The sequence below is a fragment of the Paenibacillus sp. FSL M8-0212 genome (genome assembly GCF_038004645.1).
GTDB lineage: Bacteria > Bacillota > Bacilli > Paenibacillales > Paenibacillaceae > Paenibacillus.
In genome coordinates this window covers 3978946-4094288 of sequence record NZ_JBBORP010000001.1, presented here as the reverse complement: position 1 = coordinate 4094288, position 115343 = coordinate 3978946, and the positions used below count along the sequence as shown (strand labels likewise).

92 protein-coding genes, 11 tRNA genes, 3 rRNA genes and 2 other annotated features (2 of these 108 only partly in view) are annotated in these 115343 nt (G+C 46.9%); of the genes, 7 read left to right on the top strand and 99 right to left on the bottom strand.

The features are described 5' to 3' along the window. From MKX68_RS18085 to MKX68_RS18030, 12 genes are all read right to left on the bottom strand, one after another. Positions 1 to 1758, bottom strand: partial view of a HelD family protein gene (locus MKX68_RS18085; protein WP_340913409.1) — the 5' portion only. It extends 423 nt beyond the left edge of the window; 1758 of the gene's 2181 nt are visible here — the first part of the coding sequence; its start codon is at positions 1756 to 1758; the stop codon falls past the left edge of the window. Between the two features lie 226 nt (positions 1759 to 1984). Further along, a complete protein-coding gene (locus MKX68_RS18080; RefSeq protein ID WP_340913407.1) occupies positions 1985 to 3763 on the bottom strand; it encodes an ABC transporter ATP-binding protein in 1779 nt (592 codons plus the stop codon). A gap of 73 nt (positions 3764 to 3836) precedes the next feature. After that, positions 3837 to 5135, bottom strand: a complete 1299-nt coding sequence (locus MKX68_RS18075; RefSeq protein ID WP_340913404.1) for an NCS2 family permease — start codon at positions 5133 to 5135, stop codon at positions 3837 to 3839. Between the two features lie 471 nt (positions 5136 to 5606). Continuing rightward, the gene (locus tag MKX68_RS18070; protein ID WP_340913401.1) at positions 5607 to 6365 is read right to left on the bottom strand and encodes a tRNA threonylcarbamoyladenosine dehydratase; all 759 of its coding nucleotides are present in this window, start codon (positions 6363 to 6365) and stop codon (positions 5607 to 5609) included. 18 nt (positions 6366 to 6383) lie between these two features. Then, entirely contained in the window at positions 6384 to 8162 is a 1779-nt protein-coding gene (aspS, locus tag MKX68_RS18065) for an aspartate--tRNA ligase (RefSeq protein ID WP_091027644.1), read from the bottom strand. A 214-nt stretch (positions 8163 to 8376) separates the two neighbouring features. Next, entirely contained in the window at positions 8377 to 9630 is a 1254-nt protein-coding gene (gene hisS, locus MKX68_RS18060; protein WP_340913398.1) for a histidine--tRNA ligase, read from the bottom strand. Positions 9631 to 10439: 809 nt separating this feature from the next. Further along, positions 10440 to 11708, bottom strand: a complete 1269-nt coding sequence (locus tag MKX68_RS18055) for an SEC-C metal-binding domain-containing protein (protein WP_340913396.1) — start codon at positions 11706 to 11708, stop codon at positions 10440 to 10442. A gap of 632 nt (positions 11709 to 12340) precedes the next feature. Next, entirely contained in the window at positions 12341 to 12787 is a 447-nt protein-coding gene (locus MKX68_RS18050) for a hypothetical protein (protein ID WP_338588344.1), read from the bottom strand. A gap of 104 nt (positions 12788 to 12891) precedes the next feature. Further along, positions 12892 to 13398, bottom strand: a complete 507-nt coding sequence (locus MKX68_RS18045; RefSeq protein ID WP_105601829.1) for a type 1 glutamine amidotransferase domain-containing protein — start codon at positions 13396 to 13398, stop codon at positions 12892 to 12894. A gap of 266 nt (positions 13399 to 13664) precedes the next feature. Further along, positions 13665 to 13832, bottom strand: a complete 168-nt coding sequence (locus tag MKX68_RS18040; protein ID WP_340913392.1) for a hypothetical protein — start codon at positions 13830 to 13832, stop codon at positions 13665 to 13667. Between the two features lie 76 nt (positions 13833 to 13908). Beyond that, entirely contained in the window at positions 13909 to 14370 is a 462-nt protein-coding gene (dtd, locus tag MKX68_RS18035; protein ID WP_339789385.1) for a D-aminoacyl-tRNA deacylase, read from the bottom strand. 12 nt (positions 14371 to 14382) lie between these two features. Further along, a complete protein-coding gene (locus MKX68_RS18030) occupies positions 14383 to 16560 on the bottom strand; it encodes a RelA/SpoT family protein (RefSeq protein ID WP_062835889.1) in 2178 nt (725 codons plus the stop codon). A gap of 373 nt (positions 16561 to 16933) precedes the next feature. Here MKX68_RS18030 and uraA point away from each other — a divergent pair, with 373 nt between their 5' ends. Beyond that, entirely contained in the window at positions 16934 to 18250 is a 1317-nt protein-coding gene (gene uraA / locus MKX68_RS18025) for a uracil permease (protein WP_338588346.1), read from the top strand. Positions 18251 to 18403: 153 nt separating this feature from the next. Here the strand turns inward: uraA and MKX68_RS18020 are convergent, their stop codons facing one another. From MKX68_RS18020 to MKX68_RS17995, 6 genes are all read right to left on the bottom strand, one after another. After that, positions 18404 to 18916, bottom strand: coding sequence for an adenine phosphoribosyltransferase (locus tag MKX68_RS18020; RefSeq protein ID WP_017686780.1), 513 nt, complete (start codon positions 18914 to 18916; stop codon positions 18404 to 18406). A gap of 37 nt (positions 18917 to 18953) precedes the next feature. Next, complete coding sequence (recJ, locus tag MKX68_RS18015; protein WP_338588347.1) at positions 18954 to 21362, bottom strand: single-stranded-DNA-specific exonuclease RecJ; 2409 nt, start codon at positions 21360 to 21362, stop codon at positions 18954 to 18956. A gap of 40 nt (positions 21363 to 21402) precedes the next feature. Beyond that, the gene (locus MKX68_RS18010; protein ID WP_340913389.1) at positions 21403 to 22362 is read right to left on the bottom strand and encodes a cation diffusion facilitator family transporter; all 960 of its coding nucleotides are present in this window, start codon (positions 22360 to 22362) and stop codon (positions 21403 to 21405) included. A gap of 72 nt (positions 22363 to 22434) precedes the next feature. Continuing rightward, a complete protein-coding gene (secF, locus tag MKX68_RS18005) occupies positions 22435 to 23343 on the bottom strand; it encodes a protein translocase subunit SecF (protein ID WP_091027615.1) in 909 nt (302 codons plus the stop codon). Then, positions 23333 to 24583, bottom strand: coding sequence for a protein translocase subunit SecD (gene secD / locus MKX68_RS18000; protein WP_051447453.1), 1251 nt, complete (start codon positions 24581 to 24583; stop codon positions 23333 to 23335). The genes secF and secD overlap by 11 nt, the downstream gene beginning before the upstream one ends. Before the next feature lie 91 nt (positions 24584 to 24674). After that, on the bottom strand, positions 24675 to 24914 hold the full coding sequence (locus MKX68_RS17995; protein ID WP_036617497.1) for a post-transcriptional regulator: 240 nt from the start codon (positions 24912 to 24914) through the stop codon (positions 24675 to 24677). Between the two features lie 227 nt (positions 24915 to 25141). Here MKX68_RS17995 and spoVB point away from each other — a divergent pair, with 227 nt between their 5' ends. After that, entirely contained in the window at positions 25142 to 26776 is a 1635-nt protein-coding gene (spoVB, locus tag MKX68_RS17990; RefSeq protein WP_340913386.1) for a stage V sporulation protein B, read from the top strand. Between the two features lie 3 nt (positions 26777 to 26779). Here the strand turns inward: spoVB and MKX68_RS17985 are convergent, their stop codons facing one another. Then, positions 26780 to 27493 (bottom strand): YetF domain-containing protein, encoded by a 714-nt coding sequence (locus MKX68_RS17985; RefSeq protein ID WP_445671122.1) that lies wholly within the window; start codon positions 27491 to 27493, stop codon positions 26780 to 26782. A 228-nt stretch (positions 27494 to 27721) separates the two neighbouring features. On the opposite strand from MKX68_RS17985, the gene MKX68_RS17980 reads away from it, so the two are divergent. Further along, on the top strand, positions 27722 to 28114 hold the full coding sequence (locus tag MKX68_RS17980) for a TIGR04086 family membrane protein (protein WP_036616878.1): 393 nt from the start codon (positions 27722 to 27724) through the stop codon (positions 28112 to 28114). Between the two features lie 125 nt (positions 28115 to 28239). Here the strand turns inward: MKX68_RS17980 and yajC are convergent, their stop codons facing one another. The 66 genes from yajC to MKX68_RS17650 all read right to left on the bottom strand — a co-directional run bounded on the left by yajC (position 28240) and on the right by MKX68_RS17650 (position 94679). Continuing rightward, on the bottom strand, positions 28240 to 28554 hold the full coding sequence (yajC, locus tag MKX68_RS17975) for a preprotein translocase subunit YajC (protein ID WP_145324035.1): 315 nt from the start codon (positions 28552 to 28554) through the stop codon (positions 28240 to 28242). A 67-nt stretch (positions 28555 to 28621) separates the two neighbouring features. Beyond that, positions 28622 to 29758, bottom strand: a complete 1137-nt coding sequence (tgt, locus tag MKX68_RS17970) for a tRNA guanosine(34) transglycosylase Tgt (protein WP_036616872.1) — start codon at positions 29756 to 29758, stop codon at positions 28622 to 28624. A 35-nt stretch (positions 29759 to 29793) separates the two neighbouring features. Continuing rightward, the gene (queA, locus tag MKX68_RS17965) at positions 29794 to 30822 is read right to left on the bottom strand and encodes a tRNA preQ1(34) S-adenosylmethionine ribosyltransferase-isomerase QueA (protein ID WP_340913381.1); all 1029 of its coding nucleotides are present in this window, start codon (positions 30820 to 30822) and stop codon (positions 29794 to 29796) included. Between the two features lie 7 nt (positions 30823 to 30829). Continuing rightward, positions 30830 to 32917: a SpoIID/LytB domain-containing protein gene (locus MKX68_RS17960; RefSeq protein WP_340913378.1), complete on the bottom strand. Its 2088-nt coding sequence runs from the start codon at positions 32915 to 32917 to the stop codon at positions 30830 to 30832. Between the two features lie 106 nt (positions 32918 to 33023). Beyond that, complete coding sequence (ruvB, locus tag MKX68_RS17955; RefSeq protein WP_091020485.1) at positions 33024 to 34034, bottom strand: Holliday junction branch migration DNA helicase RuvB; 1011 nt, start codon at positions 34032 to 34034, stop codon at positions 33024 to 33026. A 55-nt stretch (positions 34035 to 34089) separates the two neighbouring features. Beyond that, positions 34090 to 34704 (bottom strand): Holliday junction branch migration protein RuvA, encoded by a 615-nt coding sequence (gene ruvA, locus MKX68_RS17950; RefSeq protein ID WP_062835901.1) that lies wholly within the window; start codon positions 34702 to 34704, stop codon positions 34090 to 34092. Continuing rightward, entirely contained in the window at positions 34701 to 35204 is a 504-nt protein-coding gene (ruvC, locus tag MKX68_RS17945) for a crossover junction endodeoxyribonuclease RuvC (protein WP_017686765.1), read from the bottom strand. The genes ruvA and ruvC overlap by 4 nt, the downstream gene beginning before the upstream one ends. 308 nt (positions 35205 to 35512) lie before the next feature. Then, complete coding sequence (locus tag MKX68_RS17940) at positions 35513 to 36205, bottom strand: BofC C-terminal domain-containing protein (protein WP_340913373.1); 693 nt, start codon at positions 36203 to 36205, stop codon at positions 35513 to 35515. Between the two features lie 204 nt (positions 36206 to 36409). Continuing rightward, positions 36410 to 36483 (bottom strand) — tRNA-Pro (locus MKX68_RS17935). 7 nt (positions 36484 to 36490) lie between these two features. Then, positions 36491 to 36569 (bottom strand) — tRNA-Leu (locus MKX68_RS17930). 16 nt (positions 36570 to 36585) lie between these two features. Further along, a tRNA-Arg gene (locus tag MKX68_RS17925) sits at positions 36586 to 36662 on the bottom strand. A gap of 6 nt (positions 36663 to 36668) precedes the next feature. Further along, a tRNA-Gly gene (locus MKX68_RS17920) sits at positions 36669 to 36743 on the bottom strand. Between the two features lie 24 nt (positions 36744 to 36767). Beyond that, positions 36768 to 36845, bottom strand: a tRNA-Asp gene (locus MKX68_RS17915). 27 nt (positions 36846 to 36872) lie between these two features. Beyond that, positions 36873 to 36946, bottom strand: a tRNA-Met gene (locus tag MKX68_RS17910). Positions 36947 to 36963: 17 nt separating this feature from the next. After that, a tRNA-Val gene (locus MKX68_RS17905) sits at positions 36964 to 37039 on the bottom strand. Positions 37040 to 37162: 123 nt separating this feature from the next. After that, a tRNA-Glu gene (locus MKX68_RS17900) sits at positions 37163 to 37234 on the bottom strand. A gap of 4 nt (positions 37235 to 37238) precedes the next feature. Continuing rightward, a tRNA-Asn gene (locus tag MKX68_RS17895) sits at positions 37239 to 37314 on the bottom strand. A gap of 84 nt (positions 37315 to 37398) precedes the next feature. Beyond that, positions 37399 to 37515, bottom strand: a 5S ribosomal RNA gene (gene rrf / locus MKX68_RS17890). A 75-nt stretch (positions 37516 to 37590) separates the two neighbouring features. Beyond that, a 23S ribosomal RNA gene (locus MKX68_RS17885) occupies positions 37591 to 40516 on the bottom strand. 317 nt (positions 40517 to 40833) lie between these two features. Continuing rightward, positions 40834 to 42386: ribosomal RNA gene (locus tag MKX68_RS17880) — 16S ribosomal RNA — on the bottom strand. The 16S, 23S and 5S rRNA genes sit together here with 9 tRNA genes alongside, the layout of an rRNA operon. 546 nt (positions 42387 to 42932) lie before the next feature. Further along, on the bottom strand, positions 42933 to 44561 hold the full coding sequence (locus MKX68_RS17875) for a LysM peptidoglycan-binding domain-containing protein (RefSeq protein ID WP_340913370.1): 1629 nt from the start codon (positions 44559 to 44561) through the stop codon (positions 42933 to 42935). Between the two features lie 195 nt (positions 44562 to 44756). Continuing rightward, positions 44757 to 45641 (bottom strand): branched-chain-amino-acid transaminase, encoded by an 885-nt coding sequence (gene ilvE, locus MKX68_RS17870; protein WP_017692630.1) that lies wholly within the window; start codon positions 45639 to 45641, stop codon positions 44757 to 44759. A 151-nt stretch (positions 45642 to 45792) separates the two neighbouring features. Beyond that, a complete protein-coding gene (gene pheA / locus MKX68_RS17865) occupies positions 45793 to 46665 on the bottom strand; it encodes a prephenate dehydratase (protein WP_340913368.1) in 873 nt (290 codons plus the stop codon). After that, positions 46662 to 47630, bottom strand: coding sequence for a homoserine kinase (thrB, locus tag MKX68_RS17860; protein WP_340913364.1), 969 nt, complete (start codon positions 47628 to 47630; stop codon positions 46662 to 46664). Before thrB ends, pheA begins: the two co-directional genes overlap by 4 nt. After that, entirely contained in the window at positions 47627 to 48697 is a 1071-nt protein-coding gene (gene thrC, locus MKX68_RS17855) for a threonine synthase (protein ID WP_036605915.1), read from the bottom strand. Before thrC ends, thrB begins: the two co-directional genes overlap by 4 nt. A 115-nt stretch (positions 48698 to 48812) precedes the next feature. Then, complete coding sequence (locus MKX68_RS17850) at positions 48813 to 50099, bottom strand: homoserine dehydrogenase (protein WP_133387123.1); 1287 nt, start codon at positions 50097 to 50099, stop codon at positions 48813 to 48815. A gap of 58 nt (positions 50100 to 50157) precedes the next feature. Further along, complete coding sequence (locus MKX68_RS17845) at positions 50158 to 50595, bottom strand: ACT domain-containing protein (RefSeq protein ID WP_017692625.1); 438 nt, start codon at positions 50593 to 50595, stop codon at positions 50158 to 50160. A 228-nt stretch (positions 50596 to 50823) separates the two neighbouring features. After that, the gene (gene obgE / locus MKX68_RS17840) at positions 50824 to 52134 is read right to left on the bottom strand and encodes a GTPase ObgE (protein ID WP_076216952.1); all 1311 of its coding nucleotides are present in this window, start codon (positions 52132 to 52134) and stop codon (positions 50824 to 50826) included. Between the two features lie 17 nt (positions 52135 to 52151). After that, a complete protein-coding gene (locus MKX68_RS17835; RefSeq protein WP_235193928.1) occupies positions 52152 to 52949 on the bottom strand; it encodes a Spo0B domain-containing protein in 798 nt (265 codons plus the stop codon). Positions 52950 to 53039: 90 nt separating this feature from the next. Further along, positions 53040 to 53351: a 50S ribosomal protein L27 gene (gene rpmA / locus MKX68_RS17830; protein WP_017692622.1), complete on the bottom strand. Its 312-nt coding sequence runs from the start codon at positions 53349 to 53351 to the stop codon at positions 53040 to 53042. A 23-nt stretch (positions 53352 to 53374) separates the two neighbouring features. After that, positions 53375 to 53704 (bottom strand): ribosomal-processing cysteine protease Prp, encoded by a 330-nt coding sequence (locus MKX68_RS17825; RefSeq protein ID WP_036605912.1) that lies wholly within the window; start codon positions 53702 to 53704, stop codon positions 53375 to 53377. Positions 53705 to 53718: 14 nt separating this feature from the next. Continuing rightward, complete coding sequence (rplU, locus tag MKX68_RS17820; RefSeq protein ID WP_017692620.1) at positions 53719 to 54030, bottom strand: 50S ribosomal protein L21; 312 nt, start codon at positions 54028 to 54030, stop codon at positions 53719 to 53721. Positions 54031 to 54044: 14 nt separating this feature from the next. After that, positions 54045 to 54129: a sequence feature (ribosomal protein L21 leader region), on the bottom strand. A 56-nt stretch (positions 54130 to 54185) separates the two neighbouring features. After that, positions 54186 to 55436 (bottom strand): Rne/Rng family ribonuclease, encoded by a 1251-nt coding sequence (locus MKX68_RS17815; RefSeq protein ID WP_091037546.1) that lies wholly within the window; start codon positions 55434 to 55436, stop codon positions 54186 to 54188. 106 nt (positions 55437 to 55542) lie between these two features. Continuing rightward, positions 55543 to 56403: a site-2 protease family protein gene (locus MKX68_RS17810; RefSeq protein ID WP_340913355.1), complete on the bottom strand. Its 861-nt coding sequence runs from the start codon at positions 56401 to 56403 to the stop codon at positions 55543 to 55545. Beyond that, positions 56396 to 57244: a M23 family metallopeptidase gene (locus tag MKX68_RS17805; protein ID WP_340913353.1), complete on the bottom strand. Its 849-nt coding sequence runs from the start codon at positions 57242 to 57244 to the stop codon at positions 56396 to 56398. The genes MKX68_RS17810 and MKX68_RS17805 overlap by 8 nt, the downstream gene beginning before the upstream one ends. Positions 57245 to 57393: 149 nt before the next feature. Then, positions 57394 to 58188, bottom strand: a complete 795-nt coding sequence (gene minD / locus MKX68_RS17800) for a septum site-determining protein MinD (protein ID WP_053783092.1) — start codon at positions 58186 to 58188, stop codon at positions 57394 to 57396. A 3-nt stretch (positions 58189 to 58191) separates the two neighbouring features. Further along, positions 58192 to 58854 (bottom strand): septum site-determining protein MinC, encoded by a 663-nt coding sequence (gene minC, locus MKX68_RS17795; protein ID WP_017692615.1) that lies wholly within the window; start codon positions 58852 to 58854, stop codon positions 58192 to 58194. A 74-nt stretch (positions 58855 to 58928) separates the two neighbouring features. After that, positions 58929 to 59462, bottom strand: coding sequence for a rod shape-determining protein MreD (mreD, locus tag MKX68_RS17790; protein WP_036605906.1), 534 nt, complete (start codon positions 59460 to 59462; stop codon positions 58929 to 58931). Beyond that, positions 59462 to 60334: a rod shape-determining protein MreC gene (gene mreC, locus MKX68_RS17785; protein WP_047841182.1), complete on the bottom strand. Its 873-nt coding sequence runs from the start codon at positions 60332 to 60334 to the stop codon at positions 59462 to 59464. Before mreC ends, mreD begins: the two co-directional genes overlap by 1 nt. Before the next feature lie 185 nt (positions 60335 to 60519). Continuing rightward, positions 60520 to 61554, bottom strand: coding sequence for a rod shape-determining protein (locus tag MKX68_RS17780; protein WP_340913348.1), 1035 nt, complete (start codon positions 61552 to 61554; stop codon positions 60520 to 60522). Between the two features lie 183 nt (positions 61555 to 61737). Further along, positions 61738 to 62427: a RadC family protein gene (gene radC, locus MKX68_RS17775; RefSeq protein WP_340913346.1), complete on the bottom strand. Its 690-nt coding sequence runs from the start codon at positions 62425 to 62427 to the stop codon at positions 61738 to 61740. Positions 62428 to 62464: 37 nt separating this feature from the next. Further along, on the bottom strand, positions 62465 to 63076 hold the full coding sequence (locus tag MKX68_RS17770; RefSeq protein WP_338588361.1) for a Maf family protein: 612 nt from the start codon (positions 63074 to 63076) through the stop codon (positions 62465 to 62467). A 95-nt stretch (positions 63077 to 63171) separates the two neighbouring features. Further along, positions 63172 to 63414, bottom strand: coding sequence for a DUF4321 domain-containing protein (locus tag MKX68_RS17765; protein WP_047841183.1), 243 nt, complete (start codon positions 63412 to 63414; stop codon positions 63172 to 63174). A gap of 145 nt (positions 63415 to 63559) precedes the next feature. After that, entirely contained in the window at positions 63560 to 64789 is a 1230-nt protein-coding gene (locus MKX68_RS17760; protein ID WP_340913344.1) for an SPOR domain-containing protein, read from the bottom strand. Between the two features lie 116 nt (positions 64790 to 64905). Then, entirely contained in the window at positions 64906 to 66225 is a 1320-nt protein-coding gene (murC, locus tag MKX68_RS17755) for a UDP-N-acetylmuramate--L-alanine ligase (RefSeq protein WP_253442774.1), read from the bottom strand. 56 nt (positions 66226 to 66281) lie between these two features. Further along, positions 66282 to 67658 carry a bifunctional folylpolyglutamate synthase/dihydrofolate synthase gene (locus tag MKX68_RS17750; RefSeq protein ID WP_124117791.1) on the bottom strand — a complete coding sequence of 459 codons (1377 nt, stop codon included), beginning with the start codon at positions 67656 to 67658 and terminating at the stop codon, positions 66282 to 66284. Between the two features lie 78 nt (positions 67659 to 67736). Then, the gene (locus MKX68_RS17745) at positions 67737 to 70403 is read right to left on the bottom strand and encodes a valine--tRNA ligase (RefSeq protein WP_340913339.1); all 2667 of its coding nucleotides are present in this window, start codon (positions 70401 to 70403) and stop codon (positions 67737 to 67739) included. A 61-nt stretch (positions 70404 to 70464) separates the two neighbouring features. Continuing rightward, positions 70465 to 70746, bottom strand: a binding site (T-box leader). Positions 70747 to 70901: 155 nt separating this feature from the next. After that, entirely contained in the window at positions 70902 to 72485 is a 1584-nt protein-coding gene (locus tag MKX68_RS17740; protein WP_340913338.1) for a LysM peptidoglycan-binding domain-containing protein, read from the bottom strand. A 375-nt stretch (positions 72486 to 72860) separates the two neighbouring features. Next, entirely contained in the window at positions 72861 to 73760 is a 900-nt protein-coding gene (locus tag MKX68_RS17735) for an RluA family pseudouridine synthase (protein ID WP_340913336.1), read from the bottom strand. Beyond that, positions 73757 to 75061: a glutamate-1-semialdehyde 2,1-aminomutase gene (gene hemL, locus MKX68_RS17730; protein WP_047841187.1), complete on the bottom strand. Its 1305-nt coding sequence runs from the start codon at positions 75059 to 75061 to the stop codon at positions 73757 to 73759. The genes MKX68_RS17735 and hemL overlap by 4 nt, the downstream gene beginning before the upstream one ends. A 26-nt stretch (positions 75062 to 75087) precedes the next feature. Continuing rightward, positions 75088 to 76089, bottom strand: a complete 1002-nt coding sequence (gene hemB / locus MKX68_RS17725) for a porphobilinogen synthase (protein ID WP_340913332.1) — start codon at positions 76087 to 76089, stop codon at positions 75088 to 75090. Positions 76090 to 76312: 223 nt separating this feature from the next. Continuing rightward, positions 76313 to 77875, bottom strand: coding sequence for a uroporphyrinogen-III C-methyltransferase (gene cobA, locus MKX68_RS17720; RefSeq protein WP_338588368.1), 1563 nt, complete (start codon positions 77873 to 77875; stop codon positions 76313 to 76315). Positions 77876 to 77879: 4 nt separating this feature from the next. Beyond that, on the bottom strand, positions 77880 to 78836 hold the full coding sequence (gene hemC, locus MKX68_RS17715) for a hydroxymethylbilane synthase (protein WP_091037577.1): 957 nt from the start codon (positions 78834 to 78836) through the stop codon (positions 77880 to 77882). A gap of 2 nt (positions 78837 to 78838) precedes the next feature. Then, entirely contained in the window at positions 78839 to 79489 is a 651-nt protein-coding gene (locus MKX68_RS17710) for a precorrin-2 dehydrogenase/sirohydrochlorin ferrochelatase family protein (protein WP_339789337.1), read from the bottom strand. 5 nt (positions 79490 to 79494) lie between these two features. Then, positions 79495 to 80322, bottom strand: a complete 828-nt coding sequence (gene ccsA, locus MKX68_RS17705) for a cytochrome c biogenesis protein CcsA (RefSeq protein WP_445259491.1) — start codon at positions 80320 to 80322, stop codon at positions 79495 to 79497. Positions 80323 to 80336: 14 nt separating this feature from the next. After that, positions 80337 to 81722: a glutamyl-tRNA reductase gene (hemA, locus tag MKX68_RS17700; RefSeq protein WP_133387117.1), complete on the bottom strand. Its 1386-nt coding sequence runs from the start codon at positions 81720 to 81722 to the stop codon at positions 80337 to 80339. Between the two features lie 341 nt (positions 81723 to 82063). Further along, positions 82064 to 82465 carry an adenosylmethionine decarboxylase gene (gene speD / locus MKX68_RS17695; RefSeq protein WP_338588370.1) on the bottom strand — a complete coding sequence of 134 codons (402 nt, stop codon included), beginning with the start codon at positions 82463 to 82465 and terminating at the stop codon, positions 82064 to 82066. Positions 82466 to 82799: 334 nt separating this feature from the next. Then, positions 82800 to 83387, bottom strand: a complete 588-nt coding sequence (locus MKX68_RS17690; protein ID WP_340913326.1) for a non-ribosomal peptide synthetase module — start codon at positions 83385 to 83387, stop codon at positions 82800 to 82802. 267 nt (positions 83388 to 83654) lie between these two features. Beyond that, a complete protein-coding gene (gene yihA / locus MKX68_RS17685) occupies positions 83655 to 84311 on the bottom strand; it encodes a ribosome biogenesis GTP-binding protein YihA/YsxC (protein WP_340913322.1) in 657 nt (218 codons plus the stop codon). Between the two features lie 156 nt (positions 84312 to 84467). Then, a complete protein-coding gene (lon, locus tag MKX68_RS17680) occupies positions 84468 to 86807 on the bottom strand; it encodes an endopeptidase La (RefSeq protein WP_338588371.1) in 2340 nt (779 codons plus the stop codon). An 86-nt stretch (positions 86808 to 86893) separates the two neighbouring features. Next, positions 86894 to 88648: an ATP-dependent protease LonB gene (lonB, locus tag MKX68_RS17675; RefSeq protein ID WP_340913320.1), complete on the bottom strand. Its 1755-nt coding sequence runs from the start codon at positions 88646 to 88648 to the stop codon at positions 86894 to 86896. Positions 88649 to 88815: 167 nt separating this feature from the next. Beyond that, complete coding sequence (gene ispG, locus MKX68_RS17670; RefSeq protein WP_076216934.1) at positions 88816 to 89913, bottom strand: flavodoxin-dependent (E)-4-hydroxy-3-methylbut-2-enyl-diphosphate synthase; 1098 nt, start codon at positions 89911 to 89913, stop codon at positions 88816 to 88818. Positions 89914 to 90034: 121 nt separating this feature from the next. Continuing rightward, positions 90035 to 91288 carry an ATP-dependent protease ATP-binding subunit ClpX gene (clpX, locus tag MKX68_RS17665; protein ID WP_036605887.1) on the bottom strand — a complete coding sequence of 418 codons (1254 nt, stop codon included), beginning with the start codon at positions 91286 to 91288 and terminating at the stop codon, positions 90035 to 90037. Between the two features lie 12 nt (positions 91289 to 91300). Next, a complete protein-coding gene (gene clpP, locus MKX68_RS17660) occupies positions 91301 to 91891 on the bottom strand; it encodes an ATP-dependent Clp endopeptidase proteolytic subunit ClpP (protein ID WP_036605886.1) in 591 nt (196 codons plus the stop codon). Positions 91892 to 92270: 379 nt separating this feature from the next. Beyond that, entirely contained in the window at positions 92271 to 93611 is a 1341-nt protein-coding gene (tig, locus tag MKX68_RS17655) for a trigger factor (protein ID WP_091037594.1), read from the bottom strand. Positions 93612 to 93749: 138 nt separating this feature from the next. Then, on the bottom strand, positions 93750 to 94679 hold the full coding sequence (locus MKX68_RS17650) for a hypothetical protein (RefSeq protein WP_445259889.1): 930 nt from the start codon (positions 94677 to 94679) through the stop codon (positions 93750 to 93752). Positions 94680 to 94912: 233 nt separating this feature from the next. On the opposite strand from MKX68_RS17650, the gene MKX68_RS17645 reads away from it, so the two are divergent. Together MKX68_RS17645 and MKX68_RS17640 are read left to right on the top strand one after the other, a co-directional pair. Further along, positions 94913 to 94986, top strand: a tRNA-Arg gene (locus MKX68_RS17645). A gap of 499 nt (positions 94987 to 95485) precedes the next feature. Then, positions 95486 to 96715 (top strand): CynX/NimT family MFS transporter, encoded by a 1230-nt coding sequence (locus tag MKX68_RS17640; RefSeq protein WP_340913317.1) that lies wholly within the window; start codon positions 95486 to 95488, stop codon positions 96713 to 96715. A gap of 123 nt (positions 96716 to 96838) precedes the next feature. Here the strand turns inward: MKX68_RS17640 and MKX68_RS17635 are convergent, their stop codons facing one another. The 3 genes from MKX68_RS17635 to MKX68_RS17625 all read right to left on the bottom strand — a co-directional run bounded on the left by MKX68_RS17635 (position 96839) and on the right by MKX68_RS17625 (position 102191). Next, complete coding sequence (locus MKX68_RS17635; RefSeq protein ID WP_340913315.1) at positions 96839 to 100798, bottom strand: S8 family serine peptidase; 3960 nt, start codon at positions 100796 to 100798, stop codon at positions 96839 to 96841. Between the two features lie 392 nt (positions 100799 to 101190). Further along, complete coding sequence (locus tag MKX68_RS17630; RefSeq protein ID WP_340915423.1) at positions 101191 to 101961, bottom strand: class I SAM-dependent methyltransferase; 771 nt, start codon at positions 101959 to 101961, stop codon at positions 101191 to 101193. A gap of 156 nt (positions 101962 to 102117) precedes the next feature. Beyond that, positions 102118 to 102191, bottom strand: a tRNA-Arg gene (locus tag MKX68_RS17625). Between the two features lie 292 nt (positions 102192 to 102483). Between MKX68_RS17625 and MKX68_RS17620 the strand changes: the two genes are divergently transcribed. Next, a complete protein-coding gene (locus tag MKX68_RS17620; RefSeq protein WP_017692583.1) occupies positions 102484 to 102777 on the top strand; it encodes a DUF4870 domain-containing protein in 294 nt (97 codons plus the stop codon). 190 nt (positions 102778 to 102967) lie between these two features. Here the strand turns inward: MKX68_RS17620 and MKX68_RS17615 are convergent, their stop codons facing one another. Continuing rightward, positions 102968 to 103324, bottom strand: coding sequence for a hypothetical protein (locus MKX68_RS17615; protein ID WP_340913313.1), 357 nt, complete (start codon positions 103322 to 103324; stop codon positions 102968 to 102970). A gap of 31 nt (positions 103325 to 103355) precedes the next feature. Then, complete coding sequence (locus tag MKX68_RS17610; RefSeq protein ID WP_145325243.1) at positions 103356 to 103655, bottom strand: hypothetical protein; 300 nt, start codon at positions 103653 to 103655, stop codon at positions 103356 to 103358. Positions 103656 to 103848: 193 nt separating this feature from the next. On the opposite strand from MKX68_RS17610, the gene asnB reads away from it, so the two are divergent. Continuing rightward, the gene (gene asnB, locus MKX68_RS17605) at positions 103849 to 105693 is read left to right on the top strand and encodes an asparagine synthase (glutamine-hydrolyzing) (RefSeq protein ID WP_340915421.1); all 1845 of its coding nucleotides are present in this window, start codon (positions 103849 to 103851) and stop codon (positions 105691 to 105693) included. A gap of 142 nt (positions 105694 to 105835) precedes the next feature. Here the strand turns inward: asnB and MKX68_RS17600 are convergent, their stop codons facing one another. From MKX68_RS17600 to MKX68_RS17560, 9 genes are all read right to left on the bottom strand, one after another. Next, entirely contained in the window at positions 105836 to 107530 is a 1695-nt protein-coding gene (locus tag MKX68_RS17600) for a methyl-accepting chemotaxis protein (protein ID WP_340913310.1), read from the bottom strand. 332 nt (positions 107531 to 107862) lie between these two features. Continuing rightward, the gene (locus tag MKX68_RS17595; protein ID WP_338588379.1) at positions 107863 to 108726 is read right to left on the bottom strand and encodes an STM4011 family radical SAM protein; all 864 of its coding nucleotides are present in this window, start codon (positions 108724 to 108726) and stop codon (positions 107863 to 107865) included. Next, positions 108723 to 110111 (bottom strand): STM4012 family radical SAM protein, encoded by a 1389-nt coding sequence (locus MKX68_RS17590; protein WP_340913308.1) that lies wholly within the window; start codon positions 110109 to 110111, stop codon positions 108723 to 108725. Before MKX68_RS17590 ends, MKX68_RS17595 begins: the two co-directional genes overlap by 4 nt. Positions 110112 to 110158: 47 nt before the next feature. Then, on the bottom strand, positions 110159 to 110944 hold the full coding sequence (locus MKX68_RS17585) for an STM4013/SEN3800 family hydrolase (RefSeq protein ID WP_338588381.1): 786 nt from the start codon (positions 110942 to 110944) through the stop codon (positions 110159 to 110161). After that, positions 110937 to 112184: an STM4014 family protein gene (locus MKX68_RS17580; protein WP_340913303.1), complete on the bottom strand. Its 1248-nt coding sequence runs from the start codon at positions 112182 to 112184 to the stop codon at positions 110937 to 110939. Before MKX68_RS17580 ends, MKX68_RS17585 begins: the two co-directional genes overlap by 8 nt. 21 nt (positions 112185 to 112205) lie before the next feature. Beyond that, positions 112206 to 113048 carry an STM4015 family protein gene (locus MKX68_RS17575; protein ID WP_340913301.1) on the bottom strand — a complete coding sequence of 281 codons (843 nt, stop codon included), beginning with the start codon at positions 113046 to 113048 and terminating at the stop codon, positions 112206 to 112208. A gap of 349 nt (positions 113049 to 113397) precedes the next feature. Next, complete coding sequence (locus MKX68_RS17570; RefSeq protein ID WP_017692573.1) at positions 113398 to 114021, bottom strand: XTP/dITP diphosphatase; 624 nt, start codon at positions 114019 to 114021, stop codon at positions 113398 to 113400. A gap of 1 nt (position 114022) precedes the next feature. Beyond that, on the bottom strand, positions 114023 to 114778 hold the full coding sequence (rph, locus tag MKX68_RS17565) for a ribonuclease PH (protein ID WP_017692572.1): 756 nt from the start codon (positions 114776 to 114778) through the stop codon (positions 114023 to 114025). A gap of 118 nt (positions 114779 to 114896) precedes the next feature. Beyond that, positions 114897 to 115343, bottom strand: partial view of a GerMN domain-containing protein gene (locus tag MKX68_RS17560; RefSeq protein WP_340913299.1) — the end only. Its footprint extends 609 nt past the window's final position; only the last 447 of its 1056 coding nucleotides appear in the window; its start codon lies beyond the right edge, outside the window; the stop codon is at positions 114897 to 114899.

Here is a 115343-nt window from a genome sequence, read left to right as displayed (position 1 = left end):
TCCATAAGCCAGCGTCCGAACCGGATCTCCACTACGGAAAACAGGAATCGCCGTAATTCCGCTCTTGACGCCACGTTCCAGAATCGTATTGGCATAATCGATAATTTCCATCGTCGAACGATAACTTCGGGTCAATGCAAAGTATGCATTCTGTTCCTCAGGAAACAGAGAACTCATCTCTTCCCACGCATGAACACCACGGTACTCATGAATGCCTTGAGACAAGTCACCCAGTATGGTGAAGGAATGCCCTTTGACGAACTGATCCAATAACGCCACATGAAAAGGGGAAAAGTCCTGCGCTTCATCAATCACGACATGATCAAACCGCTCCGAACCCTCAATATCATGGACCAGTGTATGAATGTATACCAATGCAGGCAGATCCTCTTCACGGACGATATCCTGCTTCAGATCTGCTGCTGTTTGTTTCATGACTAATTTTGGAATAAGCCCGCTGAGCGAGGCTGGCACAGAGCCGCCCTTTGCAGCTTTGAACAGCTGTTTATATAACGTAAGCGGCTCGTATTGAGGCCATTTTTTGGCATAAGCTTTCTCACGAGTAGACGCTTTTTTCTTGCGTTCTTTGCGCACAGCTTCTGGCATCGGCTTCTTAAGTTCCATCTCAATCCAGCGGTGAACCCGCGCCATGACCCGTTCTTTGCGTTTGGCCAGCGGATAATGTTTGTATTCCTCACCGAACCAGTTCTCAATCTCCGTCTTGCTAAGGACCTTACCATCCCATGGACTGAAGTCCATATCCGGTACGGAATCCGCTTCCATCCCCGAGAGCCACTCTCGAATAAGCTCCATGAAACGGATCGATCCTTTGTAACGTCCAGGTACATCATCATTCAATTCAGGCCGGGCATCAGGTGTTTCGAACCAGGTGTTCAAAGTATCCGACGTATTCGCCAAAGGCATTTCCAGCCCCAGCAGATTCATCGCCCAATCCGGGAATGTCCGCTGCTGAATATCCCCTACTCCGAGTTCCGGAAGCACATCCGAGATGTAATCCAGGAACATGTGGTTGGGCGCAAAAATAACCATTTTCTCCGCAGATACCTGCTCCTTGTACTGATACAGCAAAAAGGCAAGCCGATGCAGAGCAACCGTTGTTTTCCCGGATCCAGCTACACCCTGAATGATCAATGCGGTGTTTCTCGCCGCACGAATGATCAGATCCTGCTCCGCCTGAATCGTAGATACGATGTCACGGAGTTTGTTATCCTTGTTCTCTCCCAGACGATAAACGAGGAATTCATCTGATACCGCTGGCTGGTCGCTGTCACGGTTATATGTATCCGCCACACGTTCCAATATCCGCTGCCGAATGACAACGTTTCGTTTCAGGTATACCAGACCTTCAATAAGCCCTTCCGGGGCTTCATACGTAGCGGAGGCTTCGCCTCCGGTAAATGAGTAAAACAGGCTGGCGACAGGAGCACGCCAATCGATGACGAGCGGATGCTCTCCCACCTCTTCGCGGTCTACGCCGATTTTGCCAATATACAGCGGTTTCCGTGCACCACTGCCCTGTTCTTCGAAATCCAAGCGTCCGAAATAGGGTTGCTGCGCGCTCTTGGACAAGGCGGTGCGGCGCTCTTCGCGTCCAGCTTCCAGCACTTGTTCTGTGAAGTCGTGGCCGGTATACACCGGAATGTTCTGCAGTCGTTCCAGCTGACTGTCCACTTCCTCCATCGTTCGCTCTAACCTGTACTCTTCTTCTTGATAGGCACTTTGAAAGCTGTCTGACATGTTTCAGTTACCTCCTAAGAATATGTTTTGCTCTGCATCACCTAGATCTGGCAACGCAAAAGGATACCCACTATATCATATTGATGTGGAAAAAGCTACAGCAACCTAGATAACCGCATAAAAGAAACCGTTGCTCACGCTCGTAATGAACGAATGAACAACGGTCTTCAATTGAATTATATTTGAACCTTATCTTTGAACAACAGTAATCGATCTAGTTCACATTTCAATGTTGACCTTCCTGTGCCACAAACTGCTTCTGTGCCAACTCACGATATACCGGATGATTGCTGATCAATTCAGCATGAGTTCCGGTTCCGGTAACATGTCCATGCTCCAAAACGACAATTTGATCGGAATCCACCACTGTGGACAAACGGTGCGCGATCACGATCGTGGTTCTGCCTTCCATCAGGTTGGACAAAGCCTGTTGTACTTCATACTCCGAGGTGCTATCCAAACTGGATGTTGCTTCATCCAACATAAGAATATCCGGACTGCGCAGTAAGGCTCGAGCAATAGCAATTCGCTGACGTTGCCCCCCGGATAACTTGATTCCTCTCTCGCCCACTTCCGTGTCATAACCCTGTGGCAGCTTGTCTATGAAGTCGGCAGAATAGGCCATCTCAGCAGCTCGCCTTATCTCATCCATCGTGACCTCACGGCCCAATCCGTACGTGATATTGTCTTTGATCGTACCCGCCATAAGTGGACTTTCCTGAGATACATACCCGATCTTGCTGCGCCAGGAGGCTAACGAATATTTCGTTATCGCTTGTCCCCCATATGAAATATGGCCTGAATCGGGCATATAGAACTGCTCCATCAAAGAAAACAGTGTTGATTTCCCGCTACCGCTTGGACCAACAATCGCCGTCACCTTGCGTGTAGGAACCGTCAGATTGATCCCGTGCAACACTTCCTCACCTGTGACATAGGAAAAGTGTACATCATGGAATGCAATCGTCTCATTTCCTTTTGGAGCTACCTTGGTGCTGTCATGTGGCTCTTCCTCATCAGCGAGAATAGCTTGTATACGCTCTGTTGCACCTACAACTTTCTGTAAACGGGAGTATAACGTTGTGAATTGCCCCATTGGCATAATGACCTGGAACAACAACAATATGAAGGCGACCAGTTCACCCGGTGACAGCATGCCAGATGCTACACGCATTCCTCCCACACCCAGAATAACGACCAATACGGCAGTCATGACAAATGTAAACAAGGGACCGATCAGAGCAAGAATACGTGCTTCCTGCAAGCCAAAAGCAAACATTTTACGAATCCGGGAATCCCCTGCTTCTGATTCCTGTTTCTCCGTGCCGTAGGCTTTGACTAAGCGGATCTCACCAATAACCTGGCTAAGTACGGACGTAAGACCTGCCATCTCATCCTGCTGTTTCTTGGAAATCTTGTACATTTTTTTACCCACCGGCAACAGGATCAACAGCGTAAGTGGCACCAGACTCAGGATAATGAGCGACATCACCCAATCCAAGTAAAATAGTAATGCCACGCCACCCACAACAGCAACGATGTTCGACACAAAGGAAACCAGATAATCCGCGATCAACGTCATGATCTGGCTTGTATCATTCGTAATCCGGCTCATCGTATCGCCTGTCCGATTACGATCAAAATACGGCATTCGCAGCGACAAGACCTTGTTCCACAGCTTGGTTCGAAGCGTTGCGACCACGCGTTGTCCGGCGTAATTTAACATATAAATGCTAATGCCCGAGGCAATCGCCTGAATCACAAATGCCCCAAGCAATAACAAAATAACAGATTTGTTCAGTGCCGAAGTGGTTAGGCCATCAATCAGACCTTTGGTCATCAACGGCACAATCAGTCCGGCTGTAGTTTGAATCAGAGTTAAGATGAGGGCCAGAATCAAGATCAGTTTTGGCGGGTTCGTGGAAGCGATAAGCTTGACGAAATCCTTAAATCCCTTTTTTCCTACCTTCTGGTCATTCTGCCCTGCTTGTTGCTGCTCTTCCATTCCCGTTCCTCCCGTTCTCCATCTGCTCACCAGAGATCATACGTATGAATTTACATGACGTTGCCTTTTCTTATTACAAGACTCCATGCAACACAAAATTGGCTAAAAAGAGGATGGAAATGCCATACATGACCACAGGCACCTGTTTACCTTGACCTGCTGCCAGCTTCGCTAATGGATAGGCAATAAATCCAAACGCCATACCGTCCACGATGCTATATGTAAATGGAATCATGACCATGATCAGAAATGCTGGGAATGCCTCTGTGAAGTCACCAAAATCCATATCTTTCACACCTTGCACCATCAGGCCACCAATAATGATCAAAATAGGTGCAATTGCACTGTCCGGAATGTAACCAAGCAGTGGGATGAAGAAGAAAGTAGCCCCGAATAACACAGCTGTAACGAGTGGAGTCAAACCTGTGCGACCGCCTGCCGCAATTCCGGCTGTCGTCTCGGCTGCAGCAACAGGAGGACTACTTCCGAATACGCCTGCCAATACGGTACTAATGGATAGTGCGCGCAGACTTCCTTTGAACCGCTCTGGACGACCAATCATCTGTGTCTGAGCAGTAATTAATCCGATATTTTCGAACACCACAATCAACAGTAGCAAAAATACAGCGATCCAGAATGCGACATCAGCCAGCTTCATCAAAGACAATTCGCCAAACAACCCACCGTATTGACGCAGCGCATCCATCGCTGATACGGATTCACCCGGGTTCACAGCACCAAGTACATAGGCAAGGCCTGTCCCGACCAAAATACTGATCAGAAGTCCACCCTGTACGTTACGTATAAATAAAATCAAGGCAAGCACCAGCGTAACGCAGGCTGTAATGACATTCGGATCATTGAAATGCCCAATCGCAACAAACGTGGTCTGATGCGCGATAACGATTCCACTTTTTTGCAAACCGATAAATGTCAGAAACAAACCAATCCCGACCGTAATGCCATGCTGCAGATTTTTCGGGATTGCTTCGCTGATCATTTTGTATAATGACGTAAACGCAACAATGGCAAACAGTATACCTGTAACGGTTACAACGGACAGCGCTTCTTGCCAGCTTAATTTCATGGAATGTACGAGTGTATACGTAAAAAATGCATTAATCCCCATTCCGGGTACCACGATAATCGGTGATTTTCCGCCAAATGCCATGAGTAAACAGCCTGCAATAGACGTCAGCAGGGTTCCAACCATGGCTGCCTGTAAGGGCATCCCGGCATCGGAAAGAATTGTAGCATTGACCATAACAATATAGACCACGGCAAAATAAGAAATGGCTCCCGCCACAATTTCCTTCTTCCACTGGTCTCCTGGCTCCATGCCAAGACGTCTGGTCATCCATCCGTGTTTCATTTCGTTCTATTCCCCTCTCTCTATATAGGCTGAATAACTGAGTGTTTACACTCTACCACTACGCGGACAGAACAACCTTCCGATCGCTGTTATCCCCAGATTTTTTGATTAAATTTTTTAAATGTACAAATCCGGTGATAGCGTATGCTTCCGATGTAGCTTTCTTTCAGAAAGCTTTTAGGCGAACGCTCTGCTTCTTCAGGTTTCTTCTGTCCTCTTCGTTCTTGTGTAAATCTTATTCAGCTTATATGGCCGCAAATCTTTATGTATGTATCATCATTTCGCGCAGCAGTGAATATCATACACGGTTTTGACTTTGAAGTACATGACGTAACTCTGACATTTATCTAGGAATACAGTTCGGCTATCATAGTCGATTGACGTCCCATCCGCTCCTCTCTTGCGAAGTATGATCACACAAAAAAGCGCAGATGCCTTATCGGCATCCACGCTTCTTCAGTTGGAAACAAGTTACAGCTGCTTGTTCTCTGCAATTTCTAACAAATCCTTAATCGCAACACTGACCATAATCAGTCCGGCTACCGGAGGCACAAATGAGTTACTCGCAGGTGGCTGTTTAGCCTTGCGAATTTCCGGAGCATTCTCGGGAACGATTTTTTGTGTTACGTCCTCGCGTGGTTTCATCGGCTTTTCAGTCGAGAAGACCACTTTCACGCCTTTTTTGATGCCGTCTTTACGAAGTGTAGTCCGCACAACACGGGCAATCGGGTCCATGGTCGTTTTCGAAATATCCGCAACCTGGAATTTCGTTGGATCCATTTTATTCGCCGCACCCATGCTGGAAATCATCGGAATTTTACGTTTCAGGCACTCTTTAATGAGATGGATTTTGTAGACAATCGTGTCGGATGCATCCAGCACATAATCCAGTTCATATTTGAACAATTCCTCATACGTTTCTTCCGTGTAAAACATATTTAATGCAATTGCATCACATTCCGGATTGATCAGTTTCACACGTTCCACCATCAGGTCCGCTTTTTTCTGTCCCACTGTCGTGGTCAGCGCATGAATCTGGCGGTTAATGTTAGTGATATCCACGACGTCTTTATCAATCAGGATGATGCGCCCAACGCCGCTACGGGCAAGAGCTTCTACAGCAATTCCACCTACGCCGCCAATACCGAGCACAGCGACTGTACTATTCTTCAAAGCGTCCAGACCTTCAGGTCCGATCGCAAGTTCTGTTCTTGAAAATTGATGGAGCATTGAGAATCGATGCCTCCTTTATTTCTTTTCCGCTACCGGTTTACGGGCTACGCGGATATGAAGTTGTTCCAATTGCGAGTCATCCACTTCAGAAGGTGCATTCATGAGCAGATCCGTTGCACTTGCCGTTTTCGGGAAGGCAATCGTTTCACGCAGATTCGTGCGGCCCGCCAGCAACATCACGAGGCGGTCCAGACCAAAGGCAATACCGCCATGCGGTGGAGTTCCATATTCGAATGCTTCCAACAGATAGCCGAATTTCTCATTCGCTACTTCTGGTGAGAGTCCAAGGGCAGCAAACATTTTCTCCTGAACATCACGTTTGTAGATACGCATCGAACCGCCACCTACTTCATAACCATTGAGAACAAGGTCATAGGCTTGAGCGCGGATTGCACCCGGATCAGTGTCGAAGAGATGTACATCTTCATCTTTTGGACGTGTGAACGGATGGTGTTCTGCCACATAACGTTTCGCATCTTCATCATATCCGAGGAGTGGGAAGTCCACAACCCAAGCAAATTTGAATTTGCTGTCATCGATCAATCCAAGTTGACGGCCGATTTTCAGACGCAATGCGCCAAGAACGTCAGCAACCACTTTTTTCGTGTCTGCGGAGAAGAGCAACAAGTCGCCATCCTCAGCACCAGTACGTTCTTTGACAGCTTCGATTTCTTCAGGCGTGAAGAACTTCACGATTGGCCCTTTGAACTCGCCGTCTTTCACTTGAATCCAAGCCAGACCTTTCGCACCGTAACGTGCAGCAAATGGTCCAAGATCATCGATCTCTTTACGGCTCCATGTGCCACAGCCTTTAGCGTTCAGTACTTTCACTTCTCCACCTTTTTCGATGACGGAAGCAAATACTTTCACACCACTGTTTGCTACGATATCGTTCATTTCAACCAGTTCCATACCAAAGCGCAGATCTGGTTTGTCTGAACCGTATTTACCCATTGCATCTGCATACGTAATCCGTTGGAAAGGTAGTTCCAGCTCAATACCTTTAGTTTCACGCAGCAATTTGGCCATCAGTTCTTCCATCATTGGCAGCAGGTCATCCTGTTGCAAGAAGGAAGTCTCGATGTCGACTTGAGTGAATTCTGGTTGACGGTCTGCACGCAGATCCTCATCCCGGAAACAACGAGCGATCTGATAGTAACGCTCAAGTCCGCCGACCATCAGCAATTGTTTGTAAATTTGCGGTGATTGCGGCAGGGCGAAGAATTCACCTTCATGCACACGGCTCGGTACGAGATAATCACGCGCACCTTCCGGGGAGCTCTTAGTCAAAATCGGTGTTTCCACCTCAACGAACTCTTCTCCATCCAGGTAGTCACGGAACACTTTGGATGCTTTGGAACGCAGTTTCAGTGTTTCGAACATTTCCGGACGACGCAGGTCCAGGTAACGATATTTCAAACGAAGGGATTCATCAACTTCGACACCATCTTCAATGAAGAATGGAGGTGTTTTGGCTGCGTTCAGCACTTCGATTTCTGTGATTTGAACTTCAATTTCGCCTGTAGGCAAGTTTTTGTTAACTGTTTCTGCATCACGTTTAACAACTTTACCCGTTACAGCGATAACATACTCGCTACGTACGCGATCTGCGATTTGCAGAGCTTCACCGGAATAAGCCGGGTTAAAGACAACTTGTACAATCCCGCTGCGATCACGCAGGTCGATGAAGAGTACGCCTCCCAAGTCACGGCGGGTCTGAACCCAACCGTTCAATGTTACTGTTTCACCGATGTGTGCGGGTGTTAATGCGCCGCAATGATGACTTCTTTTCATAACCAAACTCCTCATTATGTGAATTTCCGTTCTGTATGGGCAGTTAGTACCTGCTCTTCAACAGTCCGGTTACGTGTAGACCATGTATTCGAAAAGGCATCTTACCTCTGGCTCGCCAACTTCCGCTTAATTGGAATCGTCGATGAGCCTCAGTAATTTTGCCGGATCAATTGTTTTACGTTGAATGTTTAAGATTTAATGTAACACTTCGTGCTTATTTGCCTTCGCGAATTGCTGTTACCAGATCATCAAGCTTCACGGTTTGTTGCTCACCCGTATCCATCGATTTGAGGGCGATCTCACCACGCTCCAGCTCGTCATCACCAAGGATGGCAGTGTAGCGGGATTTGAAACGGTCAGCTGATTTCATCTGTGCTTTCATCTTGCGGCCCAGATAATCACGTTCCCCAGACAGTCCAGACTGACGAAGTTTGAACAACAGACGGTTCACTTCACGATCAGCTGCCTCTCCCAGAGCAACAAAGTATACATCCAGTGGAGCCAGTGTAGTAACCTCAATTTTTTGGTGCTCCAGAATCAGTTGAATACGCTCCAGACCAATACCGAAGCCAATACCCGGCTGATCAGGTCCGCCGATATCTCCAACCAGACCATTGTAACGACCACCGCCGCCAACCGTATCTATTGCTCCAATACCTTGAGCTTTTAATTCAAAAGCAGTCAGTGTGTAATAATCCAAGCCCCGTACCAGACGATTGTTCACAGCATAATCCACTCCGAAATCATCCAGGTATGCCTGCAGCTTGGCAAAGTGATTCAAAGACTCTTCATCCAGGCTATCCAGTATGGAAGGTGCCCCTACGAATTTGTCCTGATCGACTTTGCAGTCGAGCACACGTAGCGGATTACGCTCCATGCGTGACTGACAGTCCTTACACAGGCTGTCTTTCATCGGTCTGAGGAACCCAAGTAACGTCTCGCGGTATTCTGCACGGCTGGTTGAGTTACCAACGGAGTTGATTTCCACTTTGACATCCTTCAAGCCGAGTTCTACGCACAACTGGTAGCCCAGTGCAATTACTTCCGCATCAATTGCCGGGTCCAGCGCACCGATGGCTTCTACACCAAACTGGTGAAACTGACGCTGACGGCCTGCCTGCGGACGCTCGTACCGGAACATTGGACCGATGTAATACAGCTTGCTCACATCCGGTTCGCCGTAGATTTTATTCTCTACATACGCACGGACAACACCCGCTGTTCCCTCCGGACGAAGAGTCATGCTGCGATTACCTTTGTCATCAAAGGTATACATTTCTTTCTCAACGATATCGGTAGTCTCTCCTACACCGCGTACAAATAAAGAAGTCTGTTCGAAGATCGGTGTACGAATCTCACGGTAATTAAACCGTCGACACAGATCTCGTGCTTTTTCTTCTACGTACTGCCATTTCTCGACAACTCCAGGCAGTAAGTCCTGCGTTCCAGTCGGTTTTTGAAAAGCCATCTTGATCCCTCCAGCATTGATTTTTTTCTCTAAAAGTTAAAAAATTCTACACGTGATCACTGCGCGGGCAGAACAACCTTACAATCGCTGTTATCCCCAGATTTTTTTAATTAATTTTATAATGTTGAAATCCGGTGATAGCATATGCTTCCGATGTAGCTTTCTTTCAGAAAGCTTTTAGGCGAACGCTTCGCTTTTACAGGTTTTTTCTGCCCTCTCCGTTTTCGTGTATTTCTTTTAAATCAACTTATATAACAAAAAAATCCCTCGCCCTGTCGCTGTGTATACAGCAAACAAGGGACGAGAGATTGTGTAATATACATTCACCCGTGGTACCACCCACATTCCGGAAACCTGACACTTTAGCCGTTCAGGTGATCTCTGATGATTCAAGATTGCATACAGCACCCTGATCAAGCAGATATTCCGCTCTACGTGTAACGCACGTCCTGCGCAGGCCGGCTACTGGTTAACAGATCATTTCTGCTATGTTCGCCGTCTGTTCTCGGGGAAGTCATTCGTCCGCTCATCAAGAGAATCCTTACAGCCTGGGGATTCCTCTCTGGTCATGTGGGCACGGAGTACTTGGTCCCGTCATCAAATCAGTAATATTTTACTCGTATTATTTTATCGTTATTACTTTTTCTGATTGTAATGAACCGCAGTGCTAAAGTCAAGGGTTAACACGAAAAGATAGCTCTAAAAAATTTTGCTCACACGCTGCACGGGATGGGACGTCCACAAAAATCACGGATAATAGAAGCTGAATTCATCATATGAATTCCAACTTCTATTCGCTTCTTATTCCTCTATTGTTGCAGCATCCATTTCAACAGATCCGGCGCGCTCGCCCATAAACGGGAATGCATAATGACATATGCAATCGCTTCGTCGGAGTCGCCCATTCCGACAAAATCAGGGAGGTTATGCGGCAACCGCTTCAAACCCAACAGGTAATCAGGCACATGTTTGTTCAAACCCCGGGCCACACGGTACAGCATTTTGAGCTGGGAGGTGATTCCGTTTTTCTTATACTCCAGAATAATCTTGTCATAGGCAAAGGCCGCTGCGGCGTCACCTCTTCCATACTCCTCCAGCAATTGCTCTGCCTGATCCAATTGGTTACTATACAAATACACAGCAGCGAGCAGGTAACGTGCTCCGGTATTGTCTTCCGTATTAAGCTCTAGAATATGCTCCAGGATCTGTGATGCTTCTTTCGTATCTCCGCCAAACCAGCAGGATTCGGCATAGCTTTTGCATATCCGGATATAGGGACGAGTCTCATGAAGCCCCCAGAAGTCCCCTTTGTTCTCCTCAAAGAACAGTTCACCCAGTTCACGTTTGCCAGCAGCAATTCCTTCCTTGAGGTAAGATCGTGCATCATTCTCATTGTCCGATTCCTCAGCCAAAATGAGATACGCATCAGAACTGTCAGGATACATCTCCAGCGCTGTTTCCGCCAGACGTACTCTCCGTTTGGAAGAGCTCGCTTCCATCGCCTTAGACAGCAGAGCCTGTGCTTTGTCTTTCGATGTGCCTGGACCGTTCAGCATCAATAGCTCGTCCGTTTCACCGCCCATGCCGTATTCTTCGATGTAACTATTCATCTCCTTAACCTTCCGGGAGATCGTGCCTGTCGTTACCTCATATTTATCAGCCAGCTCAGCCTTTGAGACATTGAAGCCGTATTCCTCGGACAGCAAATACTCAATTGCAGCAGAGAACGAGCCTGTCTTCTTCACAGTAGGGCGGGTCTGACGGGAGTAGCCGTTCCATAACACCAGAGCTTCCAAAATTACCTCTGGCTCGTATTGTTTCCTCATGTTCTCAATAGTCTGCAGTGCCAGCTGTTCGTGAGCCGGATGCTCCCATTTCAAATCGCTTGCCACCATTTTTTTCAGCTTGGTCAAGGTTAGTTTGCTCTCAGACTGAATGGAGGCTTCCCGAACCGGTTGCTCCGTTGATATTATCCCCAGTATGGATTCTACTGCAGAGGACTCCTTGTTCAGACAACATTTCTTATATTTTTTCCCACTACCGCATGGGCATAGATCATTTCTTCCAACCTTACTCAAAACTAATTCCCCCTTAAATCTGTCTCTAGCCATTCGCATGAGAACTCTGTTGCTTTAGCATTGTAGGTGTCATTTCTCAAACGAGGCATTCTATATAACTTTCAAATTCCATCGATTAAGCAGAAACGGCTGCCCCGTACTTATATAAAAAAAGGCGGGGCCGTTTCAGCGAGTATATGTTCATCTGGAATATGACCGATCACTCTGGCGATGAGTTCCTCATACTCTCTGTCATAGGATTGGATTCGCCTGAACCCAATCGCTGGAGCTAGATCTACCGTCCAATGTAGCCCAACTATGAAAACAATTCGCTGTAGAATATATAAACCCATCTCTCTATTCTAGCAAAAATTGAATAAAGGGGTAAGCTCTGCCCAAAACATACACATTCTCAGTTCAAAAAAAATAGCCTGCACACGGTGTGCAGGCTCAAAGGATATATAAAAAAAGGGGGTCATGTGTGTTATTATAAGCCCACTATGTTAAAGGCTTATGTATCTAATATTACAGTAATATTACAAAAATGATAGCGCTTTATAAATTAGTTTTTTAATATCCTCCTGATTAAAAAGCCCTTGCACATCACTCGACTGTGTGGTCGAGCAGTGCAAGGGCCAAGAAGTATCTACACGTTAATTCAAATCTTCCACATAGGCATGGTTGGAACGAAGCTTATGAACAATCTCCTCATAATCCTCATCCCTTACTTTGGCAGACAGAACATAATGCAGATCATCATAATCGGCCGAAGACACATCTGCAGCATTCAGCAGGTCTCCATCCTCATTCACTCGGTCACGAGTATCCCGTTCTGCATCACGGTCCACATTGGCTACTACAGGGATCACATTTTCGCTAGCTGGAACACCAGGGGCTGCACCTACACCCATTGCTCCGTTGGTGCCTACCCCACCTGCTGTATTATAAGGCACCAGTGGCACCATAACACGCGTGTCTCTACCTATCGCACTATCGAGTTGACCTACTTCCAAATGCTCTGTACGGAACGTCTGAAGTGAAGTTCTTGCTCCCTCTGCCTCGTCCTCGGTTCGAAAATACGCCTGAATATGTTTTGTCATGTCAAACCCTCCTTTTTCGGAATGAAATGCAACGTGAAGTTTGTAAACGTCACGATGTAACGTAGTTAAGATACATCAATGTATGTCAGTGGCACTGGCTGAAGTTATATAACTTTTAGCAGTTCACGTACAAACGCTGGCTCATCTTCAGGTGTTCGGGATGTAATATAGTTTCCATCCACAACGGCCTCATGATCCTTGAACTCTGCTCCTGCGTTTACCATGTCATCCTTAAGTGGTGGATAGGATGTAATGGTGCGGCCTTTCAACAGACCGGCACTAGCCAAAATTTGCGGACCATGACAGATCGCAGCAATTGGTTTCTTCGCACTGTTGATCTCGGTGACAAACTTCAAGATGTGCGCATCAGTCCGCAAATTCTCAGGGGATGATCCACCAGGAATCACGACTGCATCATAATCTGAAGCGGATGCATCACCAATCGCCTTATCTGTGGTATAGGAGGCCTTTCCTCCTTTACCTTTAAGGGTCTCACCGGCTTTTAATCCGATAATCTCCACTTCATGTCCAGCTTTTTTTACTTCGTCATACGGGACCTGCATCTCCGAATCCTCAAAGTCATTCGCCAATAAAAAAGCAACTTTACTCATAACGTATGTTCTCCTTTCCGTGTTCGAACTTTCTTTATAAAATCGGGTCTTGCAGTACATTGGCACTTCGTTGTGCCTCGTTTTGTTATTACCCTCACCAGAGCAATTTATAACAATTTGATGTAATTTCATTTTGTAACGAAGTCGTCAAACGAACACTTAAAAAGTTCTACTCACGACAAAAAGTCCTGATTCGGGAAGGAATCAGGACTTTTTCAGAATCTGTATAATCCAAATATCGGATGTTTATATACCTTTGTAAACATTCAAGATCGCGGAAGATGACTTTGCTTCCCTTTGTCCGTATCCTGAAGTGCCCAGATCGTTGCAACATACTCAGCAGCCGAACGGGCAAGGTGCAATGATTCATACAGGTTGCCAGGGAGTAACAAAGGTTCTGTACGGGTACGTGTTTCTTTCGCAGATTGGCGCATAATTGGATGGATACTCCTTTGATCATGAAATAGTCATCAACGAATTATCCCTCATTATGGCCTAAACCCCATGAAATTATGCACGTGGTTCCTGACGAACCGGACTTTCAAGCATCAAAGTCACGGGTCCCCAATTGGTAAATGTTACATCCATCATCGCTCCGAAACGCCCGGTTTCAACCTGAATACCTTTATCCTGTAGTAGTTGATTAAACGTTTCATATAACAGTTCTGCCGCTTCAGGTCGGGCCGCAGCCGCAAAGCTCGGACGCTTTCCTTTGCGACAATCCCCATACAGGGTGAACTGGGAAACAGACAATACAGCACCGCCTACATCAAGCAGGCTGAGATTCATCTTCTCCTGATCATCCTCAAATATCCGTAACCCACTAACTTTGTCAGCCAGATACTGGGCATCCTTCGTGGTGTCCTCATGGGTAATGCCTACGAGCAGCATTAATCCGGATTCGATCTTCCCTGTCAGCTCGTCTCCCACGGTCACCTGAGCCTCTTTACAGCGTTGTACAAGCACCCTCATCTTACAGGCTCCTTACTGCATAATCCGATGCACCGAATAGACATCTTTCACACGTTTGATCCGTTCTACAACGGATTGCAGATGATCCGTATTACGAATCAGAATTGTGACGTGCACCAATGCTAATTTATTTTTATCTGTCCGTCCTGTAACGGCAGATATATTGGTTTTACTTTCAGATACAGCCTGAAGTACCTCGTTGAGCAAGCCATTCCGATCATGGCCTGTAATCTCAATATCCACACTGTAACTTGCTTCAATATTCTCTTCCCACTCGACCTCAATCACACGTGCTGCTTCTTCTCCGTCTGCACTTGTCGGGATATTCGGACAGTCACTACGGTGTACGGAAACGCCGCGTCCGCGTGTAACGTATCCGATAATGTCATCCCCAGGTACAGGATTACAGCATCGTGCGAATCGGACAAGCAGATTATCAATGCCTTTGACACGAATACCGTTGGTTGGTCGATTTCTGCGCTCAGGTGCAGGTTTCAGCTCACGCATCTCGGAATTTAATTCCAGCAAACTGGACTCTTCCTGCTCTTTACGCAGTTTTTCCGTTGCTTTGGTTACAATCTGTGCAGCAGTAATCCCACCGAATCCAACAGCAGCAAGCATGTCATCAATATCGTTAAACGCATATTTTTTGGCAGCTTCCATCAACTTGTCATCCGTCATCCATGCAGAAGGATCAAGCCCCATGCGTTTCAGTTCACGCTCACAGCTATCCCGACCTTTTTCAACGTTTTCTTCACGGCGTTCCTTCTTGAACCATTGCTTGATCTTCGCTCGTGCATGAGATGATTTCGCAATTTTTATCCAGTCCTGGCTCGGTCCGTAAGAATGTTTGGACGTCAAAATTTCGATGATATCGCCTGTCTTCAGATGATAATCGAGCGGAACAATCCGACCGTTCACTTTGGCACCAATGGTCCGATTACCAACCTCCGTATGGATTCGATAAGCAAAATCCAAAGGAACAGAGCCGATCGGCAATTCGATGACTTCTCCTTTTGGCGTAAATACAAATACCAGATCCGAGAAGAAATCCATTTTGAGTGACTCTACGAATTCTGATGCATCCTGTGCTTCGTTTTGAAGTTCAAGAATTTCACGGAAGAACGTAATCTTATCTTCAAAATGATTTCCGTTCGCAGCGCCTTCTTTGTAGGCCCAGTGGGCAGCAATACCAAATTCAGCAGTCCGGTGCATATCCCATGTCCGGATCTGCACTTCCGTTGGTTCGCCATTGGGACCAACTACCGTTGTATGCAGCGATTGATACATGTTCGCCTTCGGCATCGCAATGTAGTCTTTGAAGCGTCCAGGCATCGGTTTCCATAACGTGTGTATAATTCCCAGGGTAGCATAACAATCCTTGATATTATCCACAATAATACGGATAGCAAGCAGATCGTAAATTTCGTTAAACTGCTTGTTTTTGGTGGTCATCTTCTTGAACACGCTGTAGATATGTTTCGGGCGGCCCGAAAGGTCTGCCTGAATTCCCATCTCATCGAGCTTGTTCGTAATTCCATCCATAACCGTATCAATATATTGCTCACGTTCTGCACGTTTTTTGTGCATGAGGTTTGCAATTCGGTAATACTGCTGCGGATTCAAATAACGGAGGGCGATGTCCTCCATTTCCCATTTGATTGCAGAGATACCCAAACGGTTTGCAATCGGACAGAAAATTTCCAGCGTCTCATATGAAATCCGGCGCTGGCTTTCTTCCGACTGAAACTTGAGTGTCCGCATATTATGCAGACGGTCAGCCAATTTAATCACGATGACACGGATGTCCTGCGCCATGGCGATGAACATTTTGCGGTAGTTCTCGTTCTGCTGTTCTTCCTTGGAGCGAAACTGAATACGTTCCAGCTTCGTCAAGCCGTCAACAAGCATGGCACACGTATTGCCGAAATGATTGCGGATCTCTTCAAGTGAGACCGTAGTATCCTCTACTACATCATGAAGAAGCGCTGCTATTATGGAGATGGTGTCCATCTGCATGTTCACAACAATGTCGGCAACCGCAAGCGGATGCAGAATATACGGTTCTCCCGATTTTCGCGTCTGTCCATGGTGGGCCTGATCAGCAAATTCGTAAGCTTCTCGTATGCGCACCAGATCGGGTTCTTTGATATATGCCCCGGCCTTCTCGAGTAATTGCTCTATGCCCATTCTGATCTGTTCCGTGTCCTTTCTATACCAAATGGAACCCGTGACAGTGCTGCAACACAGGTTCCCCGTAAAAGTAATTTCCTATAATTATGACGCTTCGCCCGTTTCCCGTCAACTGCTGACGAATAACAGCGCTTATCCAATTTTTATATTGGTGATCTGGATTACTTCTATCCCATTTCCCTATGACTCACAGGGGATTGGATGTATTTCTTATTTCTTATGTATTATTGCCGTTATTTGCTGAAATAGAAGGAAAATTCATGAAAATATAAATTCCATCGCTTTGCTACGTCAAAAATGTTATTGCTTAATTAAGAGAAACTCTGTAATCTATTGAAAGTTTGTGTTTCGGAAAAGGAGATGAAATTCATTGCAACGCGAAATTCAGGTTAATCAAAAGATGCCTCTTGGCTCAGGTTCACTGCTTAGCCTTCAGCATTTGTTCGCCATGTTTGGTAGCACGGTGCTTGTACCAAACCTGTTCGGTGTTGATCCAAGTATGATCCTGCTGATGAACGGGATTGGAACACTGTTGTACATACTCATGTGTAAAGGTAAGATTCCAGCATATCTCGGATCAAGCTTTGCCTTTATTGCACCTGTCACAATGGTATTAAAACAACATCCAGAGAATGGCTACTCCATGGCACTTGGAGCTTTTATCATAACAGGACTTGTTTTCTGTTTCGTGGCCCTCATTATTAAATTTGCGGGTACCGGATGGATTAACGTAGTCTTCCCACCAGCGGTTATGGGCGCCATCGTTGCTCTGATCGGTCTGGAGCTTGTACCTGTTGCAGCTGGTATGGCAGGATTGATTAACTCTGATCCTGTTGCTAACCCCAACTGGGTGCCTCAGGCCAAACCCATTATTTTATCCATGGCCACACTCGGTATCACTGTTATTGGAGCCGTAACGTTCCGTGGATTCCCCAAAATCATTCATATTCTAATCGGTATTGTAGTCGGTTATATCCTTGGCTATTCTATGGGTCTGGTTGATAAACAGGCTATTGGAAACGCTGATTTCATCTCACTACCAACCGTAACAACGCCTACATTTGACTGGTCCGTTATTTTCACCATTTTACCTGTAGCGCTTGTGGTTATCGTTGAACATATTGGACATTTGCTTGTAACGAGCAGCATTGTAGGCAAAGATCTTTCAAAAGACCCTGGGCTTCATCGTTCCCTGCTTGGTAATGGGGTCTCCACCATTCTGTCCGGGTTTGTAGGATCTACTCCTAATACAACCTATGGTGAGAACATCGGTGTAATGGCCCTGACCCGCGTATACTCCACATATGTCATTGGTGGGGCAGCAGTTATTGCAATCGTGCTCTCCTTCTCAGGAACATTCTCGGCGCTTGTAGCCAACATTCCTGTGCCTGTTATGGGTGGAGTATCACTACTTCTCTTCGGGGTCATTGCAGCATCCGGTCTGCGTATTCTTGTTGAACAGAAAGTCGATTTTGCCAAACCGACCAATCTACTGCTTACTACACTTGTACTGGTCATCGGACTGAGTGGTACAGAAGTTACCTTCTACGGCGTTCATCTGAAAGGGATGGCATTGGCAACCATCGTCGGAATCCTGATGAGCTTGTTGTTCAAACTGTTTGAAGTGCTAGGTTGGTTGAATGACGATTCGCGTAAACAGCCTGTCACTGAAAAAACGCCACATTAATTTCCATCGTATACACATCAAAAAGCCTGTTCTCCCTAACCTTACGGTTGGAAGAACAGGCTTTTTGATAATCATTAATGCTCTATATTATTTCCCGGGAAACGGAAAAAACAATTCATGTTTCGTCACAGCGGTACATGTGGAGATCTCAGCTTAATAATTCATCAATGTGAATACATCGATTTCTGGCAATTTGGCACGACCATTCAGATCAGACAGCTCGATCAGGAAGGCAGCTCCGACAACTTTCCCACCCAATTGTTCAATCAAGTTGATGGAAGTTGCAATCGTTCCACCCGTTGCGAGCAAATCATCTGCGATCAGGACATTTTGACCTTTTTCAATCGCATCTGTGTGCATCGCGAGTGTATCCTTGCCATACTCGAGATCATAACCAACTTCAATCGTCTCTCCAGGCAGTTTTCCACTTTTGCGAATCGGAGCAAAACCGACACCAAGAGCGTATGCCAGAGGGGCGCCCACAACGAATCCACGTGCTTCAGGTCCAGCAATAACGTCAATTTTAAGATCAGAAACCATCACTTTCAGTTCATTGATCGCATTGCGGTACATTTCTCCATCCTTCAACAATGTTGTAATGTCCTTAAAGCTGATTCCCGGTTGTGGAAAGTCAGGAATGACACGAATATAATCTTTAAAATCCAAAATAATCTCCTCCTAAAATAAATACACAAACTTCCATCTAAGATACGCCCTTCATCCGGGATATCATCCATTGTGTCAGTTGCGGTGTGGCTGCATCCAGCATCACCTGTTCTATCTCGGCCATATTTTCGAGCGCCTGATAGTGACGTGAAGCGGTTAGTTCACGCTTAGGCGGGTTATCCACAAACGCAATTTTGCCGTTATCACGGGTAATGAAGGATAACTCTTCGAATACATCCAACATCATCGTAATCATGCGCGGCGAACAACCACACTGACGACTGAGCACAGGAGTAATCTCTTGTTCCTCCACGGGTTCAGCTTTCCATTTCAACACCTGCATATAAATACGCTTAAAGAGTTCTCTGGAAGGCATCTGAAGGCGATCTCGGCGGTTGCCTGATCCGTGCAGAAGGATGATATTCTCAGCTCCACTGAACAAAGCCAGCATGGCATTAAGTTGTTCCGGGGTTTCCGGCGTATCAAACACAAATAACGTCCGGACTTGTTCCTGTCCATAATGCTGTGCAGCAGCATTACACGGAAATAACCCGACCTTTCTATCATATACCCAAAGGCAAGGTTCATACAATGAATTTCCCTCGGAAACATCTGTTTCTTTCCGGACAATAGCACCAACAGAACCAGATTTATATCGCAGATGCACCTCAAGTGAGCTCAAGAAATGCTTCATCGCATTTAATGGCTCGGCATTACCACGCAAATCAAACACTTGGACCTGAGGAACATGAATGTCCTGAAGCATCAATTGAGGTTTTCTCATCCCATTCCATTCATTGATGGACAGTTCTCCCATCACATCAATAACGGAACCTGGGAGAAGAAACTCTGCTAACGCTCCCTTGCCAAAAGCAACGGTTTCCAGTTGCTGACCATCCTGTTCCAGAACCAGTTTCAGATGGCGTTTCTCTCGTCCCATTGTTCTGGTTTCCTTCACAGTCACACTTCTCAATACAAACCGTGGCGAAGGATTGCTCATTCCAAAAGGCTGCAATCTGTCGATCTCCTGGATTACTTTCAGCGGAACATCACTGATTCTGCATTCATCATCCGCAAGACGTTGAGGTACAAAGTCCTCTTCAGTTAATACAGATGCAGCAAACTCATTCAAACCAGCCTCAAGTTCTTCCAGCTGATCCCGATGCAAGGTCATACCTGCTGCAGCAGGATGTCCCCCGTAATGGTCCATGGTGTGTTTATTGACTGTGAGCGCCTCATAGATATCCAAGCCATCAATAGAGCGCGCAGAGCCCTTGCAGACACCGCTCTCTGGATCGATCCCAAGGATAAGTGTAGGTCGGTAATAACGCTCCAGCAATTTGGAAGCCACAATACCAACTACTCCGACGTTCCAGCCCTCACCAGCCAATACGATTACATCTGGAACGGATCCTGAACGAAGCCGTATCTTTTGTTCCAACTGTGCAGTTGCTTCTTGTAATATGCCCTCTACGACTTGCTGCCGCTCCCGATTCAATAGATCAAGCTGGCCCGCAAGCGTATGAGCTTCATCCAGATTCTCGGTGGTGAGAAGCGATACCGCTCTTCCGGCATGATCCAAACGTCCACTGGCATTAATACGAGGTGCCATGGCAAAGGCAATATTAATTGAAGTCACCTGACTCTGATCCACCCCACTGATTTCCAGCAATGCACTTACACCGGGAAGACGTGAACCACGCATCGATTCTATTCCATAACTAACGATAACCCGGTTCTCCCCTTCCAAAGGCATCAGATCGGCAACGGTGCCGATGGCGGCAATCTCCATCCATTCACCGGGCACTTCCCCGATTAATGCCTGAGCGAGCTTCAAGGCTACTCCTGCTCCTGCCAAACCTTTAAAAGGATACGGGCATCCCGGAAGTTTTGGATTAATAAGTGTAAAGGCTTCGGGCAAAATGTCAGGAGGCTCGTGGTGATCTGTCACAATGACTTCAATGCCCAGCGTTGCAGCATAGGCAATCTGTTCAACAGCACTGATTCCGGTATCCACGGTAATAATCAATGAAACGCCTTGTTGATGCGCCCAATCCAACGCATGGTTGTGCAATCCATACCCTTCATTCGAGCGATGAGGGATATATATATCGTACGAAGCCCCAAGATGACGCATCAAATGGATCATGAGCGATGTGCTGGATACGCCATCAGCGTCATAATCCCCGTAGATCAAAATATGTTCTTCCCGCTCCAATGCCAGCTTGATACGTGGCACAGCTTCATTCATGCCGAGGAGCAGATAGGGATCATGCATCTGATTCAGATCAGGATGCAAAAAACGTTCGGCCTCCTTCTCATTGTGCACTCCTCGACTCACAAGCAAACGTCCAACAAGGGGTGAAACGGAAAGCGCCTGCGAGAGTCCCGCAGCCGCCTCCAAATCGATATTCGGTGTATTCCACCGGTATTGCGAATAAAGCAATGATAACGCTCCTTTCCTGATCTACTGGACCCGCGCTTCACTACTGAATTAATGTCGCTTCGTGATCGGGCAGTTCATGATTGGATTTATAAGGATAACCTGGATCATAAGGTATCGCTTGAATCTGTACTTCTTTCACATGACTGAACCGGGTTAGCAGTAGTGTCTTGGCGCGATTCGCAATCTCCTGTGCTTCCAGTATTGAGATTCTTGGATTCACACTAATAACCAGCTCAATCGTAACGTCATGTTCCTGTTCACGTGCAACCAAATGTTCAATGGTAATGATGCCATACACCCGCTGTACAGTCTCTTTGAAATCTGACGCTTCTTCCTGCTGCAGTTCCTGAATGAGTGAACCATAGACTGTGTCCACAATCATTCGGTAACCCTTGTGAAGCACAAAACAGGAAGCAATCAACGCTGCCGTGGGGTCCAGGTAGAGCAACATGCTCAAACCCATCTCTTCACCAGCCATCGATCCTATAATGCCGATTAACACGGTGAGCGAGCAATAGAGCGAACGACGATGTTGCTGTGCATAGGCCAGCGCCTGAGACTGGTTTCGTTTACGGAAATATCTGTACTGAAATTGAAAAATTGCTTCTTTCACAGCCAGAGCTGCAACAGCCACCAAAAGTACCGACTTGCCTGGCGCTTCCGGTTCACTTCCGGAGAGACTACCCAATGCGGAGATAGCAAGTTGTAATCCACCCATGAGGATCAGGACAGATAACAATACTGAGATTCCGGGTCTAGCAACATGTGAATGTTCTTTAAACCGTCCCCTGTGAGCCCTGCTCTTATCGCGTACAGACTTGGAGGGAAAGAGACCAGCCAGGGCAGAACCAGCTTCAGAAGCAGAATACAAGCCGTCAGCGAGCAATGATTTGCTGTTTGCCATATAACCGACTCCCGCTTTGATCACCGCAAGTCCCATATTACCAGCAATACCGCTCCATGTGGCAGCCTGAGCAGATGGGATATGTTCTCTGGTCATGAATATTCCCCCTTAATTCTGTACATAAAGTTGCAAAACCGCGCCTGGCAGACGCGGCTCACAATAAGATGTTTAGTTAGATTCTTTAGCTACTGTTTTTGGCTTTTCCACTTGTTTACCTTTAAGCATCAGCCATAGTGGAGCGGCGATATAGATTGAAGAATATGCGCCGAACAGTGTTCCGATAACCATAGCAAGCGAGAACATGCGAATGGATTCTCCACCAAATATGAACAAACAGATTGAAGCTGCAAACACGGTGAATGTTGTATTCAGGGAACGTGTCATCGTTTGAGCCAAACTGCGATTGACTACTTCGCGTAGGTCGGCTTTGGTTGTCTTTTTGGCAAAACGCAGATTCTCACGAATCCGGTCAAAGATAACGATCGTATCGTTGATCGAGAACCCGACAATGGTCAATACTGCAGTAATAAAGGTCAGATCGACTTCCAAACGGAAGATAGAGAACACACTTATTACGACAAATGCGTCATGGAAGAGTGCGATAACCGCAGCCAAACCAAAGCGCCACTCAAACCGGATTGCAACATAGATCATGATCCCGATACTTGCAATGAGTACCGCGTAGATCGCGTTGCGCTCCAATTCTTTGGCCATCTCCGGATCAACGGTATTTACTTCATAGGAAGCCGATGCATCCAGTTTGGTAAATTCCTGTTTAAATTTGCTCTCTTGGGTCTCATCCAATTCATTGGAGAAACGAACATTTACACGGTCAGCCCCCGGTGTAATGGTAACATCACCCTCATCAACACCGATGTCCTTAACGATAGGTTTAATCTGCTCCGCTGTGATTGCTTTGGATACCGAGATATCCACATTCGATCCAGCACGGAAATCAACCGCGTAATTCAAACCCAAAGCCAGAATGCTGATGATCCCCGTAATCGTCAGAATAATCGAGAAGATATAGGCAATCTTACTACCTTTAACATAATCAAAATTCCAATTAAAGCGCACGAATTTCACTCTCCTTCACTCCGAAGTACTTAGGCTTCTTCAACACGTTACCCCGTACAAGCAGGGTCAACAGGAAGCGGGAGAAGAAAATATTCGTGATAATACTGGTGACAATATCAAAAATCAGCACGAGTGCAAAACCTTTAACCGCACCTGTTCCCAAGAAGAACATAACAGCCGCAGCAATAATGGTTGTGATGTTGGAGTCAATGATTGTTCGGAAGGAATGTTTACCACCCGCTTTAACCGAAGACAAGATCGACTTACCACTGCGCATCTCTTCTTTAATCCGTTCGTACGTGATGATATTGGCATCCACCGCCATCCCTATACCCAGGATAAACGCCGCAATACCTGGAAGGGTAAGTACGAATTCTCCTAAATAGAAGATTGCAAGTACCAGCCACGTATGTGTAATCAAGGCAAAACTCGCAATAATACCAGGAATGCGATAAAGCCCAATCATGAACACTAGAATAATAACGGAACCAATCAATCCCGCTTTAATGGTCTGATCCAGAGAAAGTTTACCGAGTGTTGCACCAACACTTTGTGAATACTTCTCTGTAAGTTTCAGTGGCAATGCACCCAGGTTAATGGTGTCACGAAGCTGGTTTGCTTCGTCACGTGTGTAAGCACCCGAAATCTGAGCGGAACCATCTGTCAACTGTTGTCTAACGGTTGGAGCAGATAACAGCTCATCGTCCAAATAAATAGCGAGAGGTTGTCCGATCAAACGTTTGGTAATCTCGGAAAATTTAGCTTTGTCTTTCACTTGAATGTCAATCATAGGCTCATTCAATTGAGTGAACACAACTTTGGCTGCATTCTCAACAAATTCATTTCCGCGAAGTTCGATTTTGGTGTACTCGCCTTCCTTGTCGTTCTCAGCTTTACTACGGAAGGTCAAAACAGCCGGTTCTTTCATTTTGGCTCTAACTTCAGCCTCATCCGTAACCCCTGCCAACTTCAAACGAATCCGGTTGCTTCCTTCTGTGGTTACCTCCGGTTCGCTTGTTCCGAGCGCATTGGCGCGGCTTTCAAGGCTTTTGGCCGTTTGCACCAGAGATGCTTTGGTGACTTGTTGACCTGCTTCGAGCGGCTCTGCTTCATATAAGATCTCGTAGCCTCCCTTTAAATCAAGGCCCAAGCGTATATTTTTGAGCAGTTCCGGGCTTGTTCCCACCATTACCCCTGTGGTGACAAGCACGACCAGAATGAAACTGATAATTCTTTTCATGCCGTTCCTAGATCCCCTTTCGTTCTCAATATTCCTATTATAGCGATGCCGTAAAAAGCAGTCAATTTTCAACAAAAAAGATCCCTTTCGTCTAGAAAGAGGACCCCCGGTATGCAGACACGGTCATAAAGTTCATAAAGCTTGTTGCTTTCAGTGACAAAATGTCGTTCACCAGCTGGTGAAGCGGTGGAATGCCCTGTTTTTCATATTTATGACTGACGCAATTCCAGACATCTTTGCTGGTGACATATTCGTAACCGACAAGCCTTAATTCCTCCGCTTTGCTACGGCAGAGCATCTCTATTGACTGTTCCAACTCCACATCATTCATTTCTTCCAACGGGGAGCCTCCCTTCGTACATCCAAGCCTTTATGCGGCATCAATATTACATGATTCGACTTCGCTTGATCATATTCCTTCTTGCTGATTATGGTTCTTTTTGTTAATCGTGTCCAAGTTGTCATGAGAAGATAAAGGACTGGCATAGGATGAAGAACAACGGCTTTGTCCCGTTTATGTTGATAGCCTGTACTTTCAACCGGGAAAGAGGGGTAGTCTTGAAGAAACAGACATTTATCCAGGGGGCCATGATCCTGCTCGCGGCAGGCATAATTAATCGAATACTTGGTTTCATTCCGCGCATTGCGCTGCCACGAGTCATTGGTGCAGAAGGTGTTGGCATCTACCAATTGAGCTATCCCTTTTTTATCGTACTGGTGACATTAATTACGGGTGGTATTCCGCTCGCCGTAGCCAAGCTCGTAGCCGAAGCTGATACCGGTGCCAATCGTTATTCCCCCCAGCGAATCCTGCAAGTCAGCTTAAGCTTTACGTTGACCCTGGGTGTTGTATTCATGTTTTTGTGCATCCTATTTGCACCCTGGGTTACCAAGTACGTGCTCACAGATGAGCGGGTGTACCATACGTTTGTTAGTATGAGCCCCATGATTGCCATTATCGCCGTATCAGCCGTCTACAGAGGGTATTTCCAAGGTAAGCAAAACATGATGCCTACTGCCATTTCATCCATTGTTGAAACCATCATTCGTATCGTCTGTGTCATTTGGTTTGCCTGGCTTCTTCTCCCCCACGGTATTGCCCAAGCTGCTGCTGGTGCCATGCTGGGCGCACTCGTTGGAGAATTCGGCGGTATGCTTGTACTCTTGTGGAAGTATAACAGGCAGAAGAAAGAGTTACCTCTAGCTAAGCAACAGAACATGTCCAATCTCACAACCAAACCTTCAGCCAAGCCTTTAAACCCAATACCTTCAGTTCTGAAAGAGACGGGTACTCCACAGCCCGGATTAATCCGGCGTTTGCTTGCAATCTCTATTCCTGTTACAGCAGGCCGATTGGTTGGCTCCTTATCCTATTTGGCCGAAACCATCGTTACTGCCCAAAGTCTGGCTCTGGCAGGCATATCCAAAGGGCTTGCTACAGCACAATATGGTGCATTACAAGGTATGATTATTCCTTTGCTGCTGCTGCCGGGTGCACTAACCTCATCGCTCGCGACATCACTTGTGCCTTCACTGTCCGAGGCTTCTGCTCAGGGGGATCGCGCACTGATTCACAAAAGAATGCATCAGGCCTTACGCTTGGCACTTGTGACAGGTGCTCCGTTTTCTGTGTTTATGTATGTGCTTGCCGAACCGATGTGTCTTGTTCTGTATAATGATGCATCGATTGGAAGCATGCTGAAGCTAATGGCTCCTTTTGCTTTGTTCATTTATATTCAAGCCCCTCTTCAAGCTGCATTACAAGCTCTTGACCGCCCAGGTAAAGCACTGCTGAATACATTTATCGGTGCTGTTATCAAAATCACGTTGATTTTAACGCTCGCTTCCAGGCCTGAATATGGCATCTTCGGTGCAGTCATCGCCATCTGTGTGAATTCTACGGTAGTTACCCTGTTACATGCCCAAAGCGTACGCAGTTTGTTACAGTTCCGCTTCAAAATGATGGATTGGGTCAAGACGGGAGCAGGAATGTTTATTATGGGAGCAGCGACCCTACTCGTGTACGAAGAGACTGCGATGATGTTGCCCTTCTGGTTCCGGATGCTTCTCGCTCCTTTTGTCGGACTTATTGTGTATTTCATCGTTATGGGCTGGACCAAAATGATTGACTTTCATGATCTGTCCCGTGCCCCTTTGATCGGTTCATGGTTTAAGCGCCGGTCAGGCAAATGATTTTCATTTTTTATCATCTTTTGGACTGACATATATCTTCCCATTGTGGTCAATGGAGCATATAAATACATCTTTGAAATCCATAATTCCGTTATGTTGAATTTGATTTTTCAGCCAAAATCTCGTTTTCTGGATGATCTCCAGATTCTGATCCTGGACCTTTCCGTCCATAATTAAGGGTAGTGGCAGACCTTCATATTTGATATTTGGAAATCCGTCAATCTGGTTTTTTCCCGTTTTGGATTTACCGGAAGAAGCCCCTTCTGAATCAGAGCCGGAAGAACTGCTGTCGTTAGAAGCATTCTCATCCTTGGGAAAAACGGTCAGCTTGCCTGTGGTCTCCAAGATAGCGAAATCAACCTCACCGATACTGTCTACATTCTGTTCACGGAGTTGTTGCAATAGATCATCCAGATTATATCGTTGCTTCCGCATCTCATCCCGGTGAAGAACGCCTTTGGAGATCAAAACAGTAGGTTTGCCATCAATTATCAGGCGAAGACGCCGACTTTTAAGACCTATAAAGGCCATTCCGATCTGTACAATGATCAAGGTAAGCATGGGGGCTATCCCGTGAGAGAGCGGTTTATCAATATCTTCAATGACAAAAGCAGCCATTTCAGCAAGCATAATGGAGACAACAAGATCAAACATGGATAGCTTACCAATCTCACGTTTACCCATAACCCTCATTGCACAGTACACCAGAAAGTACATGAGAATGGTTCGAAAGATATGTGATCCGACATCTGGGAAGTTCACAACAGGGGTCCTCCTTCGAAGCTGAGTTTTTAACAGTTAGCTGGGTAGTGCAATCCCTATTTTGACCTGAACCTTACATGCTCATGCAGAAATAATCCGTTCATTTAATGGAAAACAGTTCATAAGTCCGAAGGCTTGACCATACACTGTATTAACTTATAACTTGTACAAGGGGGTTGCTTCATGCAATTGATCCGCCGCTTGGTTTCGTTTCGAGTGTCCAATCCGATTCTGTCAGGCCTCTGTCAGGCTTTTGTATGGATGTTTATCGGGGCATTTATTCTCTCCTTGTTTCTCTGGATGAGCGGAATGCGGGAACAGGACCTCTCGTTGTATACCTATGTTGTTCATGGCTTGTCATTATTGGTTGGTGGTTTTGTCGCAGGCAAACGTTCTGGTGAAAAAGGATGGTACTACGGAGGGATTACCGGAATCGTATATGGACTCCTTGTGCTGTTGATCGGATTTCTCGCGCTGGATGCTTCGTTTAATTGGAAGGATAGTTTACAACTGCTTAGCGCGTTCTTCATTTCAGCTCTCGGTGGCATGTTCGGTGTTAATACGCATCGCTCCTGACTGCTTGGTAAAGAACATCGAACTTCCCTCATAAATCAAAAAAGAGAACCGGGTCTCCAGGGAGATCCGGTTCTCTACTAGGGAATACGCCACAAACGCACCCTCGTTATTCTATGTTACAGTAACTATTCAACAGCCGTATCACGAGCTACAGCCGTGCTGATTGCATTACGGTCAAATGTAAGCTTAGTTACATCGTTTACACGCAGTACAACCACATCGTCCGTAATCTCAGCGATCGTACCGTGAAGGCCACCAATCGTTACAATTTTATCGCCCTTTTTCAATTGGCTCAGCATCGAATTCCGTTGCTTTTGCTTTTTGTTCTGTGGACGAATCATCAAGAAGTAGAAAATTGCAACCATGAGTACCAAAGGTACAATCAAAGATACAATGCCTCCACCCGCTTGTGCTCCTGCTAGAGTCATTCCCTGAAACATTCAAACTCCCCCTTATCGACTATACATACAGATATTGCTTGTTACGCAAGTTTCCTCAAAAACTCAATCAGAAACCTTTGTCATTGTCATGAAGACCATATTGATCGAAAAATTCATCCCGGAAATCAAGCAAACGATCTTCCATAATGGCTTTACGTACATTACGCATCAAATTCTGCAAGAAATGAAGATTATGGATCGTTGTCAAACGCAGGCCAAATGTTTCATCTGCTTTGATCAAATGACGCAGATAAGCTCTGGAATAGTTGCGACAAGTGTAGCAATCACATTCAGGATCAAGTGGCCCAAAATCAGTTGCAAACTTGGCATTGCGAACTACCAGACGTCCTTGGCTGGTCATTGTTGTTCCGTTACGGGCAATCCGAGTTGGCAGAACACAGTCGAACATGTCCACTCCACGAATAGATCCCTCAATCAACGCATCGGGCGAACCTACCCCCATCAAATAACGTGGTTTATTGGATGGCAACAAAGGTAACGTGTAATCCAATACACCATACATCAAATGTTTCGGTTCTCCAACACTCAGTCCACCAATAGCATACCCCGGGAAATCCATGGAAGTCAAATCTGCGGCGCTCTGACGGCGAAGATCTTCATGCATGCCTCCCTGTACGATGGCAAACAGACCTTGGTCATGCGGACGAGCGTGACTTTCGAGACAACGTTCTGCCCAGCGGCTCGTTCTTTCGAGTGATTTTTTGACATATTCATATTCAGCCGGATACGGTGGGCATTCATCAAACGCCATCATAATATCGGACCCAAGTGCATTCTGGATTTCCATGGCCACTTCAGGTGAAAGGAACTTCTTGTCTCCATTCAAGTGGGAGCGGAAGTTAACGCCTTCTTCCGTAATTTTGCGCATCTCGCTAAGAGAAAACACTTGGAATCCACCGCTGTCCGTCAGGATTGGACGATCCCAGTTCATGAATTTGTGCAATCCGCCAGCTTCACGGATGATTTCATGTCCTGGTCTCAGAAACAGGTGATAGGTATTACTCAAAATAATCTGAGCATCCATTTCTTTCAACTCTTCAGGGCTCATTGTTTTGACAGTCGCCTGTGTACCTACAGGCATAAAGGTTGGTGTCTCAATAATACCGTGAGGTGTATGTACACGTCCCAGACGTGCACCGGATTGTTTGCAAGTTTTGATATGTTCATACGTAATTGCTGCCATTGGTTTTAATCATCCTCTAAAAGTTAATCGTTATACTAATATATCAACATGGCATCGCCGAAGCTGAAGAACCGGTATTTCTCTTGGATGGCTTCCTCATATGCCTGCATAATATGTTCCCTGCCTGCTAGTGCACTAACCAACATAACCAACGTGGATTTCGGGAGATGAAAATTCGTAAGCATCCCATCAATTACTTTGAAGGAATAGCCTGGATAGATGAAAATGCTGGTCCATCCGCTGCTCGCTTGCAGTATTCCATTTTCAAATTTGCTGCCTACCGTTTCCAAAGTCCGGCAGCTCGTTGTCCCAACCGCAAAAACACGGTGTCCATTCTCTTTGGTCTGGTTAATCAGATCTGCCGTTTCTTGTGACAAGGAGTAATACTCCTCATGCATGACATGATCTTCAACAACGTCAACCGACATCGGTCTGAATGTTCCCAGTCCTACATGAAGCGTGATGAAGGCCACATTAACACCTTTGGCACGAATCTGATCCAACAATTCATCCGTAAAGTGCAGTCCCGCTGTAGGTGCAGCCGCCGATCCTTCATGCTTGGCATACACGGTCTGATAACGTTCACGGTCATCCAATGTCTCTTTGATATAAGGTGGCAACGGCATCTCACCCAGACGGTCCAGAATCTCCTGGAAGATTCCATCATACGTAAACGTAAGTGTACGTGCCCCCATCTCGCCTTCTTCTTCAATGATTGCCTTCAGTTCATCGCCAAATACGATCACCGAACCGGCTTTCAGCTTTTTCCCCGGCTTAACCAGTGCTTCCCACTTGTCGCCTTCCACATTTTTGAGCAATAACACTTCCGCTTTTGCTCCGGTATCTTCCTTTGTACCGAACAGACGGGCTGGAAGAACACGTGTGTCATTCAGAATCAATGTATCGCCGGAATTCAGAAAATCGATAATATCGGGAAACGTTTGATGATTAATCTCACCACTATCTTTGTTCAAGGTGAGCAAACGGGATGCCGTGCGATCAAGCAACGGCGTCTGTGCTATCAATTGCTCTGGTAATTCAAAATCATATAAGTTCACATTCATTTTAGTTTCATTCCTTAACAATAGTCGCATTTTGATAATAGTGTTTCAATATTGCCTGGTAATCATACCCTTCATCTGCCATGCCTTTGGCTCCCCATTGGGACAAGCCCAATCCGTGGCCATTGCCCTGACCGATGAACATGTAGGTCTGACCCTGCGTTACCGCTCTGGCTTGACCATCACCACTCATAACTACAAGTGCATTACCGGATGACATTCCCGTGCCAGAAGAAGACAATACAGAGGCACCATTTGAGCCGGTTTTACTGGCTGTTTTGCCGTCAGCGCCTAATACAGTATAACTTCCGGTCCCTGCAATATCAAATAAAGTGCTCGGTAATCCACCTAGTGCAGAGCGGTATGTATCGGCATATTTCACCGTCATAGCCTGTCCGTTGGCAGTGACTTCAAGTGCTCTTCCGGAAGGTCCACGCTTGGTCACTTCCAAGGTTGAGATGGAAGCAGGAACAGACGCTGTTGTTTTACCTTGAAGGGATTTAACCAACTGTGCAGACGTGAAAGGTCCTCTCACCCAAGCATAATCATTGGATTGAGCTACTTTTGCCAGTACAACAGCTTCGTTGCCTGGATTCATTTTAGCTACAGGTTCAACGGTGGATTGAATTAACGGAATGGCACGCACATTGGTATTCTGAGCTGTTACCGTCACTTTAGCCAGTCCTGCATTGGTCTTGGTCGTTAATTCTTTGATGTTATCCTCACGAATGTACCCACTAACGCCTGAGCTGAGCAGCACATGATACCACGTATGTAATCCTGCCTGGGCTGATGTATCCCCCGAGCTAACTACATTGGTGAACACACCTGCTCCACCGTTCCATACCTCAGAAGGATGAGCCGTCTGGCCGCCCGCATTGGAGGAGAATACAGCTTCGATGATTTTCCCACCGCTCTTGACCACTTCTCCAGCAGTTGCATCCACTGCGCTGGTTACTTTATCGTTCTCCGAACCAATCCCGTTATAGGCTTGGCTGAGCGTTGTATCCACAACATTTGCAATTTTGAAACGTTCACCCTGTTGAAGCGCGTAGGAACGAGCAGCTACAGCTTGAACTTTCAGAGCCTCAGCAGGCCAGGAGGAATACACCTCTGCCCCTACGACAGAGTACAGGTATTGTTCCAGCGGAACGACATTGACCAACGCCAGATCACCGCTCACGATGCTGATTTCCATATCTCCACGATACGTTCGCTGGGAACGTTCCACTACTTTGATACCATTGCTATTTCCTTGTACCAATGCTTTGGAATCAGTACCTGCAATGGTGTAATGCGGAGCTGTTTTGAGTGCATCCGTACTTAATCCTGCATCCTGGCGGATGATGAGCCCTGCACTATTGTTGACAGGTGTAAGGCTTACCCCTGGAGCTTTGGCTTCCACACTTTTCTTCAATGCGGTTAATTCCGCATCCGTTGAAGCTTCACCCACCCATACCGCATATGCTTGGCTTCCTCCACTCAGTTGAAGGACTGGATAGACACTACTAACTCCTGCTGATAAAAGGTTGGCTTGTGCTGCCTCTGCTTCCTGAATCGAACCATAGGTTCCAGCAGACAGGCGTTTACTTCCTGTTACAGCTGGCTTTTGACCAGCCAATTGAGCTGCCGCTACCTTTTGTACCCGTGTAACAGCTTGTCCTGCCAGTGCCTCCGTTGCATAGTTGCCTGTGTAGAGCTGGTAAATAGCATTTCCATTCACAGACGTTGTGAACAGCAACGGTTTATCTGCGGTTGCCTGCAACAATTTTGCTGCTGCAGATGCTGCCTTGAAATCCGCTGTTTCCAACACTTTCACTCGAAATCCATCTGCGCTGAAACGGACCTGCCCTGCCGGAAGGCTTACATTTGCGCCACTCTCCGATTGGATGCTCCATTGTCCTGTCGATTCAAGCGTAATGAGTGGTGTAGTTGATTTATACGTACTGCCCAGATTCGCAAACATGGCTACCCGGATCGTCTGTCCATCATTTCCTGCTGCATATGCAGGCACTTGCAGACAACCTACTGTCAAAAGAGCTGCCGCCAGTACCTTCAATCGACGACTCCACTTCTTCGTTCGTATTGCTTTTCCCACAATCAGACTCCTCTCCGTGCATTTCCTTGACTTTATATCGGGTTAACATGTGATTATTTCAATGTTTATGGTGAATTTTCAAATCAGAAATATCCAACAGGTTTGATTATTTCCCGTCTCTTGGTGGAACAGGCAGACCCAGATGATGATAGGCGAGATCTGTTACGATCCTGCCCCTTGGGGTACGCTGAATCATACCAATCTGAAGCAGATACGGTTCATAAACATCCTCGATCGTCTGACTTTCTTCCCCGATTGTAGCAGCAATGGTATCCAACCCTACCGGGCCTCCCCGGAAGCTGTTGATCATCGATTTAAGCATTTTATGATCAATCTCATCCAGGCCACGCGGATCAATCTGGAGACGTTGCAGCGCTTCTTCCGCGAGTGTCTGTGTTATAATCCCATCCCCACGCACCTGTGCAAAGTCACGTACTCGTTTTAACAAACGGTTCGCGATTCTCGGTGTCCCACGTGAGCGTAATGCAATCTCTTGCGCAGCATCTCCCACAATCTCCACACCCAATATTTCGGTAGAGCGTGAGACGATATAAGCCAGCTCATCAACCGTATAGAATTCCAAGCGACTGATAACACCAAATCGGTCTCGAAGTGGAGCAGACAGCAAGCCAGCACGCGTTGTAGCCCCAATCAGAGTGAATGGCGGCAGATCCAGCCGAACAGAACGTGCACTTGGACCTTTACCAATCATAATATCCAATGCCGAATCTTCCATAGCGGGGTACATGACTTCTTCAACCGTACGATGCAAACGATGAATCTCATCAATAAACAGGACATCGCCTTCCTGCAGATTGGTTAACAATGCTGCAAGATCACCCGGGCGTTCTATGGCTGGGCCCGACGTAGTTCTTAGGTTAACGCCCAATTCGTTGGCAATAATGTTGGCAAGTGTTGTTTTACCCAGTCCAGGTGGGCCATATAACAAAACGTGATCCAATGCCTCATTACGAAATTTGGCAGCTTCAATATATATCTTTAAATTTTCCTTCACCTGATTCTGCCCGATATATTCATTCAGATACCGGGGACGAAGGCTCAACTCAACATTTTGGTCCTCCATCATCAGGTTCGCGGAAATAATCCGATCATCCATGTTCATCCCTACCTTTTTTTGCAGGCTACAGCTATATTATAATATGCAAATTGTATTATCCCGTAAACAGCATTTGCAGCGCCTTTTTCATTAACACATCAACGGAATCCGCTGTAGTAACATCCTTTTTCATTTTGAGCCATACTTTATCAAGCTCACTGTCAGTATACCCAAGTGCCTTGAGACCTTCACGTGCCTCATCCCAAGCTGAACCACTTCCCGACTCTTCCGATGGAGGAGCGAACAAACCCGTTGCATACGCTGCCGCGCCAAAACTATCCAGCTTATCCTTGAGATCCAGGATCATGCGTTGTGCAGTCTTCTTGCCGATACCTGGCAATTTGGTCAAAAACGTAAGATTCTCCTGATAAATCGCCGTAACCACATGTTCTGGTGTACCTCCAGCGAGTATGCCCAGTGCTACTTTTGGACCAATACCGGATACTTCAATCAGTTTACGGAACAACCGTTGCTCATCCCGTGTAACAAATCCAAACAGCAACATCGCATCCTCACGCACATGATGGTGAGTGTACACGGTAATTTCGCCTTCTTGCTTCGCAAACGCAAATGGATTTGGACAGAATACGCGATACCCTACACCATGAACATCCAGCACAATATAATCATTCTCTACATGAATGAACTGTCCTCTTAGAAAATCAATCATTTTCGCAATACCTCATTCAACTTGGAATTTAATGTATAAGAGTGTGCGTGGCACACGGCTACAGCCAATGCATCCGCTACGTCATCCGGCTTAGGAACGACCTGAAGACGCAAGAACATTTTGACCATCTCCTGTACTTGCTTCTTCTCCGCTTTACCGTACCCCACAACGGCCTGCTTGATCTGCATTGGCGTATATTCTGCAATAGGCAAACCCTTCTGTGCGGCAGCGAGTACCATGACCCCTCTAGCCTGACTGACAGACATCGCTGTTGTAACGTTCCGATTGAAAAAAAGCTTCTCCAGCGCTACTGCGTCCGGTTTGTATTTATCAATCAATTGCACCATACCTTCATATACGTGAAGCAACCGTTCCTCTTCAGGGGTATGAGCTTCCGTCTGAATACATCCATATTGTACGGGTACTACCTTACTGCCGATTTTATCCACAAAACCAAAACCAACAATCGCAATCCCCGGGTCAATTCCCAAAAAACGCAAAACCATCTCTCCCTCACAAAAGCGAACATATGTATCGTTCATTTCATTATAACAAAAGATAGACCCTGCGGCAGGAAAAACTTTGTCTAACTGATTACTCGTCTTTATTCGTGGATTTTTTACATGTTTATTCGTATTTTCATGTATTTCAATTCAAACGACAAAAAGGACATCTCTTCGATGTCCTTCACCACATTCCACGTATTTTAGATTCTATCGCTTGGTTACGTAAACCACCAATGTTATTGCTATTGCCACCATCGTTTCAGTACTTCACAATCTTAATACTGTAGGTGAGGACGTTTGGATTAACCGCCATTGCGGATTAAATGATGGTCTTCATCCACGGCATAGTCACTGAACGTAGAGATCACGCTATCATATTCATCCTTGTCCTGAATCCGAATACCCTGTTGCAATTGCTCCAACACCCCTTCAGGCAAAGAACTTTCCAACGTCCCAACATCCAATTGAAAGAACGTACGAATAACCTTCTCTTCTCCAGGCTTACCCTCGTACAAATTAAGGTTCCCTACAGCATCTATGCTGATATAAGCCTGCTGTTTACAAAGCGGTGAAAGGTCATCTACACGTTGCTTCAAATGTAACTCATCTGATGTTCCAACGGTAGCATCCCATTCCGGATGTTGAGCCAGAAGCATCTTCAACTGCGGTCTAGCCATCTTGCCTAACTGCTCTGTCTCCACTCCGCAGATGTACTGTGTTTCCAAAACCACACTTGTTAAATGATCCAGATCAGAATCAAGTTGCTCTACTAACGCCTGAATCTCCTGTTCAGATCTTGTTTCCTGCGTAACAGGGCCCATCACACTCGTTGCCTCACTAAAATTAGTTGTCAGCAAACGCTCTATCGCCGATGAGATAGACAACCCGCTGTAAGCCAATATCGTAACTGCAAGCAGAGCCGCCGTCATCCATACTGTTCGTTTCCACCGTCTCCAGCGTCTCTTGAATTGTTTTCTGAAGTTAAACGTGTTCACATGAACCCCTTCTATCACTTTTTAAACCTATTGTGACCTAAAGATTGAGGCTTTATGCACAACTAGCTTATCGTCTGAAGAAGGAACACGCATGTGTTAGGTTAGAGAACTTGTCATAGTGAATACCGGAACCTGCATTTATAGAATCTTATATAGATAAATATAAAAAAGCACTATCTATAATTAGATAGTGCTTTTTAGAGATCGGGATGACACGATTTGAACATGCGACCCCCTGGTCCCAAACCAGGTGCTCTACCAAGCTGAGCTACATCCCGTTATATATACCGGCGAGAGGACTCGAACCTCCACGGTTTCCCACTCGATTTTGAGTCGAGCGCGTCTGCCATTCCGCCACGCCGGCAAATTTGAAGTTATAATGGCGCGCCCTGAGAGATTCGAACTCCCGGCCTTTTGATTCGTAGTCAAACGCTCTATCCAGCTGAGCTAAGGGCGCAAATAATGGAGCGGAAGACGGGAATCGAACCCGCGACCCTCGCCTTGGCAAGGCGATGCTCTACCGCTGAGCCACTTCCGCATACGGTATTAATTAATATAAAAATGGCGGAACCGACGGGATTCGAACCCGCGATCTCCTGCGTGACAGGCAGGCATGTTAGGCCAACTACACCACGGTTCCAGATCACTTTCTCAAAGGAAAGTATAATTGCGGGGGCAGGATTTGAACCTGCGGCCTTCGGGTTATGAGCCCGACGAGCTACCGGGCTGCTCCACCCCGCGTCGTTATAAAGTTTATATGGTGGAGGCTGAGGGGATCGAACCCCCGACCCTCTGCTTGTAAGGCAGATGCTCTCCCAGCTGAGCTAAGCCTCCATCTATATGACCCGTAGGGGATACTCTCACTTCGTTCGAGACTGCGAAGCAGTTGCTAACGAGGTATATCCTCCGACGAACCTTTGGGATTCTCATCCTTTGTTGAAGCTATAAATATAGCTATGACCCGTAGGGGATTCGAACCCCTGTTACCTCCGTGAAAGGGAGGTGTCTTAACCCCTTGACCAACGGGCCTTACTGGCTCCCCGAACAGGGCTCGAACCTGTGACAACTCGATTAACAGTCGAGTGCTCTACCAACTGAGCTATCAGGGAATAATATGCATTTGCAGGGCAAATGCAATTCATCGTACAACGTCCACATGCAGAGCCTGTTTTCTATGTATGATGAAAGAGTTCGCTTGGCGGCGTCCTACTCTCCCAGGACCCTGCGGTCCAAGTACCATCGGCGCTAGAGGGCTTAACGGTCGTGTTCGGGATGGGTACGTGTGGAACCCCTCCGCCATCGCCACCAAACGCGTAGCTTACATTTCAGAGATCGTTCTCTGAAAACTAGATTCGAAACGAAACATGCGAATTACAACTTGCTAATTGGATAAGCCCTCGACCGATTAGTACTGGTCAGCTCCATGCATTGCTGCACTTCCACCCCCAGCCTATCTACCTCGTCGTCTTCAAGGGGTCTTACATACTGGGAAATCTCATCTTGAGGGGGGCTTCACGCTTAGATGCTTTCAGCGTTTATCCCGTCCGTACATAGCTACCCAGCGGTGCTCCTGGCGGAACAACTGGTACACCAGCGGTACGTCCATCCCGGTCCTCTCGTACTAAGGACAGCTCCTCTCAAATTTCCTACGCCCACGACAGATAGGGACCGAACTGTCTCACGACGTTCTGAACCCAGCTCGCGTACCGCTTTAATGGGCGAACAGCCCAACCCTTGGGACCTACTTCAGCCCCAGGATGCGATGAGCCGACATCGAGGTGCCAAACCTCCCCGTCGATGTGGACTCTTGGGGGAGATAAGCCTGTTATCCCCAGGGTAGCTTTTATCCGTTGAGCGATGGCCCTTCCATGCGGTACCACCGGATCACTAAGCCCGACTTTCGTCCCTGCTCGACTTGTAGGTCTCGCAGTCAAGCTCCCTTATGCCTTTGCACTCTTCGAATGATTTCCAACCATTCTGAGGGAACCTTTGGGCGCCTCCGTTACTCTTTAGGAGGCGACCGCCCCAGTCAAACTGCCCACCTGACACTGTCCCCGCACCGGATTACGGTACCAGGTTAGAACCTAGATACGATCAGGGTGGTATCCCAACGTTGCCTCCACGCAAGCTGGCGCTCACGTTTCAAAGGCTCCCACCTATCCTGTACAGATCGTACCCAAATTCAATATCAAGCTGCAGTAAAGCTCCATGGGGTCTTTCCGTCTTGTCGCGGGTAACCTGCATCTTCACAGGTATTAAAATTTCACCGGATCTCTCGTTGAGACAGCGCCCAAGTCGTTACGCCATTCGTGCGGGTCAGAATTTACCTGACAAGGAATTTCGCTACCTTAGGACCGTTATAGTTACGGCCGCCGTTTACTGGGGCTTCGGTTCACAGCTTCGGATTGCTCCTAACCACTCCCCTTAACCTTCCAGCACCGGGCAGGCGTCAGCCCGTATACTTCGCCTTACGGCTTCGCACAGACCTGTGTTTTTGCTAAACAGTCGCTTGGGCCTTTTCACTGCGGCCCCCTCGTGCTATTCACACTACCGGGGCACCCCTTCTCCCGAAGTTACGGGGTCATTTTGCCGAGTTCCTTAACGAGAGTTCTTCCGCGCGCCTTAGAATACTCTTCTCGCCTACCTGTGTCGGTTTGCGGTACGGGCACCATCACCTGGCTAGAGGCTTTTCTTGGCAGTGTGAGATCATGACCTTCGCTACTATAATTTTCGCTCCCCATCACAGCTCAGCCTTACAATGTGCGGATTTGCCTACACATCAGCCTTACTGCTTAGACGGACATCCATCAGTCCGCGTCACTACCCTACTGCGTCCCCCCATTGCTCATAACGGCTTACGGTGGTACAGGAATTTCGACCTGTTGTCCTTCGACTACGCCTTTCGGCCTCGCCTTAGGTCCCGACTTACCCTGAGCGGACGAGCCTTCCTCAGGAACCCTTAGGCTTTCGGCGGATCAGATTCTCACTGATCTTTTCGTTACTCATACCGGCATTCTCACTTGTATAATGTCCAGCGCTCCTTACGGTACACCTTCAACCCTTATACAACGCTCCCCTACCCCTGATGCAAAGCATCAAGCCATAGCTTCGGTGGTGTGTTTAGCCCCGTTACATTTTCGGCGCAGAGTCACTCGACCAGTGAGCTATTACGCACTCTTTCAATGGTGGCTGCTTCTAAGCCAACATCCTGGTTGTCTGTGCAACTCCACATCCTTTCCCACTTAACACACACTTGGGGACCTTAGCTGATGGTCTGGGCTGTTTCCCTTTTGACAATGGATCTTAGCACTCACTGTCTGACTCCCGGAAGTAAGTCTATGGCATTCGGAGTTTGACTGAGCTTGGTAACCCTTGCGGGCCCCGCACCCAATCAGTGCTCTACCTCCACGACTCTGTTTTCCGAGGCTAGCCCTAAAGCTATTTCGGGGAGAACCAGCTATCTCCGAGTTCGATTGGAATTTCTCCGCTACCCCCACCTCATCCCCGCATTTTTCAACATGCGTGGGTTCGGGCCTCCAGTGCGTGTTACCGCACCTTCACCCTGGACAGGGGTAGATCACCCGGTTTCGGGTCTACGTCCACGTACTAAGTCGCCCTATTCAGACTCGCTTTCGCTGCGGCTCCGGCTCTTCACCTTAACCTTGCACGGGAACGTAACTCGCCGGTTCATTCTACAAAAGGCACGCCATCACCCCTAAAACGGGCTCTGACTTTTTGTAAGCACACGGTTTCAGGTTCTATTTCACTCCCCTTCCGGGGTGCTTTTCACCTTTCCCTCACGGTACTGCTTCACTATCGGTCGCTAGGAAGTATTTAGCCTTGGCAGATGGTCCTGCCGGATTCATACGGGGTTTCACGTGCCCCGCACTACTCGGGATCCGTCTCGGAGGGAACCAACTTTCAACTACAGGGCTTTTACCTTCTTTGGCGGGCCTTTCCAGACCTCTTCACTTAACCGGTTCCTTTGTAACTCCATGTGAGACGTCCCACAACCCCAAAGAGCAAGCTCTCTGGTTTGGGCTTCTCCGCGTTCGCTCGCCGCTACTGACGGAATCACTATTGTTTTCTCTTCCTCAGGGTACTTAGATGTTTCAGTTCCCCTGGTATGCCTCACACTAACCTATGTATTCAGTTAGGTGTAACTGGAAATTACCCCAGCTGGGTTTCCCCATTCGGACACCCCCGGATCAAAGCTTGCTTACAGCTCCCCGAGGCAGTTTCGTTGTTCGCCACGTCCTTCATCGGCTCCTAGCGCCTAGGCATCCTCCGTGTGCTCTTAGTAGCTTAACCATTTTGTTCCGGTTTCGGTCGCTCGCTTCCCTTGTTTTGCTTGCGCAAAGCCAAAAGTCACTCTCACCCGATACCATCACAAAAGCAATTTGACTACCGTTTTTATTGAAACTTGTTTAACACAAGTTCAGCTAAAAAGGAATGTTCTAATTCGCGTTTGTTTCGTTTCGATATCTAGTTTTCAAAGAACAAGCTCCATGCAAAAGCAAGCTGTTTGAGAGTTTGAGCTCTCAAAACTGAGCAACGAGTGAGTAACTAGCCGACCTGGCTAGATTTTGTATTTGAATGTTTCCGTTGCAGGAAACGATTCTCCATAGAAAGGAGGTGATCCAGCCGCACCTTCCGATACGGCTACCTTGTTACGACTTCACCCCAATCATCTATCCCACCTTCGGCGGCTGGCTCCTTGCGGTTACCCCACCGACTTCGGGTGTTATAAACTCTCGTGGTGTGACGGGCGGTGTGTACAAGACCCGGGAACGTATTCACCGCGGCATGCTGATCCGCGATTACTAGCAATTCCGACTTCATGCAGGCGAGTTGCAGCCTGCAATCCGAACTGAGACCGGCTTTGTTGGGATTGGCTCCATCTCGCGATTTCGCAGCCCGTTGTACCGGCCATTGTAGTACGTGTGTAGCCCAGGTCATAAGGGGCATGATGATTTGACGTCATCCCCACCTTCCTCCGGTTTGTCACCGGCAGTCTATCTAGAGTGCCCATCCGAAATGCTGGCAACTAAATATAAGGGTTGCGCTCGTTGCGGGACTTAACCCAACATCTCACGACACGAGCTGACGACAACCATGCACCACCTGTCTCCTCTGTCCCGAAGGAAAGATACATCTCTGCATCGATCAGAGGGATGTCAAGACCTGGTAAGGTTCTTCGCGTTGCTTCGAATTAAACCACATACTCCACTGCTTGTGCGGGTCCCCGTCAATTCCTTTGAGTTTCAGTCTTGCGACCGTACTCCCCAGGCGGAGTGCTTAATGTGTTAACTTCGGCACCAAGGGTATCGAAACCCCTAACACCTAGCACTCATCGTTTACGGCGTGGACTACCAGGGTATCTAATCCTGTTTGCTCCCCACGCTTTCGCGCCTCAGCGTCAGTTACAGCCCAGAGAGTCGCCTTCGCCACTGGTGTTCCTCCACATATCTACGCATTTCACCGCTACACGTGGAATTCCACTCTCCTCTTCTGCACTCAAGTCACCCAGTTTCCAGTGCGATCCGGGGTTGAGCCCCGGGATTAAACACCAGACTTAAATGACCGCCTGCGCGCGCTTTACGCCCAATAATTCCGGACAACGCTTGCCCCCTACGTATTACCGCGGCTGCTGGCACGTAGTTAGCCGGGGCTTTCTTCTCAGGTACCGTCACCTTGAGAGCAGTTACTCTCCCAAGCGTTCTTCCCTGGCAACAGAGCTTTACGATCCGAAAACCTTCATCACTCACGCGGCATTGCTCCGTCAGGCTTTCGCCCATTGCGGAAGATTCCCTACTGCTGCCTCCCGTAGGAGTCTGGGCCGTGTCTCAGTCCCAGTGTGGCCGATCACCCTCTCAGGTCGGCTACGCATCGTCGCCTTGGTGAGCCGTTACCCCACCAACTAGCTAATGCGCCGCAGGCCCATCCCCAAGTGACAGATTGCTCCGTCTTTCCAGTTTCCTTCAGGCGAAGAAAACAATTATTCGGTATTAGCTACCGTTTCCGGTAGTTGTCCCAAACTTGAGGGCAGGTTGCCTACGTGTTACTCACCCGTCCGCCGCTAAGTATCAAGGAAGCAAGCTTCCTATCAACTCCGCTCGACTTGCATGTATTAGGCATGCCGCCAGCGTTCGTCCTGAGCCAGGATCAAACTCTCCAATAAAGTATTGAAAAGAGCGATAAGCTCATTTTGAATCTGACGAGATTAAAAATCTCATTTGTGCTCCAGTCGATCCAAGCCAAGGCTTGTCTCAACTTTCGCGTTCATTCTGCAAGCAGAATGTTTACTCACTCGTTGTTCAGTTTTCAAAGATCAAACTTGTTTCGTTATCTCTTGCGTTTCTCGTGTCAGCCGTGTGTTTCAGCGGCGACTTAAATAATATATCATACGGCTGAATGTAATGCAACAGTTTTTTTCATTTCTTTTCTGTTAGTAGTTTTGCATTAGCTAGAGCTATTATATTCGTTCCCTATCTTGTCCTATCATACTAGGTTACGCTCATAGGGTACTAATATTTTAACACATTTATGAAAGGGTTTACAATAACTTCTTAATAAAATACTTTCTATCATTTCCTGAGCAACTATATCTCCGTTGTGTGCAACTCAATGTTCACTCAGGTAAGCGGGAAGCCAGCTCTCTATTGCAGAGCTGGCTTCCCGCTTATATAACAGGTACCTCACTTATTCATCAATCGCAATCCTCAGGTTAGTTTTGTATCCATGGATTACGACGCTTTTTATCGGATTTCCGTTGGTTGGAAGTAGCCGCACCCTCTCTGGATGTTTTCCCGGACACGGATACCTTGGATTTATTCTTCAGAGGAGCCTTGCTTGTTCTGCGTTTTGCAGCTGGCGGCTTATTCCCCGCTTGCTTGGACTTCCCTTCCGAGTCTGATCCTACCTCTTCAATTGCTACCTGGCTTAAGTTAGCGTCTTCACGCCCCCCTTTTTTACCACCCTGGCCTTGCCCTTGAGGAGGATACATTTCACCAAATGCTCCAAGCGGGGACGGCGGAACCATGTTCTGAGTAGGGTACGGATTCTGATAAGCGTACTCTATTGGCTGGTTTGGCATCGTTGATGTGGACATTTCAGGCGGCATACCGTACGAAGGACCATACATATTCCAAGCCGGATCCTGATAGCCATGAGAAGGATAAGTATACTGAGGCATATGTGTATGTGAGCCACATCCGCATGGAGGGTACGGAAGCATTGAGTATGGAGATATGAACGGCGGCTGATGATTCATATGACTAGGCGCCACATACGTCGGGAATGGACTATTCACTTCGCTAGCTGGCGCAATCGGAAATGAGTTATTTTGCATGTCTGCGGACAGATTCGGCATAACGTTATTGTGGTTATAACCCTGCTCTGCGCCAGTCCACGGACTGTTAGGCAGATCAGTGCCACTATAAGGACTAACTTCCGAAATCCCTGGAAACGACGCATTGTTACTCGCTCCTGCCGTGTACATGTCTTGCTGAGCACCATACACCTCTTGTACAGGAACCGGGATTTGAACATAAGGGTGCTCGGCTGGCGCATGATGCAACTTATTACCACAACCACAAGGCTTTTTCGTTGCTGGTGCAACCTCAGTTGGAGACTTTGTATTAGGCATTACAGGCAAAGGCATAATTTCAGGCGAAAGATTAGGCATTGTGTATTTCTTGGATTCTGCTACCGGTTTTACATGAACTTCGGGTTTAACCTCTTCTTTTTTGTGCGTTTCCTTTTCAGGTTTCACTTCAGGAAGCTCCGGTAACTGCGGCAGTACCTCCAGTTCAGGCTTCACATTCGGCTTCTCCGTATTGGCTGGTGGTGGAGCAGGCACCGGGACCGGAACAGGAACCTCTGCTACCGGAGCAGGAGGAGTTGGCATAACTGGCGCCGGTGGTTCCGGTTCTTTGACTCCCGTGTATTCCTTACCTTCAGGTGACAACTTTTCATGAGCAGCAATGTTGCTGGCACCCGAATTAGATGTGCTGTTTCCTTGTGCGTGCATAGATGGAATATAAACTGTCTCCCCCACCAGCAGAGCGTTCGGATTCTTCAACTGTGGATTGGCATTGATCATATCTTTTAAAGGAACTCCCCAGGCTTGTGCCAACTTCCATAACGAATCTCCTTGCTGCACCTTGTGACTGTGGAGCACACCCTCCGGCTTCGGTGTTACTGGTTCTGCAGGAATTTTGATCTTCATGCCGATATCCAACTTGTCGGGATTTGTGATTTGCGGATTAGCCGCGATCAATTTGTCCAGCGCTACATTGTATTTTTGGGACAGCAGATATAATGTGTCGCCTTTTTTCACCATGTGTATTTTCACAGGGAACTAACCTCCTAGACGTCATACTTGGGCAGTACATTCGCCCATACCGTTACTACATCCTATGCAGAAACCGGGCTAATGACATCAACTAAACAAAAAAAATCCTCCTGTCTCTAAAATCCCCATACACCAGGTATGCAGAATTTTATCGGACAAGGAGGATTCCTGTTCCCTATGCTATGCAATTCTAACTTAAGATTCCCACACTTTATATCCATCTTTGTCAACAATCTGACGAAATGCTTCCAGCAGTCTCAGCGTTACCGGGCCTGCTACTCCCGTACCAATTGTTCTTCCATCGACTTCATATGCAGCGATAACTTCTGCAGCTGTCCCGGTGAAAAAGACTTCGTCTGCGATATACACATCATGCAGGGTGAATGGCACTTCTTTTAATTCAAGCTCCAGTTCGCCACATAGATCGATAATGGCTTGACGTGTAATCCCTTCAAGTGCTCCGAGATAACAAGGCGGCGTATACACTACACCATTTTTGATGATGAAGATGTTATCACTTGAACCCTCAGTTACGTAACCTTGGGAGTTCAGCATAATTGCTTCACCAGCACCTGAATAGTTAGACTGGATTTTAACCAGGATGTTATTCAGATAGTTCAATGATTTAATTTTTGGATTCAAAGCGTCCGGGATATTCCGGCGTTGGGATACAGACACTGCTTTCAATCCAGTAAGATACGCTTCCTCCGGATAGATAGCCAATTGCTCCACAATGATAATTACGGATGCCTTGGGGCAACGAAGCGGGTCCAACCCCAGATTACCAGGGCCACGCGATACAATAAGACGAATATAACCATTACGCATATCATTGCGGCGCACCGTTTCAGCCATCACTTCCAGCATCTCATCAATGGACAGCGGGATGTTCAAACTGATGGATTTTGCCGAATCATACAAACGATCCAAGTGGGCCTTACATCTGAAAATATTTCCGTTATAGATCCGAATACCTTCGAAAATCCCGTCTCCATACAAAAATCCATGATCATATACCGAAACGGTTGCGTTCTCTTTGGTCACATACTGACCATCCAAATAGATCCATTGTTCTGCCACCGATGACTGCACCTCCATAAAATATCCATTCACTGTACTCCGAAACGTTTATTAACCCGTCCATTGTACACCAAAATGACAAGCCCTTACTTGTTCACTCTACCCAGAATTATGACAACCTTCTAACAATCACAACCAGCATAAAGGTCGATTACCTCGAAGGATATGTATAACAAGGATAGCTACCCAGAACGCGCACCTGACAATTCAATGCCTCAATCTCCCCCATGGCTGCGGTGAGCAGTACCGAATCCACCGTTTCCACAACGTCAATGTAGAAATAGTAACTGCCCAATTGTTTCTTCGTTGGACGAGATTCAAGTCGGGTCAAATTCAGCTTCCGCCATGCAAAAGCCGACAATACCTGATGCAACGCACCCGGTGCATCTTCTGGCAACGTCACCAGCAAGCTGGTTTTCACATGATCCGGTTCACGTGGAATGTTCACAGGTTCATGGCCGATGAGCACAAAACGGGTGTAGTTGTTGTCATGATCTGTAACCCGTTCAGCCATAATGTCCAGACCATGCTTCTGAGCAGCAAGCTTGGTACCGATGGCTACCCATCCCTTACCCGGATTTTTTTTCACAATTTCAACAGCTTCGGCTGTACTGTTCACACCTTCAAGGTTTGCCCCAGGCGAATGTAGCCGAATAAAATTCTGACACTGCGGAATAGCCACAGGGTGAGACATAATCTTGGTGATTTTACTAAAATCATACTCGCCACTCTCTGTCTTAAATTCCGAGCCATGTCCAATTACATTCTGGATGGATGGGTATACCCACTCTGCTTGCATCGGAATGTCCACTTCATTCACAAGCCAGTCCATATGAAGACTAACGGAACCCTCAATGGTATTCTCGATCGGAATAACACTGTATTGTGCATTTCCGCTATCCGTTGCTCGAAAAACATCCGAAATCAGCTTGGAATGAAGCAAATCTAATGGTTCCCCGTTGAAAAGGAAATCAATTGCCTCATGAGAGACTGAGCCTTCAGGTAATACTGCAATTCGTTTCATGCATTAACTTCCCCTTTGATTCTGTCCAGAAAAGGACGTTTGTCTTGATCAGGCAGCACGGTTACACCGTCCAAATCCGGATCGAGCCACAGTGCAGAAGCAGATATGCCCTCCCGCTCCATAGTGTCCAGCAAATATTGTTCCAATTCCGCTTTTCGGGTGTCATGACGATCTACCAAAGTCAATACGGTCGGTCCAGCTCCGCTCAGGGCAGCTCCCAACGCTCCATGATCGACAGCATGTTCCAATATCTCAGCCATGCCTGGCACCAATGATGCCCGATATGGTTGGTGCATTCGATCTGACATCGCCTTCTGAATCATATCCAGTCGTCCACTCGCCAAAGCGGCAACGAGCAGTGAGGATCTGCTAATGTTATGCACCACATCAGACATGCCAAATTGCTCTGGAATCACATTCCTTGCTTTTGAAGTAGACAGCTGGAATTCAGGTACAATAACCAAAGCCTGCAAATCCTGGTGTGGTTCAATACGTATATGATCTACCTGTTGACCATTCCATGCAGCCGTAATAATACCGCCATACAGAGATGCTCCCACATTATCAGGATGCTTCTCAAGGGATGTGGCCATATCCAGAAGCTTCGCATCGGATAAAGGAGCACCAATTAATGCATTCGCTGCTGCCAATGCACCAACGATGGCTGATGCACTGCTCCCGAGCCCCCGCGTAAGCGGAATATCGGAATACATGGAAATCTCCACTTCAGGTACGGACACCCCGGCTTCATCGAATACCATCTGGGCCACTTCGTAAATCAAATTCGATTTGTCTGTAGGCAGGCCTGTCAAATGATTGCCGTGAAGATGAAATGTTGTCTGCTCGGCAGGTTTCATTTCCAACCAGGCGTACAAAGACAATGCCATGCCCAGGGTGTCAAACCCCGGACCGAGATTGGCTGTGCTTGCAGGTATTTTTACAGTTACCTTTTCACGCAAACTCATACAGATTGCTGCTCCAGTTGTGCAATAGCGGCCATTACTGCTTCTTCCGTATCTTCAACAACAAGTGGCTCAGTCGCTACTGTTTTGATCGCAATATTAGGATCTTTCAGGCCATTACCTGTCAGTACACAAACTACAGTCTCTCCGCCTTTAAAGTACCCTTCACTCTTCAGTTTGTATACACCGGCAAGGGAAGCCGCAGAAGCAGGTTCAGCAAAAATTCCTTCACGAGAAGCAAGTGTGCGATACGCTGTCAGGATTTGTTCATCCGTTACATAGTTGATCTGTCCACCAGATTCCTCAGCTGCAGCTACTGCCGTTTTCCAGCTCGCCGGATTACCGATTCGAATTGCTGTTGCTACCGTTTCAGGTTCAAGGATCGGCTCACCTTTGACAATGGCCATCGCACCTTCTGCTTCGAAACCAACCATACGTGGAAGCGTGTTGGATTTACCTGCCTCTTTATATTCCTTGAAACCTTTCCAGTAAGCCGAGATATTTCCCGCATTACCGACTGGAATAGCCAGAACGTCAGGCGCTTCGCCAAGTTGTTCAATTACTTCAAACGCTGCTGTCTTCTGTCCTTCAATCCGGAACGGATTCACAGAGTTTACAAGCGTGATCGGATGTTTGGCTGTGATCTCACGCACAATCTCCAGTGCACGGTCAAAGTTACCATTGATCGCGATCACCTTAGCTCCATAGATCATGGCTTGGGCCAGTTTACCCAGTGCAATGTTGTTATTCGGGATTAGCACGATACAATTGAGGCCACCACGTGCGGCGTAGGCTGCTGCAGCTGCTGACGTATTACCTGTGGATGCACACATGATCGTACGGCTGCCCTCTTCCATAGCTTTGGCAACAGCCATAACCATACCGCGGTCTTTGAAAGATCCCGTAGGGTTCAAACCTTCGTATTTGAAGTAAACATTCAAGCCAAGTTCCTCAGACAGATTCTCTGCATGAATCAACGGTGTATTTCCTTCCTGAAGCGTAAGCAGGGGTGTATTTTCATTAACCGGAAGGTGCTCTCTGTACGTTTGCAAAAGTCCTTGATATCTCATTGTGGGTAAACTCCTTTATGTTTTAATAATCTGAAATGATGACCTGTTGAACCGGATATGATTAACTTGAACGTTATAACTGAAATAATTGAGATGCCGTATGGGATAAGGAGAATTATCCTTCGACCCGGTAAACACTCTTAATGCGGCGAATGACGCTGAGTGATTCAAAATGTTTTAACACTTTATCCATGCTTGCCTTGCTTGCATTATGAGTAACGATAATGATCTCGGCATCCGGGTTGTGCTCATTCGGCTGTTGAACAACCGACGCCAGACTGACATCATACTCTGCGAAAATTTGTGTGATTTGTGCCAATACACCGGCTTTATCGTCTACGTGTAGTAAAATAAAGTTTTTCGACACGATCTGCTCGTCGCTTTGCAGTCGCTTCGTCTTATAAGGCACAATGGCTTTGAGACCGTTCACGCCAAGTTTAAGGTTTTTGGTAACCGCCACAATGTCAGCTACAACCGAAGTTGCCGTTGGGAGTTCTCCCGCACCTGCACCGTAGAACATCGTCTCCCCTACAGCTTCACCGTGTACATATACTGCGTTGAATACACCGTTGACTGAAGCAATCGGGTGATTTTGTCTAACCATTGTCGGCTGAACGCTGATCGTGATCTCATCGCCAATACGGTCCGCAATACCAAGTAACTTCATCTCATAGCCCAGTCTTTTGGCATACATAATGTCTTCACGAGTTACGGAGGATATTCCTTTAACGGTTACATCCTTCAACTCCACATTGGTGCGGAAACCGAGTGTACTCAAGATCGCCATTTTGCGAGCTGCGTCAAGTCCCTCCACATCGGAAGTTGGATCCGATTCAGCGTATCCCAGAGCCTGTGCTTCAGCCAGTACTTCTTCATAGGATGCACCTTCCTGACTCATTTTGGTCAGAATAAAGTTCGTTGTTCCGTTCACAATCCCCATAATGCGAGTAATCCGGTCAGAAGAGAAACCTTCAATCAGCGTACGAATGATCGGAATCCCTCCAGCAACACTCGCCTCATAGAACACGTCACATTGCTTCTCCTGGGCCTTCGCCAAAATCTCTGTACCATGCAGTGCCATGAGATCTTTGTTTGCTGTTACGATATGCTTCCCACGTTCCAACGCTTCAAGAATATACTCCTTCGTCTGATCAATACCGCCCATGACTTCAACGATGACATCAATATCCGGATGACGAATGACTTCCCAAGGATCTTCCGTAAGCTTGGCACGGTCTACAGCAATAACACGTTCTTTCTCTGTATTTTTCACTGCGATCTTCTCGATGACAATCGGCGATCCAACCTGACTGCTCAGATCCTCCTGATTCCCTTCCACAATGCGAACGACTCCCGTTCCGACAGTTCCCAGACCCAACAATCCGACTTTTACTGGTTTCACTAACGATCTACCCCCTAATGTCTATTCTTGTCCGTCAGTCCTGTATGTTAAAGCCTAATTACCCTTGGCCTACAATACGTGTACGTCTTACGCCAGGCATATCTTGCATTCGATCCAGCATTTCACCGATTTCGCCATGAAGATGTGTCGTTTCCACCGAAATGACAACATTGGCTCTTCCTTGAAGCGGGATACTCTGATTAATCGTGAGTACATTAGCTCCATAACCAGCTACATGTCCAAGTACACGTGACAAGATACCCGACTGATGCTCCAGATCAATGGAGATCGTTACAATTCTCTCGCGCTCAAGCTGGTTGATCAGATGAATTCCATCTTTGTACTTGTAAAAGGCACTCCGGCTTAATCCGACCTGTTCAACCGCCTCATGCACTGTTTTAACATCACCAGAAGCCAGTAGTTCTTTTACCTGCATGGTCTTCACCACAGCCTCTGGTAAAATATCTTCCCGTACTAAGTAATAGCGTTCGTTCACAGAACGTCCTCTCCTCAAAGACTCATGTATTCATATAGTGGACATTATATAGGATCTATGGCAAAAGGGCAATACATGACACGCCTATTTTTTGAAATACGTTCCTCACAGTATACAAGTTTATCCCTCTCTCATGTCAGGAAAAAACAAAAAAACGCAGAGTTGCGGGTCAACTCCCCACTTCTCTGCGTTCCTATATCGATCTGTCTCTCCACGGAAGACGGCTACTTAATAGTAACTGCTGCCTTCCACGAATTCGAATTCAAAGTCTCCAATACGCACGATGGTGCCTTCTACAGCCCCGCGCTTACGCAACTCAGCGTCCACACCCATATAACGAAGTGTACGTGCGAGTTTCAGTATAGCTTCATGCGAGTTCAATTGCATCCGTTTCATCATGCGGTCAATCTTGGCACTTTCGACAACGAACATTTCGTTCTCACGCACAATTTTGAAACCATCATCTTCTTTTTTGTCCAGACTGTATACTTTACGTTCAGATACATCTGCTACCTCTTCAACCACTCGCTCGTCTGGAACCTGATCCAGCAGATCAGCTGCACGATAGAGAAGTTCTTGAATCCCTTTCCGGGTCAAGGATGAAATTGGCATCACTTCAATATCAGGTTGAACCTCACGAACTTGCTGTAAAAATTGCTCCAGGTTCGCTTCAGAGTCTGGCATATCCATCTTGTTAGCTGCTACAATTTGCGTTCTCTCGGCGAGAAGCGGATTGTACAACTTCAATTCGTCATTGATTTTCTGCCAGTCTTCAAAAGGATCGCGTCCTTCCGAACCCGACATATCTACAACGTGAACAATAATGCGAGTACGCTCGACATGACGCAGGAACTCATGTCCCAGTCCGACTCCTTCATGCGCACCTTCAATCAATCCAGGCAAATCGGCCATGACAAAGCTTCGGCCTTCTCCTACACCGACCACACCCAGATTCGGTGTAATGGTTGTGAAATGGTATGCCCCGATCTTTGGCTTGGCTGACGAAACAACAGAAAGCAATGTGGATTTCCCAACACTCGGGAAACCAACCAGACCAACATCTGCCATAACTTTCAGTTCGAGTACGATGTAACGCTCTTGTCCTTCTTCACCGTTCTCAGCAAGTTCAGGTGCAGGATTGTTCGGTGTAGCAAATCGGATGTTACCCCGTCCGCCCCGTCCACCACGTGCAATAACAACCTGTTGACCGTGACGTGTCATATCCGCCAGTACTTCTCCACTGTCTTCATCCAAGATGATAGTTCCTGGTGGAATGCGCACAATCATGTTCTCCGCGTTTGCACCATGCTGACTTTTATTACGTCCCTTCTCACCACGCGGGGCCTTGAAGTGACGCTGGTAACGGAAATCCATCAATGTACGCAAACCTTCATCCACGCGGAAAATGATGTCAGCTCCTCTGCCTCCATCGCCCCCGGCAGGTCCGCCGTTTGGTACATACTTCTCACGACGGAACGAAATAATTCCGTCCCCTCCGTCTCCGGCTTTTACATAAATCTTCGCTTTATCTACAAACATTGGTTAACCCCTTCTTCCTATATTCCACACGGCATTCTGAATTGTATAAACGTATCCTCAGACGGAAACTGCTCCGTTCTGACTTTTTTTCCTTTGAGTACGGCAGTAAGCTGCCGCAGTGTTTCCGGATCGGGTGTTTGATCCCCATCCAGTCGGACAACCACATCTCCATGATCCTGTCCGAAGTTTAAGGTCAGTTTGCGAACCTCTCCCCAAGAAGACCGGCCGCCGCCATATTGATAGGCCCTGATTGCATCAGCAATCGCCCCGGTAAGTGACTCGCCATCCTCGGGAGAGACCAGAGCACTAAGCTGCAACTCATCTTCTATTTCCACATGCAAGTCCAGCGCAATTCCACTGGCGCGAAAAGACTGAAGATAAAATACGAGGGAAGGAATACCTAATCTGGAGATTCGGCTTTCTTCTGTAACCCGCTCTTTTATTCTTTCCACACATTGCAAGGATTTATCAAGTTTGCCCAGCCGAAGATATCCATATAACACCTGAAGGTCGTTCATCCAGTCGTGTCGATGATGATTTAATGAAGCAATTGCTGTTTTTTCCATGGATTGTATGATGGCTCTGCGTTCCGCCTCCGCCTGTTTCTTCATCGCATTCACAGAAATGAGCAATACTGCGACGGACCACAATGCGCACACGACGCTTGAGATCATCGCCGGATACAACATAACGAAAACCAAAGGAATCAGAAGTGAACATGCCGCAATCCACGGCACTCTTTTCCAAGATTTCATGGCTTCTCCCCGTTCTACAAAACTCGGTTGGTCTACACCCACCGTAACCAAGTATAACATGTCTTTTCTGCCAGTTCATTATCGAATAACCGTTGAATACAAAAAACCTTCGGCAAAAATGCCGAAGGCTCCTTAGGCGGAATGCCGATATTACGCTTCTACTGCTGCTGCTACAGGAGCAACATTAACAGGGTAGATGCTTACTTTTTTGCGATCGCGTCCCCAACGTTCGAATTTTACAACGCCGTCGATTTTCGCGAACAAAGTGTCATCTTTACCGATGCCAACGTTAGTTCCTGGGTGAATTTTCGTTCCGCGTTGGCGAACGAGAATGCTACCACCAGTTACAGTTTGACCATCAGCACGTTTAACACCCAGACGTTGAGCATTACTGTCACGTCCGTTCTTCGTGGAACCTACACCTTTTTTCGATGCGAATAACTGAAGATTTAATTTCAACATGATTGGTTGTCCTCCTTCTTTGCTTATTTGAATTGCTGTATTTTAATATACTTCCCGTATGACTCTGCAATATTAGAGAGCATAACCACCATGGATTCGAGTAACAATTGTACCTGGGACCAAGTTTCCCCTCTCTCTAACAAAGGTAAAGAACCGCTTAAAAAGCCATTCTTCATCTTGGCATCCATTTCGACACCGGTCAATGTTTCAATCGAGTTCACCGTACCCACTGTAACAGCGGATACCCCGGCACATACGATGTCTTCTCCCCGCTTGGCAAAATTAGCATGCCCTTCAATGGAAAAACGTTCGATGTTCCCGTCCTCATCACGAAAGATTTGAACGATAATCACTTATCGCACCTTCTTTACGCTTTGATTGTTTCGATAGTTACTTTAGTGTACGGTTGACGGTGACCTTGCTTCACATGGTAGTTCTTTTTAGGTTTGTATTTGTATACGATAACCTTTTGTCCTTTGCCATGTTTCTCCACTTTAGCCGTTACAGTAGCTCCGGAAATCAATGGTGTACCTGCTGTCAAACCTTGATCGTTAGATACAGCCAGGACACGGTCGAACGTTACGCTTTCGCCATCGTTCGCAGTCAATTTCTCGATGAACAGAACATCGCCCTCTTGGACTTTGTACTGTTTGCCGCCTGTTTCAATAATTGCGTACATTTGCCTTGCACCTCCTCATGTCTCAGACTCGCCCGTTCTCAGGTGACAGTGTCCTTGCGGAACTGTTCTTATACCCGGCCAGTGCGGTTACAGCATGTGCAAGACCATTAGGCTAAACACATACTTGAAGATTATATCACGCAATATATCAAAAATCAATGCAAAGGTGAAATATATCTTTTTCCCGTTCCATGGCAGGAAGAACACGGCTCCACATAGGGTAACGTACTTTCTTCCCGCACTTTCTTACGGGTAAGTTCCAGCAAACCCAGCTTGGTCCAACCCATTACAAACGCTTTGGTCCGATCCTTCTTGAGCTCACCCTCCAAGGTTGCCGCGACTTCATGCCGATTCGAGGCTTCCTCCATATCAATGAAGTCGACAATAATCATGCCACCGATATCTCGTAGGCGCATCAGGCGAGCAATCTCCACTGCTGCCTGTATGTTGGTCTCTGTCACGGTCTCTTCCAGACTGTCACCGCCAGCTCCCGTGTATTTCCCCGTGTTCACATCCACTACAGTCAGAGCTTCGGTATGATCAATGACAATGTATCCGCCTCCGGGCAACCACACTTTCCGGGCAAAATCCTTATTCAACTGTTCCTGCACACCATAGGCAGCAAAGATGGATTCTGTTCCCCGATACACCTGTACTTTGGGTTGATGACCAGGACTAATCTCTTCAAGCAATGCTTTTACCTCACGGGCTTGTCCTTCACTATCAGTGATGACTTCGTCACTCCCTGGCGTATACACATCTCTGATGATTCGCTGTACCATGCTATGATCCCGATGCAAGAGGCTTGGTGAAGGCAAACTGTCCGCTTTTTCGCGAATTAGATACCACTGCGCGCGTAATGTTTCCAAGTCCGACTTAATGGCTTCATGCTGCTCTTCTCCAGATACGGTTCGAATAATAAGTCCTTCTTCATCCCGCCTCAGTTGCTCCCCAAGTGCCTTAAGACGGGAACGATCCCCTTCACGGGCAATTTTCTTGGATACCGCTACATAGTCAGCAACAGGCATGTAGACAAGCCAACGGCCCGGGAGTGAATAATGAGTCGTCACCCGGGCTCCCTTGCCTCCTACCGGTTCTTTCAGAACCTGAACAATGACTTCCTGACCCGGACGAAGCAACTCCGAGATGGAAGGCTTCACCTTGGGCTGCTTCTCCAGATGGGGATGCAACACATCGTCCACATAGAGAAACGCATTTTTTTTCTGACCGATATCCACAAAAGCAGCCTGCATACCTGGTAACACATTCACGACACGTCCCTTGAAAAAGGAACCCAGCAGTCCACGCTCACGTGTACGCTCTGCCGTAAATTCCACAGCTTTGCCTTCTTCCAGAAGCGCCATTTGCATGAGGTTATGTTCATTATGTACTATCATTTGTTTCATGGCTTCACCTCTAGAAGACAATTCAATTCATCCACATCCATTTCAATATCTTTTCAATTCTCATTGTACATGTATTAACCCATTTTAGAACAGGTCCACCAGAACTCTACAATTTATCACCATTTTGTTGAAAATAGGAACCGATAATCCGTTGCTCAGGCAAGACGGCCATAATTCGACCCTGTCTGTTCATCACGTATACCATATGGTATCTTTCTCTCTTTAATAGACGCAAAATAGTGTCCAAAGGTTTCGCCGGAAATGAGATTATTGGCTGCGCCAAACTGCCGGTAGCCGCATGACGAGCGAACACACCCTCGCGATTCATGAGAAAACGGATGAAGCGATAGGGCACATTTCGGTAATCCGTTACGTTGGAATAGAACAAAAAAAGTCCGATTAACAGAATGTTGAGCGGTAAGCCGTAGTCCCCAGTAAACCATCGGCTGATAGCATATAAAATAACCCCTACGCTACACAGAATGCTAATTCTGTAAGTCCACATTAATGTTGTATAGTAGGGTGCCCACAGACTGACAAGCGCCTGAACAATTTTACCTCCGTCCAGAGGAAGTACAGGCAGCAGATTAAATAGGGCAATGAGCAGGTTCCCCTGAATGATATAGTTGAGAAAAACCGGATCGCCCAGATTGCCATACTGCAACAGCAAAACCACACCAACCATCAGCATGTTTTGTAATGGACCTGCCAGAGCAATGATGATATCCCGGTAGGCCGTGATCGTACCTCCATCTTCGATAACCGCTACTCCTCCAAAAGGAAGCATCTGGATCGACAAGACACGATAGCCCAGAAGGGCAGCAGCCGCAGCATGTCCACATTCATGAATAAATACGATGGCAAACAACGTAATAAGCTCAATAAAATGTCCAGTCAGAAGGGAGGCCATCATGATAATTACAAAAAACGGATGAAACGTAATGCGTACTCCCCACACCCTAATCAAGGGCAACGACTTCCGCCGGGTCTACGTACTCCTCACCCTCTTTGACTGCAAAATAGAGCGTGGCCGGTTGTTCACCACCCGTAGCCTTAAGACTCCCCACTGGATTCCCAGCTTCCACCCAGTCATTCACGTTCACTTCACTTTCGTTCAGCCGACCGTATATTGCCGTGACATTGCCTGTATGTTGGATGACAACGGTGAATCCACTTGCTGCATCTCCGATAACCTCCATGACACGTCCAGCATCCGAACTTGCGACCTGTATGAGTTCTGCACCTGCGGCATCCGGAACGATCTCAATTCCCTTCATGCTCAGCGCGAATGGCTGGACCACTGTTCCTGAGATTGGTTTACCCAGTAACTGCCGAATGCCTGAACCATTGACAGCATCCGTTGTATGTCCAAGAACAGGCAGAAACGAAGGTGTTCCTCCAAAATGTTTTTCATACCAGGCTGCCGCAGAGGCAAAATCCATATCCCGATGGAGTGCATCCGCAATTACTGTTTTGGGTGATGTCGTCCACGATGTATCCAACTGAAATAGCCCCCATACTCCGCCAAATATCAAAGCGCTAATAACCGTCCGTTTGAGAAGTGACTTGAACAGGTTGAATCTCGAATGCCCCCCTGGAACGAAATGACCATTCTCTTTTTTCCATAACCATTCCGGATCTCTTTCCTGTATCCCCTCACTAGGCGCGATTGGTTTCGTTTGTATGATCTCATTCTTGTCCAACAGTGAACCTACTTTTTGCTCCTGTAAGACCTCCACAGTGGCACCATCCATCAGTCGCCGAATGCGTTCTTCTCGTCTCTGCTTAATTCTGAGTTTCGTGTTCATGGAATATCCTCCCGCCGAGGCTTGTTTACTACATCCTATGAAGAGGTGGTTGATAATATGAACAAGCCTGCCAGCAGGTAACAAAAAAAGCCGGGCTATAAGCCACGGCTGTCATGTAATCAGATAATGAATAAGCCCATTTAAATGAATTAACCCATTCCGAAGAACTTTTTGAAACGAGTGAAAGCTCCCTTTTTCTGCTCCAGCTGCATCAATGGAACTGTATCTCCCAAAATGCGTCTTGCAATGTTACGATAGGCAATCGCCGCAAGTGAATCCGGATTCATGACCGTAGGTTCTCCTGAATTGGCAGCTTTGATGACCAGTTCATCATCAGGCACGATGCCAATCAGGTCAATATTAAGTACTTGTAAAATACCATCGATATCTAACATGTCACCCGATTTAACCATATTATTGCGAATTCGATTCACCACCAGCTTTGGTGATTGAATGTGTGAACTCTCCAGCAGGCCGATGACACGATCCGCATCACGCACTGCAGCATTTTCCGGTGTAGTGACCACGATGGCCTGATCTGCTCCTGCTACCGCATTTTTGAAACCCTGCTCTATGCCGGCTGGGCAATCAATAATGACGTACTCAAAATCTTTTTTCAATTCAAGGATAATATCCTTGACCTGTTCTGGCGACACTGAGTTTTTGTCTCTCGTCTGCGCCGCAGGCAACATGTATAATTCTTCGAAACGCTTGTCTTTGACCAAAGCCTGATTCAGACGGCAGCGGCCGTCCGCAACGTCGCACAGATCGTAAATAATACGGTTTTCGAGTCCCATCACGACATCCAAATTACGAAGGCCGATATCGGTATCTACCAGACAAACCTTTTTGCCGAGCAGCGCCAGCGCTGTCCCGATGTTTGCCGAGGTGGTTGTTTTACCCACGCCGCCTTTACCCGAAGTGATCACGATCGCCTCTCCCATGAGCTACACTCCTTTAAACACATTAAAATCTCGGCGTAACCGAACGATATTGCTCATTTTGTCTATCTGCATCTGATTGTCCTGTAAGTAAGCAAATTCCATTCCGGTCTCTCGGCTCTCCCATTCATCGGGAGGACGACTGATGATATCCGCAATCCGTAGCTGCGTCGGTGCAAATACCGAAGCGGCAATGATCGCTTCCTCGTCCCCACCAATTCCGGCATGAGCCATACCTCTGAGTGAACCCAACACATATATATCTCCGGTACACGTCACTGTGCCCCCCGGATTGATATCCCCAAGAAACAGGAGATTTCCTTCATGATGAAGCACCTGACCTGAACGCACCATACCACACATGGTTACAATCGGCGGCGGTCCTTTAACCTCCGGTTGGAGTGCAGGTGAGTCGATGGATCGAATAAGCAGATTCCCTTTTTGCTTCAATATATCGAGGATTGCTTCTTTCTGGTCCTCTGTCACTTCGCGGGCACCCAACTTGATATCCACATGAACAATCGGTCCGGTCAAAATATTTTGATGGCTGTGTTCCAGCTTATAGCGGAGCTCATAGAGCAATTCCTCGAATTCACATTGATCGTCCAACAGGAAAACCAGGCCGTCTCGGATGCCTTTAATCGTTACGTGATTCGATTTTACCGTCATAAGCCTGTCCCTCCCATCTCATTACATTTCGTGCCCGGGGCCCCAAGTTCCTGCTTTGCGCTCCATAAATGTATTTAGGAAGCTTCCTCTGTCTTGCTCCGTCTCTTGCCGATCCGCTCCAGTTGTTTCCGAAGGGGGACATATATGATCAAGGCAAACACAAAATGAATGAACAAATTAGGAATCATGTATTCAATCAACGCCCAGTCAAAGGTCACGTGGTTAAGTTGGAAGAGCTTGTACAGGAAAAATAGCATGGTGTCATTAAGCAGACTTCCCAAAATGACAACCGATACCATAACCGGCAGTGGTGCACGTGGTGCTTGAAAAATGAGTCCCATCATGTATGCCGATAAACCCATCGAGAATCCATAAGGTCCAATCATCTCGCCATAGAATACGACATCATGCAATAGTCCAAAAAATATACCGAGTACTAGTGCCGTGTGACGATGATGATATACAGCGATAAACAAAATGACGATATAGACCAGATTGGCAGAAATACGCATCTGCCAGCCAGAAGGGATGAGCAGCGGCAAAATTGTGCCTTCCGCAATGAACAAAACGAATAGTAACAGGAACAAAACTTGCTTACGTGTTACCATTATTCTTTTACCTCAGGCGGGATAATGACAATCAGCTCTTTCCAATCAAGGAAACTGGCGTATGGTTTGATAATCGCAGTCCGCGTTAAACCGTACTCCCCAACTTCAACCTTTTCCACTTCACCAATCCGCATATACTTGGGAAAGTTATTGATAATCCCTGAAGAGATGATCTCATCACCCTTTTTGATGTTTGAATCCTCCGAAATTTTGGTCATCTTGAGCATGCCCGTCTTCGGATCGTAGCTCTCAATCATACCAAATACTTTCTCTTTACCTACTGCCGTTGCTGCAATGGCATTGGATGTCGGATCATTGGCATCCATGGACGTTAGCAGATTAACCGTTGATGTATATGAGCTGACATGACTGATCACGCCGACCAGCCCTTCCTGGGAGGTAACGGCCATCCCCGGCTTGATTCCCGCATTTTCACCGATATCAATGTTAATGGTTCTGCTATTCGGATCCGAATTGGCACTGATAACCTGAGCAATTCGTGAACCGTAATTATAGCGATTCTTCTGTTCTTCTGTGAAATTGAGCGCTTTCTGAAGCTGCTCATTCACTTGCTCCATATCATTGTACTTCAGCCGATCCCGGGTATAGTGACCCATCGCGATACGAAGCTCTTCATTCTCTTCATATACCGTACGCATGTTCGCTACATCTTTGAAAAAGCCCGCTACATAGGAAGCGGGCTTGTAAAATACGTATTGTACAAATCCAACTGAATCCTTCAGGAATTTCTCCGGCCAGGATAGAGTGGTTCGCGGACTGAGCGTAAAGCCCATTAACGCGATAAATGTAACAAGGCCCACCAGCAAAACAAAAAGTCTTTTGTTGCCTAGCAGTTTAAACAGTTCGAACACCCTCTAACATCCATATTCTCTTCCGAGCCATGCCCGGCGGGGAGACTGTCAGACCTGTAGTCCCTGCGAGAATATCAGCCGATCCTCCCCTGTTAAGCGGGTAATAGCTCATCCCCGGGGTTAACCGGGTCCTCTATAAAGATATCTTGCCACTTGGTCGCTATGCCAAGTTAGGCAAATACCAATTAACGTTTGGAACGAACGGCCGAACTGCTTCTGCTTTTGAACAAATGAATATTCTCTAGCGCTTTACCTGTTCCGATTGCTACACAATCCAGCGGGTTCTCAGCCACAATGACAGGCATTCCTGTCTCACCAGCGAGAAGCTTGTCCAGGTTGCGAAGCAACGCCCCACCACCTGTAAGAACGATACCCCGATCCATGATATCGGCAGCAAGTTCAGGCGGGCATTTTTCAAGTGTTACTTTTACCGCTTCAACAATTGCATTCACGGTATCAGCCAGCGCTTCACTGATCTCGTCCGAAGTAATCGTAATTGTCTTCGGCAGACCTGTTACAAGGTCACGTCCACGAATTTCCATCGTTTCTACTTGTTCCAATGGCATAGCTGATCCGATGTCCATCTTCAATTGCTCCGATGTACGTTCACCGATCATGAGATTGTATTGGCGTTTGATGTACTGGATAACGGATTCATCCATCTCGTCACCTGCTATACGAACCGAACGGCTCGTAACAATACCACCAAGAGAGATAACAGCCACTTCCGTTGTACCGCCACCAATATCGACAACCATACTACCTGTTGGTTCCCATACAGGCAGATCTGCACCGATTGCAGCTGCAAAAGGCTCTTCAATTGTATAGGCTTCACGTGCTCCAGCCTGTTTGGTTGCATCTTCAACCGCACGTTGTTCTACTGCTGTGATCCCGGATGGTACACATACCATTACGTTTGGATGACGTTGGAACATGGAGCGCTGTTTCTGCGCCTCACGGATGAAATATTTGATCATTGTTGCCGTTGTATCGAAATCGGCAATAACGCCATCTTTCATTGGACGAATGGCACGAATGTTACCAGGTGTACGTCCAATCATTTTTTTGGCGGCTTCACCTACTGCCTCGATGCTATTTGTATCTGTCCGTATAGCGACAACCGAAGGTTCTCGCACCACAATTCCTTTTCCTCGTACATAAACCAACGTATTTGCTGTCCCCAAGTCAATACCCAAATCTTTCGTAAAACCACCAAACATAACATAATCTCCTTTTCTGCCTCATATAGCCGCTCCATTATGATCCAGAGCGTAATAATTTCATTCCCACGCAACACGTGGAGCTAATATTCGCATTTGTTTTTTTGCATTAGTAAAGTGAACCTATCTTTTACGGACAACGCCGTTAACATTCATAGGAAAACATCAACGCCAACCATTATATTATACTAAGCCCTTCTCCTTCAAACTTACGTACGTTCCATCTCCGATAATAATATGATCAAGCACGTCAATGCCAACAATAGCACCTGCTTCAATCAGTCTCTTGGTTATTTGGATATCCTCCGGACTGGGCGTAGGATCACCACTCGGATGGTTGTGTGCGCACACAATCGATGCGCTGCTGCATTTGATGGCAGCCCGGAACACTTCACGTGGATGTACAATCGAAGCGTTAAGGCTGCCCATGGAGAGTGTTTCCCGGGCAATAATATGATTTTTGCTATTCAGAAAAAGACACACAAAATGTTCTTTTTGCAAGTAACGCAATTGTTCGATCAGAATGTCAGCTGCATCACGGGGTGTACGAATTGAAGTCGACTGCGTGAGTCTGCTTTTGGCAATCCGATGACCCAGCTCAATGCCAGCTTTCAATTGCACAGCCTTGGCATTGCCGATTCCTTTCATCGCGGTCAGTTCTTCCAGACTCAAATCCATCAACGAGCGAATGCCACCCGCTTCGGCCAGAATCCGCTGTGCCATATGCACCGCGGATTCCTGTCTTGTGCCTGTTCGAAGTAAAATTGCCAGCAATTCAGCATGGCTTAAGGCGCCCGCCCCGTATTCCATCATGCGTTCTCTCGGGCGTTCTTCCTGGGGGATGTCGCGCATCATGTATTGAGGCGACTCCATATGTTCCCTCTTTTCATTTCACAACATTTGGCTTCATTCATGTTCGTGGCAACACATGTACGCCGAATCCGTCCAACATATCACTTAGCAAGGATAACGGCAAGCCAACCACATTAAAATAACATCCTTCAATGCGGTCGATCAGTGAAGCACCAATGCCCTGAATGGCATATGATCCTGCCTTATCTGAAGGCTCACCCGTCTGCACATAAGCACGGATGGTCGCATCCGTCAGCTCTTTCATCGTTACATCGGTCTGGCGGTAATGAACTAACGACTGTCCATTGCCCGCATCAATACAAGCGACACCCGTAAACACCCGATGTACGCGGCCCTGCAGTCGGGATAACATACGTTCAGCATCCGCTTCGTCTAAGGGTTTGCCTAGAATCTCACCATCCAGAACAACAACAGTGTCACTACCAACAATAATGGCTTCCTGCTCGCGGCCTTCAAGCCCGCGATACACGGCAAGCGCCTTGCGCAAAGCAAGCTCCTGTACCGTCTGTTCAGGTGTCCACTCTGGTGGTGTATCTTCGTTGGCATGACTTGGTATTACATCAAACGCTAGGTGGAGTGATGCGATCAGTTCTTTGCGCCGAGGCGATGTGGAGGCCAGAATAATAGGGCGCTGTTGAGTGTTATCCAAAATGAACGGCTCCTTATGCCACGGCAACATCCTGTCCGGATCACGATAATAGATGTCACTGGTTTAATTTTTTTTCGTCATAACTCGTCATTCTCCTACAGTCTGCGATACAGCCACACAGCGGCAATCATACCGATCAGACTCAGAAGGCTCATTTGAAATTGAAGTGAAATATCATAACTGATAATATCCAGATCAGCCTGCGGCGACCAACGTATGGTCGTGGCTTTCGTAAGAAAGGCTACTGCCTTAACAGGCTGCAGTGCCTTGGCGATCCACGCTCCGGCCATCCAGCCGAGCAGCAGAAACAGCAATAACATGCCGAAGTTTTTTTTCATCGGTAATCTTCCCTCGCCATTTTTTGACACCCACATTATTATACGGGGTTTTGTACGTCAATACAAACACAAATCCGGCAAGGGGAACTATTTCCAGTTCCTTGCCGGATAGGTATTTCCAAGCGTTGTTATGGGAAAGAGCATGTTACTGCTTTATCGCTTCGAGCCATTTTTTCTGCTGCAGTACATATTCCATCAGATCGGACTGCACGGACCACATGTGCACATCATCCGGGTTTTTGTTGTACTCCGCGATAGCCGTAATTGCACTGTTCATTGATTTCTCCATTCCGCCAATAATAGGTTGTACATCTGCGGTCAGACCAGGTGTAATACTATTCAATCCCGTCATCCATGACTGATGCTTATTCTGAATCGCGGTCATCGTTTCTGTAGAGACTGCTGCCGGAGCAGACTGTCCCAGCTGTTGAATGGACAAGGTAGATAATTGTTCGACCAGTGCAGAACTGTTTGTGAAGAAAAGCTGCACATCCTCTTGCTTGCCACCGAATATAGCCGGATTGATCTCAGGGTTCACGATCTCCTTGACGTACAGTTCAACTCCTTGGGCTTTTAGCCTGGAGCTAAGTAGCTTGGCCTCTTCACGATCAGACGAAATGCCTGCATATACTCGATTGCCATCTTCAGGATCAGAACCTGCGGCTATACCTGCCTGAGCCAGCTCAAGCTTGGCCTGCTCAGCTCGTTCAGGAGAACTGAATACGCCGTATTGGAGTGCATAATACGTGCTGCCAGTCGTAGCTGTCTGAAGCTGTTGCTCTGTACCAGCAGCCCCCTCCTGACCCGTCACGGTGGAAACAGCCTGATTGACGGGAAGAAGATCACCTGGCTTCGCGGCTCCTTCTTTATTGAAAAATGAAAGAATAACCATGCCAAAGAGTGCTCCGGTAACAAGTGCCCCGGTAACAGAACCAATCATTTTCCATCCCCTTGGAGGGCGATTACGTTTGTACGAATAGTTCTCCGAATGTGCAAGCCAGTCGTGGCCTTGATCATCATGGGTATTGGACAGATCACGACGCTCTTCCTCCGGATTATCGGTGTGATTAACATAACCGTAACCGGAACGGTTCCCAAAATAATGGGCCTCATCCAAGTTCAAGTTCGAATCATGGCTCACCCGCTCGTCAGGTTCAGGTACAGTAGAGCTTGTCAGCACCGTCTCTCCCCAGTCTCCGGGGATATCCTCAGGCGTCCATGATGGGGTTGTATCCATCTGCTTAGGCGTTAGCGGTTGATTATGCGGTAATTCTTCACTTAACGTCACCAATGGACTGGACGCGGATATCCTCTTGTTTTCAGGCTTGTCCGACTCATGATCCCCGAAGCGAAACGTCATTCTAGCATTGCTCACCTGTACCCTCTCCTTTGTCTCATTTATATCAGCTATATGCAGAGACTGGAGAATACATTCCATATAACGCAAAAAACGCCTGCTTCGTATCGAAGACAGGCGATTTCTCAATTGATCTATTTCAAACCTTTGGCAAGTGTATCGCCGACTTTCCAAATATCACCTGCACCCATCGTAATCACAAGATCTCCTGGCTGCAGACGATGCTGCAGGTCAGCGACAACTTCTTCTTTTGTAGGAAGGTAACGTGCAGAAGCATTACTGTTTTGAACGATCAGTTCAACCAGTTTGGCTGAGGTTACCCCTTCGATCTGCTTTTCGCCCGCAGGAGAATAGATATCCGTAATAAGCACCTCATCCGCTTCCGCGAAAGCACGACTGAACGCATCCAGCAGGAAGAACGTCCGCGTATAACGCTGTGGCTGGAATACCGCAATAATGCGTTTGCCTGTTGCTTTGGCGGCACTAATCGTAGCTTCAATCTCAGTCGGATGATGAGCATAATCATCAATGATTAGCATATCACGCGCCTCGCCCAATACCTGGAATCTGCGTTTGGCTCCGTGGAACTGGATGATAGCTGCCACAATCTTCTCAAATGGAATGCCTGCTTCCAGACAGGTAATCACCGTAGCCATCGCATTATAAACGTTATGCTTACCCGGCACTGATAACTCAACCGTGCCCATAGCAGCACCCTGATGATTCATCGTAAAGGAAATCCGGCGATCACCCAGTACAATATCCGTTGCCGTATAATCCGCAGCACGATCAATACCATAGGTTGTAATCCGTGACTTGAGTTCAGGCAAAATCGCTTGAACATTCTCGTCGTCAGAACACACAATCGCTGTTCCTTCCGGACGAATCTGGCTCAGGAACTGCACATAAGCCTTTTTGAGCTCCTCAAAATCACTGTTGTAATTCTCCAGATGATCTGCCTCAATATTGGTCACAATACCGAGCCATGGATGGTACTGCAAAAATGAGCCATCGCTCTCGTCTGCCTCAGCGACTACCCAGTCGCCCTGGCCTGCCTTGGCGTTGGTGCCCACATTCATGATTTCTCCGCCAATGATATATGTCGGGTCCGTATCACATTTATCCATAACAAGTGCAATCATGGATGAGGTGGTTGTTTTACCGTGAGCTCCAGCCACAGCCACACCTTTACGTTCGTTCAACAAACGTGCAAGCATCTGGGAACGATGCAGAATCGGAATGTTCAACTCTGCAGCTGCTACCCGTTCCACATTATCAGCAGGCGCTGCCGTAGAGTAAACAACCAAGTCTGCTCCAGTGACGTGCTCTGCCGTGTGTCCGATATATATTTTCGCTCCCTTGGCTGCCAACTTCTCGGTCAACTCCTGTGAAGCGACATCCGATCCGGTAACGGTGTATCCCATTTCCAACATAACTCTTGCGATGGCACTCATGCCATATCCGCCAATCCCTATAAAATGAACGTGTTCCGATGTATTTAACAAAACTTTCACCAACCTTTTTCAGAATCGGTTTGATGCAAAAGGGCTGCCCGCACATCCGCAATCAGGTACAGTGTGCCGGAGACCACCCCCAGATCTTCCGCTTCCGTCCGTGACTTCAATAGATCAAGTGCCTTTGCCCATTCGGGCTCGACGATGATTTCCAGTTCCTGCTTCGCAATGGCGGGACGTACCCGTTCGACAATCTGCAGCAATTCAGCTGCATCCATTTTGCGTCGGAAATCTGGCTCGGTCAGGATCAGCGTATCCACTAGTGGCAGTATATGCTGCAAATACGCTTCGTGATGCTTATTTGCCAACATACCCATCATCAAAATTAACTTGTTGTGAGGATAGACATCCGTAATGCTCTTGGCCAGTGATTCTGCCCCTTCCGGATTATGTGCTCCATCGAGCACAATTCGGGGTTCATCGACGACTTTTTCGAATCTTCCTGCCCAGAAAGCATTCTCCAGTCCAAGTGCAATATCGTTGTCATCCAGCATAAATGCCATGTATTGTCTAAGCAATTCAAGCACCATAAGTGCGGCCGCTGCATTGTCACATTGATGTGAGCCCTGCATGCGTATGCGAACGTCCAGATCACGAAACGGGCCTGTAAAATGAAAAGATTGTCCGTTCTCATTGCTGTCCAGTCTATGATAAGAGAATTGATCTCCAGCCAAATACACGCTTGATTGAAGCTGCTGTGCTTTCTCCTGAATCACCTTCACAGCTTCGGGTTGAGTCGCGCAAGTCACAACGGGTACTCCCGGCTTGATTATACCTGCTTTTTCCCCAGCAATCTGCTCAATCGTATCTCCAAGCACATCCGTGTGATCCATACCAATGTTGGTGATGACGGACACAACAGGTGCGACAATATTCGTTACGTCCATCCTTCCCCCTAGCCCCGTCTCCCATACCACAACGTCAGGGTAACACTCCTCTGCATAGTACAGAAGCGCCAGAGCCGTGGACACCTCAAACATCGTGGGTGATCCAAGCGGAGTGGAGGCCATTTCCATGACCAGTGGATGTAATCGGTTCGAGAGTTTAAGCAGGATTTCTTCAGGAATATCCTCACCGTTGTATTGAAAACGGTTTGTAAACTTGGTGATATACGGCGACGTAAAGGTACCCACATCATATCCAGCCTGAAGAAGCACTGACGTCAAAAAAGCGCAAGTCGAACCTTTGCCGTTCGTTCCCGCGACATGAATAAATTTGAGACGTTGGTGTGGATTGCCTAACATGGACATCAGACTCTCGATTCGTTCCAATCCAGGTCGGATGCCAAAAGGAATAAGGCCATTGATCCAGTCCACGGCCTCGTTATACGTAAGTAAAGGAGCTGCTGCATCTGTCCCGTCTAATTCCGTCATCTGATTCACCTTCGGTCCCGAGTTTGAGTGAAAAAAGCGGCCGGATGGCATAATGGCTCTCCATCCGACCCAAATATATTAACCTTTAAGTTCCTTGATTCTTGCAATCACTTTATCCCGTTTATCGGAATAATCTGCTTGCTTGGCGCGCTCTTCCTCAATAACTTTGGCAGGAGCTTTGGCTACAAAGCCTTCGTTCGCCAGCTTTTTCTCTACACGGAGAACTTCGCCCTCAAGATTCTGCAACTCTTTCTCCAAACGAGCCACTTCCTGCTCGATATCAATAAGACCTGCGAGCGGCAAGTATAGTTCTGCCCCCGTAATGATCGCAGTCATCGCCTTATCCGGTGAGCTTAGATCCAGCCCACTATCGAACTCGGACGTATTACAGAAACGTTTGATGTAGTGACTGTTGCGCTCAATGATGCTGGACGTCTCAGCACTATTTGCTTTGACCATCAACTCAATCTTTTTGCTCATCGGCACGTTCACTTCTGCACGAATGTTTCGAACTGCACGAATGGTATCCATGAGCAGGTTCATCTCGGCAACAGCCTCTGGGTTCTCAAGAGCAGGATCATATACCGGCCATGATGCCAGCGTAATGGTCTCACCTTCATGCGGCAGATGCTGCCAGATCTCTTCGGAGATGTATGGCATAAACGGATGAATCAGGCGCATGGTCTGATCCAGCACATAAGCAAGCACGGATTGTGTTTTCTTCTTGGCAACCGGATCTTCCCCATAGAAGGACAGCTTAGCAAACTCGATGTACCAGTCACACAGGTCATCCCAGATAAAGTTATACAACACACGACCCGTTTCCCCAAATTCATACGCTTCGATTAGACGCGTAATATCGCGGGAAGTTTCGTTCAGACGGTGCAAAATCCAATAATCCGCTGTACCAAGCTCTCCACTGATGTCACGTTCCTCATAGGTGAATCCTTCCAGATTCATCAATGCAAAGCGCGAAGCATTCCAGATCTTGTTGGCAAAATTACGAGCCTGTTCCACCCGTTCCCAACGGAAACGGAGATCCTGACCTGGCGTGCTGCTGGTTGAGATCATATAACGCATTGCATCTGCGCCATATTTCTCAATCACATCCAGCGGATCTACGCCGTTGCCCAGTGATTTGGACATTTTGCGTCCATCTGCATCACGAACAAGACCATGCATCAGCACATCCTTGAACGGAATCTCATCGGTGAATTCCAATGCAGTGAAAATCATACGTGCAACCCAGAAATATATGATGTCATACCCTGTTACAAGTACACTTGTCGGATAATAACGTTTCAGGTCTTCCGTATCTTCCGGCCAGCCTAGTGTGGAGAATGGCCATAAGCCGGAGCTAAACCAAGTATCGAGTACGTCTTCGTCCTGTCTGAGTTTGCGTCCAGCATACTCTGGCAGCGTTGTTGGATCTTCAGCAGATACGATGATTTCACCTGTTTCTTCATCATACCAGGCAGGAATACGATGTCCCCACCACAGTTGACGGGAAATACACCAGTCACGAACGTTTTCGATCCAGTTCAGATAGGTTTTCTCAAAACGATCTGGAACAAAATTAACTCCTTCGCCGCTCTGTTGTTTCTTAATCGCTCTCTCTGCAAGTGGCTTCATCTCAACGAACCACTGTGTAGACAGATACGGCTCAACAACAGCTCCGGTACGCTCACTGTGTCCAACCTGATGCGTGTGATCCTCGATATTAATCAATACGCCCTGCTCTTTCAAGTCAGCAACAATCTGCTTGCGGCAGTCACTGCGATCCAGTCCCTGATACTTGCCAGCCTCAGCATTCATTGTGCCGCTCTCATCCATTACCGTAATTTGAGGCAGATCATGACGAAGACCTACTTCAAAGTCATTTGGATCATGCGCAGGCGTGATTTTAACAGCACCACTTCCGAACTCTTTATCCACATAATCATCAGCGATAATTGGAATTTCGCGTCCAATGATAGGCAGTACAAGTACTTTACCAATCATATCTGCATAACGCTCATCCTTCGGATGAACAGCAACCGCTGTATCACCCAGCATCGTTTCAGGACGCGTTGTTGCCACTGTAACGTAGCCACTTCCGTCTTTGAGCGGGTAACGCAGATGGTACAAGTGACCCTGTACCTCTTTATATTCAACCTCAATGTCGGACAGAGCTGTCCGGTTCACCGGATCCCAGTTAATGATGCGTTTGCCTCGGTAAATAAGGCCTTTTTCATATAGCTGAACAAATACTTTACGAACCGCTTGGGACAGACCTTCATCCAGCGTAAAACGTTCACGGGAGTAATCAAGCGACAATCCCATTTTGCCCCATTGCTGACGAATGGTAGTGGCATATTGATCTTTCCAGTCCCATACTTTCTCCAGAAACTTCTCGCGTCCCAGATCATAACGAGTCAGACCTTCTTCACGCAGCTTCTGCTCCACTTTGGTTTGGGTAGCAATACCTGCATGGTCGGAACCCGGAAGCCACAGTGCGTCATAACCTTGCATCCGTTTGGTGCGGATCAGAATATCCTGCAGTGTAAAATCGAGCGCATGCCCTATGTGCAGCATCCCGGTCACATTTGGGGGTGGAATTACAATCGTATACGGCTCGGCATCTTTACGTTGACCGGCTTTGAAATATCCACGTTCCATCCAGGTGGAGTACCATTTATCCTCTGCCGCCTTAGGATCGTAAGTGGTTGGCATTTCTGTTGCAGCTGATTTTTTTTCCTCAGACATGTGTCATTCCTCCGTTACTTCATCATCTTCGCCAAAAAAAACAAAAAAAACCTTTCATCCATCAAAGGACGAAAGGTTAGCTTTCGCGGTACCACCTTTGTTTCACGCCTACAGCAAGATAGACTTCACCCTCTGTACATGACGTGACACTTCAAGCAGATAACGGCTGCTACCGGCCCATCCTACCTCAGAAATAAATGACGATAGATCTCATTCATCTCTTGTATTCAAACAGGCAACTCCCGGGCGACTTCGATCAGTTGGTTCCTGCGGAATCTCACAGCGCTGCAATTCCACTCTCTGAAAGGTCATACTGTCTACTACTCCCGTTCCACGTTGTTCTTCAAAAAACCTACACACATCATACCTTGCTCGTGCGCGATAGTCAACCTGACAACAGTGGATAAAGAGCGCTGGAATGCAGGTTTAGGACGAATCATGCAAAAACCCGCAATCCTCAAGGGGATCACGGGTCGTAACGAAGGCTTTAACTACGGATTAAGGGATGTACAATATCTGACCTTCTTCCACAACCTGCTCAGATAATCGGTTATACAACTGAAGTTCCCTCGTGCTCAATTGATATCGATCTGCAATGGCATCCAGTGTATCTTCTCGCTGAACGATGCACAGTTTCACCTTGCGGAATGGGGTCTGGTCCACGATCGTTCCCAGGAACAGGTTCTTCCATTCCACATCATCAGCTGGATACGTTTCTTCCTGTACCACACCCGCAGGAACTTCATCGCCTCGCTCCACTTCAGCATCGCGTGCCGCTCTGCCCGAGGATAACAAGGAAGAGATACCTACGCCCTCTTCTTGCCGTGGTGCGGATTCCTTTTTGCTGCCAAAAGCAACCTTCAGCTCCGGCTTGTCTTCCGTCTCAGCCACAGGTTCAGGAACAAATGCTTCGTTCTGCACGAACTCGTCTACCCCAGTCGCTTCAAAAGACGGTCGGTCTTCCTCAGCATTGTCTGGTTCGGACGAAGCAAATACACCTTGCCAGTTCTCCGCCTGTGATTCGACCGGGACATCGGCAACTGCCTGGTTCTCCTGCTGAGGTACAGATCTCGCTGATTCGAAGTGCCATACCTCTGGTGCGTCCGGTACATCTGGGGCTGCCAACTCATTAGATGATTGAGCTACAGGCTCTGAGACTGCTTGATCTCCACCTCTCGAGTTCGCAGGCAATGCATCCACGGAAGGCTCGGACCAACCCGAAGACTCATCTTCCAGAGGCAGCAATGGTTCCGACTCAGGGTAAGAAGCTAATCGATCTGCGGTCTCAGCCATAAATGACGAGATCGGAGAAGGTTCGCTGTATTGCTCATGAGATGCCAATTCATCTCCATTAGCTGTCAGAGATGCGGGATCTTCGTTTGCATCAGGTTGTCTGTTTTCGTTAGCGTACTCCGCGCTTTGCTCCTCAGATTGAAGTGGCTCGGCCGATGACGAATTCGCATATTCTTGCTGCCATTCTTCGCTATTCCTTAATGTCTCTTCCCTTGTGGACAGGTCAGCGAATTCCGGAGCACCATATGCAAGTTCTGCTGCATTCGCAAGTCTCTCTTCCTCACTCCGCTGGAGCAGGTACTCTTGTGCAAATGTGTTGGGGTCGCTGCCTGTCTGTGCTGCTTCATCGGAACGGTTGGATTGCTGAGCATCAGGTGAATGAACAACTGTAAACTCATCTGCTGACCACACTTGTGGCTCTTCAACAGGAAAGCCCTCGATGCCTCGCAACGACAACACGCCTGTAATGTTCAGACTGCGATTGGATAACAGATCCACGTCAAAATTTTCGATCTCGATGGAAATATCCTCAATCGATCTGACCCGGTTCAGCGGCACTGTGATCTCCACGGGAATGAAATGTTTGAGCTCCTCTGAAACCTCATTTTCTCCTCTGTACGCACCTGTAAGTAAAAGATGTCCTCTTAATGTGGCATGATCATCCTGCCCTATGACTTGAATGCGCGGGTATAGTTCAATCTCCTCCAATTCCTCAATCGCAGGGACTCCCTCAGACAAATGAACGCGCTCATAAATATCGAACCGCAAACCATAAGGTTGATTCAACAAAGGTGGCGTCCTCCTTTCGGCATATGTTCACCATGATCCTTCTCATGGGACTGATCCATGGTCCAAATCCTTCGTTACCCCATCTATATGCCTTGAATGAGATGAGCATGCCACCTTTTGAAAAACCTTGTTATATAAAGCGAAATATAGAATGTAGCACCTAGCCACTTCGATGACAGAATAACCTTCCGATCACTGTTTTCCCCAGATTTTTTTGATTCCCTTCTTCAAAGGGAAAATCTAGGGATAGCTTATGCTTCCGAAGCAGCTTTCTTTCAGAAAGCTTTTAGGCGAACGCTCCGCTTCTTCACGTTATTTCTGTCCTCTCCTTTCTCGTGTAACTAGTCAGTCAAACTTATATAGTGTATTAATAAATTAACTCTCACGCTCTGCCAATTGTGTGAAATCGGATGGCCAAGGATCATTCACTTCAATCATCGCTCCGGTTAACGGGTGGCTAAACTTCAGCACCTCTCCATGAAGCGCCTGCCGACCAATGGCATCCGCTCTGCCTCCATACAACGCATCACCAATAAGCGGGTGTCCCGCGTAACTTAGGTGTACACGAATTTGGTGTGTTCGTCCTGTATCCAGCTTTAATCGTACAAGGGTTGCTCGTTCCCATACTTCGGCGATCTCCACATGAGTAACAGCTTCCTGTCCACCTTCGGAGACACGCCTGCGCTGTTTGTGATGTCTGTCCTTGCCAATTGGAGCATCAATTTTGCGGAGTTCAAGGGGGATTTGTCCACCTGCAATAGCTACATAATGGCGGCCAATTTCTTTGCGGCGCATCGCTTCATCCAGTTTGGCGAGGGCAAAAGCATTTTTGGCATACAGGACAGGTCCGGTTGTATCCTCATCCAGTCGATGAACATGGCGTACGCTCGCCTGTATTCCGTTCATTTCATAATAAGAGGCAACCACATGATCCAGCGTGATGGCCTGATCAGCACGGCTTCCATCCGGATGCAGTTTCATGCCTGCCGGTTTGTGCATAACCAGACAGAAATCATCCTCATACAACACATCCACATCAGCCCAGCGTGGCTCCACATCGATTGGCTGGGACGCAAAAAGGGCCAGCCGAAGCCGGTCCCCTGCAAGTTGTATTCCACGGTTTGCTTTCAGCTGACGGAGCAGTTTCTCCGGAAACTGAAGCTCAGACAATAGCCATTGCTCTGCAGCCATCGGTTTGTCCGAACTGCCTGTTACGGCTTTCCCTGGCATCAGCTCAAGCCATTCCCCGCGGCGTTTCCAACTTTTAATAGTCATAGCGATTGAAGAGCTTTACGATTCGCCTCGATCGTATCGTCAATATCCTGCTCCGTGTGCACACCAGAGACAAACATGCCTTCGTATTGCGAAGGCGCAACACTCACACCTTGATCAATCATGGCCGCAAAATAACGACGGAATTGATCCAGATTGCTTTCTTTGGCAATATCATAATTGGTTACTGGAACGGCACTAAAGAATGGACAAACCATGGAACCCACACGGTTAATGGTTATTGCAATACCCGTCTCAGCTGCATTTTTCTCGAATCCGGCTTGCAAACGTGCAGACAGTGTCTCCAGACGGTCATAGACCTCTGGTGTTAACAATTTGAGCGTCGTATATCCTGCTGCCATAGCCAGCGGATTCCCGCTAAGTGTACCCGCCTGATAGATCGGTCCCGTAGGGGCAATCTGTTCCATCAGATCCCGGCGACCACCATAAGCACCAACCGGGAGTCCGCCACCGATCACTTTACCCAGACAAGTCAGGTCAGGTGTAACCCCATACCGTCCCTGAGCACAGTTCAATCCTACGCGGAAACCAGTCATGACTTCGTCAAAAATAAGCAGGCTGCCATATTGCGTTGTCAAACTGCGCAAGCCTTCAAGGAATCCGGAAGCCGGAGGTACAACCCCCATGTTACCCGCCACAGGTTCCACAATAACAGCGGCCAGCTCTTCACCATAACGTTCAAAAGCAAGCTTCACGGACTCCAGATCGTTATAAGGTACCGTAATTGTATTCACAGCTACACCCTCAGGTACACCTGGACTATCCGGTAGACCCAGTGTTGCAACACCTGAACCCGCCTTGATCAGCAAGCTGTCCGCATGTCCATGATATGATCCTTCAAACTTCAGAATTTTACTGCGTCCGGTTACCCCGCGTGCCAGTCGAATGGCACTCATGGTTGCTTCCGTACCGGAATTAACCATCCGCACGATATCGATAGAAGGTACACGCTCACAGACCAGTTTTGCCATTTCGGTCTCCAGCAAGGTAGGTGCACCAAAGCTTGTTCCTTTAAGGGCTGTCTCACGCAAAGCCTCAACAACGTCAGGGTGTGCATGTCCCATGATGAGTGGACCCCACGATCCCACATAGTCAATAAAAACATTGCCATCAATATCGTAGATTTTGGACCCTTCGCCGCGCTCAGCATAGATCGGAGTAAGTCCCACCGATTTGAATGCGCGCACAGGGCTGTTCACCCCCCCGGGTATGTACTGCTTCGCTTCCTCAAACGCGCTGCGTGAGCGCTCATCATTGCGACGATTACCTTGTTGTGCAGTCATGAATATCCTCCTTCATGTAATTTATTTTATTTCTCAGCCAGCCAGCGTGAAGCGTCTTTTCCGTAGTAGGTAATGATCATATCTGCACCTGCGCGTTTCATGCTGAGCAGGATTTCCATGGCGACTTTTTTCTCATCGATCCAGCCTTGAATCGCCGCTGCCTTAACCATGGCATACTCGCCACTTACATTATAGGCAACAAGAGGAAGATCAAATTGATCCTTGATGGTGCGCATAACATCCAGATAGGAAAGGGATGGTTTTACCATCAACATGTCCGCTCCTTCCAGCACATCCGTTTCGGCTTCCCGCAAAGCTTCACGTGCATTGGCCGGGTCCATCTGATACGACTTGCGGTCTCCGAATTGGGGTGTGGAATCCGCAGCTTCACGGAATGGACCATAGAATGCCGACGCGTATTTTACAGAGTAGGACATGATCGGAATATGACTGAATCCATTCTCGTCCAGCCCGGCACGGATCGCTTGTACAAATCCATCCATCATGTTGGATGGTGCAATAATGTCCGCTCCTGCTTTGGCTTGGGACACTGCCGTTTGCACGAGCAGATCAAGGGATTCGTCATTTAACACATCTCCGCAGATGTGACCGTCAATCTCCACGCTGTGTACCATACCGCAGTGACCATGATCCGTGAATTCGCATAGACAAGTATCTGCAACAACCAGCAGTTCTGGGTACCAGGATTTGATCAATCTTGTCGCTTCCTGCACAATGCCATCTTCAGCAAAGCCAGATGAACCAACACTATCCTTAGTCTCCGGAATACCAAACAATAACACCGCTGGAATTCCCAGCTCGGCAATTTCTGTTACTTCTTCCTGAAGACGATCCAGCGAGAAGCGGAATACCCCAGGCATGGATTTGATTTCGGATTTTACATTTTCTCCATACGTTACATAGATCGGTTGAATAAAGTCGTCCACGGTTAAATGGGTTTCTCTAACCATATTGCGAATACCTGTGGATTGGCGTAAACGGCGATGCCGTACAATTGGAAAACTCATACGTGTAAAACCTCCCTGAAAGTTAAATAGAGCAAAAAGGGAAGCGCGCTGGTATCCTATCGAATTCAGCACGCTTCATATGTTGACATGATTACATGGATCATTTTCATAACTCGCTAAAAATGGATTTCGTAACTAAATATAGACAAATTGAACCGTTTTGATCTATATTTAGCCTTGATTGAAGCAGCTAAAGGTATTATGAAATTGATTCCCATGTGTATTAATTTCGAAGAGCGCCTTCTTTGGTGCCTGTCCGTTTCCAGTCGCATAGCACGGTGATCAAGCTATCCATCGTTGCTTCCTCTGCCATCAGTGTAACCTTTAGTCCAGCGGCTTCTGCCGTCTTCGCTGTAACAGGTCCGATACACGCAACCTCCACATCTTTCAATAAAGGCAGAGGATCTTGCAACCCCATACGTTTCAACATACTCATGAAGTTGGTAACCGTCGATGAACTTGTAAAGGTCACCGCATGAATTCCACCTTCTTCGAGTAGCTTAATCAGTTCATCATCATCCTCACCAGCGAGGATCGTATCGTAGGTGATGGCTTCGGTGACCTGAAGTCCTCGTTCTCTCAACTGATCACGTAACCATGTACGTGCCAGATCCCCGTGCGGAAGCAGTACTTTCTGACCTTCCTTCAATTCACTTTCAAAAGCCTCAAGCATGCCTTCGGCCTGGAAAGGACCTTTGACAACCTCTGCAACGATGCCATGTTTGCGCAAAGCATCCGCTGTGGAAGGTCCTACGGCAGCAATTCTCGCTTGATGAATCGAGCGAATATCCTTGCCTTCCTGTTCCAGATGGCGGAAGAAAAACTCCACGCCGTTCACACTTGTGAAAAACACCCAGTCATAGGTATTTAAAGCACTGAAGGCGTCTTTGACACTTTGCTGCGCAGATTCAGTAGACGGCATGACCGTCTCAATGACCGGAAACTCATACGGTTCCCCGCCGAGTTCCTCAATGCGATTCACCAGTTCACTCGCCTGACTGCGAGCACGGGTCACCAGAATTCGTTTGCCAAACAGTGGCAGCGCTTCTGCCCATTTCAATTGTTCCCGTTGATTTACGACATCTCCTACCACAATAACAGCTGGTGGTTGGAAATTGGCCGCAATCACTTTTGCTTCTATATCTTCAAGGGTACCTGTAAGGGTATCCTGTTCCGCTCGTGTTCCCCAACGAATCAGAGCTACCGGTGTTTGCGCTGGACGACCATGACGAATCAATTGTTCGCTGATATATCCAATTTTGGCAACCCCCATCATAAATACCAGTGTACCCGTTGCATTCGTCACTTTATCCCAATGGATACTGCGATCAAGCTTGTCCGGACTCTCGTGCCCCGTAATAATAGAGATGGAAGATGCATAGTCACGGTGAGTCACAGGAATTCCGGCATACGCAGGTACACTTATCGCAGCGGTTACCCCAGGCACAATCTCAAACGGAATCCCGTTTTTGTACAGCAAACCTGCCTCTTCGCCCACGCGTCCAAAGATCGTTGGATCGCCACCCTTAAGCCGAACCACAACCTTGCCTTCAAGAGCCAGATCAACCAACAGTTGATTGATCTCTTCCTGTTTCATCGTATGCCGATCCGGGCGCTTGCCCACGTAAATCTTGACTGCGCCGGGTTTCATTTGTTTCAACAATCTCGGACTTGCCAAACGATCATAGACTACAGCATCGGCTTTACCGATGGATTCCCACCCTTTTACCGTAATCAGCTTTGCATCCCCAGGACCTGCTCCTACCAAAAAGACCTTTCCCACCATGTCTTCATCCCCTAACTTCTGCCAGTATCTGCTCTGCTCCCCGTTCAATCAATCTCCAAGCCACTTCTTCACCCAGACGAACCGGGTCTTTGCCGATCAAAGCTTCCTTAAGAATCAGTCCACCATCCGGCGTGCCGACCATACCTGTTAATTGTAACGTGTTTTCACCATTCAGGGAATCCGCATCTTCCTGAGGCAGCCATACCGCATGAGCACCAATTGGAACCTGACAGCCCCCATTCAATACACTGAGAAAACGGCGTTCCGCCTGTACAGGAAATGCTGTCTCCGGATCGTTATACAGCTGCAGCAAGTGCAATAGTTCCTCATCGTCTTCACGACATTCGATACCAAGCGCGCCTTGACCCACTGCCGGAAGGCAAGCTGTTTCCGTCAGGTACTCTGTGATCCGGTCTTCCCAGCCCATACGGTACAATCCTGCAGCTGCCAGAATAATCGCATCGAATCCTTCGGTCTCCAGTTTCCGCAGACGGGAATCAATATTGCCGCGAATCGATTCCAATTGCAAATCCGGACGATAGGCCTTTAGTTGACTCGACCGGCGCAGACTGCTTGTTCCGACTCTAGCTCCTTCTGGCAGTTGATCCAGAGTAAGTCCACCATTGGAGATCAGCGCATCCCGTGGATCTGCACGACGGGGAATAGCACCATTGATTAATCCTTCGGGTAACTCGGAGGGCATATCTTTCATGCTATGCACAGCCATATCAATCGTACGATCAAGCATCGCCTGTTCAATCTCTTTGACAAACAAACCTTTGCCTCCGACTTTTGACAACGTTACATCCAGAATGAGATCTCCCTTGGTAACAATCTTATGTACTTCAAAGTCAAAAGCTAATCCTTCCCGCTCACAAATATCACGTAAATCCTGAATGACATGGCCTGTTTGGGTTAGCGCAAGCGCGCTCTGTCTACTTCCAACTTTAATTGTACGCATATCTACACTTCCTCCTGATTACGGGATATCCAGTCCCCGATTTCTTCTTCGGTCCACCACCGAAAATGGCCTGTACGAATATCTTCTAATATGTGCATTTCAGTTAATTGCCGAAGCAACGCACTTCTGAGACTTGAAGATGATACGCGTGACTTCACCTCGGTCCTCATCTGGTGCAAAAACTCAAGGTACGTCTCATACTCATCACCGAATTGTCGTTCGAGTGTGGCACGTATCTCCGCAGCTGCTGCCGGTCCCGCTCCTGCTGTGGATATCGCTATGCTTAATCTCCCACGCCTTACCACGCTTGGCGTAATAAAGCTGCTGTGCTCCGAAGACATTGCGTTATTCACCAATATGCCCGCAGCCTCAGCATCCCGAACCACAGTTGAATTGACCTCTGAATGGTCAGTCGCTGCATATACGAGAAAGGCCCCCCGCAAATCTCCATTGCGGTAGGACCGGTCTATCCATTGAATTCGGAATTCATGATGCAGTTGTTTTAATACGGGGGTAAGCTCCGGACTAATGACCGTAATCTGTGCCTCGGCATGCAGTAATCCCTTAATTTTACGTTCGGCAACACGTCCACCACCAACCACGCAGCACTTCTTGCCTGAAGTATTCACAAATATCGGCGTGTAACGGTCCATCCCCTTCACTCTCCCGTCCAACGATGAAACGCTGAATACGCATTGGATAAAAAACTTATAATGACAAATCCGTACCCAATCAGTGTCCATCTTGCCATGATAATTGTAGAGAACTGTTTCCTTCTCTTAGATACGAAGTACCCCACATAGATGGCTATAGCAAGACCTGTCGCAATAACTTTGAGATCCAAGAGTAGAATCCAGCGTCTTTCCGCCACAATGGATAATACGGCAAGCATCACAGAAACGCCAAGGAGCGGTGTACCTATGAAATTAGCACCATCCATGTATTTGCCGATCACTTCCAGGCTTGGCAGCCGTCGCATCGTATCATTCCACTTTTTTTTCTTCAACTTACGGTGCAGGAACAGATATAACATGGCAAATACCGTAGCAACGGTTAACGCCGCAAAACCAAGATTCGCCAAGGTAATATGCATAATGAGTAATCCATGTACCGTTTGCCAGTTATGCAGTGATATCTCTCCGGCCGTAAACCACAGTCGGTTTAATACCGTAACGGAAAAACCTACAACATTCAGCAACAATATCACAAATTCAGAACGCTGGATGCGAGTCATGACGAGAGACATCAGCACAATACTGAATGAAAATATAAACAAAAAATCAAAGGTAGTATAGATGGGGAAATGGCCTTCAGTCCACATGCGCAATATGACATGTGTTACCTGCAATCCCCAAACAACGACAAGAAACCCTGTGCCTGTCCGCTTCGCCCCCGCATTGCGTCGAATGCAGTCCGAGAAATAGAACAGTAGGCTCAGGGCATACATATAGATTAGAGCTTCATAGACTTGTTCAGCAAGGGTCAAGCTGCCCACCCGCCTTATACGCCTGCCGGAGCATAAGCCGGCACGGGGTCTTGCCGGTTTTCGTTAAGGTGAGCAGCTGGTTTCGCCAGAGCTGTGGCATCACTCTGACTCACTTTTTCAGCGGCCACCTCTACTGCATCTTCCAGAGCGAAAATCTGAGTAAACATGCGCAGAGCTTCATCACCTTGCTTCGTGCCTGCCATTTCCTTAATCCGATTAATCGGATCTGTCGTCATTTGGTTCACAATACTCTTGGTCAAACGACGAATGACTTTACGTTGATGTTCATCGAGCTCAGGCAGTTTATTAAACAGGCTATCCATCGTTTCTTCATGAATGGAGACACCTTTTTCCTGCAAAGCGCGAATAACGGGACGAACACCCAACGTTTTGAGCCAATGGTAATAATCCTCCATCTCAAGCTCAATCATTCTCTCAATCTTGGCAGCTTCCACCTTACGCATCTCCAGGTTGCTCTCCACAATTCCTTCCAGATCATCAATGTCATAGAGAAATACGTTGGATAATTCACCAATCGCCGGATCAATATCCCGTGGAACCGCAATATCAATCAGGAACAATGGACGAGATTGACGACGCTTCATGCTCTCCCGTACCACTGCTGCATCCATGACATAACGTTCAGCTCCAGTGGAACTAATCACAATATCAACTTCATTAAGTCGATCTAATGCCTGTTCCATGGTACAAGGTGTGCCCCGGAACTTGGCTGCCAATTCTTCAGCTCTTGCGAGCGTACGATTCGCCACGATAACCTCGGATGCCCCGTTGGCGTAGAGATGTTTCACGGTAAGTTCACTCATCTTGCCGGCACCCAAAATGAGCACCTTCTTGTCTGTGAACATGCCAAAAATCCTCTTACCGAGTTCAACAGCAGCATAACTGACAGATACGGCGCTTTCCCCAATGGAAGTCTCCGAATGTGCCCGTTTGCCCAATGTAACTGCCTGCTTAAATAACTTATTAAACCAGGTACCTGTTGATTTCTCTTCCTGCGCTTTAAGAAAAGCCTGTTTCACCTGTCCAAGAATCTGAGTCTCACCAATGACCATGGAATCTAGTCCGCAGATGACGCGGAACAAATGGCGCATGGCTTGATCATCTTCATATATATATAAGTGTTGCGTAAATTCTTCCCGTGGTACATTAAACCATTGTTCCATGAATGTTCGAATAAAATAACCACACATGTGAAGACGGTCCACCACAACATACAACTCGGTACGGTTACATGTGGCTACGATTACACCTTCCAATACACTCTTGGTCAGCTTGAGCTGCTGCAGCGCTTCAGACAAGTCCTTTTCTGCAAATGTGAATCGTTCCCTAACCTCTACAGGCGCCGTGCGATAATTCAAACCAACGACAACGATGTGCATTGCAAGTTCACCTGCCTAATAAATTTCCAATCAAAGTGCTTACTGCATATGTCTATCCATTTATGATTGACATGGTTAATTATATCACACATCATAGCCGTGACCGGGTCATTTTTATGAAATGTTTATGAAATCACCATGTTCATCATCATATGCACTGTCATTTATTGTAGTGTCTCACCAAAGTTCACCGTTATGCGTTAAAAAGTGTCGATTATGAATATTCATAACGATACGCATATTAAAACAAATAGCCATGGAATTATTCCATGACTATTTGAGTTTGGGAGGTTATGTGTCCATCCCGATATGTGAACATTGTGTATGCAATATACTTTTATTTAAACCCGTTCAGTCTGGTTGTTCATGTCTGGTGTTTCAACTTGCAATTCGCCCAAACCACGTACCAACTTCTTTGCATACGTTTTTTCAGGCTTTAATACGGATACCAGGTAGTCAATAGCAAGCTGTGGATCTACAGTCTCCCCACAAGTGTAACAATCAATCGCTGCAAAACCTCTCTCAGGATACGTATGAATGGAGAGATGGCTCTCAGACAATAGTACAAGTACGGTCGCTCCCTGTGGATCAAACTGCTTGGACTGCACGGACATCACTGTCGCGCCACATGCCTCCGCTGCTTCAACCATTTGGGATTCCAGATACTCTGCATTGTTCAGTAGATTAAAGTCGACACCCCAAGTATCAACAGCAACGTGTCTTCCGAAAGTTGAATATTCCATCCTTCGGATCCCCCTTCCTAGGAATAAAATGTTTGAAAAATTTCATCCGCTAGGACCTACGTCATTCACTTCCCGAGGGAAAAATCTCTCGCAACATATAATGTCCTGAATGAATCCTGGTTCCTATATTGTTTTCAACGAGATTAAAAATAACATTGAATCAGAGTGAAATCAACCCTTTTCCAGAAGATTGTAAAATAAATATTTTCAATTCGGAATATTCCATCTCACATTAAAAAATCCCCTGAAACCTCCACATTGGCGAGTGCCACTGCCCGGAAGATACAAGGGAATTCATTACATTCATATACGTTTATAAACATACAATTTTAAATTAATAGGCTTCAAGCTCAAACAACCGTTTTTGATGTCGAGCAAGGGTCTCATCAATCTGATGGAGCTGATCAGCAGTCGCATCTTTTCTAGTGTCCAGCAGTGAATCGATCTCGGCATACACACGGTTGATTTCGCGTTCTACATCTCTGGCCTGGAATAGATGTTGCAATTCAAGCAACGTATTTTTGTATTCATAGATCACTCGGGTTTTCTCCCCGGTTTTCTCCACAATTTTACGGACAGTGCCTTGAGCATAAACATACGTCATGGTGAACCCTTTATAGATCCGATGAACGACCCCGTCACCTTTGAAAGTCACAAAGAGCTTCCGGACAACGTTGGTCAAATGCAGATTCACCAGGCGGCAAGATAACTCACAGATATAAAACCCTTCTATGCGGTCAAAAGGGAAATGCACTTCTTCTCCACTTACATCCCCCAGCACAACCTCTTGACAACCATTGTCCAACACCTTAACCCGATGATGAAGCCTGCCGTCTTCTGTCATGCGCAAAAACTGATGCATCTGGGGTTCTGACAATTTCATAGTGGCCTTAACATACTCTGTGGCTAACCGCTGAGCCATACAAATCCCTCAATTCTTTCCCGATTGTTTTGTCTTCCTGCACATGTAGCAGTCATCTCAAAATTCTTCAGGCCGGCAAGGCCGGTATTTTTGGTACTGTTGGCAATATGCACCTATGCTCATTATACACTACCCTAACGCTATTTTTCTCCAGATCCAGATGATGAATTCTCACGAAATCCCATAAAAAACCGGATTAATCTGGATCTCGTCAAAGATTCACTTAGCATGCTCACTTTCCTGCACTAAAACGGTATACTATCTCGGTTATCCGTTAATTTCGTTGTTTTCTTCCTCATCAGAAGCACCCTCTGCTTCCAGCGCTGGTGCATACTTATCTATGCGGGCATGGCGGGTAATGATGTCCCATAACTCTTCTTTCCCCAATCCCTCTTCGGATGAAAACGGCACAAACAAATCCCCTGAACGAAGACCCAGTGATTCTTTAATGACTTTGATATGTTTGGCTCTGCGTGTTTTTGGAATCTTGTCCATCTTGGTTGCAACGACAACCAAAGGCAATCCGTTATGACGAAGCCATTCATTCATCATCTTGTCATCCTTGGATGGCTCATGTCTCATATCCACCATCTGCATAACCAGTTTCAACTCTTCGCGTCCGAGCAAGTATTTCTCCATCATTTTGCCCCAGGCAAAGCGTTGCTCCTTGGAAACTTTAGCGTAGCCATATCCCGGGAAATCGACGAAGTAGAGATCCTGATTAATTTTATAATAGTTCAGTTGCTGTGTCTTACCCGGTGTTGAGCTCGTCCGAGCCAGATTTTTACGATTGATCAAACGGTTGATCAGGGAAGATTTTCCCACATTGGAGCGTCCCGCCAAAGCAATCTCTGGCAGACCGTCCTCGGGGTATTGTTCAGGCCGAACGGCACTGATAATAAATTCAGATTGATTTACTTTCATATTGTATCTTTCCTCTCTTGAACGCCTGTGCTATGCATCACCTGTTGAAGGTATTATGCCATGGATTGTTCTATCATACCAAAAAAACCGTTCCAGCGGACGCCGAAGCCTCCGCAGAACGGTCTACTCTTCATACGAACCTTTCGGATACGTGGATTACAGGTGAATTCCTGCCTGCTCAACAAGTGCATGCTGCAATACCTGATCCATATGGGCTACAGGGACAAACTCCACATCTTCCTTGATGCTGTCTGGAATGTCACGCAGGTCCCTTTCGTTATCCTTAGGCAATAATATTTTTTTATAGCCGGCACGATGGGCTGCCAGTGATTTCTCTTTTAGACCACCAATCGGAAGCACACGTCCACGCAGTGTTATTTCACCAGTCATCGCGATATCCTTGGACACATGTTTGTTCGTCAAGGCTGAGATTAACGCTGTTGCCATCGTAATCCCGGCAGATGGACCATCCTTCGGAATCGCTCCTTCCGGAACGTGGATATGAATATCGTTCTTCTCATGGAAGTCAGGCGAAATCCCAAGCTGTGTAGCTTTGGAACGGGTGTAACTGAATGCGGCTTGTGCCGATTCCTTCATGACATCCCCCAGTTTACCTGTGAGAGTCAATTTACCTGTTCCAGGCACAACTGTCACTTCAATGACAAGGGTATCTCCACCCACTTCAGTCCACGCCAGACCCGTTACAGTACCAATCTGATCCTCCAGTTCGGCCATACCATAACGGAACTTGCCCGGTCCAAGGTAGTCTTTGATCTCATCTGATGAGATGTTAATCTGACCTTCCACACCAGATACGATGTTTTTGGCAGCTTTCCGGCACAACGAAGCCATCTGCTGTTCCAGATTACGCACACCGGACTCCCGTGTATATTCACGAATTACACGCAACAACGCGTCATCCGGGATTTCCAATTGCTCTTCTTCCAGACCATGGTCCTGCTTCTGTTTGGGCAACAAATAGTTTTTCGCAATTTGCAGCTTCTCCAGCTCCGTGTAACCAGGGATGTTGAGCATTTCCATCCGATCCAGCAATGGACGCGGAATATTGTGCACCGTGTTGGCAGTTGTTATAAACATAACGTTGGATAAGTCAAACGGCAATTCTACAAAGTGATCACTAAACGTATTATTCTGTTCCGGATCAAGGACTTCAAGTAACGCTGCGGAAGGGTCTCCGCGGAAATCTGAAGCCATCTTATCAATCTCGTCGAGCAGGAATACCGGATTAAGTGAACCCGCCGTTTTCATCCCCTGGATGATACGTCCAGGCATGGCGCCTACATAGGTGCGACGGTGGCCACGAATCTCGGCTTCATCCCGCACGCCGCCAAGAGAGATTCTTACAAACTCCCGACCTAGCGATCTGGCGATCGAACGGGCAAGTGATGTCTTACCGACCCCTGGAGGTCCAACCAGACAGAGAATTGGCCCTTTGAGCTTCTTGACGAGCTTCTGGACAGCCAGATATTCAAGCACACGCTCTTTGGGTTTTTCCAATCCGTAATGATCTGCATTGAGCACATCTTCGGCTTTTTGAATATCCAAATCATCTGCTGTCATCTGACTCCAAGGAAGGCCAAGCAGCCAATCCACGTAGTTGCGAATGACTCCGCCCTCGGCTGAACTTGCAGGCATCTTCTCCAGTCGATCAATTTCTTTCTCGACCTTTTCTTTCACCTTGTCCGGCAAGCCGAGTTCTTCCATCTGAGTGCGAAGTTCCTCGACCTCACCCGCACGGCCTTCTTTTTCACCCAGTTCTTTCTGGATCGCTTTCATCTGCTCGCGCAAATAATATTCCTTCTGCGTTTTCTCCATCTGTTTCTTCACACGTTGGCTGATCTTGCGTTCAAGCTCCAGCACTTCGCGCTCATTATTCAGGATATCCAGCAATTTCTCCAGACGTTCCCGAACGTCGATGGTCTCCAGAATTTCCTGTTTATCCTTGATCTTCAAGGACAGGTGACTCGTGATGACATCGGCCAGACGCCCTGGTTCTTCGATGTCAGACACCGCTGCGAGTGTCTCTGGTGTCACTTTTTTGGACAGATTAATATAATTCTCGAACTGGTTCAGAACGGTACGCATCAAGGCATCCGTCTCCGGATGGGTATTCTCCTCTTCAGGCAGCTCTTTAGCCAGTACTTCATAATATTCCTCGTTGTCCGTATATTCAATAATTTCAGCCCGTTCCAAGCCTTCCACGAGTACACGAATCGTACCGTTCGGAAGCTTCAGCATCTGTCTGACCTTGGCCACGGTTCCGATTCTGAAAATGTCCTCTTGTGTTGGTTCTTCAATATTTACTTCGGCTTGGGAACATAGGAGAATCAGATGTTCTTCTACCATCGCTTTTTCTAAAGCCTTGACCGATTTCTCCCGGCCCACATCGAGATGCAGTACCATACTCGGGTAGACGAGAAGTCCTCTTAAAGGCAGTAAAGGAAAACGACGACCTTTCGCTTTGCTCGGTCCCATCGCTTTCGCACCTCCAATGGCTCTCAGGTTGTAGTCATTCATTATTCTATCAAATGTTCACATAAAAAACCAATGAAGGGAAGCGCTTAGCAGCTTCCCGAATCTGTAACCTGTCCTGGACGAGGCACGTCCGCACGCAAATAGGAAGCGGATGCCGGTGGAAAAATCTCCGGTGCAGGTGCAACTGTCTCCTCTGCAAGCTTCGTTTGTTCCATCTGTTGTGATTCCGGAACCCAGGCGAACACTTCTCGGAATACGTCCTGTACCGTATCTACCGGGATAACACGCAAGCCATCCAGATTCTCGAAAATGGACTGCCAGTTCTCCGCGGGAATAATAACGGTCTTCGCTCCTGCCTGAAAGGCAGCCTCCACCTTGGCCAGCACGCCACCAATAGGCTTAACCCGACCATGAATACTGATCTCGCCAGTCATCGCTGTCTCATGATCCACAGGGCGTCCCTGAATGGCTGATGTAATGGCAGTCGCCATCGCAATCCCGGCGGATGGACCATCAATAGGCGTCCCACCTGGGAAATTCACGTGTAAATCGTAATCATTCGGACGAATACCCATGGCTTTTAATACGGTTAACACATTTTCAACCGAGCCTTTGGCCATACTTTTTCGCCGGAGTGTACGCGAACCGCCTCCAATCTCTTCTTCATCCACAACGCCTGTAATGTTGATTCGGCCTTGATCTTTAAGAGCCGGAACAGCAGACACTTCGATCTCCAAAATGGTTCCCATATTCGGTCCGTATACCGCCAAGCCGTTAACAAACCCCACCTGCGGCTGTGTAGGGACCTTCCGATCAGGGCGTGGCTGAATCTGACTGCTACCCGCCACCCACTCCACATCAGACGCCTGAAGCGTCTCACGCTTCTCTGTCAGCGCAAGTCCAGCAGCCAGCTGGATGATATTGACCGCTTCACGTCCATTGGTTGCATATCGCTTGACCACATCAACGGCATCCGGACATGGACTGAACCCTATTTTCTGAACAGCATCCTCTGCAATTCGCCCAATCTCCTCAGGCAACAGAGGACGGAAATAAACTTCCATGCAGCGGGAACGCAAAGCTGGTGGCAATTCATGAGGCGAACGTGTCGTTGCTCCAACAAGGCGGAAATCGGCCGGCAGGCCATTTTGAAAAATATCGTGGATATAAGCAGGAGTATGCGTGTCTTCCGAGTTATAGTACGCACTCTCCAAAAACACCTTGCGATCCTCCAACACTTTCAACAGCTTATTCATCTGTATCGAATGTAATTCACCAATTTCATCAATAAAAAGCATTCCCCCATGCGCTTTCGTCACAGCGCCCGGTTTTGGTTGGGGAATACCAGCAACGCCCATAGCTCCTGCTCCCTGATATATCGGATCATGAACCGAACCAATTAAGGGGTCCGCAATACCGCGCTCATCAAAACGGGCTGTTGTTGCATCCAGCTCCGTGAATTTGGCGTCTGGCTTGAATGGAGAAGCTGGATTCTTCTTGGCTTCTTCCAACACGACCCTTGCGGCAGCTGTCTTCCCGACTCCGGGTGGGCCATAAATGATAACGTGTTGCGGATTCGCACTGCATAATGCAGCTTTAAGGGCACGTAGCCCGTCTTTTTGCCCAACAATATCGTTAATGGTAGCTGGACGCGTCTTCTCCGACAGCGGCTTGGTGAGTGAGATCGAACGCAGCTTACGCAGCTTCTCCAGTTCCTTGCGAGATTCACGCTCAACGGCACTGCGGTTTGTTTTCTGGCCACGCAGCAGGTTCCAGAAATACAAACCAATCACCACTCCAAAAAATAACTGAATCAACATGATGACCATACCAAATTCCATGTCTTCACATCCTCCTATTTTGTCGCTATTCTCATATGAGATCATGCTAATACTTGGTAGTATAGCCTTTTCAACGCGACGTAAACGGGCGATGCGGAATTTGTATGCGAGAAAATAAAAAGCCCGCCATCGCTGGCGAGCTTTTGCTGTAACAAGATATGAATCAATCAGTGCGAACGACCAGGAATAACACCTGTCTCTTCGTAGGCTTCGACGATTTTGTCGATCTCTTTTTTTAATTCCTCAACCATGATTTCTTCAGGCACTTTACGGATCATCTTGCCGTGACGGAACAAGAGACCTTCTCCACGAGCACCGGCAATCCCGATATCCGCTTCTTTAGCCTCACCTGGACCATTAACCGCACAACCCAACACCGATACTTTAATTGGCACCTTCAGTTTGGAGATATACTCTTCCACTTCGTTGGCAATGGAGAACAGGTCGATATCCAAACGTCCACACGTTGGGCAAGAGATCAATGTGGCTGCATTTGTAATGAGTCCAAATGTTTTGAGCAGATCACGAGCAACCTTGATTTCTTCTACCGGGTCCGCACTCAGTGAGATCCGCATCGTTGAACCAATACCCATCGACAACAAGGCTCCCATACCTGCGGAGCTTTTGATCGTACCCGAGAACAGTGTACCCGCTTCTGTAATCCCGAGATGCAACGGATACGGAATGATTTGAGCTGCTTTGGTATACGCCTCAATCGCCATCGGCACATCCGATGCTTTGAGAGATACGATGATATCATGGAAATCAAGCTCTTCCAAAATACCAATGTGATACAATGCACTTTCTACCATAGCATCTGCCGTAGGATATCCATACTTCTCAAGGAGATGGTTTTCCAGAGACCCCGCATTTACTCCAATCCGAATCGGAATGCCGCGGTCTTTACAAGCCTTAACCACTTCTTCCACTTTTGCACGTTTACCGATGTTACCTGGATTAATCCGAACTTTATCGATGCCGTTCTCAATCGCAAGTAAAGCCAGCTTATAGTTGAAATGAATGTCCGCTACGAGCGGTATATGAATGCGTTTTTTGATTTCCTTGATGGCTGCGGCAGCTTCCTCATTATTCACCGTTACACGTACCACTTGACAGCCCGCTTCTTCCAGTCGCAGAATCTCTGCAACCGTGGCTTCAACGTCTGCCGTTTTGGTTGTACACATACTTTGGATAATGACTTCGTTACTGCCACCGATCGTTACGTTTCCCACTTTCACGGGACGTGTATCCTGTCTTAAATACATGAGTGATTTCTCTCCCCACAACGTCAAAGCTCCACCCTGACAGAGACATGAATTCGCCTTCTGCCAAAGTGGAGAACTGACAAGTCTATATTTCAGAGTTCAACGGGATTCAGGCCTTTTATTAGGCGCTCTCTTCCTGCTTATCGTCCTTTGATTGGCTTAGTTCAGGCACGACTCTTTTCTCAACAACTTCTTCGGTAATGACACAGTTCGTAACATCTTCACGTGAAGGCACTTCATACATGATTTCAAGCATGATACCTTCAATGATGGCACGCAATCCACGTGCACCTGTGTTACGTTTAATTGCTTCTTTTGCAATCGCGAGCAATGCAGCTGGTTCAAATACCAGATTCACATTATCCAACTCAAGCAGTTTTTGGTACTGTTTGGTAAGCGCATTTTTGGGTTCGGAAAGAATCCGTACCAGCGTATCTTCATCCAGTGGCTCCAAAGTGGAGATGACTGGCAGACGGCCTACAAACTCCGGAATCAGACCAAATTTCAGCAAATCTTCCGGCAATACCATACCCAGGTATTCACCTGGTTTCAGATCTTTTTGCTCAGAAACGGTATTGAAGCCAATGACTTTTTTACCGATCCGGCGTTTGATCATTTGCTCCAGACCATCAAAGGCACCGCCGCAAATGAACAGGATGTTCGTTGTATCGATCTGAATGAATTCTTGATGAGGGTGTTTACGACCACCTTGTGGTGGTACAGAAGCCACAGTTCCTTCAAGAATTTTCAAGAGAGCCTGTTGCACACCTTCGCCCGATACATCACGAGTAATGGATGGGTTTTCGGATTTACGCGCTACTTTATCAATCTCATCGATATAAATAATGCCACGCTCTGCTTTTTCCACATCATAATCAGCAGCTTGAATCAGTTTGAGCAGGATGTTCTCTACATCCTCACCTACATAACCCGCTTCTGTTAATGACGTAGCATCCGCAATAGCAAAAGGAACATTCAAAATTTTCGCCATCGTTTGCGCAAGCAACGTTTTACCAGAACCTGTTGGTCCTAACAGCAAAATGTTACTCTTTGACAATTCAACGTCTTCAATTTTGCTTTGTGTATTGATCCGTTTGTAGTGATTATACACGGCAACAGACAATGATTTTTTCGCTTGTTCCTGTCCAATAACATATTGATCCAGAATATTACGAATTTCTTTTGGTTTCGGAATATCTTTCAGGTCTACTTCTTCATCATGACCAAGTTCTTCCTCAACGATTTCGGTGCAAAGTTCGATACATTCATCACAAATGTACACGCCTGGTCCAGCGACCAACTTGCGTACCTGCTCCTGAGATTTACCGCAAAAAGAGCATTTCAATTGCCCTTTCTCATCGTTAAATTTAAACATGAAACCACCCCTTTAGGAATTGATCGGTCTACTGAGCACCTGGTCAATAATGCCGTACGTCTTAGCTTCTTCAGCGCTCATGAAGAAGTCACGGTCGGTATCCCGCTCAATTTTCTCAAGAGGCTGACCCGTACGATCGACGTATATTTGATTCAGTTTCTGACGTGTTTTAATAATCCATTCTGCGTGTATCTTAATATCCGCAGCCTGTCCTTGAATGCCGCCAAGCGGCTGATGAATCATTACTTCGCTGTTTGTCAGCGCATATCTCTTGCCAGGTGCACCGGCTGTCAGCAATAACGAGCCCATGCTTGCTGCCATCCCTACGCAAATGGTAGATACATCCGGCTTGATAAATTGCATCGTATCGTATATACCCATCCCTGCGGTGACAGAACCACCAGGTGAGTTAATGTACAAGCTGATATCCTTCTCAGGATCGTCGGCTGCCAAAAACAAAAGCTGTGCTATGACAAGATTGGCTACATCGTCATCAATCGCACTGGTTAGAAAGATAATGCGATCTTTCAGCAAACGTGAATATATATCGTAAGACCGCTCGCCTCGATTGGTTTGTTCTATAACCATTGGCACCAGACTCATGAGACCAACCTCTTTTCTACATGTAATTAGACATAGGCCACCTGTAAAGCAAACCCAAATTCATTCTAACACTTTCCTGTGACAATGTCATTTTTCACAAGAGGGGTCAGACATCCGTTTGTTTACTTTTTTAGCCTGATCATATTTAACCATGTTTTCTATGTATGTGCAAATTGAAGCCATCCTATGCCGTCTTACCGTTTTTTATTTGCATGAAGTACATAGGTATGTAAAAAGTGTACACGGATCAATAAAATTAGTGTTCATCCATATAATTACTTCATTTTCTATAAAATGGATGTCATAATTTAAAAATAAGGCACGCAATAATTCACGTGCCTTATCGTTTATTCAACTGACAAGTTGATAACAGCTTGTCTTATTTTTCGTCAGCTTCTGCAACAACTTCTTCAGCTGGAGCTTCAACTGGTTCAACAACTGTGCTGTTCTCAACAAGAACGTCAATCGTTTTACGCAGTTTAACTTCATCGCGAAGGCTGTCCAGGGAACCATTACCTTCGAGGATGCCACGGATCTCATCAGCAGGACGCTTGTAAGATTCAGCCATTTTCTCGAGTTCTTGATTCACTTCTTCGTCAGATACTTCAATGTTTTCCGCTTTACCTACAGCTTCAAGTACCAGGTTGTTGCGAACACGTTTGGAAGCATCTTCTTGCATTTGTCCTCTCAGGTCAGCTTGAGTCTGGCCAGAGAAGCTCAGGAACATTTCAAGGTTCATACCTTGGTTACGCAGACGGTTGTCGAAATCACGCATCATGTTTTGTACTTCGCTCTCAACCATTGCAGCAGGAATGTCCACTTCAGCGTTCTCAGCCACTTTTTCTACAACTGCATTTTCTTGTGCAGCTTTGGCTTCGTCAGCTTTACGGGATTCCAATTGTGTTTTCAGGTCAGCTTTGTACTCTTCCAGTGTGTCGAATTCACTAACATCTTTAGCAAACTCATCATCCAATGCAGGAAGTTGTTTGCGTTTGATTTCGTGAATTTTCACTTTGAATACCGCTTGTTTGCCAGCAAGTTCTGCTGCATGGTAGCTCTCTGGGAAAGTCACTTCTACGTCTTTGAAGTCGCCTGTGGAAAGACCCACAACTTGCTCTTCAAATCCAGGGATGAATGTGTTGGAACCCAGTTCCAGGGAATAACGCTCAGCTTGTCCACCTTCGAAAGGTACACCATCAACGGAACCGTCGAAGTCGATTACTGCAACGTCGCCGTTAGCAGCGGAACCTTCGTCGATTACAACGAGTTCAGCGTGACGTTGTTGAAGACGCTCAAGTTCTTCAGCCACTTCTGCGTCAGTTACTTCACCTTTTGCTACAGCAACTTCGATTCCTTTGTACTCACCAAGAGTAACTTCAGGTTTCACAGTTACTTTTGCTTTGAACTTGAATGTTTGTCCTTTAGCGAATTGTTCAACATCTACGTCAGGACGATCAACCGGGAAAATATCCGTTTGGTCGATTGCTTCTGTATAAGCTTCAGGAAGCAAAATGTCAATTGCTTCTTGATAAAGGCTCTCTACACCAAAACGTGCTTCGAAGATGGAACGTGGTACTTTACCTTTACGGAATCCAGGTACGTTTGCTTGTTTAACCACTTTATTAAAAGCTTTGTCGAGTGCTGCAGTTACACGATCTGCATCCACTTCAACCTCAAGAACCCCAAGGTTCTTCTCTATCTTTTCCCAAGTTGCTTTCATTGTATACTTTCCCCTCCAAAATTCACATGTTCACGTAGGCAATCACGTACAAAATAACCATTTTAGTATAAACAAGATTAGATTCTTTTTCAAGGGGAATCCCTTGATACGGTTTAAGGAAAACGTTTCCGGCCTCGATTAACCGTCCAAACCGGCAGATACAAACTGTTTCATGGAACGATAAGCCTGCTCCAGTCGAAAGCGCATCGCGCCTGTCACAGCATACATTGAGCGGGTATTTTCCTCATCATGAGAACCACCCAGACTGTCTGCAACGGTCATATGTAGAGCTGCTGCCCATATATCTGTCATGGAATCATTTTCTTCCAGCATCGATACATAATCACGGGTTCCATACACCGCCATGACATATTGTATCCACAGTTCCTGGGCAAAGTAAAAGAGCGTAGGTTCATGAACCTCCGTCTGATCTGCCACTCGTTCCAGAATCTGAACGATTTGGAGCGGGAATTCCTCTGGTCTAAGAGGCACGGTGTCGATCTCGACTTCAACCTGCTCTTCGCCTCTCGTAAACAGGATCATACCTTGAACACCTCGTCGACGCAAGGTTTGCAGCACCCGAAATTGAAGCAGAGGGTGAAGCGACTTATGTTTTAACCAACTGGTAAGTGCCTCGTCAATCTTCGGCAGATCAAGATAGGCCAGCTGCTCCAAAGCCAGCATCGTCTGTTCAGACAGCGGCTCTTCCATGACTGTGCGAAGCATCTTATCAGCATAGCCATCATCCTGTTCAAGCTTCATTCGGGCATGCTGCCGTGCCATGTCTTCCTCACTAATCTCTTCTTCTTGTTCTTCAAGAACGACAGGCGAGGTTTCTTCATATTGAGGAAACGCAGCCTGAAGCCATTCGAGCAGAGCCCGCCATTCATCATAATGGCGCTCTTCCTGTCCCTGACATTGCAGCAAAAAGTGAAGCAATTTCATCGCTTCACCATACCGTTCATTTTCAAGCATAACTGTCAATTGAATCTGGTAATAGTCCAGCGTCTTAGGAAACAGCACAATATTGTTGTTATGCTCGGTTTCCGGGGTCGTGGATTCCTTAATGGGAGCACCTCCTCTATATCCTGAATCTCCAGTTGGAATCAACCTAAATAGATGTATATATTAAAACGATTGTTGATCTATTTTTGAGTTCTCCTGATATTCTAACATAACCTTAAATATAATGAAAAAAACGTTACTGCCGCCAAATATCATATACGAAAAACAGTTTAAAATAAAATGCTTGATATTCCTGTATGCATATGATAAAATCAATTTTGCTTGAAAAAATTCATGTCTCAGTAGCTCAGCTGGATAGAGCAACGCCCTTCTAAGGCGTCGGTCGGGGGTTCGAATCCCTCCTGGGACGTAAAGAAAAGAAACTTCCTTCGGGAAGTTTTTTTGCGTTCTGGGGATGAGAACCCCGACGGTTCGGCGGAGCATTCGCTTCGTTACGTGCTCTATGTTGCTGCATTGAATTCTCCGTATTCGCTCACTCTATAAGCAACACGTGACAGTATTGATGTTCTAACGAACATAGGACACTTTATTGGCCCTAAATTCAGCATTATGGAATTCTAACGAATCTTAGAGAGCTTATTGCAACATTTCGAGGTTGTTACCTCAATCATTTGCAGTAATTTCCCTGATTAACGTTGCTGAGGTTCGTTAGAATCTAAAAATAGCAGTTTCCCCCATTATAAGACTCCTTGGATTCGTTAGAGCTTACAATCTAGTTAAGGCACCCACAGTCCATTGGGTGTTTTTTCATTTCATTGCTCAACATTGACATGGAATGTTATGCTTACGGAGTGGATTATGTAACAATCCATACATATTAACTTCTTAGGAAACAGGAGATTTTATCAATGTCATCTTCAATACAGCAGCACTCGTCCATCCATGCCGAGGAAGAACATTCTTCGACATCCAAAAGATTCGGCCTGTTATTAGCAGGCATTATCGTCATCGCCGCTACCATGAGATCACCGATTACGGCAACGGGTCCCGTCGTGGAGATGATCCGCTCTGATACAGGTATCGGCCATACAATGGTCGGGCTTCTGACCTCACTTCCTTTGCTCGCCTTTGCAGCAGTCTCTCCTTTTGCACCACGTCTTGCCAAACGTTTAGGACTCGAATCTGCTCTGCTATTGGCTGTTATGATCGTAACCATTGGGGTGGCCTTACGCTTGTTGCCTTCCGTTCTTTCCTTATATGCAGGAACCGCAATTTTGGGGTGCGGCATTGCATTAAGCAACGTGCTTTTGCCAAGTTTGATCAAACGTGATTTTCCATTACGGGTAGGTATCGTCACCGGATTATACTCTGTATCCATGAACATATTTGGCGCCATCGCCTCAGGTGTGAGTGTGCCCGTAGCAGGAGCCACATCTATGGGTTGGCGTGCTTCGTTAGGCATGTGGGCCTTGTTGTCCATATTGGCGCTTCTCTTGTGGCTCCCCCAGATCGCCGCAGGACGTCAGCGAATGTTATTCATAGCCACACAGAGTGAAGGGACACCTGTACGTCTACGGACCTCTTCCCTGGCCTGGTTCATTACTTTATTTATGGGTCTGCAATCTCTAATATTCTATACAACGATTACCTGGCTTCCCGAAATTCTTGCTGAGCAAGGATTCAGCCCCACCTCAGCAGGGTGGATGCTATCCCTAATGCAGATGGTTAGTGTACCGGCTACCTTTATCGTTCCAATCCTCGCCGGCCGAACGCGAGATCAGCGTGTTCTAACCGTGATAACGTGCTCTTCTTTAATTGTCGGGTATGCTTTATTGTTAAGTGGCATCGCTTCGCTCGTTACCATCGGTGTCACGTTGGCAGGAATAGGCGCTGGAGCTTCATTTGGAATGGTAACGATGTTCTTCGTCCTTCGCACAAAAGATGCCAGACAAGCTGCCAGCCTGTCCGGTATGGCCCAGTCCTTCGGATATATGCTAGCGGCAATTGGACCTTTACTGTTCGGTATGCTTCATGACTGGACAAAAGGATGGACCCTGCCGTTGCTAATACAGGTCATTCTGGCCATCGCTTTGTTAATCGCAGGGATTCAGGCCAGCAAAAATAGAATGATCGGTTAGTCAATTCATTTATAAAAAAACAAAACGGCCTCCATCCTGCAAATCAGGATGGAGGCCGTTTATGCATAGAACAATTCCTTCATTAATTGAATCCATTTTAATCAATTTCAATGAGGAATGAACTTACTTCACTTTTACCTTAATCGTGTCTGTGCTGGTAACACCGCCTGCGTTAATTAACTCTGCCCGATACGTATACGTGCCCGATGTTTTCCCAGACAGTGTAGTCACAGCACTTTGCGCATAAGGTGTAGCCGAACGGAGTTCTTGCGTATCGATCAACTTATCATTTTCATAGAGACGATACTCTGTAGCGTTGGTCCCCCACCACAGGTTCATAGACACCTTATAATTGCCATCGCCATCCCAGTTATCGTGAGAAAGAACCGCTTTGCCTGGCGTTGCGTTGGTAACCTGAACAGTCAACGTCTGACTACGCGTTGTTCCCTTGTCGTTGGTCAGCTCAGCCACGTACGTATACGTGCCGTTGGCTTTGCCCGTGATCTTCGTCTGAGCAAACTGCGCCCAAGGCGCGTTGTAAGTCAACTTCTGCGTATCTACCAAAACCCCGTCCTCATATAACTTGTAGCTAGTTGCGTTCTCACCCCACCACAGGTTCATTGTAACGATATACGCGCCCTCTGGTAGGCCGTTGCCTACCCAGTTATTGTGAGACAATACAGGCGTACCTGGGGCCTTGGTTGCCGGAGTTTCAGGTTCGGTCTCCACGGCTTCCAATTTCAGTGCCGTATTGGCTGTACCCGAAAGCCCCTGTTGGTCTTTTACTGTAAGTTCAACAGCATAGTCGCCTGCTTCAATTCCCTCCAAAGGAAGGTTGAAGGTACCATCAGCTTGTACTTCAAAGAATCCTTCTTTATAAACCGAACCATCCTCTTTTTTCACAACATACGTTGCTTCCAGGGAAGCTGCCGGATCAAACGTGATGTCCCATCCGCTGGCAAGCGCAGGAGCTACACGGAAGTACAAGTCTTCCACGCTACCGTTAAGGACAGCAGACTCATCCTCTTTGAACTCCAACGCTTCTGGTGCAGTTACAGCCGGAGCTGTCTTTTTCACCAAAAATGGCGAAGTGTCTTCCTTATAGGTTTTGCCGTCCGTACCAATAGTAGTGATGTCTACCGTATATAAACCATCCGGAATCTCAGTCACTTCATCGGTTGTGTAGTCTGCATATGAGCCGTCCCAAGCAAGATTGTATCTTGCATTGGCATTGAAGTTGAAATAGTTACCAAAGATGGAGCCAATATAACCATCTTGATAATATCCACCTTCCGGATTAAGACCATCATAGATCTCAATCAGGGCAAATGTCATCGGATTATAGAATTCCATCGCAACATTCAGCGTATCCAACGTACCATCAGCCTTCAATGGATAGTGGAATGGATTTTTCTCAGTCCCTTTTACGGTTTCAATATACTTAACTCCACTCAACGTAACGTTGAAATGAGCAACATATGGCACAGTAAAAGTATTGGTTCCGTTTGAGAATTCAATGTATCCTTGTGCTTCTGTAGTCGCAGTAACCCCACGCGGAACGGAGATTGTTACTGCAAGTTCTTCCTCACCATTCAATGTGAAGGAACTCTTGTCTACCGCAACGGATACACCAGCCACATTACGAGTTGGATTCACATTTACGGTGTAATCCCCGCCACTACCATTCAGCGCTTCAACTTTAACCGTTTTGGTAATCGTCTTTTCATCTGTGCTCAGGAAATTACCGTAGTTGATACTTCCGGTGATATTCTCCTTTTCAACAACAGATCCACTTTCTGTGTATTGAGTTACATCAAGCACTTTGACAAAAGCCGCAGGATCAATGGTATTAACAGCCTGAATACGGCCTGCACCTTGATCAAATACATCAAACTTGGTTGTATCCAGCACCTTACTATTGTTCATGAGCGCAACTTTGATATCAAATGGCGTCCAGTCCGGATGTTTCTCAATCAACAGCGCAATCAGACCTGCTACATGAGGTGTAGCCATACTTGTACCTGATTTACGATCATAAGCTTGTGCGTAATCTGCATCTGGCTCATCCTTGCCGTAGGCAGGAATCGTAGAAAGAATGCTTGTACCTGGTGCAACAATATCCGGTTTGATATCCAGTGTTACTTTTGCAGGTCCACGTGAACTCGATGAATTCATTTCATCGCCCGGAGTTTGGGAACGTTCAAAGTCACTAAAGCTCACTTCAACGGTTTGGCCTGCGTCCAGCTCAGCCTTGATCACATCTCCATCTTCCTTGGACATGCTCAGTGTTGGAATGAGTTCAAAGTTATCGCCCAGACTTACACCGATTGGACCCGGAATGTTGTTATATACAATAACAGCCACGGCTCCGGCCGCTTTAGCATTGGCGATTTTCTCTACAAATGCGATTTCACCACGCTGTATTAATGCCACTTTACCTGTAAAATCCTTACCTTCAAAGTCAGTTGGCTTACCCAGTGCTGCAAATTCAAGCTCATATTTTCCTGTCAAAACAGTTTCAGGATCTGCTGACAGACTCCATCCCATCAGATCCAGACGGTAAACCGACTCTGTAATAGCCAGTGGAGCTTCAGTCGGAGCAATTACATACTCTTCTTCCACTGGAGCAGCTTCAGGAGAAGCTTCCACCGGTGCAGAAGGTGATGCAGATGGAGTATTTTCTTCCGTTGTAGCTTCTTCTACATTCGGAACTTCAGCTTCGTTAGAAACTGCGTCCTCCACAGCCGCTGCACTTTCCTCATCAGCAGTTGCGGGTACACCTTGCTCTGAACCTTCAGGCTCTTCTGTTCCAGGTGCCGTCCCCAGTTCAGGAGATTGTTCAACCTCTGGCACCGGTTGTTGTTCAGGTTGTGTCTCTTCGCCTTCCTCACCAATCCAGAAGTGAGTATCGGCTGTAATCAGCTGGCTAGGTCCTGTAGAGTTACCTACCGTAATAGCCATTGCAGACGCACCCGGAGAACCGAGAGTATAACGGTTGGGTCCACTGTTACCACTTGCTACAACTGCTGTCACACCAGACAACATCGCATTGTTCAGGGCAACTGAAGTAATATAACTCGGGTCATTGGCGGCGTTACCTAACGAGAGATTGATTACATCCATGCCATCTTCAACAGAACGATCAATTCCGCCGAGTACCCATGAGGTTTGACCACTACCATACGGTCCAAGTACACGGTAAGCATAGATATCTGCTTCAGGAGCAACACCAACAATACCGTAGTCCCCTGCTTCGCGAGCAGCAACGGTACCTGCTACGTGCGTACCGTGGGAGGTGTAATAGGCGCTTCCAGTAGCATTGAACTCAGGTTCACCCGAAGCTTTCCATTCCTGATATGTTGCTTCATACGGATCATTGTCGTTTCCAACAAAGTCCCATCCGCCTTTGTAAGCTTCCTGCAAATTAGGATGTTCATAGTCAATCCCTGTATCGATGACACCCACTTTGATGCCATTTCCTTTGTAACCCAGATCCCATACTTCAGGTGCACCAATAAAAGGCGCTGTGTCTTTCATGTACGGGTTCACTTCATCTGTCTCAGGCGCTATTGTAACTTCAAGGTCAGGATATACGCTGACCACGCCAGGTATTTGAAGCAATTGTCCCACTTGGTTTCCTTTAAGCTCAATCGCTACACCATTCAGGGCATATGCATATTCTTCCAATACTTCATGTTTGATTTTCTTCTGAGTGAGGCTATGTACAAATGACTGTTGTTGTTGCTCAACTTGAGTCACAGCCTTTGTTTCCATAGAGGAGGTAAAAGATTTTCCGGAGAGGGTTGATTCACCTTGCGCTACTGCAACAGGTTTATTGGAAAGCTCAACGATTACTCGGGTGTTCTCTCCACCCAGGCCTTCCAAGCTTTTATCCAAAAATGGATCTGCGGCAAGTTTTGCTTCCCGTCCTGCAAGAATCTCTCTCCATTGTTTGGCTTCGGCTGTACTGGGTAAGTTGTCAAGCTGAATAACTGAATCTGCGGGAGCGGCTCCAGCCGCGGGGAGAATAATGGAAAAGACCATCAGAACACTTAATAACGTGGATATCAATCGTTTACTCAAGGCTTTGCCCCTCCTTTTAAATGTGAATACGTCACCAAATGATGGGTTCCTGCTGTTTGTGCGTACTGCAATACGCACTCAATTTCACCACCTATCTGCAAGAAGATTGACCCTTGGTAAATTATTCTATCAAAATACCACATTTTCCTTCTAAATACTTACAAATATGATATAGAAATTACTTATATGGGTCTTGAGTATGATAAAAATATCCATTTGTAATTATTTGTCGTTTGAATATTTCATTTTTAAAATAATGCATCAAAAAAAGACCAAGAGCCTCTTTATCCGAAAGAGATTCCTGGTGTATAGGGGAAACATGGTTAGTATACAAAGAATCACGATAATTCGTTTAACATCGATAAAAATTGCTACATATCACAAAATTCTAGTTATTCTGGCTTCACGGCTTGAATACGCAGGCGCTTATAATCGGCATACAGAGCATCATCTTTCCAAAGGTGAGGCATCACGATCTGACTGGTTTCATGGCATATTTGTTGTATCTCTTCATGACTGAGACCCTCAAAATAGTCCCCTCCAAAATGAGTCAACCAGCCTACTATACCCTGCTCACCATCTGCCAGTCTGGTAGGACGGTCGTAGTGATAGGCCTGTCGCACCACAAATCCACTTTGCTCTAAAATATGGCTATATTCTCCGATCGAAGGAAAGTACCACGGATTGCTTTCCGATGCACGAATGCCCGTGTTTCGCTCCATAACCTCCTCTAATGCATTCACAATGGTCTGCACGTTCCCTTTACCACCAAATTCTGCTACAAAACGCCCTCCAGGCTTCAAAGATTTCCATATACTATCTACCACTAATCGCGGGCTTCGCATCCAGTGCAGGGCTGCATTGGAGAAAACGGCATCATACAGTCTATTCGTTTCAAACTGATGACCATCTCCTTCCACGAATTCAATATCGGGGAACTTCTCCCTCGCACGGCGAATCATGTCCGTGGATGCATCCATGCCAATAACTTCAGCTTCGGCCAGAGAAATTTCATACGTCAAATCCCCCGTCCCGCAACCCAGATCAAGAATGTATTCCCCTTTTTGGGGTTGAAGCCAAGAGATCAGGTTTTTTCCATATCCGGACACAAAATCCAGTTTGTTGTCATACTCATCTGCTTGCCATTGATTTAATGATTTCAGGGATACCACCGTCTTTTCGTTATTGATATCCTCATTGTGGCATAGAATTGTTTATTCTTTAAATATATAAATTCTATTTCGTTTATAGGTATAACCAATAAAACAATTTCACCCTGAACGCAAAGAAGCTTCCCGAAGGAAGCTTCTTGTTTTTTACGTCCCAGGAGGGATTCGAACCCCCGACCGACGCCTTAGAAGGGCGTTGCTCTATCCAGCTGAGCTACTGAGACAAATATGTATAATAAATTTTCGGCGCGGTTCTTATTATACTCTGATTTCTATATTTTTCAATAGTTTTATAAAAAAATTAATAATTATACTTGAATGCGGGTTCAAAAATGTACTTTTCAGTGTTTTTCTCATACTCCAATCCCTTTGAGAATATGATAGCTTGAACCAGGTTATATTGAGGAGATTGGGACTTTTAGAGTAAGATGAACATCAGAAATTTTCAATGTCAGAATTGCTGGGTAATCTTTTGCATACATACATTTCAATGATCCATTGAAGGAGAGAATCGTCATGAGACAACTTTTATCAGCCCTATCCTATTTCAGTATTTTCTTTGCTCCGTTCCTGTTTCCGATCATTATATGGATTGTTGCTAAGGATGATTACATTGAGGGACATGCGAAACGCGCCTTATTCTCACATGTATTCCCGTTTCTCGCTGCCATTCCGCTATTTTATTTCTTCGTGACTGCGCATAGTCTGGGTTCCGCTGTCGGGTTTGTCATTCTATTCTTTGTAATCTACGGATTAAGCTTTGTGTACAATGTGGTTAAAGGGATTCAAGTCCTGCGCGAGTATGCTTGATCACATCTCCACCTGATCTGACCATCGCATAACAAACCCCGCCGTTCAACAACGGCGGGGTTTCTCATTACAGATGCAGCTACAGATGCAGTCCCAGCAACCACCAACAGCAACAGGTCACTATCTACGTATAGCTCAACCTTGAGCTTCTATCCCGCAAACACCACATCTGTTGCTGTGGCATTCCCTCTTAAGCCTGCCCAACCAGATACCGCTGAAGTGTTGGACCAAGCAAACCAAAGGCAAACAACTCACTTTGAAACCGAGCCTTATCTTCTTCGGCAGTAATACCTTCGCTGTTCTCAAATGCAGTATCTGTCGCCTCTTCAAACGCGGTATGCATATTATTGTTATACCAGTCGATCGCCGAATCGGAGTGATTGCGTACAATCCGAACAACTTCCAGCGAATTTCCTGGCTGTGTTGAGGCCACGTATACAAGTAACGACGGATCTCCGACATTTCCAGGCTGCACTTCAACCTCTACACAAGACAATCCATCTACCTCGGTTAATCTGCGTATTTTGGCATCTTGAATGGCATACATTCTTCATCGCGCTCCTTTTCCTTTGTGCTTATCATGTACTTTGTTCAATCTGGTATCGTGTCTCTGGTGTGCCCAATCGGTAAATCTCCCGATACACCTGTTGTAATACCGTTTCATACGCTCGGTTTACGGACTCCTCCGGTGTATCTGGCCATGGGAATACCATGCCAGGAAAGGCCTCTTCCTCCTTTTCCTGCATGAGATTGAGCAGTCCCAGTAATTGCTCCGCTTCCTGCGGCGTTGCCTGAATGATCCATTCATACGAGGTTACCGACGGATCCGGAATAACGGAGCGGCCCATGACAGACACATAATACTTCATACTGTCCATTGCATGTTCTCTCCTTCACAGGCATGTTGAGGCCGTTGTCCCTAGAACTAGTTTCCGAAGAGGACAGACATTTTATGCCTGCTTTCGGCATATATTTGTTACGACCTCTGACGAAAAAGACAACATTTGCAGGTTGCCAGTAATTAAGCAGCCATACGGATGAATGACTCGACCAAGAAAGGATGAACAAACCATGTGCGGTATTACCGGCTTCATACAGTGGAATCGGGATTTGACCCAGGAATCAGAGCTGCTGGTCCGTATGACGGATAGCTTGTCGAACCGGGGGCCCGACGCTTCAGGTACATGGATCTCCAATCCTTGTGCCTTTGGGCATCGGCGTCTTAGTGTAATGGACCCCGAGAACGGCGCACAACCCATGCATGCGTTACAGGGAGATACCTCCTATACCGTCGTGTATAACGGAGAACTATACAATGCACCCGAGTTGAAAAAGGAATTGCTCCAGCGGGGGCATCAGTTCCGCACGCAATGTGATACGGAAGTGTTGCTCGCCTCTTATATTGAGTGGGGACCAGCATGTGTTGACCGGTTTAACGGTATTTTTGCTTTTGCCATATGGGATGGGGGACGCGAACAGGTTTTTATCGCACGAGATCGCCTTGGCGTGAAACCTCTGTTCTACAGTAATAACAAAGACACTCTCGTATTTGGTTCAGAGCCCAAAGCTCTGCTTATTCACCCTGATGTGGAAGCCGCTGTTGGCCCGGAAGGATTGGCCGAAGTGTTTATCGTAGGGCCTGCACGGACACCAGGACACGGCGTATACTCTTCACTAAGCGAACTCAAGCCTGCGCACGCGCTGATCTATAACCGAAACGGAATCCGAACCTATGCCTACTGGAAACTGGAAAGCCAGAATCACGAACATAACCTGGAAGAGACGGCAGCAGAGGTACGCTCTCTCTTGCAAGATACACTGGAGCGCCAGTTGGCTTCGGATGTTCCAGTATGCTCTCTTTTATCAGGAGGACTGGACTCCAGTGCCTTGTCTGCATTAGCCGTGGATTATTACAACCGGACCGGGCAAGGCCAAGTCAGTACGTATTCTGTCGATTATGTGGATAACGCCAAGCATTTTCAGGCGCATTCCTTTCAGCCTGGTGCAGATGGTCCCTGGATTAAGCGAATGGTTGATGAACTCAAGACCGACCATCACTGGATTGAGATCGAGAACGGAGAACTGGTTCATGCACTGACACAGGCCATGTTAGTAAGGGACCTGCCAGGTATGGCAGATGTAGACTCTTCGCTCTATTTGTTCTGTAAAGAAATCAAAAAAGGGGCCACGGTTGCCATTTCAGGCGAAGCCGCAGATGAAGTCTTTGGCGGTTACCCTTGGTTCCATCGCGAAGATATGCTGAACTCTGGTACGTTTCCGTGGTCTGTAGCACCTGATATGCGAGCAGCGCTATTATCCCCGGATATTCGGGAATGGATTCGGCCACTCGACTATTTGGCAGACCGCTATTCAGATGCAGTGGCTGAAGTGCCTTTGTTAGATGGGGAAACAGGTAAAGCTGCACAAATGCGGGTGATGTCCTACCTGAACATTACACGTTTCATGCCTACACTTCTGGATCGCAAAGACCGGATGAGCATGGGGGCAGGACTGGAAGTGCGGGTACCTTACTGTGACCATCGTCTCATCCAGTATGTGTTTAACATCCCGTGGGAAATGAAAATAACGGGTGGACGCGAAAAAGGTATTCTGCGGAAAGCACTCGAAGGTGTCCTGCCTGACGATGTGTTATATCGCAAAAAGAGTCCATACCCGAAAACACATAATCCGCAATATCTGGCCGCGGTCAAACAACAGGTACTTGATATCCTGGATGATCCCACTTCGCCGATTTTGCCTTTGATCGACAAAGCTCAAATCCGCAATCTCGCGTCTTCACCAGATGCAGCTTCCAACCTCCCCTGGTTCGGGCAGCTCATGTCGGGTCCTCAGCTATTTGCTTATCTGACTCAGATCAACACCTGGTTGCGGACATATAAAGTCGCTATTCGTTAGAATGACCCCCTGATCGCTACTTCATCAAAAAAAGGGTGCCAGGAGAACAGCATAACTGTTGTTCTCCTGGGCACCCACTTGTTTTACATACACGATACGATTATTCATAAATATTGAACTTCACCCAGAAGTATATCCATGATTACACTTTGAATCGACTAACGGACTCCTGTAACTCTTCCGCCATAGAGGAAAGGTCATTAGCCGCCGATGCGATCTCCTGCATGGCAGACAGTTGTTCCTCGGACGTTGCACTAACTTCCTCTGTTCCGGCAGCCGCATTCTCTGTTACTTCCATGATGGTCTTCATGGACACATTGATCTGCTCCACACCCGCCGCCATTTGTTCAATGGATGCAGATACTTCCTGAGTCTGACCTGCGACATTGCCGACAGCTTCACGAATCTCCTCAAAAGTACCTCCTGCTTTACGGACAAGTTCTATGCCTTCCTGAACCTCAGCGTTTACTTCTCCCATGGATTGTGATGCATTATTCATCCCTTTGCGTATAGCAGCTACGAGTACACTGATCTGTTCCGCTGATTTCGCAGATTGATCAGACAGCTTGCGCACCTCTGTAGCAACCACCTCGAATCCACGACCATGCTCACCTGCTCTTGCAGCTTCGATAGCCGCATTAAGAGACAGCAGATTCGTTTGTGCCGATATTTCGGAGATACTTTCAACCATAGATCCAATCTCATCTGAATGATTACCTAGTTCTTCAATAACCGTAGCGAGTACACGTACAGTCTGATGAATCGAGTTCATCTGCCCAACAGCCGATTGAACCGCATCATTACCAGATATGGTTTTCGCTGACGCATTCGTTGCTTCATCCGACATATTTTGTGTATTCACTGTCATCTGCTTAAAGCCTGTGGACAATTCATTAATCGTATGAAACCCGTCTCCAACCATACTCACCTGCGTATCCATACCCGTAGCAATCTCTTCCATCGTTGTAGCTACCTGTTCGGTCGCTGTCGCCGTTTGCTCTGTACTTGCCGTTAACTCCTCAGAAGAAGCAGCTACCCGATCTGCATTATGACCCACCTGATGGATTAAATGGCGCAAGTTCTCCATCATCTTGTTGAAGGATTCCGCCAGTTCTCCGATCTCATCCCGATTACGAACAACAATCGCCTCACCCGTCAGGTCTCCATCAGCAATTCGGCTTGCAGCCCTTGCCACATGTGCAACCGGTTTGGATATGATTCTCCCCATGATCAATGCAATTACCACGCCTAAAACGATCGAGATGATACCAATGATCATGATTAAACGAAGTACTTTTTGAATGAGTTGATTAGCATTTACAATGCCAGTGTCCAATGAATTTTGCTGATGTTGTTCCATGGCAGTTACCGTTTCTTCAAATCCGGATATGATCGTTGGACCTGTATCTAACAGCATCCTTGTGATCTCGCTAGTGCTACCTTGTTTTTTCAATTCAATGACACTCTGTCCAAAAGCATAATATTCCTCCGCACTGCGGTCTGAACGATCCAGAAAATCAATCATCGTTGGGGTTTGAATCCCTGATCTTAATTCTTCGCTTGTTTTACGATAATCTTCATAAAAAGACTTGAATTGTTGCTCGCTTTGATCATTCTCTTCCGTCACAAAATTCCGTAAAGCAACCTGCTGAGATTTCACATCGATGATCATGTTTTTAATAGTGAGCAGTTTGGCGGTACGCTCCCGGATTAAATCCGTAAACGTTTTCTCAACCGAGATAAAGTGAGTATATGAGATGACTACAACGGCTATCAATAAAAGAAGTACAGAACCAAAACCTAAAAGCAATTTCCTACTAATGGATACTCTTTTCATTTCATTTCCCCCATACGTTTCAATGTATTTCAATCATGAATTATGTAGTCAATCTGGACGCTAAAATTCTCCCTCCTTTTAATTCAAATAAAAATGGATAAATATGAGACTACTTAAAACAGGTTAGTATATTGCGCAATTAAATTTAGGTCTATAGTATCTACCCATACTATAATTTAGGTTTTTATACACGCATAATCGACAATATACTACATCTCTTTTATCCTAAATTACACATTTTGAATCGTTAGACCAAAATAAAAAAAAGACTTTACCCAGCAGTACTTACTGGTGTAAAGTCTTTATCAATTTCAGCGCATTTCAATTCAAAGTTAACGATTGATCAATACCGGATTACGTTCCAGCAGCCCGCTACCAAAGGTTTCCCTGAACGGGGAATCCTCCATATGGATATAACCGATGTAACAGCCACATTTTTTCATGCGACAAGGCCGATCCTCAGCCAAAGCCTGCAAACCATCGCGATACAGATGTCCAATGATTCGACGATCCTTGTAACACCTCTTCACATGCCCGGACCCCTGTACATAAAATACTTCCGAACCGGCAGCACATCGTTTGCCCAAGCTCTCATAATCCTGCAGATTACCTTCAAAAAGCGGATCAAGCCCACGTAAAAACTGAATCTCTTCCGGCGCGTAATACTTGGGTCGATCTTTGAAGGCATTTACCCACATATACACATCATCCGGCAAAGCCTGTCTCATGGACTCAATTGCGGGGAAAGCACTACGGAGTCCGACCGTACCGACACTAAAAGCAAGTCCCATCTGACGCAAGGTCAGACATTGTTTTACAAAAGAAGCCTCTTTTGTCTCACGAGGATGATACGTCGCCCAAAAGGCTGCTGTGTTCGCATCCAGTTCCCTCGCCCAATCCAGCTTGACGGACAGGTTGGTTTGGATTGCAACTTTATCCACATGTGGCATATGTGACAGCTCAACCATCGCTTCCCGGTACCAACGACGCACCAAAGCTTCACCATAGGGATTGAAGAAAATCGAAAATTGATGCCCGGCACTTTCCTGCTCCCTCACCCAATTCACAAATTGACGCAATTGTTGTTCATCCACTTCCAACGTCTCTTTGGAATCCACCGTTTTGCTAAAAGGGCAGTATGGACAGTCGTAATTACAGGAAGACAACTTCCCCCGATAATACAAAGTCGCTCTCATGAGAAAACAAACCCTTCCATCTGTTCACGAATTTCGGCAGATATAAGCCAATCTCCAATCGCATCGGAGTAACCCAGTCCTTCTTCTGTCAGACGCAGCACCTGCTTGCCCTCATCGTTCTCCAACTCCGCCATGCCCTCTGTCAACAGTTCAGCCAACCAGACATAGTCGGACATCACATCGGTACCAAAGCGCTGTTGGTAGTCAGACAACGTCAATCCCTCCCGATGCAGCAAGGCTTTCAGAATAAAGCGACGTCTCTGTTCCTCACGGCTTAACACGATGCCATAATCCGCCACATCGTAGCGCTCAGTTGCCACATAATCGGCAATGATGCTTTGTGTGGCCTTGTAACTCACGCCATACTTGGAAGCATAATGTACTTCACTCGTATAAGAGCGTGCGCCACATCCCAGACCAACCATGCCCTCCTCCTGACAACTATAAGGCAGAAGCACTTTCGAGGACGACTGTTCTTTGGCAAATCTGCGCATCGAATATTGCACATAACCTTTACTTTTTAAAGTCTCACGTGCAGCTTTATACAGTTCCATCCGGATGTCAGGTCCCTGACGGCGAATATCATCAGGCTTCACGATTGTATTTTCCCGTGTATACAAGGGATAGATAAAAATTTCGCCCGGTTCGTAGGCCAGAACTCTTTCCAATGAATAAATCCACGATTCCACCGTTTGACCCGGCAAACCATAGATCAGATCCAGATTTAACAATGGGAAATCATAGCGAGTAAGCTTCTCAAGCGCTCGTTCGACCTCCTGTGGTTTTTGCGGACGATAGATGGCAGATGCTTCAGCTTCAATAAAACTCTGGATGCCCATGCTAATACGATCCACACTTCGTTCCTTCATAATGGCTAACTTGGCTTCCGTAACGGTATCCGGCGACGTTTCCACTGAAATCGATGCTTGCGCAGGGTCCAGCCCCATAACATGTTCAGCAATATCAAACAGACGATTCAACTGAACCTCATTCAATAATGTAGGCGTTCCTCCACCAATCGCAAACCGCGAGTACGGTCTCCGAGATGTAATGGGCGCCCACTGCTTCGCCTGACGCTCCAGTGCATCTACATAGCGTTCATGCGTATCATCCCGTCGATCCGGCAGGGTGAACAAATTACAGAATCCGCAACGAGCAGCGCAAAAGGGAATGTGCATATATAAAAAATAGGTATCGGTGTTTTCTCGTTCCCACAATGGCCCCAACGGCAGTGGTGGGTCAAGCTCCCGATATGCGGTCTTGTGCGGGTACGAGTATAAGTAAGAACGATAAGGGAATGCCAGTACTTCACTGAGACCTGTAGCTATATTGGATCCGGACTGTGTGGAATGGCCTGTTGTTGTATGTTGTAAATGTTTGTCCATCGGTTTCCTCCTGTCTCCGGTTGTTGTCATCATAAGAGTAATCCATTCTATACTATAAATTCACGGTAAGGCACCGTCCAGACGACATCATGTGCAAGCCGGTGCCCTTGATATCCGTCTTCACCGTAAGCTGTACCATGATCGGAAAAAGCTAAACAAAAGGCAGGCCGGGCGCGTTGCCTCATCGCCTCGAACAATGGCCCAAGGGCCTCATCTACATATCGGAGTGCAGCTCGCTGAGTCTCCACCGAGTCCTCCTTGGCACCTTCTACAAAGTAACGATTGGGGCCATGAATGGCAGACACGTTCAAAAACATAAATATCTTTTCATCCGGCGGTGTCTGTTCAAGCAACTTTAATGCATGCTGTACCTGATGTTCTGTCGATTTGGGGTTGGTTACCCCAAAGTTCATTCGCCAATAGCTCTGTTGGAAATAACCAGGCAATACTTTTGCAAGCGGGTTTTTTTTCGTAAAAAAGATGACGCCGCCAATACAGATGGTGCGGTAACCTTCGGCTGCGAACCCGGATACGATATCTGGTGTATCAAACAGCCAGGTATGTGGATGTGTCTTGAGTCCGGTATTCCGGGAATGAAACAATCTTACATGAGATGCCTTGTCCGTATTAGCAGGTGTCGGCATAAAACCACCAAAAAAAGCGTGGTGCGCCGCATATGTAAAACTGCCCGGGGTATGACGTTTCTCCCACGGACCCGAACCACAGAGATTAGGACAATTCGCCTCTTCCAGCTTGGCTACGTCATATCGTAACGTATCCAGCGTAATCATTAACAGATCATGGGAGCCCACGATGGTGTTCATATCAGGCATGTTGAATAGGCTCCTTTCGTAAAAGCTCCATTTCCCACTCATAGGTTCCGAGCCCATGATGCTCAACCCTGTATAACAGATCTCCAAATGGATTCACATCCAGTACATAAGCACGCGGACTCGGACCACTCGTAAGCATCACATCAATCCCGGCTGACCACGAGTTAGGGAATGCAGACATAGCTGCTTGCGCTGTCTTCCGAACCAGTGACATCCGCTGTTCATCCAGACCTGCTTCAGCAGGCAACATACGCTCATTGCGCAGATGCAGATTGGTTATAGGGGTACGACTAAGTCGCATAATCGCGTGGCCTGCCTGTCCACCCGCAACCAATTGGCGAATATCGTAGGCCCGCTGATCCAGTGTGGCTTTGGGCATCCATCGTTCAATCTGTGCACCTTCTGCACATAACCAGTTCATCAGCGTAGCAATCTCTTCACTGCGGGTATACTGGCGTAGACGTCCTTCATTGAAGAATATCGTCTTGCCCTGTCTCTGTTCCATTCCCATCGTTGTTACAGCAATTTCATCACCCGTTCGGGGATTGACTTGATAGGCAACAACTCCTGAAGCCCCGGAGCCGCACGCAAGCTTCACAAATACACGATGCATATCGGCAACCTTCATTGAGCTACGCAGGTCCATATAATTGCGGATTGACTGCGAAGATGGAAGCGCCGGAGGTACATCAACTCCATGTGAAGATAGATGCTGCTGACATACTCTCTTGTCAAACATCAATTGGATATCAGCAGGATCATTCATGAATCGGACTTCAGGCCATATTTCCCGAGCCTCACGGCCGATTCGATCCAGACACGCTTTCCAGCCATGGAACCACTGGGCAGGAGCGTAGATTCTTCCCCACTCCTGTTCCAGCGCAAGTGCCTGTTCTGCGGAAAATGCTTCTGTACCCATTCCACCCGTTAATGTTGACGTATCGTTCATAGCTCCAAGAAACAGTAGCTCACGTTCCACTTCCCACTCCTCACCAGGAGCATCAATTCGAATCAGGGGTACGGGCAGATTGGAATCTACTGTATCAGCGATGGTTCGTCCGTATCTCCAATTCTGCAGCATTTGAGCATATGGCAGTACAACCGCAGGTTTCAAACCCAATCTATGCCTCGCCTCTTGCAGCCCTTGTGTTCGTCGGTTATCAGGGTTTCCGATCAATAAAAAGGGCTGATCTTGCGTTAGATCAGGCACATCAATTAATTGATGCAGGCTTTCATTCATTTCTTTTACACCTGACATCGACTATTCCGTTAACGATGGATAGCGCCAGTCATCCTCATCACTCTGTTGCTGGTCGTTAACATCTACAGATATACCTGATTGGTTCCAGCGACTGATCATTTCATTGGTCATGTAATGGTAACTTAGATCAAGATGTTTCAGTTTCTTGATCTTGTCACTGGCAAGCAACGCCTCAGCCCCTTCATCGGACAACGTTCCTTGCGATAAATCCAGTACTTCAAGTTGATCCAGAATAGGTGCTTCGGCTGCTGCTTTGGCAATCTCATCCTGAATTTCACTGTCTTTCAGACCCAAGTAAACCAACTTTGGAAATAATCCTTTTTCTAGCAAAGGGAGTACATCTTCAAGTGATCCATTGAAACCATAATTATCCACACCCAGGTACAGTTCCAGTTTACGCAATTCAGGCAACTTGGCATGGGTGATTGAAGATAACACTTCTTTCGGGAGACCGCCACAAATAATAATCAGTTCTTCAAGCTTGGCATGCTGGAGTGGTTCCAGACTGAGGCCGCTACTGCCCATGACAGAGAATGATTTTAATTCTGGAAAGGCACCTAACAGCGGTGTGAGATTCGTCTGGATAATCCATGATACTTCACATTCTTCGAATCCCATTTCTCCAATAAACAGTTTCTTCAATGACGGAAAGCTTGAAGCCGACTCGACGAGCGCACTCATGAACTCATCAGGTGAATTTTCATAAGCTTGTCCCCAATCTCCGATGACCAGACTTTCCAATGAGCTGGCCTCCGGTTTAGCCGCCAGTTCCTTTATTAATTTTTCCATACGAATGCCGTCCTCATAATCATCGTAAGACACAACAAGCTTCACTTCTTGCATGAGTAGATCCCTCCGTTTAAGGTTCATATGTGATTCGTTAGTTTGAATGTTAACCCATACCACACAAGGCTTGCAACTTCTTCCAACTCCAGTCCCAATGAGATTCCCAATCGTGCAATGTAAACCAATTTTAATGTAGGTACAAGAACATACGTTCTATTATATAGTCGCAGAAAATAGCACTCACCATTAGGTATATGGATGGACCTCAACAAACCCGATCAAATACTTCATTTCATACAAAAAGCGTTAATGGCGGATGAAGCATCCCATCGGAATGCTTCTGTCCTCCCATTAACGCTTTGATGTTCACATATCATGAAGTTAAATCAAGATGTTTCGTTTAGTCTCAGCCTTCAAGTCTGGATACGAGTGCTCTCAGCGCATGACCACGATGGCTAATCGCCTGCTTTTGCTCGAGCGTCAGCTCCGCCATCGTCATCTCGTATTCAGGTACATAGAAGAGTGGATCATATCCAAAACCGCCAGCACCTGCAGCTTGAGCCGTAATCCAGCCTTCCGCAGTGCCCTCCGATTCATACTTATCACCTGTTGTCGGATCGTACAGTACCAGCGCACAGACGAAACGAGCTGGACTTAGTAGCGGTTGCTCGGTGTCCTCACCGGATTTTAACGATTCCAGCGTCTCCAGCAACTTCGCATTGTTCTGTGCATCCGTTGCTCCTTCGCCCGCATATCTCGCTGAATATACTCCTGGCTCCCCGTCCAACAGATCTACGCAAAGTCCTGAATCGTCTGCCAGAACGGGCAAACCAAGTGCATCACCAACCGCCTTGGCTTTCTTCCAGGCATTCTCCGCAAACGTTACGCCATCTTCCACCACATCCGGCAGCTCCGGATAGTCAAACATACTCTTAACCTCTTTGCCAAGTGGTGCGAAAGCATGAGCGAATTCACGGACTTTACCCGCATTGCGGGTTGCAACAATGAGGATTGGGCTGTCCAAACTCATCTTAAGCTTCCCCTAATCCACGCGCGCCGATCTTGAGCGCAATCGGTCCAAGCACTTCTTTTTGACGCTCGATCATTTCCAGAATTCCCTGTTCGCCAAGTTCCAACATGGCGTTCAGTTCACGGCGATCAAATGGTGCTTCCTCACCTGTTCCCTGAAGCTCGACGTATTTACCGCCGCCTGTCATCACCAGGTTCATATCTACCTTGGCTTTGGAATCTTCATCATAGTTCAGATCCAGTACAGGCTGTTCACCCACAACACCCACACTTACTGCGGCAATGAAATCCGTAATCGGGAACACTTGCAGTTTGTGCTGTTGGGAAATCTTGTTCACAGCAAGCGCCAGCGCTACAAACGCTCCCGTAATGGACGTTGTGCGTGTGCCTCCGTCGGCTTGAATAACATCACAGTCCAGTGTAATCGTACGCTCACCAAGAGCCTGCAAATTGACCACCGAGCGCAGTGCCCGACCAATCAGACGCTGAATTTCCATGGTGCGTCCAGTTAATTTGCCGCGATTTGCTTCACGTTGGTTCCGAGTATGTGTTGCACGTGGCAACATGGAATATTCAGCTGTTACCCAGCCTTTACCCTGCCCTTTCATAAAGGGAGGAACACGTTCCTCCACTGTAGCTGTACAGATCACCTTTGTATCTCCAACTTCAATCAGTACAGAGCCCTCGGCGTATTTATTCGTGTTCACTGTTAAATTCAGCGGGCGCAGCTGTTCGCTGGTTCGTCCGTTTGATCTCATATTTTCTGCCTCCTACGACTTAAGCATTCTGTAATGTTGAGCTTGTTCACACTTTTACTAATCCCTTATATTTTACCAAAGAGTTCGGTTAAAAGCATCCTTAAGCATTCCTTGCTCATTAAATCGGAATTTCGTTGATATATTCAGGCTTGGAAACCGGCGCACTGTAATCCCTGTTGTCGTCACCCATGACCGTTTTTTGGCCGTTCCACTCGATCTGTACTTTGGCATCCTTGCTGGCTGTGTTCTCCGCAGTGGTTAACACAACAGACTGTAACAGCTCGCTTGGCACGATATCTCCTTCGGCAAACATATCATCTTTCAAGGCAACCGTGACCGTGCCATCCTCTGCCGTTTTGACCGATTGCAGCTCCGTTCCGCCTGTCATAACCTCTTCCAGTTCGCCGCCTTTGTCAGGTCCCTTGATCAGTTCGTTCAACGCTGCCTGCACCCGATCTTCACCAGGGGTAACGAGACGTGTAACTGGAACATAATATTGGATGCCTGCTGGTGAAACTGCTGAGAAATAGACCGTGACCGGGCTGCTGTTCGCCACAAACGCATC

Excerpts from the sequence above, each read along its gene's own strand:
- asnB (WP_340915421.1), top strand. The coding sequence starts at position 103,849 with ATGTGCGGTATTACCGGCTTCATACAGTGGAATCGGGATTTGACCCAG.
- radC (WP_340913346.1), bottom strand. The coding sequence starts at position 62,427 with ATGGAGTCGCCTCAATACATGATGCGCGACATCCCCCAGGAAGAACGC.
- aspS (WP_091027644.1), bottom strand. The coding sequence starts at position 8,162 with ATGAAAAGAAGTCATCATTGCGGCGCATTAACACCCGCACACATCGGT.
- MKX68_RS18010 (WP_340913389.1), bottom strand. The coding sequence starts at position 22,362 with ATGACCAGAGAACATATCCCATCTGCTCAGGCTGCCACATGGAGCGGT.
- MKX68_RS17765 (WP_047841183.1), bottom strand. The coding sequence starts at position 63,414 with ATGAAAAAAAACTTCGGCATGTTATTGCTGTTTCTGCTGCTCGGCTGG.
- MKX68_RS18075 (WP_340913404.1), bottom strand. The coding sequence starts at position 5,135 with ATGAAACACGGATGGATGACCAGACGTCTTGGCATGGAGCCAGGAGAC.
- pheA (WP_340913368.1), bottom strand. The coding sequence starts at position 46,665 with ATGAAACGAATTGCAGTATTACCTGAAGGCTCAGTCTCTCATGAGGCA.
- rpmA (WP_017692622.1), bottom strand. The coding sequence starts at position 53,351 with ATGTTGAAATTAAATCTTCAGTTATTCGCATCGAAAAAAGGTGTAGGT.
- MKX68_RS17750 (WP_124117791.1), bottom strand. The coding sequence starts at position 67,658 with ATGACGGAATTAGACGGGACAGATGCAGCAGCTCCTTTACTTACGTAT.
- lonB (WP_340913320.1), bottom strand. The coding sequence starts at position 88,648 with ATGGAATTTGGTATGGTCATCATGTTGATTCAGTTATTTTTTGGAGTG.
- ruvA (WP_062835901.1), bottom strand. The coding sequence starts at position 34,704 with ATGATTGATTTTCTAAGAGGACAGTTCATTCATGTAGAGAATGATTAT.
- MKX68_RS17805 (WP_340913353.1), bottom strand. The coding sequence starts at position 57,244 with ATGAACACGAAACTCAGAATTAAGCAGAGACGAGAAGAACGCATTCGG.
- MKX68_RS17780 (WP_340913348.1), bottom strand. The coding sequence starts at position 61,554 with ATGTTTGGTGGTTTTACGAAAGATTTGGGTATTGACTTGGGGACAGCA.
- MKX68_RS17710 (WP_339789337.1), bottom strand. The coding sequence starts at position 79,489 with ATGGACCGTTACACGCCGATATTTGTGAATACTTCAGGCAAGAAGTGC.
- MKX68_RS17815 (WP_091037546.1), bottom strand. The coding sequence starts at position 55,436 with ATGAAACAAATGATAGTACATAATGAACATAACCTCATGCAAATGGCG.
- hemB (WP_340913332.1), bottom strand. The coding sequence starts at position 76,089 with ATGAGTTTTCCAATTGTACGGCATCGCCGTTTACGCCAATCCACAGGT.
- hisS (WP_340913398.1), bottom strand. The coding sequence starts at position 9,630 with ATGGCTTTTCAAAAACCGACTGGAACGCAGGACTTACTGCCTGGAGTT.
- MKX68_RS17580 (WP_340913303.1), bottom strand. The coding sequence starts at position 112,184 with ATGAATGAAAGCCTGCATCAATTAATTGATGTGCCTGATCTAACGCAA.
- lon (WP_338588371.1), bottom strand. The coding sequence starts at position 86,807 with ATGGGACCGAGCAAAGCGAAAGGTCGTCGTTTTCCTTTACTGCCTTTA.
- yajC (WP_145324035.1), bottom strand. The coding sequence starts at position 28,554 with ATGTTTCAGGGAATGACTCTAGCAGGAGCACAAGCGGGTGGAGGCATT.
- speD (WP_338588370.1), bottom strand. The coding sequence starts at position 82,465 with ATGGAATATTCAACTTTCGGAAGACACGTTGCTGTTGATACTTGGGGT.
- ruvB (WP_091020485.1), bottom strand. The coding sequence starts at position 34,034 with ATGGATGATCGGATTATTTCCGCGAACCTGATGATGGAGGACCAAAAT.
- queA (WP_340913381.1), bottom strand. The coding sequence starts at position 30,822 with ATGAATGTGAACTTATATGATTTTGAATTACCAGAGCAATTGATAGCA.
- yihA (WP_340913322.1), bottom strand. The coding sequence starts at position 84,311 with ATGAAAGTAAATCAATCTGAATTTATTATCAGTGCCGTTCGGCCTGAA.
- rplU (WP_017692620.1), bottom strand. The coding sequence starts at position 54,030 with ATGTACGCAATTATTGAAACAGGCGGCAAACAGTACAAAGTCCAAGAG.
- MKX68_RS17585 (WP_338588381.1), bottom strand. The coding sequence starts at position 110,944 with ATGCCTGATATGAACACCATCGTGGGCTCCCATGATCTGTTAATGATT.
- MKX68_RS17620 (WP_017692583.1), top strand. The coding sequence starts at position 102,484 with ATGAGACAACTTTTATCAGCCCTATCCTATTTCAGTATTTTCTTTGCT.
- MKX68_RS17985 (WP_445671122.1), bottom strand. The coding sequence starts at position 27,493 with ATGTACTTTCTGGTGTACTGTGCAATGAGGGTTATGGGTAAACGTGAG.
- MKX68_RS18070 (WP_340913401.1), bottom strand. The coding sequence starts at position 6,365 with ATGCTCCATCAATTTTCAAGAACAGAACTTGCGATCGGACCTGAAGGT.
- MKX68_RS17575 (WP_340913301.1), bottom strand. The coding sequence starts at position 113,048 with ATGCAAGAAGTGAAGCTTGTTGTGTCTTACGATGATTATGAGGACGGC.
- MKX68_RS18080 (WP_340913407.1), bottom strand. The coding sequence starts at position 3,763 with ATGGAAGAGCAGCAACAAGCAGGGCAGAATGACCAGAAGGTAGGAAAA.
- MKX68_RS17595 (WP_338588379.1), bottom strand. The coding sequence starts at position 108,726 with ATGAGAGCGACTTTGTATTATCGGGGGAAGTTGTCTTCCTGTAATTAC.
- MKX68_RS17610 (WP_145325243.1), bottom strand. The coding sequence starts at position 103,655 with ATGGACAGTATGAAGTATTATGTGTCTGTCATGGGCCGCTCCGTTATT.
- MKX68_RS18040 (WP_340913392.1), bottom strand. The coding sequence starts at position 13,832 with ATGCGCCAATCTGCGAAAGAAACACGTACCCGTACAGAACCTTTGTTA.
- hemA (WP_133387117.1), bottom strand. The coding sequence starts at position 81,722 with ATGCACATCGTTGTCGTTGGTTTGAATTATCGCACGGCGCCTGTAGAG.
- dtd (WP_339789385.1), bottom strand. The coding sequence starts at position 14,370 with ATGAGGGTGCTTGTACAACGCTGTAAAGAGGCTCAGGTGACCGTGGGA.
- mreD (WP_036605906.1), bottom strand. The coding sequence starts at position 59,462 with ATGGTAACACGTAAGCAAGTTTTGTTCCTGTTACTATTCGTTTTGTTC.
- MKX68_RS17745 (WP_340913339.1), bottom strand. The coding sequence starts at position 70,403 with ATGTCTGAGGAAAAAAAATCAGCTGCAACAGAAATGCCAACCACTTAC.
- hemC (WP_091037577.1), bottom strand. The coding sequence starts at position 78,836 with ATGCGTACAATTAAAGTTGGAAGTAGACAGAGCGCGCTTGCGCTAACC.
- minC (WP_017692615.1), bottom strand. The coding sequence starts at position 58,854 with ATGACGGTAAAATCGAATCACGTAACGATTAAAGGCATCCGAGACGGC.
- MKX68_RS17980 (WP_036616878.1), top strand. The coding sequence starts at position 27,722 with ATGCAATTGATCCGCCGCTTGGTTTCGTTTCGAGTGTCCAATCCGATT.
- MKX68_RS17600 (WP_340913310.1), bottom strand. The coding sequence starts at position 107,530 with ATGAAAAGAGTATCCATTAGTAGGAAATTGCTTTTAGGTTTTGGTTCT.
- clpX (WP_036605887.1), bottom strand. The coding sequence starts at position 91,288 with ATGTTTAAATTTAACGATGAGAAAGGGCAATTGAAATGCTCTTTTTGC.
- thrB (WP_340913364.1), bottom strand. The coding sequence starts at position 47,630 with ATGAGTTTGCGTGAAAAGGTAACTGTAAAAATACCTGCAAGCACAGCC.
- MKX68_RS17640 (WP_340913317.1), top strand. The coding sequence starts at position 95,486 with ATGTCATCTTCAATACAGCAGCACTCGTCCATCCATGCCGAGGAAGAA.
- rph (WP_017692572.1), bottom strand. The coding sequence starts at position 114,778 with ATGAGATCAAACGGACGAACCAGCGAACAGCTGCGCCCGCTGAATTTA.
- MKX68_RS18030 (WP_062835889.1), bottom strand. The coding sequence starts at position 16,560 with ATGGGCATAGAGCAATTACTCGAGAAGGCCGGGGCATATATCAAAGAA.
- tig (WP_091037594.1), bottom strand. The coding sequence starts at position 93,611 with ATGAAAGCAACTTGGGAAAAGATAGAGAAGAACCTTGGGGTTCTTGAG.
- MKX68_RS17570 (WP_017692573.1), bottom strand. The coding sequence starts at position 114,021 with ATGAGTTTGGACAGCCCAATCCTCATTGTTGCAACCCGCAATGCGGGT.
- MKX68_RS17735 (WP_340913336.1), bottom strand. The coding sequence starts at position 73,760 with ATGACTATTAAAAGTTGGAAACGCCGCGGGGAATGGCTTGAGCTGATG.
- secD (WP_051447453.1), bottom strand. The coding sequence starts at position 24,583 with ATGAAAAGAATTATCAGTTTCATTCTGGTCGTGCTTGTCACCACAGGG.
- MKX68_RS17690 (WP_340913326.1), bottom strand. The coding sequence starts at position 83,387 with ATGGCTCAGCGGTTAGCCACAGAGTATGTTAAGGCCACTATGAAATTG.
- MKX68_RS18050 (WP_338588344.1), bottom strand. The coding sequence starts at position 12,787 with ATGACAAAACATATTCAGGCGTATTTTCGAACCGAGGACGAGGCAGAG.
- MKX68_RS17995 (WP_036617497.1), bottom strand. The coding sequence starts at position 24,914 with ATGAATGATGTGGAGTTGGAACAGTCAATAGAGATGCTCTGCCGTAGC.
- ispG (WP_076216934.1), bottom strand. The coding sequence starts at position 89,913 with ATGTATTTAAGACAGGATACACGTCCCGTGAAAGTGGGAAACGTAACG.
- hemL (WP_047841187.1), bottom strand. The coding sequence starts at position 75,061 with ATGACTGCACAACAAGGTAATCGTCGCAATGATGAGCGCTCACGCAGC.
- minD (WP_053783092.1), bottom strand. The coding sequence starts at position 58,188 with ATGGGAGAGGCGATCGTGATCACTTCGGGTAAAGGCGGCGTGGGTAAA.
- MKX68_RS17590 (WP_340913308.1), bottom strand. The coding sequence starts at position 110,111 with ATGGACAAACATTTACAACATACAACAACAGGCCATTCCACACAGTCC.
- MKX68_RS18045 (WP_105601829.1), bottom strand. The coding sequence starts at position 13,398 with ATGAGTAAAGTTGCTTTTTTATTGGCGAATGACTTTGAGGATTCGGAG.
- tgt (WP_036616872.1), bottom strand. The coding sequence starts at position 29,758 with ATGGCAGCAATTACGTATGAACATATCAAAACTTGCAAACAATCCGGT.
- clpP (WP_036605886.1), bottom strand. The coding sequence starts at position 91,891 with ATGAGTCTGGTGCCAATGGTTATAGAACAAACCAATCGAGGCGAGCGG.
- thrC (WP_036605915.1), bottom strand. The coding sequence starts at position 48,697 with ATGAGATATCAAGGACTTTTGCAAACGTACAGAGAGCACCTTCCGGTT.
- murC (WP_253442774.1), bottom strand. The coding sequence starts at position 66,225 with ATGAGTGCCATCGCAAGAGTTATGTTGGAAATGGGATACACCGTTACC.
- MKX68_RS17835 (WP_235193928.1), bottom strand. The coding sequence starts at position 52,949 with ATGTTATACTTGGTTACGGTGGGTGTAGACCAACCGAGTTTTGTAGAA.
- obgE (WP_076216952.1), bottom strand. The coding sequence starts at position 52,134 with ATGTTTGTAGATAAAGCGAAGATTTATGTAAAAGCCGGAGACGGAGGG.
- MKX68_RS17615 (WP_340913313.1), bottom strand. The coding sequence starts at position 103,324 with ATGTATGCCATTCAAGATGCCAAAATACGCAGATTAACCGAGGTAGAT.
- cobA (WP_338588368.1), bottom strand. The coding sequence starts at position 77,875 with ATGGTGGGAAAGGTCTTTTTGGTAGGAGCAGGTCCTGGGGATGCAAAG.